Origin of the sequence: Duganella caerulea (assembly GCF_040362985.1) — a bacterium.
GTDB lineage: Bacteria > Pseudomonadota > Gammaproteobacteria > Burkholderiales > Burkholderiaceae_D > Rugamonas > Rugamonas vulcania.
Map to the genome: position 1 here is coordinate 1 of NZ_BPWJ01000015.1, position 92,990 is coordinate 92,990.

Annotated in this window: 83 protein-coding genes, 3 tRNA genes and 1 pseudogene; 43 read left to right on the forward strand and 44 right to left on the reverse strand. The window is 65.5% G+C overall.

The genetic code is table 11. The annotated features are described in order from the left end of the window. Together ACUJB0_RS29170 and ACUJB0_RS29175 are read right to left on the reverse strand one after the other, a co-directional pair. Positions 1 to 622: pseudogene (locus tag ACUJB0_RS29170) on the reverse strand (hypothetical protein); the annotation flags it as partial. A gap of 249 nt (positions 623 to 871) precedes the next feature. Then, on the reverse strand, positions 872 to 2,245 hold the full coding sequence (locus ACUJB0_RS29175; protein ID WP_444848313.1) for a sigma-54 dependent transcriptional regulator: 1,374 nt from the start codon (positions 2,243 to 2,245) through the stop codon (positions 872 to 874). Between the two features lie 171 nt (positions 2,246 to 2,416). Between ACUJB0_RS29175 and ACUJB0_RS29180 the strand changes: the two genes are divergently transcribed. Continuing rightward, positions 2,417 to 3,043 carry a 1-acyl-sn-glycerol-3-phosphate acyltransferase gene (locus ACUJB0_RS29180; RefSeq protein ID WP_117010097.1) on the forward strand — a complete coding sequence of 209 codons (627 nt, stop codon included), beginning with the start codon at positions 2,417 to 2,419 and terminating at the stop codon, positions 3,041 to 3,043. Here ACUJB0_RS29180 and ACUJB0_RS29185 read toward each other — a convergent pair. From ACUJB0_RS29185 to ACUJB0_RS29220, 8 genes are read right to left on the reverse strand one after another with little or no spacing between them, the layout of a single operon-like run. Continuing rightward, positions 3,040 to 3,597, reverse strand: a complete 558-nt coding sequence (locus ACUJB0_RS29185) for a HupE/UreJ family protein (protein ID WP_444848314.1) — start codon at positions 3,595 to 3,597, stop codon at positions 3,040 to 3,042. The genes ACUJB0_RS29180 and ACUJB0_RS29185 overlap by 4 nt on opposite strands. After that, entirely contained in the window at positions 3,594 to 4,232 is a 639-nt protein-coding gene (ureG, locus tag ACUJB0_RS29190) for an urease accessory protein UreG (protein ID WP_444848315.1), read from the reverse strand. The genes ACUJB0_RS29185 and ureG overlap by 4 nt, the downstream gene beginning before the upstream one ends. Positions 4,233 to 4,245: 13 nt before the next feature. After that, positions 4,246 to 4,926: an urease accessory protein UreF gene (locus ACUJB0_RS29195; protein ID WP_444848388.1), complete on the reverse strand. Its 681-nt coding sequence runs from the start codon at positions 4,924 to 4,926 to the stop codon at positions 4,246 to 4,248. Further along, positions 4,926 to 5,429, reverse strand: coding sequence for an urease accessory protein UreE (ureE, locus tag ACUJB0_RS29200; RefSeq protein ID WP_444848316.1), 504 nt, complete (start codon positions 5,427 to 5,429; stop codon positions 4,926 to 4,928). The genes ACUJB0_RS29195 and ureE overlap by 1 nt, the downstream gene beginning before the upstream one ends. Positions 5,430 to 5,443: 14 nt before the next feature. Continuing rightward, entirely contained in the window at positions 5,444 to 7,144 is a 1,701-nt protein-coding gene (gene ureC / locus ACUJB0_RS29205) for an urease subunit alpha (protein WP_444848317.1), read from the reverse strand. Between the two features lies 1 nt (position 7,145). Beyond that, positions 7,146 to 7,472 (reverse strand): urease subunit beta, encoded by a 327-nt coding sequence (locus ACUJB0_RS29210; protein WP_117010091.1) that lies wholly within the window; start codon positions 7,470 to 7,472, stop codon positions 7,146 to 7,148. An 11-nt stretch (positions 7,473 to 7,483) separates the two neighbouring features. Continuing rightward, complete coding sequence (locus ACUJB0_RS29215; protein WP_117010090.1) at positions 7,484 to 7,786, reverse strand: urease subunit gamma; 303 nt, start codon at positions 7,784 to 7,786, stop codon at positions 7,484 to 7,486. 21 nt (positions 7,787 to 7,807) lie between these two features. Next, the gene (locus tag ACUJB0_RS29220) at positions 7,808 to 8,665 is read right to left on the reverse strand and encodes an urease accessory protein UreD (protein ID WP_444848318.1); all 858 of its coding nucleotides are present in this window, start codon (positions 8,663 to 8,665) and stop codon (positions 7,808 to 7,810) included. A 183-nt stretch (positions 8,666 to 8,848) separates the two neighbouring features. Between ACUJB0_RS29220 and ACUJB0_RS29225 the strand changes: the two genes are divergently transcribed. From ACUJB0_RS29225 to ACUJB0_RS29235, 3 genes are all read left to right on the forward strand, one after another. Next, positions 8,849 to 9,538, forward strand: coding sequence for a PEP-CTERM sorting domain-containing protein (locus tag ACUJB0_RS29225; protein ID WP_444848319.1), 690 nt, complete (start codon positions 8,849 to 8,851; stop codon positions 9,536 to 9,538). A gap of 108 nt (positions 9,539 to 9,646) precedes the next feature. Further along, positions 9,647 to 10,531, forward strand: a complete 885-nt coding sequence (locus ACUJB0_RS29230) for an NAD-dependent epimerase/dehydratase family protein (protein WP_444848320.1) — start codon at positions 9,647 to 9,649, stop codon at positions 10,529 to 10,531. A gap of 210 nt (positions 10,532 to 10,741) precedes the next feature. Continuing rightward, entirely contained in the window at positions 10,742 to 12,088 is a 1,347-nt protein-coding gene (locus ACUJB0_RS29235) for a reverse transcriptase family protein (protein WP_444848321.1), read from the forward strand. A gap of 10 nt (positions 12,089 to 12,098) precedes the next feature. Here the strand turns inward: ACUJB0_RS29235 and ACUJB0_RS29240 are convergent, their stop codons facing one another. The 6 genes from ACUJB0_RS29240 to ACUJB0_RS29265 form a co-directional block, all read right to left on the reverse strand. Then, on the reverse strand, positions 12,099 to 13,439 hold the full coding sequence (locus ACUJB0_RS29240) for a DUF945 family protein (RefSeq protein ID WP_444848322.1): 1,341 nt from the start codon (positions 13,437 to 13,439) through the stop codon (positions 12,099 to 12,101). Positions 13,440 to 13,543: 104 nt separating this feature from the next. Further along, positions 13,544 to 15,319 carry a DUF885 domain-containing protein gene (locus tag ACUJB0_RS29245; RefSeq protein ID WP_444848323.1) on the reverse strand — a complete coding sequence of 592 codons (1,776 nt, stop codon included), beginning with the start codon at positions 15,317 to 15,319 and terminating at the stop codon, positions 13,544 to 13,546. A 23-nt stretch (positions 15,320 to 15,342) separates the two neighbouring features. Next, the gene (locus ACUJB0_RS29250; protein ID WP_444848324.1) at positions 15,343 to 17,547 is read right to left on the reverse strand and encodes a two-component system response regulator; all 2,205 of its coding nucleotides are present in this window, start codon (positions 17,545 to 17,547) and stop codon (positions 15,343 to 15,345) included. A 43-nt stretch (positions 17,548 to 17,590) separates the two neighbouring features. Then, on the reverse strand, positions 17,591 to 20,164 hold the full coding sequence (locus ACUJB0_RS29255; RefSeq protein ID WP_444848325.1) for an ATP-binding protein: 2,574 nt from the start codon (positions 20,162 to 20,164) through the stop codon (positions 17,591 to 17,593). A 128-nt stretch (positions 20,165 to 20,292) separates the two neighbouring features. Continuing rightward, entirely contained in the window at positions 20,293 to 21,939 is a 1,647-nt protein-coding gene (locus ACUJB0_RS29260; RefSeq protein WP_444848326.1) for a SulP family inorganic anion transporter, read from the reverse strand. A gap of 116 nt (positions 21,940 to 22,055) precedes the next feature. Further along, positions 22,056 to 22,625 carry a TetR/AcrR family transcriptional regulator gene (locus ACUJB0_RS29265; RefSeq protein WP_444848327.1) on the reverse strand — a complete coding sequence of 190 codons (570 nt, stop codon included), beginning with the start codon at positions 22,623 to 22,625 and terminating at the stop codon, positions 22,056 to 22,058. Between the two features lie 87 nt (positions 22,626 to 22,712). Here ACUJB0_RS29265 and ACUJB0_RS29270 point away from each other — a divergent pair, with 87 nt between their 5' ends. Further along, positions 22,713 to 23,861: a thiolase family protein gene (locus tag ACUJB0_RS29270; RefSeq protein ID WP_444848328.1), complete on the forward strand. Its 1,149-nt coding sequence runs from the start codon at positions 22,713 to 22,715 to the stop codon at positions 23,859 to 23,861. Between the two features lie 199 nt (positions 23,862 to 24,060). Next, the gene (locus ACUJB0_RS29275) at positions 24,061 to 25,542 is read left to right on the forward strand and encodes an FAD-dependent monooxygenase (protein ID WP_444848329.1); all 1,482 of its coding nucleotides are present in this window, start codon (positions 24,061 to 24,063) and stop codon (positions 25,540 to 25,542) included. 69 nt (positions 25,543 to 25,611) lie between these two features. Here ACUJB0_RS29275 and ACUJB0_RS29280 read toward each other — a convergent pair whose 3' ends face one another. Next, entirely contained in the window at positions 25,612 to 26,976 is a 1,365-nt protein-coding gene (locus ACUJB0_RS29280; RefSeq protein ID WP_444848330.1) for a diguanylate cyclase, read from the reverse strand. 312 nt (positions 26,977 to 27,288) lie between these two features. Between ACUJB0_RS29280 and ACUJB0_RS29285 the strand changes: the two genes are divergently transcribed. Next, positions 27,289 to 28,296, forward strand: coding sequence for an SDR family oxidoreductase (locus ACUJB0_RS29285; protein WP_444848331.1), 1,008 nt, complete (start codon positions 27,289 to 27,291; stop codon positions 28,294 to 28,296). A gap of 3 nt (positions 28,297 to 28,299) precedes the next feature. Then, entirely contained in the window at positions 28,300 to 29,136 is an 837-nt protein-coding gene (gene ku / locus ACUJB0_RS29290) for a non-homologous end joining protein Ku (RefSeq protein ID WP_444848332.1), read from the forward strand. On the opposite strand, the gene ACUJB0_RS29295 is transcribed toward ku, so the two are convergent. The 7 genes from ACUJB0_RS29295 to ACUJB0_RS29325 form a co-directional block, all read right to left on the reverse strand. Then, positions 29,133 to 29,825, reverse strand: a complete 693-nt coding sequence (locus ACUJB0_RS29295) for a PEP-CTERM sorting domain-containing protein (protein ID WP_444848333.1) — start codon at positions 29,823 to 29,825, stop codon at positions 29,133 to 29,135. The genes ku and ACUJB0_RS29295 overlap by 4 nt on opposite strands. 96 nt (positions 29,826 to 29,921) lie before the next feature. Further along, positions 29,922 to 32,435, reverse strand: coding sequence for a DNA ligase D (gene ligD / locus ACUJB0_RS29300; RefSeq protein ID WP_444848334.1), 2,514 nt, complete (start codon positions 32,433 to 32,435; stop codon positions 29,922 to 29,924). A 71-nt stretch (positions 32,436 to 32,506) separates the two neighbouring features. Next, positions 32,507 to 32,767, reverse strand: coding sequence for a PAAR domain-containing protein (locus tag ACUJB0_RS29305; RefSeq protein ID WP_444848335.1), 261 nt, complete (start codon positions 32,765 to 32,767; stop codon positions 32,507 to 32,509). A 43-nt stretch (positions 32,768 to 32,810) separates the two neighbouring features. After that, positions 32,811 to 33,824 (reverse strand): T6SS immunity protein Tli4 family protein, encoded by a 1,014-nt coding sequence (locus ACUJB0_RS29310; protein WP_444848336.1) that lies wholly within the window; start codon positions 33,822 to 33,824, stop codon positions 32,811 to 32,813. 77 nt (positions 33,825 to 33,901) lie between these two features. After that, the gene (locus ACUJB0_RS29315) at positions 33,902 to 35,260 is read right to left on the reverse strand and encodes a T6SS immunity protein Tli4 family protein (protein ID WP_444848337.1); all 1,359 of its coding nucleotides are present in this window, start codon (positions 35,258 to 35,260) and stop codon (positions 33,902 to 33,904) included. After that, entirely contained in the window at positions 35,194 to 37,038 is a 1,845-nt protein-coding gene (locus ACUJB0_RS29320) for an esterase/lipase family protein (protein WP_444848338.1), read from the reverse strand. The genes ACUJB0_RS29315 and ACUJB0_RS29320 overlap by 67 nt, the downstream gene beginning before the upstream one ends. Before the next feature lie 18 nt (positions 37,039 to 37,056). Then, entirely contained in the window at positions 37,057 to 39,816 is a 2,760-nt protein-coding gene (locus ACUJB0_RS29325; RefSeq protein WP_444848339.1) for a type VI secretion system Vgr family protein, read from the reverse strand. A 284-nt stretch (positions 39,817 to 40,100) separates the two neighbouring features. Here ACUJB0_RS29325 and ACUJB0_RS29330 point away from each other — a divergent pair, with 284 nt between their 5' ends. Beyond that, the gene (locus tag ACUJB0_RS29330) at positions 40,101 to 40,460 is read left to right on the forward strand and encodes a hypothetical protein (protein WP_161092048.1); all 360 of its coding nucleotides are present in this window, start codon (positions 40,101 to 40,103) and stop codon (positions 40,458 to 40,460) included. 103 nt (positions 40,461 to 40,563) lie between these two features. On the opposite strand, the gene ACUJB0_RS29335 is transcribed toward ACUJB0_RS29330, so the two are convergent. The 5 genes from ACUJB0_RS29335 to ACUJB0_RS29355 form a co-directional block, all read right to left on the reverse strand. Then, positions 40,564 to 42,057: an efflux transporter outer membrane subunit gene (locus tag ACUJB0_RS29335; RefSeq protein WP_444848340.1), complete on the reverse strand. Its 1,494-nt coding sequence runs from the start codon at positions 42,055 to 42,057 to the stop codon at positions 40,564 to 40,566. Between the two features lies 1 nt (position 42,058). After that, positions 42,059 to 45,247 (reverse strand): efflux RND transporter permease subunit, encoded by a 3,189-nt coding sequence (locus ACUJB0_RS29340; RefSeq protein ID WP_444848341.1) that lies wholly within the window; start codon positions 45,245 to 45,247, stop codon positions 42,059 to 42,061. 5 nt (positions 45,248 to 45,252) lie between these two features. Continuing rightward, complete coding sequence (locus tag ACUJB0_RS29345) at positions 45,253 to 46,497, reverse strand: efflux RND transporter periplasmic adaptor subunit (protein ID WP_444848342.1); 1,245 nt, start codon at positions 46,495 to 46,497, stop codon at positions 45,253 to 45,255. Positions 46,498 to 46,641: 144 nt separating this feature from the next. Further along, positions 46,642 to 47,508: an alpha/beta hydrolase gene (locus ACUJB0_RS29350; RefSeq protein WP_444848343.1), complete on the reverse strand. Its 867-nt coding sequence runs from the start codon at positions 47,506 to 47,508 to the stop codon at positions 46,642 to 46,644. Then, entirely contained in the window at positions 47,505 to 47,717 is a 213-nt protein-coding gene (locus ACUJB0_RS29355) for a hypothetical protein (RefSeq protein ID WP_161092052.1), read from the reverse strand. Before ACUJB0_RS29355 ends, ACUJB0_RS29350 begins: the two co-directional genes overlap by 4 nt. Positions 47,718 to 47,842: 125 nt before the next feature. Between ACUJB0_RS29355 and ACUJB0_RS29360 the strand changes: the two genes are divergently transcribed. The 3 genes from ACUJB0_RS29360 to ACUJB0_RS29370 are packed head-to-tail and all read left to right on the forward strand — an operon-like array spanning position 47,843 to position 50,175. Continuing rightward, positions 47,843 to 48,799: a LysR family transcriptional regulator gene (locus ACUJB0_RS29360; protein ID WP_444848344.1), complete on the forward strand. Its 957-nt coding sequence runs from the start codon at positions 47,843 to 47,845 to the stop codon at positions 48,797 to 48,799. After that, positions 48,796 to 49,767, forward strand: coding sequence for a D-2-hydroxyacid dehydrogenase (locus ACUJB0_RS29365; protein ID WP_444848345.1), 972 nt, complete (start codon positions 48,796 to 48,798; stop codon positions 49,765 to 49,767). The genes ACUJB0_RS29360 and ACUJB0_RS29365 overlap by 4 nt, the downstream gene beginning before the upstream one ends. Before the next feature lie 30 nt (positions 49,768 to 49,797). Beyond that, positions 49,798 to 50,175: a DUF3592 domain-containing protein gene (locus ACUJB0_RS29370; protein ID WP_444848346.1), complete on the forward strand. Its 378-nt coding sequence runs from the start codon at positions 49,798 to 49,800 to the stop codon at positions 50,173 to 50,175. Positions 50,176 to 50,206: 31 nt separating this feature from the next. Here ACUJB0_RS29370 and ACUJB0_RS29375 read toward each other — a convergent pair whose 3' ends face one another. Next, complete coding sequence (locus ACUJB0_RS29375; protein WP_444848347.1) at positions 50,207 to 51,085, reverse strand: class I SAM-dependent methyltransferase; 879 nt, start codon at positions 51,083 to 51,085, stop codon at positions 50,207 to 50,209. Next, a complete protein-coding gene (locus tag ACUJB0_RS29380; RefSeq protein WP_444848348.1) occupies positions 51,082 to 52,230 on the reverse strand; it encodes an alpha-hydroxy acid oxidase in 1,149 nt (382 codons plus the stop codon). Before ACUJB0_RS29380 ends, ACUJB0_RS29375 begins: the two co-directional genes overlap by 4 nt. 83 nt (positions 52,231 to 52,313) lie before the next feature. Here ACUJB0_RS29380 and trbK point away from each other — a divergent pair, with 83 nt between their 5' ends. Further along, a complete protein-coding gene (trbK, locus tag ACUJB0_RS29385) occupies positions 52,314 to 52,514 on the forward strand; it encodes an entry exclusion lipoprotein TrbK (RefSeq protein WP_444848349.1) in 201 nt (66 codons plus the stop codon). Positions 52,515 to 52,563: 49 nt separating this feature from the next. On the opposite strand, the gene ACUJB0_RS29390 is transcribed toward trbK, so the two are convergent. The 4 genes from ACUJB0_RS29390 to ACUJB0_RS29405 form a co-directional block, all read right to left on the reverse strand. Beyond that, positions 52,564 to 52,640, reverse strand: a tRNA-Arg gene (locus ACUJB0_RS29390). 124 nt (positions 52,641 to 52,764) lie between these two features. Further along, a tRNA-Arg gene (locus ACUJB0_RS29395) sits at positions 52,765 to 52,841 on the reverse strand. A 137-nt stretch (positions 52,842 to 52,978) separates the two neighbouring features. Further along, positions 52,979 to 53,055 (reverse strand) — tRNA-Arg (locus ACUJB0_RS29400). A 190-nt stretch (positions 53,056 to 53,245) separates the two neighbouring features. After that, entirely contained in the window at positions 53,246 to 53,446 is a 201-nt protein-coding gene (locus tag ACUJB0_RS29405; RefSeq protein WP_444848350.1) for a hypothetical protein, read from the reverse strand. Between the two features lie 344 nt (positions 53,447 to 53,790). On the opposite strand from ACUJB0_RS29405, the gene ACUJB0_RS29410 reads away from it, so the two are divergent. The 3 genes from ACUJB0_RS29410 (at position 53,791) to ACUJB0_RS29420 (ending at position 58,196) form a co-directional block, all read left to right on the forward strand. Then, the gene (locus tag ACUJB0_RS29410; RefSeq protein WP_444848351.1) at positions 53,791 to 54,618 is read left to right on the forward strand and encodes a response regulator; all 828 of its coding nucleotides are present in this window, start codon (positions 53,791 to 53,793) and stop codon (positions 54,616 to 54,618) included. Between the two features lie 136 nt (positions 54,619 to 54,754). Further along, on the forward strand, positions 54,755 to 56,956 hold the full coding sequence (locus tag ACUJB0_RS29415; RefSeq protein ID WP_444848352.1) for a hybrid sensor histidine kinase/response regulator: 2,202 nt from the start codon (positions 54,755 to 54,757) through the stop codon (positions 56,954 to 56,956). Between the two features lie 262 nt (positions 56,957 to 57,218). Continuing rightward, positions 57,219 to 58,196: a GGDEF domain-containing response regulator gene (locus ACUJB0_RS29420; protein WP_444848353.1), complete on the forward strand. Its 978-nt coding sequence runs from the start codon at positions 57,219 to 57,221 to the stop codon at positions 58,194 to 58,196. A 28-nt stretch (positions 58,197 to 58,224) separates the two neighbouring features. Here ACUJB0_RS29420 and ACUJB0_RS29425 read toward each other — a convergent pair whose 3' ends face one another. Further along, positions 58,225 to 58,623: a hypothetical protein gene (locus ACUJB0_RS29425; protein ID WP_444848354.1), complete on the reverse strand. Its 399-nt coding sequence runs from the start codon at positions 58,621 to 58,623 to the stop codon at positions 58,225 to 58,227. Positions 58,624 to 58,857: 234 nt separating this feature from the next. Here ACUJB0_RS29425 and ACUJB0_RS29430 point away from each other — a divergent pair, with 234 nt between their 5' ends. Continuing rightward, positions 58,858 to 60,489: a response regulator gene (locus ACUJB0_RS29430; protein WP_444848355.1), complete on the forward strand. Its 1,632-nt coding sequence runs from the start codon at positions 58,858 to 58,860 to the stop codon at positions 60,487 to 60,489. Between the two features lie 75 nt (positions 60,490 to 60,564). Further along, a complete protein-coding gene (locus ACUJB0_RS29435) occupies positions 60,565 to 61,275 on the forward strand; it encodes a sensor histidine kinase (RefSeq protein ID WP_444848356.1) in 711 nt (236 codons plus the stop codon). 12 nt (positions 61,276 to 61,287) lie between these two features. On the opposite strand, the gene ACUJB0_RS29440 is transcribed toward ACUJB0_RS29435, so the two are convergent. The 3 genes from ACUJB0_RS29440 to ACUJB0_RS29450 all read right to left on the reverse strand — a co-directional run bounded on the left by ACUJB0_RS29440 (position 61,288) and on the right by ACUJB0_RS29450 (position 63,967). Next, a complete protein-coding gene (locus tag ACUJB0_RS29440; protein ID WP_444848357.1) occupies positions 61,288 to 62,601 on the reverse strand; it encodes an NAD(P)/FAD-dependent oxidoreductase in 1,314 nt (437 codons plus the stop codon). A gap of 36 nt (positions 62,602 to 62,637) precedes the next feature. Next, a complete protein-coding gene (locus tag ACUJB0_RS29445; protein WP_444848358.1) occupies positions 62,638 to 63,099 on the reverse strand; it encodes a hypothetical protein in 462 nt (153 codons plus the stop codon). A gap of 112 nt (positions 63,100 to 63,211) precedes the next feature. After that, positions 63,212 to 63,967 (reverse strand): transporter, encoded by a 756-nt coding sequence (locus tag ACUJB0_RS29450; protein ID WP_444848359.1) that lies wholly within the window; start codon positions 63,965 to 63,967, stop codon positions 63,212 to 63,214. A gap of 108 nt (positions 63,968 to 64,075) precedes the next feature. Here ACUJB0_RS29450 and ACUJB0_RS29455 point away from each other — a divergent pair, with 108 nt between their 5' ends. The 4 genes from ACUJB0_RS29455 to ACUJB0_RS29470 are packed head-to-tail and all read left to right on the forward strand — an operon-like array spanning position 64,076 to position 68,755. After that, positions 64,076 to 64,510, forward strand: a complete 435-nt coding sequence (locus ACUJB0_RS29455) for a MarR family winged helix-turn-helix transcriptional regulator (RefSeq protein WP_444848360.1) — start codon at positions 64,076 to 64,078, stop codon at positions 64,508 to 64,510. Next, positions 64,507 to 66,030: an MDR family MFS transporter gene (locus ACUJB0_RS29460; RefSeq protein WP_444848361.1), complete on the forward strand. Its 1,524-nt coding sequence runs from the start codon at positions 64,507 to 64,509 to the stop codon at positions 66,028 to 66,030. The genes ACUJB0_RS29455 and ACUJB0_RS29460 overlap by 4 nt, the downstream gene beginning before the upstream one ends. Before the next feature lie 2 nt (positions 66,031 to 66,032). Further along, positions 66,033 to 67,592, forward strand: a complete 1,560-nt coding sequence (locus ACUJB0_RS29465) for a TolC family protein (protein WP_444848362.1) — start codon at positions 66,033 to 66,035, stop codon at positions 67,590 to 67,592. Between the two features lie 14 nt (positions 67,593 to 67,606). Next, positions 67,607 to 68,755, forward strand: coding sequence for an HlyD family secretion protein (locus ACUJB0_RS29470; protein ID WP_444848363.1), 1,149 nt, complete (start codon positions 67,607 to 67,609; stop codon positions 68,753 to 68,755). A gap of 54 nt (positions 68,756 to 68,809) precedes the next feature. On the opposite strand, the gene ACUJB0_RS29475 is transcribed toward ACUJB0_RS29470, so the two are convergent. From ACUJB0_RS29475 to ACUJB0_RS29485, 3 genes are all read right to left on the reverse strand, one after another. After that, positions 68,810 to 70,369, reverse strand: a complete 1,560-nt coding sequence (locus ACUJB0_RS29475) for a hypothetical protein (RefSeq protein ID WP_444848364.1) — start codon at positions 70,367 to 70,369, stop codon at positions 68,810 to 68,812. Between the two features lie 78 nt (positions 70,370 to 70,447). Beyond that, entirely contained in the window at positions 70,448 to 70,882 is a 435-nt protein-coding gene (locus ACUJB0_RS29480) for a CCDC90 family protein (RefSeq protein ID WP_444848365.1), read from the reverse strand. A 48-nt stretch (positions 70,883 to 70,930) separates the two neighbouring features. Then, complete coding sequence (locus ACUJB0_RS29485; protein WP_117010045.1) at positions 70,931 to 71,428, reverse strand: Lrp/AsnC ligand binding domain-containing protein; 498 nt, start codon at positions 71,426 to 71,428, stop codon at positions 70,931 to 70,933. Positions 71,429 to 71,528: 100 nt separating this feature from the next. On the opposite strand from ACUJB0_RS29485, the gene ACUJB0_RS29490 reads away from it, so the two are divergent. Together ACUJB0_RS29490 and ACUJB0_RS29495 are read left to right on the forward strand one after the other, a co-directional pair. After that, positions 71,529 to 72,812, forward strand: a complete 1,284-nt coding sequence (locus ACUJB0_RS29490) for a D-amino acid dehydrogenase (RefSeq protein WP_444848366.1) — start codon at positions 71,529 to 71,531, stop codon at positions 72,810 to 72,812. Between the two features lie 126 nt (positions 72,813 to 72,938). Continuing rightward, positions 72,939 to 73,778: an HDOD domain-containing protein gene (locus ACUJB0_RS29495; RefSeq protein WP_444848367.1), complete on the forward strand. Its 840-nt coding sequence runs from the start codon at positions 72,939 to 72,941 to the stop codon at positions 73,776 to 73,778. Between the two features lie 2 nt (positions 73,779 to 73,780). Here ACUJB0_RS29495 and ACUJB0_RS29500 read toward each other — a convergent pair whose 3' ends face one another. Beyond that, positions 73,781 to 74,353 (reverse strand): cysteine dioxygenase family protein, encoded by a 573-nt coding sequence (locus tag ACUJB0_RS29500; protein ID WP_444848368.1) that lies wholly within the window; start codon positions 74,351 to 74,353, stop codon positions 73,781 to 73,783. An 81-nt stretch (positions 74,354 to 74,434) separates the two neighbouring features. Between ACUJB0_RS29500 and ACUJB0_RS29505 the strand changes: the two genes are divergently transcribed. From ACUJB0_RS29505 to ACUJB0_RS29520, 4 genes are all read left to right on the forward strand, one after another. Next, complete coding sequence (locus ACUJB0_RS29505) at positions 74,435 to 75,460, forward strand: transporter (RefSeq protein WP_444848369.1); 1,026 nt, start codon at positions 74,435 to 74,437, stop codon at positions 75,458 to 75,460. Positions 75,461 to 75,469: 9 nt separating this feature from the next. After that, on the forward strand, positions 75,470 to 75,718 hold the full coding sequence (locus ACUJB0_RS29510; protein WP_444848370.1) for a hypothetical protein: 249 nt from the start codon (positions 75,470 to 75,472) through the stop codon (positions 75,716 to 75,718). 32 nt (positions 75,719 to 75,750) lie between these two features. Continuing rightward, positions 75,751 to 76,269, forward strand: a complete 519-nt coding sequence (locus ACUJB0_RS29515; RefSeq protein ID WP_444848371.1) for a GNAT family N-acetyltransferase — start codon at positions 75,751 to 75,753, stop codon at positions 76,267 to 76,269. A 157-nt stretch (positions 76,270 to 76,426) separates the two neighbouring features. Next, complete coding sequence (locus ACUJB0_RS29520; RefSeq protein WP_444848372.1) at positions 76,427 to 77,626, forward strand: alpha/beta hydrolase-fold protein; 1,200 nt, start codon at positions 76,427 to 76,429, stop codon at positions 77,624 to 77,626. Positions 77,627 to 77,632: 6 nt separating this feature from the next. On the opposite strand, the gene ACUJB0_RS29525 is transcribed toward ACUJB0_RS29520, so the two are convergent. Further along, the gene (locus ACUJB0_RS29525; RefSeq protein ID WP_444848373.1) at positions 77,633 to 78,154 is read right to left on the reverse strand and encodes a hypothetical protein; all 522 of its coding nucleotides are present in this window, start codon (positions 78,152 to 78,154) and stop codon (positions 77,633 to 77,635) included. An 81-nt stretch (positions 78,155 to 78,235) separates the two neighbouring features. Here ACUJB0_RS29525 and ACUJB0_RS29530 point away from each other — a divergent pair, with 81 nt between their 5' ends. The 15 genes from ACUJB0_RS29530 to ACUJB0_RS29600 form a co-directional block, all read left to right on the forward strand. Next, positions 78,236 to 78,454 (forward strand): DUF6500 family protein, encoded by a 219-nt coding sequence (locus ACUJB0_RS29530; RefSeq protein ID WP_161086697.1) that lies wholly within the window; start codon positions 78,236 to 78,238, stop codon positions 78,452 to 78,454. Positions 78,455 to 78,459: 5 nt separating this feature from the next. Continuing rightward, entirely contained in the window at positions 78,460 to 79,113 is a 654-nt protein-coding gene (locus ACUJB0_RS29535; protein ID WP_444848374.1) for a VOC family protein, read from the forward strand. Between the two features lie 76 nt (positions 79,114 to 79,189). Next, a complete protein-coding gene (locus ACUJB0_RS29540) occupies positions 79,190 to 80,410 on the forward strand; it encodes an MFS transporter (RefSeq protein WP_444848375.1) in 1,221 nt (406 codons plus the stop codon). Continuing rightward, positions 80,407 to 81,030: a helix-turn-helix transcriptional regulator gene (locus ACUJB0_RS29545; RefSeq protein WP_444848376.1), complete on the forward strand. Its 624-nt coding sequence runs from the start codon at positions 80,407 to 80,409 to the stop codon at positions 81,028 to 81,030. Before ACUJB0_RS29540 ends, ACUJB0_RS29545 begins: the two co-directional genes overlap by 4 nt. A gap of 177 nt (positions 81,031 to 81,207) precedes the next feature. Continuing rightward, positions 81,208 to 83,190 carry a polysaccharide biosynthesis protein gene (locus ACUJB0_RS29550; protein ID WP_444848377.1) on the forward strand — a complete coding sequence of 661 codons (1,983 nt, stop codon included), beginning with the start codon at positions 81,208 to 81,210 and terminating at the stop codon, positions 83,188 to 83,190. Positions 83,191 to 83,212: 22 nt separating this feature from the next. Further along, positions 83,213 to 84,274: a Gfo/Idh/MocA family protein gene (locus ACUJB0_RS29555; RefSeq protein ID WP_444848378.1), complete on the forward strand. Its 1,062-nt coding sequence runs from the start codon at positions 83,213 to 83,215 to the stop codon at positions 84,272 to 84,274. Positions 84,275 to 84,291: 17 nt separating this feature from the next. After that, complete coding sequence (locus tag ACUJB0_RS29560) at positions 84,292 to 84,897, forward strand: acyltransferase (RefSeq protein WP_444848379.1); 606 nt, start codon at positions 84,292 to 84,294, stop codon at positions 84,895 to 84,897. Continuing rightward, on the forward strand, positions 84,888 to 85,976 hold the full coding sequence (locus ACUJB0_RS29565) for a DegT/DnrJ/EryC1/StrS family aminotransferase (RefSeq protein WP_444848380.1): 1,089 nt from the start codon (positions 84,888 to 84,890) through the stop codon (positions 85,974 to 85,976). The genes ACUJB0_RS29560 and ACUJB0_RS29565 overlap by 10 nt, the downstream gene beginning before the upstream one ends. A 13-nt stretch (positions 85,977 to 85,989) precedes the next feature. After that, a complete protein-coding gene (locus ACUJB0_RS29570; protein ID WP_444848381.1) occupies positions 85,990 to 87,300 on the forward strand; it encodes an oligosaccharide flippase family protein in 1,311 nt (436 codons plus the stop codon). Further along, on the forward strand, positions 87,287 to 88,543 hold the full coding sequence (locus tag ACUJB0_RS29575; RefSeq protein WP_444848382.1) for a hypothetical protein: 1,257 nt from the start codon (positions 87,287 to 87,289) through the stop codon (positions 88,541 to 88,543). Before ACUJB0_RS29570 ends, ACUJB0_RS29575 begins: the two co-directional genes overlap by 14 nt. Further along, positions 88,536 to 89,633: a glycosyltransferase gene (locus ACUJB0_RS29580; RefSeq protein ID WP_444848383.1), complete on the forward strand. Its 1,098-nt coding sequence runs from the start codon at positions 88,536 to 88,538 to the stop codon at positions 89,631 to 89,633. Before ACUJB0_RS29575 ends, ACUJB0_RS29580 begins: the two co-directional genes overlap by 8 nt. Then, complete coding sequence (locus ACUJB0_RS29585; protein ID WP_444848384.1) at positions 89,620 to 90,330, forward strand: hypothetical protein; 711 nt, start codon at positions 89,620 to 89,622, stop codon at positions 90,328 to 90,330. Before ACUJB0_RS29580 ends, ACUJB0_RS29585 begins: the two co-directional genes overlap by 14 nt. 13 nt (positions 90,331 to 90,343) lie before the next feature. Then, positions 90,344 to 91,051: a hypothetical protein gene (locus ACUJB0_RS29590; protein WP_444848385.1), complete on the forward strand. Its 708-nt coding sequence runs from the start codon at positions 90,344 to 90,346 to the stop codon at positions 91,049 to 91,051. Further along, on the forward strand, positions 91,048 to 91,824 hold the full coding sequence (locus ACUJB0_RS29595; RefSeq protein ID WP_444848386.1) for a polysaccharide deacetylase family protein: 777 nt from the start codon (positions 91,048 to 91,050) through the stop codon (positions 91,822 to 91,824). The genes ACUJB0_RS29590 and ACUJB0_RS29595 overlap by 4 nt, the downstream gene beginning before the upstream one ends. A gap of 15 nt (positions 91,825 to 91,839) precedes the next feature. Next, a partial coding sequence (locus ACUJB0_RS29600; RefSeq protein WP_444848387.1) for a glycosyltransferase family 4 protein occupies positions 91,840 to 92,990 on the forward strand: 1,151 nt, incomplete at its 3' end.

Consider the following 92,990-nt stretch of genomic DNA (forward strand, 5'->3'; position numbering starts at 1 on the left):
CACCGGCACCGCCCGCGCCGCCCGCGCCCCCGGCACCGCCGGCGCCACTGGCCGCGCCCGACGCATAGCCGCCGCCACCGCCAGCGCCACCGGTGCTGCCGCCCACCGCCGGCGAGCCGTTGCGGGCGCTGCCATTGGTGGCGCTGCCGCCCATGCCGCCTGCCGCGCCGATGCCGCCGTAGCTGTCGCCGCCGTTGCCGCCGAGGCCGAGCGACGAGCCGCCGTTGGCCGCGCCGCCCACACCGCCGGAGCCCGCGCCGCCCATGCTGCCGGCGCTGTTGCTGGCGCGGTTGCCGATGTCATGCACGGTGTTGCCGCTGACGGTGCCGGTCAGCGTGCTGATGGCGTTGGCCGACGAGGTGTTGTACGCGTTGCTGAGCGACGAGGTGGCCGTGCCGCCGTTGTTGGCCGCGGCGGCGCCGATCTGGCTGGCCGCGCTGCCGCCGGTGCTGTTGTTATTGTTGTTCCTGTTGCTGCTGTCCTGGACCGCCGTGGCGGTGTCGCTTGCGTGCGCGCCGGCGCCGGACTGCGTGGTGGCCGTCGGCGGCGTGGTGGTTTGCGCATAAGCCGCGCTTGCGCCAAACGCCAGCGCGATCGCCGCGCTGATCAGAGTTTTCTTCATAGCTGCTCCCTACCTAACAAGGTGTACGGTTAATCGAATGGTGCCAGGGGACCGATCTCCCAGCCCTCCCCTCTTTCGCAAACTTGATGCCACCACCCGCGCCGCGCACGCAAACTGTTGAAAACACTGGACTATTCTCCAGTGCCGCCACACAGCTTGCGGGCGCTGCGGCGCATCGCCGGTCGCTACCCGTCACACCGGTGTGACAGCAGAGCCGCGCCGGCGCGCCTTCCGCACCGGCGCCAGCCCCTATTTCGATGCCGGCGAGGTGGTGTAACAGCTACGCGACGGCGCCCGGATGCCATGCTTGGCCAGCAGGCGATACAGCGTCATGCGCGATACACCGAGGTCGCGCGCGGCCAGCGTGATGTTGCGGCCGGCGCGCAGCAGGCTGGCGTCGATGGCGTCGCGCTCGGCGCGGATGCGGGCGTCGTCCAGCGGCGCTGTTTCGGCCGGCGCGCGGCCGGGGCTCAGGCCCAGGTCATGCGGCAGGATCAGCCTTCCCTCGGCCATCACCATCGCGCGCCGCACGCGGTTGAGCAGCTCGCGCACGTTGCCGGGCCAGTCGTAGTCGCGCATCGCCTGCGCCGCACGGCCGCTGAAGCCCTTGACGTGCGGCGCCCGTTCACTGGCATATGTATTGAAGAAGTGTTCGGCCAGCGGGAGCAAATCCTCGCGGCGTTCGCGCAGCGGCGGCACGTCCAGCGCCAGCACGTTGAGCCGGTAATACAGGTCCTCGCGGAAGGCGCCGCGCTCCACCGCCTGCGCCAGGTTGACGTGCGAGGCCGCGATCACCCGCACGTCGACCGCGATGCTGCGCGTGGAACCCAGGCGGTAGATAGTTTTCTCCTGCAGGAAGCGCAGCAGGTTGGCCTGCAGTTCCATCGGCAGGTCGCCGATTTCGTCGAGGAAGATGGAGCCACCCTGCGCCGTTTCGATCAGGCCGCGCTTCTCGCGCGCCGCGCCGGTAAAGGCGCCGCGCTCGTAGCCGAACAATTCGGACTGGATCAGCGAGGCCGGGATGGCGCCGCAATTAATCGGCACGAACGGGCCGTCGCGGCGCGGCGAGTGCGCGTGCACAGCCTGCGCCGCCAGCTCCTTGCCGCTGCCGCTTTCGCCCCAGATCAGCACCGGGGCGCTGGCGCCGGCCACCTTGCCGATCTGCCGCCGCAGCCTGGCGATGACGGCCGACTGCCCCGTCAGCGCCGCTTCCTGCTTGCTGTGGCGCGGGGCCGGCGGCGCGCGGCACAGCGTGGCGAGGCCGTATGCATGGCCCAGCGTCTGACGCAGGCGCGGGATATCCAGCGGCCAGGTGTGATAGTCGCCGCAATGGTCGTGCACCAGCTGCCGCCACGCGGGCGACTCCAGCGCCGGCGCGTGCAGCGCCGCCACCCAGTGCATATGCCAGTGCTCTTGCAGGAAGTCGTCCAGCGCGGCGCGCAGCGATTCGTCGTGCGCCTCCACCAGCAGCACGCCCAGCACCAGCGGGCGCGCCTTCAGGTGGCGGCGCGCCTCGGCCAGCGTGACCGCTACATATACCTCCCATTCCTCCACTGCGGCGTTGATAGTCTCAGGTACGGCGGTGCTGCCGACCGCCAGGCAAAGTAGGTTTTTTTTCGTCATCCGGATTGGACGAGGAAAGATGAGATAAGTTCAAGCTTGCCGTTTAAGCCAACACAAGAAGCTTGCCGCGCCATCGGCATCAATATAGAATGCCTGCGCAGTTTTTTTGACGAGGGATATGCCAGCCTGTCAATAGTGAAAATAAGTTAAAAACAAAGACAGGAGCATCACATGAGCGATTTTCAACTGAAGCCGGCGGACTTGCCGAGCTGGAGCCAGCGCACCGCCTTGCGCGTCCTGGGCCTGTTCGGCTGGCGCATGCTGTATCGCCCGCTGCCCGGCCCGCGCGGCATCGCCGTGATTTATCCGCACACGTCCAACTGGGATTTCATGGTCGGCCTGTTCGGCAAATGGGCGCTGAACCTGCCGTTCCGCTGGCTGGCCAAAGATTCGCTGTTCAAGTTGCCGGTGCTGGGCAAATGGTTCCGCGCGCTGGGCGGCGAACCGGTCGAACGCGGCACGCCGAGCGGCACCATCAAGCTGCAGGCGCAGCGCATGAACGCGGCCGACTGGTACTGGGTCGGCATCACGCCGGAAGCCACGCGCGGCTATCGCCCGAACTGGAAGAGCGGCTTTTACCATCTGGCGCTGGAGGCCAAGGTGCCGCTGGTGCTGGTGTATATCGATTACCCGAACAAGACGCTGGGCCTGGTCGATCACGTGTTCCTGACCGGCGACCAGGAGGCCGACATGGCCGCCATCCGCGCCGGCTTCGAAGGCCACCAGGGCCTGTATCCGAAGAACGCGGCGCCCATCGTGCTGCAGGAGCGCCGCGCCGATCCGCGCGACCAGGCTTAAGCCACAGCCACCAGCATCACACCGGTGGCGGCGATCGCCGCGCCGGAAATCTTCAACGCCAGCGCAGGGCTGACGCGGCCCAGTATCCTGCCGCCGTAGACCAGCAGCGCGCTGGCGGCCAGCAGGCCCATGGCGCTTGCCGCCTCGGGCAGTTCGTGGCCGTGCGCGTTGCCGTGCAATAGCGCGAACACACCAACCATCAACGCGCCCAGTGCCGCCGGCAGGCGCGCCGCCACCGCGATCAACACGCCCATCAACGCCACAGTCAGCGCAATGCCTGTCTCCAGACCGGGAATCGCCAGCCCCGCAACGCCGGTCAGCACGCCCACCAGCACCATGCCGAGGAAGGTGGCCGGCAGCCAGCGTGCGTTGGACTGGCGCGCGCTCCACATGCCCACCGCCAGCATCGCCAGCAAGTGATCGAGGCCGGTGAACGGATGGACGAAACCGTCGAAGAAGCCGTGCGTGTGCGCGCCGCCTCCCTGCGGATGGGCCGATGCGACGGCGCTGACCAGTATCAGTGCGGCGGCCGCCGCGATGCGTTTGTTTTTCATTGGATCTCCTGAGGGGTTTGGCCGAGCAGTCCTTGCTCGCGAATGAAATCGATGACGGCCGCCACGCCGTCGCCGCTGCGCAGATTGGTGAACACGAATGGCCGCGCGCCGCGCTGCTGCTTGGCGTCGCGCGCCATCACATCAAGGTCGGCGCCCACGTGCGGCGCCAGGTCGGTCTTGTTGATGATCAGCAGATCGGAACGGGTGATGCCGGGACCGCCCTTGCGCGGGATCTTCTCGCCGCCGGCCACGTCGATCACGTAGATCGTCAGGTCCGACAGCTCGGGGCTGAAAGTGGCGGCCAGGTTGTCGCCGCCCGATTCAACCAGTATCAGGTCAAGATTGGGGAAGTCGGCCTGCATGCGGGCGATGGCTTCCAGGTTGATCGACGCGTCTTCGCGGATCGCCGTGTGCGGACAGCCGCCGGTCTCCACGCCCATCAGGCGCTCGGCCGGCAACGCGTCGGCGCGCAGCAGGATCTCCATGTCTTCCTTGGTGTAGATGTCGTTGGTGATGACGGCCATGTCGAAATGATCGCGCATGCCTTTGCACAGCATCTCGCACAGGGCGGTCTTGCCGGAGCCGACCGGGCCGCCGATGCCGACGCGCAGGGGATTGGAAGTTGTTGATGTCATATTGGTTCTCTTTTCAGGATCTGTATAAACGGCTGTACTGCACTTCATGCTGCATCGACAGCAGCGACAGGCCGGGCGCCCAGTTGCACATATCGTCGTCGGCGACGGTCTGCGCGTGACGAGCGGCCGCTTCGATGTCGGCCCGCAGCGACAGCAAAATGCGCTGGCCCGCCACCTGCCCGAGCGGCACGGATTTGACGCACACCAGCACCTGGTTCTCGGCCCAGGCGAACAGCATCGCCAGCAAGGCCGCATCGTGCGGGATGTCCAGCGCGGCGACGGCGCAGGCGAAGGCGGTCGGCAACGCGACTTCCGCTTCGCCCTGCAACCGCGCCAGCATCTCGGCGTCGACAAAGCCCAGTTCCGCCACCAGCTTGGTCAGCGAGTAGCCCATCTGGATGGTCTCGGCGCGGAACTCGGCGCTGTCGCGCGAGGCGATGAAGCGTTCGCTCCATTCCGCCGCTGCGCGCCAGTCGCGCCGCGAGTATGCCTGCATCAGGCGCCAGCAAACCGGCGCCTCCCACTGCGCGACCACCTCGTGCAGATGCCGCACTATCCATGCGCGCGCGGTGGCGGCGTCGTGGACGATGCCGGTTTCCAGCGCCGCCTCCAGCCCCTGCGAATAGCTGTACGCGCCGATCGGCAAAGCCGGGCTGGCGAATTGCAGGAGGTTGAGCAGCGCGGAAGCCTGCATCATTTCGGATCGCCGGGCCGGTGGATTTTCTGCCGCAGCGGAATCGGCGCCAGCGGATTGCCGTCGTGATGGTGCGAGTGTCCGCCGCCGTACGCGCCGGACTCCGGTTCAAAGGCAGCCTTCTCCTCCACCACCGTCGCGCCCAAGCCGGCCAGCATCTCCTTCAGCACCGCGTCCGCGCGGATGCGCAGGAAGCCGTCGCCGACCTGCGCCTGCGTGTGGCGGTTCCCGAGATGGAAGGCGCAGCGCAGCAAGGTGTGCGCATCGGCGCAGGTGATCTTGTAGGTCGGCTCCGGCGCGGCCACTACCTTGATGACGCGCTTGTCCTCGCCGGTCAGCAGGTCGCCGTCGCGCAGCACGGTGCCGCGCACGGTGAACACGGCGACGTCCTCGCCGGTATCGAGCGTGGCGCGCAGCCGGCACTTCTCGCGCAGTTCATAAGGCAGCACCAGCCGCGCGGCGATGGCGTCGGCGTGGGGGATTTTTGTGTGCAGTGTCAGCATGATTAGAACAGGAATCAGAACAGGAAATAGCGCTGCGCCATCGGCAGCACGGCCGCGGCTTCACAGACCAGCAGCTCGCCGTCGGCGCGCACTTCATAGGTTTCGGGATCGACAGTCATCTTCGGCGTGGCGTCGTTGTGGATCATGTCGGACTTGCGCAGCGAGCGCATATTCTTGGCGACGATCAGCGTCTTGTTCAACTTGAGCTGGTCGCCGATGCCGGCATCAAACGCCGCCTGCGAGACAAAGGTGAACGACTTCTTCAAGCCGCCGCCGAAGGCGCCGAACATCATCCGGTAGTGCACCGGCTGCGGCGTCGGGATCGAGGCGTTCGGATCGCCCATCTGCGCGGCGGCGATCATGCCGCCCTTTAGAATCGTCGACGGCTTGACGCCGAAGAAGGCCGGCTTCCACAACACCAGGTCGGCGATCTTGCCCACTTCCAGCGAGCCCACCGCATGCGAAATTCCGTGCGTGATGGCCGGGTTGATCGTGTACTTGGCGATGTAGCGCTTGACGCGGAAGTTGTCGTTGCGCGACGAGTCCGGCGCCAGCGGCCCGCGCTGCACCTTCATCTTGTGCGCGGTCTGCCAGGTGCGCATCACCACTTCGCCGACCCGGCCCATGGCCTGCGAATCGGACGACATCATCGAAATCGCGCCGATGTCGTGCAGGATGTCCTCCGCCGCGATGGTCTCGCGCCGGATGCGCGATTCGGCGAAGGCCACATCCTCGGCGATGGCCGCGTCAAGATGGTGGCACACCATCAGCATGTCCAGGTGCTCGTCCAGCGTGTTAACCGTGAACGGGCGGGTTGGGTTGGTGGACGACGGCAGCACGTTCGATTCGCCCACCGCCGCGATGATGTCCGGCGCATGGCCGCCGCCCGCGCCTTCGGTGTGGAAGGTGTGGATGGTGCGGTCCTTGAACGCGGCCAGCGTGTCGGCCAGGTAGCCGCCTTCGTTGAGCGTGTCGCTGTGGATGGCGACCTGCACGTCCATGCGATCGGCCACGGACAGGCAGTTGTCGATGGCGGCCGGCGTGCTGCCCCAATCCTCGTGCAGCTTCAGGCCGATGGCTCCGGCGCGCACCTGCTCCTCCAGCGGCTCCGGCAGCGACACATTGCCCTTGCCGAGGAAGCCCAGGTTCATCGGGAAGGCGTCGGCCGCACCCAGCATCGCATGCAGGTGCCACGGCCCCGGCGTGCAGGTGGTGGCCGAGGTGCCGGCGGACGGCCCGGTGCCGCCGCCTATCATCGTGGTCACGCCGCTCATCAGCGCTTCCTCGATCTGCTGCGGGCAGATGAAGTGGATGTGCGTGTCCACGCCGCCGGCGGTGACGATCATGCCTTCGCCGGCGATGATCTCGGTGGCGCCGCCGATGGCCATCGTCACATCCGGCTGGATGTCCGGGTTGCCGGCCTTGCCGATGGCGGCGATCATGCCGCTTTTCAGGCCGATGTCGGCCTTGACGATGCCCCAGTGGTCAACGATCACCGCGTTGGTGATCACCGTGTCCATCACGTCGGCGGCCACGCGCTGCGACTGGCCCATGCCGTCGCGGATCACTTTGCCGCCGCCGAATTTGACTTCCTCGCCATAGGTGGCGTAATCGTGTTCGATTTCGATAAACAGTTCGGTATCGGCCAGGCGGATGCGGTCCCCTTTGGTGGGGCCGAACATTTCCGAGTAGGCGCGGCGCGAGATTGTAACCATGTCAGCCTTTAGGTGGATTGGGGTCCAGCTTGCCCATTACTTTGCCATTGAAGCCGAACACCTTCTGGTCGCCGCCCAGCTTCACCAGTTCCACCGTGCGCTGCTGGCCCGGTTCGAAACGGACGGCGGTGCCGGCGGCGATATTCAGCCGCATGCCGTAGGCCTTCCAGCGCTCGAACTTGAGCTCCGTGTTGACTTCAAAAAAATGAAAATGCGATCCGACCTGCACCGGCCGGTCGCCCTGGTTGGTCACCACGACGGTCGCGGTGGCGCGGCCTTCATTGAGGCCGATCTCGCCCTCTTCGAGCATGTATTCACCTGGGATCATGGCGATCTCCTTCACGGGATGGGGTTGTGGACGGTCACCAGCTTGCTCCCGTCGGGGAACGTCGCTTCGACCTGGATGTCGGGGATCATTTCGGGGATGCCTTCCATGACGTCGGCACGCGTAAGGATGCGGGTGCCGTCGGACATCAGCTGCGCGACGGTTTTGCCGTCGCGCGCACCTTCCATGATGGCGCAGGTGATCAGCGCCACCGCTTCCGGGTAGTTCAACTTCAGGCCGCGCGCGAGGCGGCGTTCCGCCACGATGCCGGCGGTGAAAATCAGCAGTTTGTCTTTTTCTCTTGGTGTCAGGTCCATGGCGTTTCTCGGGTTTGTCTCTCAGGTTTGCCAGATGCGCGGCGTGACGGCCGCGCGACCCAGCAGGTGCGAGCGCACGCGGCGCCAGACGGTGAGCATCAGGCGGCGTGCGGTCTCGCTGTCGTCGCCCAAGTGGCGCGCCACCAGCACGCCCTTGGTTTGCGTGACGCCGAAAACGTGGTCGCCGTCGGCCTGGATGTCGGTGCGGATCTCGGACAGCACGGCGGCGGGCAGCGGCTTGCCGGCGGCGATCAGCGTGGCGCAGACGGTCCTGCCGTTGAGCGCCAGCGGGCTGTCGAGGCGACCTCCCAGCATCGCGCCCTGCTCCCACCAGATCAATTTGCCGTCGCGGCGGATGCTGCTGCGCTGGGCCACGGTGCCGGTGTTGAAGCTTTCGCCGGAGCCGCGCCGGCCCATGCAAAGGATCTCGCAGCCGATGTAGGTCGCGCCTTCGGCCAGCTCGATGTGCTGGTCCAGCGCCACGTTAGCGGTATCAAAAAAGATGGTCTCTTGCGGCAGCCATTCCAGTGCGGCGCCCGCGCCCACAGTCAGGCGCACATGCTGGCGCGAGACCTTGCCGTTGGCCTTGTACCACTTGGCGGCGCCCGGCGTGGTGATGAAGGCATGCGCCTGCGCGCCCACGCCGACATCGATCGCCAGCTGGTCGCCGCCCACCACACCGCCCGGCGGATGCACGACGATGGCGTGGCACACCTTGGCGTCCTCCGGGTACAGCGCCTTCTGCACGCGCAGCGGGCCATAGTGCTGGTTGTCGAACAGGCGCGTGGTGCCGCCGTCGTCGGCAAAACCGAGCGTGAGGCTGGCCTGCCATGCGCTATGGCCGGCGGCGTGTTCTCTGGATGCGGTGGTATCGGGCATGGCTAACGTAATGCAATCGTCATGCCAGCCGAATCGCGCGCCACAGACGACGTAAAGACTTATTTCGCACCAAAGGGAATCTCGCGCACCAAATCAGTGCACTCATGACACGCGCCGAGTTTTACTTTTGTCTTTTTTGCTTGTAAAATAAACACCATTTTGATTTTCGACCAAGGACAAGCAATGCGCTTCTCGACTTTTGCAGCCGCTGCGGCGGTTACCCTGGCACTGGCTCCGGCCGCACACGCCACCGGCTTCGGCGCCAACCTGATCACCAACGGTAACGCCGAAACCGGCAACACCGCAGGCTGGAACACCACCTCCGCATTCACCGTGGTGCAGTACGGCGCCAGCGGCGGCTTCCCCTTCCCGGCCGATCCGGGTCCGTCCGACCGCGGCACCTACTTTTTCGCCGGCGGCGAGAGCAACGCCAAGTCCACCGCCAGCCAGGTCATCGACCTGTCGGCGCTGAGCACCGCGATCAACACCGGCGCCTCGCGCTACGACCTGTCGGCCTGGCTGGGCGGCTATGCATCGCAGAACGACAACGCCACGCTGACCGCCACCTTCTTCGGCAGCGGCGGCGCCGTGCTGTCCAGCGCCAGCCTGGGTCCCGTCTCCAACTCGGAACGCGGCAGCCAGACCGGCCTGCTGCTGCGCGACACACAAGGCTACATTCCGGTCGGCGCACTCAATGTCGGCATCACGCTGACCATGACCCGCGACGCCGGCTCGTACAACGACGGCTATGCGGACAACCTGTCCTTCGCGGTGGCCACCGCGCCGGTGCCGGAAGCCGATACCTACGCCATGCTGCTGGGCGGCCTGGCCTTGCTGGGCGTGGTCGCCAAGCGCAAACAGCGCAAGGTTTAAGCCTGATCGTTGCGCCGTAATCAAGGGAGCTTTGCGCCGCGCGGCCTGTTTGCGCGCGGTGCCCGTCCCCATACTGTTTGCTCCCCTAATTGATTAAGTGAGCACAGCATGAAAATATTCGTCACCGGCGCGGCAGGCTTTATCGGCGGTTCCATCGCAGCGGGCCTGGTACGCGCAGGCCATCAGGTGGTCGGCCTGGTACGCAATCCCGAACAACTGCAGGAAGTCGCCTCGATCGGCGTGACCGGCGTGGTCGGCACCCTCGACGACCGCGATCTGCTGATCGCCCAGGCCAAGGCGGCGGATGCCGTCATCAACGCCGCCAGCAGCGACAACCGCGCCGCCGTCGAAGCCTTCATCGACGCACTGGCCGGCAGCGGCAAGGTATTCCTGCACACCAGCGGTTCCAGCATCGTCAGCGACGCCTCCGGCGGCGAAGCCACGGACCGCATCTACTTCGAAGACCAACTCCCCGCCCCCACCGCCGACAAGGCCGCGCGCGTCGCCATCGACGACCTGGTGCTGGCGGCCGCCGGCAAAGGCGTGCGCTCGGCGGTGCTGTGCAATACGCTGATCTACGGCGACGGCGCGCTGCCGCGCGACAGCGTGCAGCTGCCACGCCTGATCAAGCAGGCCCGCAAGAGCGGCATCGTGCGCCACGTGGGGCGCGGCTTGAACATCTGGTCCAATGTCCACATCGACGACGTGGTCGAGCTGTATCTGCTGGCGTTGGAAAAGACCGAGGCTGGCGCGTTCTACTTCGTCGAAAGCGGCGAGGCCTCGTTCCGCGACATGAGCGCGGCCATCGCCCGCGCGCTGGGACTGGGCGAGCCGCAGGACTGGCCGCTGGATCAGGCCAAGGAGGAATGGGGCTACGAGATGGCTTCCTACGCGCTGGGCTCCAACAGCCGCGTGCGGGGACAACGGGCGCGCACGCAGCTGGGCTGGAAGCCGCATGGCCCGTCGGTGTTCGAATGGATCGCCAAGCAGTGATTGCTTTTTAAATAAAATTCCGCTACCGTGTGGGCGGGGCGGATCCTTCAAGCCGGCCTGTCTTTGCTTCGGCAGGGACAGCCTCTACGGGGCTACCCCGTGGGATTTTTAATGTTCAGCATTTCGCCGCATGAGCGCCGTTGCGCTACCGCGCAAGATAGCTCACGCATCACGAGACTCGTTGAAGGCTCTCCGCTCCTTTCACTACGCATGACGATTGCAAAACTTACCGCGTTGGCGCTGGCCGATACGATGCTGGCTTCGGACGGCAGCGTGGACAAGCTGATTGCGGCATGCAGCCGCGTTTTCGGCGCGCAGCAGCCGTGGGCGCCGAAGATATGCGCGGCGCTCAGCGAACGGACTGGCCGGAACTTCCACTGCTTCAGCCGGCGCGAGATCGCCGACATCCTGCTCCATCTTCTCGGCCACGGCCACGACCACGACGACGAAGAAGAGCGGCCCTTCATCGAGCTGCCGGCGGTGCGGCGCTATTGCATCGACCCGCCGATACGCCCGCCGCGGGACGAGTGGTCCGCCGCGCTGGCGCTGCCGGAACTGCCCACGGTGGGCGCGCTGGCCGCGTGGCTGGACGAACCGGTGGATGCGCTGAACTGGTTCGCCGACCAATGGCGCGTTGAGAGCGGCCAGCAATCGCGCCTGCAGCATTACCACTATCGCTGGGTGCCGAAGCGCAGCGGCGGCCTGCGCCTGATCGAGATCCCCAAGGCGCGGCTGCGGCGCATCCAGCAGAAAATCCTCCGTCAGCTGCTGGACCGCTTGCCGCCGCATCCGGCCGCGCATGGCTTCCTGCGCGGACGCTCCTGCGTCACGCACGCCGCGCTGCACGCGGGCCGGCGCATCGTCATCCGCATGGACCTGAAGGATTTTTTCCCGAGCATTCAGTACTCGCGCATCCACGCGCTGTTTGAAAAGCTGGGCTACCCGCCGGCCGTCGCCGGAACGCTGGCGCGGATCTGCGTCAACCGCGCGCCGCGCGGCGTGTTCCGCGAACCGATGGAAGGCGGCTCGCTGCCGTGGGCCGAGCGCCAGGCCCTGAAGTCGCACCATTTGCCGCAAGGCTCCCCTTGCTCGCCGGCGCTGGCCAACCTGTGCGCCTACCGCCTCGACATGCGCCTGCAAGCGCTGGCACAGTCGCTGGGCGCGTCGTACAGCCGCTATGCCGACGACCTGGCGTTTTCGGGAGAACAGGATTTTGCGCGCACCGCGGAGCGGTTCCATATCCAGGTCGCCGCGATCGCGCTCGAAGAAGGCTTCCGCATTCATCCCCGCAAAACGCGGCTGATGCGCGAAGGGACGCGCCAGCAGGTGACGGGCGTGGTCGTCAACGCGCATCCCAACATCGCGCGCGACGAATACGACAGGCTCAAAGCCACGCTGACCAACTGCGCGCGGCATGGGCAGGCCAGCCAGAACCGCGACCGCCATCCCAACTTGCGCGCCTACCTGGCCGGCAGGATTTCCTACGTCGCGATGGTCAACTCGAACCGGGCGCTTAAATTGAAGCGCCTGTTCGACGCCATCGCGTGGCCTGCCTGAGCGAGTCCGCTCACTTTTTCTGCTTGGCGTCGAAGGCTTTTATCAGGTCGCCATCGGGCACGCCCGGCAGCGGAACAGCCTTGCCGTTGAAGGTCAGCTTGCCCTGACGGATTTCGATGGCCGAGCGCAGTTCGCCCTTGTCCATCACCGCGAAGCCTTCGTTCACCAATTTTCCGATCACCACGGCGGCGATGTTCTTGCCAGCCGTCTCGATCTGTTCGGCGGCATTGGGCGCCGACGCATCCACCTGCTTGGCGCCCATCAGGTGCGCCACGTCGTTGACCATGGAAACCGGCAGGCGCACGTCAAGGCGCGCGATAATCTTCTTGGCAAATGCCATCGGCGAGCTGAAATCGGCGTCCACTACCTTGTCGAAATCGATGCGGCCCTTGATCGACGCGGTATTGCCGCGATAGCTGGCGCTGATGTCGTCGATTACCAGGCTGGCGCCGCTCGTCACCATGTTCTTGCCGAAGGCTTTCATGGTCCTCAGCGTCAGCTCTGTCTGGGCATCTTCCGGCAGGCCGCTGCCCTGCACCTTTTTCAATTCGCGATCGGCGTCCGCCAGCGCCTGCGCCGGCATATTCACTACACGCAGGCCGATATTGGCGTGCTCGATGGACGCGCCACCAAACAGGATCGACTTGATCGAGAAACCGTAGTTCAGGTCGGCCTTCTTGCCGTGGAGCGCGATGCCGAAGGCCGCAGACATATCTTCCAGCCGCCAGGTCTCCTTGAAGTCGGAGCTACCCGGCGTCGTTCCGCGCACCACCACCGAACCCACTTTTATCACGCCGTTGCCGTACCAAAGGCCGTCCTTCACGCGCGACTGCTTGAAGTCCATCGACATCTTTTCAAGTGTGCCGCTGCCCGAAGTGCCGAGGATGGACAACGAGGGCCACGTCGCGATGGTATCCATCGTGGTGCCGGCTTTGTTGACGACGGTCCTGGCATTGAGTTCGGCCCACGAAAACGCCACCGCATTTTCGTCCAGATACGTGTGCGGCGCCAGCTTCGCTACGTAAACGGCCTGTCCTTTCGGGCCGGCGGTGCGCTGCATCGCGAATATATGCTCGTTGCCGAACACCTCTTTCAGCTTGGGGCGCAGCGCCGGCGAAAATTCGAGTTTCGAAAAAATCTCCAGCCGCTTCACGGTGTCCGTCTGCGCGCCCACGGCCGCGCTGATTTCCTTGCCGGCGGCGGCTACGGTCTCGATGAAGGAGGACTTCACCCGGGCAGCCGGTGCGACCGGCGCCGGTATGACGGCCGGCGGCATCTGCTCGACGGCCTGGATGGAGGTATGCGCCAGCAAGGCGCCGGCGATGGCTACTGCGAGTATCGATTTTTTCAACGTGCGGTCCGAAGAAAGTGGTTATGGTAGGGCCGCGATTCTACCCAACCACCTTGGTTCGGAAATACACACTTTGTCACGGTCCCCATTACATCTGGGAGAGCTTAATCCAGGTCGGGATAAGGGCTCTTGCCGCCTTCGGCGATGAAGGTGTCGATGCGCGCCTCCAGCACCGGCAGCGGCACGGAGCCCAGTTGCAGCACCGTGTCGTGGAAGGCGCGGATGTCGAACTTCGATCCCAGCGCCGCCTCGGCCTTCTTGCGCGCGTTGATGATGCTCATCTCGCCCAGGTAGTAGGACAGCGCCTGGCCCGGCCACGAAATGTAGCGGTCCACCTCCGTCTCGATCTCGTGGTCCGACAGCGCGGTATTGTCATGCAGGTAGTCCTGCGCCTGTTTGCGGGTCCAGCCCTTGCTGTGGATGCCGGTATCGACCACCAGCCGCGCCGCGCGCCAGGCCTGGTAGCTCAACATGCCGAACACCTCGTACGGCGTTTCGTACATGCCCATCTCCACGCCCAGCCGCTCCGAGTACAGCGCCCAGCCCTCGCCATAGGCCGAGATGTAGGCGTTGCGGAACGGCGGACGGCCCTTCTGCTCCATCGCCACCGGCATCTGGAAGGCGTGGCCCGGCGCCGATTCGTGCAGCGTCAGCGCCGGCATCGAGTACAGCGCGCGCGCCGGCAGGTTGTAGGTGTTGACCAGGTAGACGCCGGGACCGCCGCGGCCCGAGGTGTAGAACGGCGCCTGGTCGTCCGGCACCGGGATCACGGCGAAGCGGCGGCGCGGCAGGTAGCCGAAGTACTGGCCGACCTTGCCGTCGAATTTCTTGGCCACCCAGGCGGAACGCATCAGCAGCTCTTCCGGCGTCTTGGCGTAGAAGCGCGGATCGGTGCGCAGGAACTGCAGGAAGGCCGGCAGGTCGCCTTCGAAGCCGGTCTGCTTGATCACGTCCTGCATCTCGCCGCGGATCTTGGCCATTTCGCTCAGGCCGATCTTGTGGATCTGGTCCGCGCTCATCGAGGTGGTGGTGAATTCGACGATCTTCGACTGGTAGTAGGCTTTACCGTCCGGCAGACTCTCGGCCGCCAGCTCGGTGCGCGCCTTCGGCACGTATTCCTCGCGCATGAACTTGAGCAGCTTGGCGTACGACGGCAGCACGTAAGCCTGGATCGCCTTCACGCCCTCGGCGCGCAGCGCCTCCTGCTGCGCCGCCGGCATGGTGGCCGGCATGGTCTTGAACGGCAGGTAGAACACCGTGTCCTGCGGGGTCTTGGCGTCGGTGACGGAGGTGATCGACGAATCGCGGCCGATCAGCGTGACCTTGGGCGGCGTGAAGCCGCGCGCCAGGCCGGCGCGCATATTGTCCATCTCCTCGTCGAAGTAGCGCGGCGTCTCGGCCAGCTGCTTGAGGTAGTCGCGGTACTGCTTTTCATTGGCCAGCGGCTTGCGCGCGCCGGACGCCATGTTGGACCAGAAGGCCGAATCGGCGTTGAGCGGCTTCTCGTATTCGCGGAACACCTGGCCGGCGATCAGCGCGGCGATCTGCGCCTTGTAGACCTGGTAGTTGATGCGCTCCGGCGCCGACAGCTTGTCCTGCGAAATGCCGTCGAGCTTTTTCATCACGCCCTGCCAGTAGGCCAGCCGCTGCTTCTGGGTGGCGGCGTCGATGCGCGGCAGCGATGCCGAGACGCCGTTGTCGTCGTCCTCGTCCTCTTCCTGTTTCTGGCTGATGCGCCACTTCCACTCCTGGGTGTAGATGGCTTTGAACTGCGCGTCGGCGGGGCCGGGCTTGACGGCCGGCGCCGGAGCGGCTTGCGTGACGGAGACGGCTAACAGCATGCATGCGCCGGCGATGGCGGCGCTGAACTTCTTTTCCATAACACTCCAATGGGAAGGGTTGATTACATGTCCAGCAGATTACGGTGTTCGCGCAGCAGCGCGGTGAAGGCCTCGCCGTTGAGGGGGCGGCTGAAGAAGTAGCCCTGCATCTCGTCGCAACCGCGCTCGGTAAGGAAGCGCACCTGCTCGCGGGTTTCGACACCCTCCGCGATCACGCGCATATTCAGGTTGTGCGCCAGCGAGATCACCGACAGCGCGATGGCCGCGTCGTTGGCGTTGGTGGTCACGTCGTCGACAAAGGATTTGTCGATCTTCAGCACGTCGATCGGGAAGCGCTTCAGGTAGCTCAGGCTCGAATAGCCGGTGCCGAAATCGTCCAGCGAGATGCTGACGCCGATGTCCTTCAGGCGGCGCAGCGCGGCCACCGCCTTGTCCGGATCGCCCATCACCGTGCCTTCGGTGATCTCCAGGCCCAGGTGGCCGGGCGCGATGCCGAACTTGCGCAGCGTGCTTTCCACATACGGCACGGTGGCGTCGTTGGCGAACTGGCCGGCCGCCAGGTTGACCGACACCTTGATGTCGCCCAGTCCCTGGTCGTGCCACACCTTGATCTGCGCGCACACGCTCTCCAGCACCCACTCGCCGATCGAATTCACCAGGCCATATTCCTCGGCCAACGGAATGAAGCGGTTCGGCGGCACCTTGCCCAGCACGACGTTATCCCAGCGCAGCAGCGCTTCCGCGCCCAGCATGGCGCCGGTCTTCAGGCACATTTGCGGCTGGTAGTGCACCTCGAATTCGTCGCGCGCGATGGCGCCGCGCAGCTGTCCCTGGATCGCCAGCTTGTCGCGGATTTCCGCGTCCATGCGCTCTGTGAAGAAGGCGTAGTTGTCGCGGCCTATCTCCTTGGCGCGGAACAGCGCCGTGTCGCCGTTGCGCACCAGCTCATCGAAGCTGTCGCCGTCGGTCAGGCTGACGGCGATGCCGATGCTGGACGTGACCATGATCTGCTGGCCGTCGATCACCAGCTCGCGGCGCAGGCCGGCCAGGATCTTCTGCGCCAGTGCCATCGTCGCGCCCAACTGGACATCGTCCGGCACGATGATCTGGAATTCGTCGCCGCCCTGGCGGGTCACGATGTCGCCCTCGCGCACGGTCTCGTTGAGGAACTTCGACACCACCTGCAGCGCCTTGTCGCCGACGTCGTGGCCGTAGGAGTCGTTGATGCTCTTGAAGCGGTCCAGGTCCAGGCACATGACGGCCACGCAGCGGTGCTCGCGCTTGGCCGTGGCCAGCGTCTGCTCGAACCGCTGGCGCGCCAGCAGGCGGTTCGGCAGGCCGGTCAGCGCGTCGTGGTTGGACAGGAAATCGATCAGGTGCTGCTCGGCCTTGCGTTCGGTCAGGTCCATGAACACCGCCACGTGGTTGATCACCTGGCCCTGTTCGTCCCTTACCACCGAGGCGCTCAGCAGGCCCGGATAGGTGTCGCCGCTCTTGCGGCGCGCCAGCACCTCGCCCGACCAGTGGCCGGTCTTGACGATGGACTGCGCCATCAGCTCGAAGGACTTGGCGTCCGGATCGCCGGCGTGCAGCAGGGCCACGCTCTGGCCCACCACCTCGTCCGCGCTGTAGCCGGAGATCTGCGTGAAGGCGGGATTGGTGGCGACGATGCGCCCATCGCGGTCGGTGACGACGATGGCGTCCTGCGTGGCCTCGAACACCTGGCTGGAGAGCCGCATGAATTCCTCGTTGGCGCGGCGCTGCTCGACTTCCCTCTCCAGCGACGCGGCCAGCGCTGCCAGCTCGGTGGTGCGCTCGGCCACGCGTTCCTCCAGCAGCGCGCGTTCGGCCGCCAGCGCCTGCTGGGCGCGGCCCAGCCGCACATGGGCGTCGGTGCGGGCCAGGATTTCCTCGGCCTGGAAAGGCTTGGCGATGAAGTCCACCGCGCCCAACGCGAAGCCGCGCACCTTGTCGTCGGTGTCATGCTGGGCCGAGAGGAAGATCACCGGCACCTGGCTCAGCTCCGGCGACGCCTTCAGGCGCCGGCACACTTCGAAACCGTCGATGCCGGGCATGCGCACGTCCAGCAGGATCAGCTCCGGCGGGCGTGACTGCGCGGTCCACAGGGCCAGCTCGCCGTTGGGGGCCTGGCGCACGTAGTAGCCCGCTTCCGTCAGCAGGTCGCTCAGCAGTTTGAGCGAGGCCGGCGTGTCTTCCACGATCAGCACTTCGCCTTTGGTGTGTTGTTCCGACAAATCCCGATGCATGTAAAACTCTCTCGCCTGGTTTGCTGCCGCTATCATATACCCGTCAGGCTTGCGCCTCCAGTTCGTTGTCCGCCTCGTCCAGCAAACCGCACAGCTGCGGATACTGGTGCAACCGTATCATGTGCTCGATGCGCTCGACCACCTCCGCCAGCTCCAGCGGCAGGGGCGCCAGCAACAGCGCTACGCGCGGCAGGTTCAGTTCCTGCAGCGCGGTCTTGAGCTGCTGGCGCAGCGCCCGGTCCAGCAATCCCAGGTCGCCGCGCGACAGCGGCGGCAACATGGGCTGGCGCGCGCCGTGATGGCGGCGCATGAACTGCAGGCCCAGTTGCTGTTCCAGCACCGCGTACAGCTGCTCCTGTTCGACCGGCTTGCGCATGAATTCATCGGCGCCGGCGGCCAGCGCCTCCTCGCGTTCCTCGGCGTAGGCGGATGCGGTCAGCATCACCACCCGTGGCTGCGGGCCGGCGGCGTTGGCGCGGATCTGGCGCGTCGCGCTCAAGCCGTCCAGCGCCGGCATGCGCCAGTCCATGAACACCAGGTCCGGCCGCCAGACATCGACCATCGCCAGCGCCTGGGCGCCGTCGCCCACCACCGCCACCTCGAAGCCCAGCGGCTGCAGCAGGTTTTGCAGCAGCGCGCAGCCGTCGGCGTTGTCGTCGGCCACCAGGATGCGGCGGCCGCGCTGCGGCGGCGCCAACGCGGCCACCTCGTCGTCCTCGCCGATGACGGGCGCGCTGTCGGCCACCTGCACCGTGATCGCGAAACGGAAGGTGGCGCCGGCGCCGGGCGCGGACTGCACCGTCAGGTCGCCGCCCATCAGCTGGACGAATTCGCGCGAGATGGTCAGGCCCAGGCCCGTGCCTTCATGCGCGCCGGGGCCGTCGGCCTGGATGAACGGTTCGAAAATGCGCGCCTGGTCGGCCTGCGAGATGCCCGGGCCGGTGTCGATCACGGCGAATTCCAGCTCGCAGCCGTGCGAGGCGTTGCGCATCGCGCCGCGCACCCGCAGCGTGACCTTGCCCTGCCCCGTGAACTTGACCGCGTTCGACATCAGGTTGAGCAGCACCTGCCGCAGCTTGGTGCCGTCCACGCGGGCGCCGGCGGGCAGGCCGGCGGCGTCCAGTTCCAGCTCCACGCCGGTCTGGCCGGCGCGCATGCTGACCATGTCCATCACTTCCTGCAGCATGTCGTGCAGGCCGACCACCTCGGTCTGCAGGCTGGCGCGGCCCGCCTCGATCTTGGACAGTTCGAGGATGTCGTTGATCAGCGTGAGCAGGTGCTGGCCGGAGCGGTGGATGATGGCCAGGTTGCGCTTCTCCTCCGGCAGCATGTTCTTGGAGTCGGCCATCAGGCGCGAGAAGCCGATCACGGAATTGAGCGGCGTGCGCAGCTCGTGGCTCATATTGGCCAGGAAGGTGCTCTTGGCCTGGTTGGCCGCCTGCGCCTGCAGCACCGCGACCGACAGCGCGTTGGTGCGTTCGGCCACCAGGTCCTCCAGGTGGATGCGGTGGCGGCGCAGCTCCTGCTCGGCCACGCGGCTGGCGGTGACGTCGTAGTTCACGCCGACCATGCGTGCCGGATGGCCCTCGGCGTCGCGGAAGATCATGGCGTCGCCCTTGATGTAATGGACCGAGCCATCGGCCCAGACCACGCGGAACTCCACGTCGAATTCCGCCGTGCCCTCGAGCGCCTGCTGCAGCAGCGCTTCGGTAGGGATGGCGTCGTCGGGATGCATCATGCTGCGCCATAGCTCGAACGGGCGCTCGACCTTGCGGCCCTCGATGCCGTGCAGGCGGTACATCTGCTCGTCCCACACCACTTCGTCGCTGATGATGTTCCAGTCCCAGATACCGATCGCCGCCGCGCTGCTGGCGATCTGCAAGCGTTCCTCGCTGGCGTGCATGGCCACGAAGCGGCTGTCCATCAGGCGCACCATCTCGCGGATCGAGCCGTTCAGGGTTTTCAGCTCGCCGAAGAACCAGTCGGTGGGCGGCAAGGCGCCCGGATTCTGGCCGGCCTTGACGTTGGCGGCGTAGCGTTCGATGGTGGTCAGCGGCTTGAGGATCAGCTGCCATAGCAGCAGGTAAAGGCTCAGCACCAGCGTCACGTCCAGCACGAAGATCATGCCGGCGATGGTGTAGAGGCGCTGGCGCAGCTGCTCGATCAGGCCGGCCGGCGAGGCGAACACGGTGATCGTGCCGATGTTCTGGCCGCCGGCGACGATGGGCCGCTCTTCAAACAGCAGCTCGGGATTGTCCGGCATGCGGGTGGCGGCCACCAGCTGCGCCTGGTCGTTGCGGGTGATGATGAAGGGATGGTTGCTGGCCACCGGCGCCACCGCGCTGGCGTACAGGTCGCGGTTGCTCAAGCCGCTCTTCATGATGGTGACGATCTGGGTCTCGTCGAAGTTCCACGCCGGCAGCGCCACGGCGGCGGACAGCTCGTCGGCGCTGTTGGCCAGTGTCTTGTGCAGCTGCTCCCAGCGTTGGGCGCGCTCGACCTGGTAGAAGTACAGCGCGAAGGTCGTCAGCACCAGCGTCACCACGGCGGTCAGCGTGACGCTGACGAATACGGCGATCGATACTTTTCCTGCGCGGCGGGCAAGTCGGTCCAACATCGGAAAACCATTCTTTTGGGGTTAGTCTGCGGAGCTTCGACTTAAATCATAGGTTCAATCCGACCTGAAGTCCATGCATTTTATTGCCCAAAAGGATTAAATTACAGAAACAGCAAGTTTTTACACAATCATGCAACATCCTTGACGGTTTGCAAATGGTCGCAGGCGATGGCCGTGCTCAGGAACAGCTGCCCGTTCAGCTCGCGCAGCAGCGCCGTGCCGCGCAGCCGGTCCAGCACCGGCCCCTTCACTTCGGCCAGATGCAGGCCGATGCCGCGCCGCTTCAGGCGCTGGTTCAGCTCGGCCAGTTCGTACAGCGCCGTGGTGTCGATCGAGCTCACCGGCGACATCACCAGCACCAGGTGGCGCGCGCTGGCGTGGGTGGCCAGCTCGCATTCGATGCGCCCGGCCACCGCCTCCATATTGCCGAAGAATAGATTGGCGTCGATGCGCAGCACCAGCGTTTCCGGCCGGGTTTCGACCGGATAGCGCTCGACGTTGCGGAAATGCTCGGTGCCGGCGATGCGGCCCAGCACCGCGATGTGCGGCCGGCTGGCGCGCCAGATCAGGGTGCCCATCGACAGTGCCACGCCGACCACCACGCCCGCCTCCACGCCCAGTACCAGCACGCCCAGGCAGGTGGCGGCCCACGCCAGCACGTCGCTGCGGTCGTACTGCCAGGCGGTGCGCACGATGTCCAACTCCAGCATGCCGAGCACGGCGACGATGATGGTCGCGGCCAGCACCGGCAGCGGCAGCAGCGCCAGCCAGCCGGTGGGCGCGACCAGCGCGGCGGCCAGCAGCGCGGCGGTGACGATGCTCGACAGCGGCGTGTGCGCGCCGGCCGCGTAGTTGACGGCGGAGCGCGACAGGCCGCCGGTGACGGGGAAGCCGCCGCTCAAGGCGCTGGCCACGTTGGCCGCGCCGAGGCCGATCAGCTCATGGTTGCTGACCAGCTTCTCGTTGCGCTTGAGCGCCAGCGACTGCGCCGACGACATCGACGTCAGGAAAATGATAAAGCCGATCAGCAGTCCCGGTTGCAGCAGCGGCTTCCAATGCGGGGCCGAGGTGGCCAGGTTCAGATGCGGCAGGCCGCCGGGGATGGCGCCGGCGGTGCGCACGCCCTGCTCGCCCAGGCTGGTGGTGGCCATCAGCGCGATGCCAGCCACCACCACCATCATCGGCATCAGCTTGGCGGCGACTTCGGCGCCGGCCGGCTTCAGGCCGCAGCGCTTGAGCAGGCCGGCCAGGTAAAGCCGGGACAGCACCAGCAAAATTAAAGCGCCGACACCCAGCGCGGCGCTGGGCATGTGCAGGTGCGGTGGCTCGGCGCCAAGCAGGGTATGCAGCTGGTTGAACGCGATGACCAGCGCCGAGCCGACCGTAAAGCCGCTCATCACCGGACGGGAAAAGAAGTTGGCCAGGAAGCCCATGCGCAGCAGGCCGCACAGCAGCAGGGCCGCGCCGGAGATCAGCGCCAACTGCGCGGCCAGCACGCCGGACAACGCGGAGCCGGCCGGGGCCAGGGGTGCGATCGCGGTGGACGTCATCAGCGCGATGATGGCCATCGGCCCCACCGACTGCGTCATGCTGCTGCCGAACAGCGCGTAGGCGATGGGCGGCAGGATGCTGGCATACAGCCCCGCCACCGGCGGCAGGCCGGCCACCAGCGCGTAGGCGGTGGCTTGGGGGATCATCATCATCGCCACCACCAGGCCGGCGGAGAGATCGCCGACCAGCAGCGGGCGCCGGTAGTGCTTCAGCCAATGCAGCATGGTCGGTCCGTGGAGCTGGAAAATATCGCCAGTCTACGCGATCAGCTCCCTGCGGCCCAGACGCTCATGCGTTTTTTTTATAAGCTAATCTGAAAAACGCATAAGAGGACCCGCCGTCAACGTGGCGGCAGCGACGTTTGCACCGCTTGGAGGATCTCAAGCGACAGGGCCTCGTCGTCCACGGCACGCGACAGCACGATCGCCCCGACCATCGCGGCGTAGGTCGCCAGGGCTTGGCGGCGCTTGTCGGCATCGTCGGCGCCCGGCATCAGTTGTTCGAGAACGGCCATCTGCGCGCTGGCACCCTCGGTCAGCGCGTGGCGCGCCTTGGGGCCGAGGCGCCCGATGTCGGCGCCCAGCGAGGTCACGGAACAGCCGTTGGCGGGACCGTCGCGATGCTTGGTCGACAGGTAGCCGGCGCCGATCTTGTCCAGGGCGGTGTCCGCGTCCTGCTCCACATAGCCGCGCCAGCGCTCGACGGAACGCTTGAGCGCATGCGCGGTGGCCTCGGCCAGCAAGTCTTCCTTGGAGGCGAAATGGCCATAGAAGCCGCCGTGCGTCAGCCCGGCGTTCTTCATCAGGTCGGCCACGCCGATGCCGTCATACCCTTTTTCGCGGAACAGGCGCGCGGCCGTTTCCACGATGCGCTCGCGGTTGAGCGCAACTTGTTCCCTGCTGACTTTCATATGCACCTCCCTCTTACGTCCATTGACATCATACATGATGAGCGTAATATATCAATCATTACGACCATCATTTAAAGGAGTGCCGCCATGAAAGCTGTCATCAGTGCCTATGCCCGTTCGCCCTTCCACTTCGCCCGCAAGGGCAAGCTGGCCGAAGTCCGTCCCGACGATCTGGGCGCCCAGGTGGTGCAGGGCCTGATGCGGCGCACCGGGCTGGATCCGAAGCTGCTGGACGATGTGATCCTCGGCTGCGCCTACCCGGAATCCGCGCAGGGCAACAACCTGGCGCGCATCGTCTCGCTGCTGGCCGGCTTTCCGCATGAGGTGCCGGGCATGACCATCAACCGCTTCTGCGGCTCGTCGATGTCGGCCATCCACATCGCCGCCGCGCAGATCGAGGCGGGACTGGGCGAGGCTTATCTGTGCGTCGGCGTCGAATCGATGACGATGGTGCCGCAGGGCGGCTACAACTTCTCGCCCAACCCGCGACTGCTGGCGCAGACGGATGCCTACATCAGCATGGGCGACACCGCCGAAAACGTCGCCCGCAAATACGAGGTGTCGCGCGCCGACCAGGAACTGCTGGCGTTCCAGTCGCATCAAAAGGCGGCCAGTGCCCGCGCCGCCGGCTTGTTGACCGATGAAATCGTCCCCATCGCAACCGCCACCGGCGAAGTGGTCGCCGAAGATGGCTGCATCCGCCCCGGCACCACTGTCGAAGCGCTCGCCGGCCTGAAGCCGGTGTTCGATCCGGAGCACGGCGTGGTCACAGCCGGCACCTCGTCGCCGCTGACCGACGGCGCCTCGGCGGTGCTGGTCACCAGCGAGGCCTTCGCCCTCAAGCACGGCCTGCAACCCAGCGCGCGCATCGTCGCGATGGCGACGGTGGGCTGCGATCCGGCGCTGATGGGCATCGGCCCGATTCCGGCTACGCAGAAGGCGCTGAAGCTGGCCGGCCTGCAGGCGAGCGACATCGATGTGGCGGAGATCAACGAGGCCTTCGCCTCGCAGGCGCTGGCCTGCGTGCGCGAGCTGGGGATCCGGCCAGAGGTGCTGAACATCGACGGCGGCGGCATGGCCATCGGCCATCCACTGGGCGCCACCGGCGCGCGCATCACCGGCAAGGCGGCGGCGCTGCTGGCGCGCACCGGCGGCCGTTACGCGCTGGCCGCACAGTGCATCGGCGGCGGCCAGGGCGTGGCGACGGTCTTGGAGAAGTTCACGCCGACGGCTTGACACCGCGCGTTTTTTTATCCACCATCACGGAGGTGCAATAAGCACAGTTACCAATTGAGGTTGCCCTCCCCCCATCGCTCGCTTCCCTGAGCCTACCCGCTGGACACAATGCCGCCGCAAGGGCGGCATGCTGCTTTGTGTCTGCGTATTCCATTTTTTTGCTGTACATTTTCGGCGCGCGTGCGCTGAAGGAGTTCCCATGATTTATGACGTCGTCATTGCCGGCGCCGGGCCGGTCGGTCTGTTTCTGGCTTGCGAGTTGCGCCTCGCCGGCATCCAGGTGCTGGTGCTGGAGCGGGCCGAAGACCCGCACTCTCCCCTCAAGCGGCTGCCATTCGGCATGCGCGGTTTGTCCGTGCCGTCGGTCGAAGCGTTTTACCGGCGTGGCCTGCTGAACGACATCGCGCCGCCCGCTTCGCCGCAGCTGCGCCACCAGCCCGGCCACTTCGCCGGCATCCCGCTCGACCATGCCAACATCGACACGTCGCAATGGCCGTACCGCCTGCCCAATCCCGCCGACGCCAACGCGGCGGCCGACATGGAGCACATCGAAACCACGCTGGCCGCGCGCGCAGCCATGATGGGCGCGGAGATCCGGCGCGGAGTCGAAGTCGAAGGCTTCAAGCAGTCCGGCGACGAAGTGTCGATACGGGCCGGCGGCCAAACGATCCGCGCGCGCTGGCTCGTCGCCTGCGACGGAGGCCGCAGCACGGTGCGCAAAGCCGGCCGCTTCACGTTCACCGGCACCGAACCGGAGTTCACCGGCTATTCGGTCCAGGTGGAACTGGCCGATCCTGAAAAGCTGCGCATTGGCCGCCACTACACGCCGACCGGCATGTATTTCCAGTCCCGGCCCGGCACGATAGCGATGGTCGAATTCGACGGCGGCGCGTTGCATCGCACGCAGCCGCTCACGCTGGAGCTGGTGCAGGCGGTGCTGCGCCGCGTGTCCTGCACCGACGTCACGCTGACGTCTCTCAACCTGGCGACCACCTGGACCGACCGCGCCTTCCAGGCGGCCAACTACCGCGACGGACGGGTGCTGCTGGCCGGCGATGCCGCGCATATCCACTCGCCGCTGGGCGGACAGGGACTCAACCTCGGACTGGGCGACGCGATGAACCTGGGATGGAAGCTGGCCGCCACCATGCGCGGCACCGCGCCGGCCGGTCTGCTGGACAGCTATTCCAGCGAACGGCATCCGGTCGGCGCACAGGTGCTCGATTGGTCGCGCGCCCAGGTCGCGCTGATGCGACCCAGCCCGCAGACGCGCGCGCTCGAAGCCATCGTCCGGGACCTGATCGGCACACGCGACGGCGCGACCTATTTCGCCGGCAGGGTTTGGGGTGTCGCGCTTCGTTACGATGTGGGCGGCGGCCATCCGCTGGCAGGCCGCAGCGCTCCCGATTTCGAGCTGGCCGATGGGTCGACGCTAGGCGAGCGGCTACGCTCGGGACGCGGCCTGCTGCTGGACTTCGATGCGCGCAAGCCATGGCAGGCTTGGGCCGGCCGCTGGGTCGATCGTATCGAGTATGTCGCCAGCGATGCCAAGGATACGCTGGGCTTGGGCGCGGTGCTGGTGCGCCCGGACGGATGCGTGGCGTGGGCGGGCGAGAGCAATCCCGACGAGGTGGAACTGGCGGCTGCCGCGGCGCGCTGGTTCGGCGAGCCGCAGCGGTAACGCCAAGCCAAAAGCCAAGCCGGGCTCCCGGCCGGGCGCCTGGCCAGGAACCGGGCCGGGAATCAGGTCCTACGCGGCCAGCTCGATGCAGTTGCGGCCCACGCGCTTGGCGCGGTGCAGCGTGGCGTCGAGCCGGTCGAGGACCGTGGCGCTGCCCTCGTCCGCGCCCACCTGGGCCACGGCCAGGCTCACCACCACCTCGGTGGTGCGCGGCAGGTCCGCCTCGGCGATCGCCGCGCGCAGCTTTTCCGCCAGGCGCACGGCGTCGGCCGCCGTGGTGTGGGTGGCGATCACCAGGAACTCGTCGCCGCGCATGCGGGCCAGCAGGTCCGAGGTGCGCAGCCGGCCCTTGACGATATCGGCCACCGCACGCAGCGTCGGGTCGCCGACCGGGGAACCGTATAAATCGTTTTCGGACTGGAAGCTGGCGACGTCGAACGACAGCGCCGCCAGCGGCAGCCCGTAACGGCGGGCGCGGCGGATCTCGTTGTCCAGCATGTCCTCGCCGGCACGGCGGTTGGCGGCGCCGGTGACGCTGTCGGTGGTGCTGATCAGCGAAATCTGGCCGGTCAGCTCTTCGTTCCGGTGCTTCAACTCGCTCATGCCCAGGCCGAAGCTGACGAACTGCGCCAGGCTGGCGAAGCACGCGAACTGCTCGCGCGAGAAGGTGATGTGGCGGTCGAACATCAGGCAGATGGCGCCCAGCTCAGGGCTGCCCGGCTCGGTGCGCAGCGGCAGCGCCAGCACCATGCGCACGCTGCGGTCGTGCAGCAGCATCGCCAGTTCGGGGTCGCCGGCTTTTTCCGGCGCGTCCAACAGCACCATCTCGCCGCGCGCCACCGCCAGCAGCGGCGGGAACACTTCACGAAGCGGCGATTGCAGCAGGCGGTCGCGCCGTTGCAGCAGGCGCGCCAGGTCCAGGTGGTTGCGCGATTCCTGCGCCACCAGTTGCAGGTCGCCCCGCTCCTTCATGTGCAGCACGGCGGTATGGCGCACGCCAGGGAAATTGCACAGCGCCAGGCAAATCTGCGCCGACATCGATTCGACGGTGTCGATGCCGCTCAGCGCGCGCTGCAGGCTGCGCTGCACGCCCAACAGGTCGCGCAGCTCCTTTTCCTTGTCCAGCAGGGCTTGCTGCAGGGCGGCGGCGGCATCGGCCGGCACCGCCAGCGCCTGTTGCACGGCCTGTTGCAACTCGTCGCTCAGGACCGGGCAGATGCGGTAGTCGAACTGGCCGTAGGTCATCAGCTCCGGCAGCCAGGCGCTGTGCTCGTACGAACACAGCACCAGCACCGGCGCGCCCGCGCGGCCCCGTATCAGGGTACCGATGCCCGCCAGCTCGCTCAGTTGCTCATAGCCGTTCAAGTCCAGCACCAGCAAATCCACGTGGCGCTTGCCCAGCGCCGCGGCGGCGGCTTCGACATGCTCCGTCATGGTCAGCTGGGCGAACAGCTCTCCGCAGCAGGCCTGAAATTCCGAGCGTCGCTCGCCGGTGGGGTTAAAGAATACGCCTACGCTATTGGTCCGGTCCGACATTGTGTTACTCCCAGGCACTCTTTTAATGTTAAAAATATATCTCCGGCATTAGTGTGCCATAAAGTTCATAAAAAGCAATATTTTTTGCAATACGGACCAGATAATTTCCTTAAGAAACTTCTTTTGCGTGGCCGATATGCCGCATGTGTGAACGAGCGCACCGTCCCGGCGCGCGACGGCGTAAATACTGTCCGTTCGGAGGAAAATACCATGGCAAACATGAAAAACCAACCGGATTCCGGCGCCGGCAGCATGCAGCGCGACATCCAGCAGCGCCAGGACCAATCCGACGCACGCAGCAAGCAGGAGCCGCGCTCCAGCCAGCTCGGCGAGCGCCAGGGCCCGGTGCAGACCACGCAGCACGACTACCCCGGCACGCCGCTGCCGGCCCAGCACCTGGAAAAGCCGGGACTGGAGGCGGACATGCAGCTGAAGCCGGAGTTCCTGGCGCCGGCCTACTGCGGCAGCGGCAAGCTCGATGGCATGGTGGCCATCGTCACCGGTGGCGATTCCGGCATCGGCCGCGCGGTGGCCGTGCTGTACGCGCGCGAGGGCGCGGACGTGGCCATCGTCTACCTCAACGAGGAGAACGAGGACGCCAACGACACCAAGCGCTACGTCGAAGCCGAAGGCCAGAGCTGCCTGCTGCTGCCCGGCGATGTGCGCGACCCGGCGTTCTGCCGCGACGCCGCCGAGCAGGTGCACGAGCGCTTCGGCCGGCTGGACATCCTGGTCAACAACGCCGCCTTCCAGGAGCACGCGCAATCGCTCACCGACCTGACCGAGGAACGCTTCGACCTGACCATGAAGACCAACGTCTATGGCTACTTCCACATGGCCAAGGCCGTGCTGCCCTACCTGAAGCGCGGCGCGGCCATCATCAATACCGGCTCGGTCACCGGCTTGAAGGGCTCCAAGCACCTGCTGGATTATTCGACCACCAAGGGCGCGATCCATGCGTTCACGATGTCGCTGGCGTCCAACCTGCTGGAGCATGGCATACGGGTCAACGCCATCGCGCCAGGCCCGGTGTGGACGCCGCTCAATCCGGCCGACGCGCCGCCCGACAAGGTGGCGCAGTTCGGCGCCAGCACCGACATGCAGCGGCCCGCGCAACCGCAGGAGCTGTCGCCGGCCTATGTGTTCCTGGCGGCGCCCTGCTGCTCCAGCTACATCACCGGGATTGTGCTGCCCGTCACCGGCAGCGTCGGGGAGTAAGCCATGGCCGCGCGGGCGTTGTGGAAAGGCGCGATCAGCTTCGGCCTGGTGCACATTCCGGTCGAGATGTATTCGGCCGTGCAGGAGCACGAGCTGGATCTGACGATGCTCGACCGGCGCGACTTTTCGCCGGTCGGCTACAAGCGCTATAACAAGAACACCGGCAAGGACGTGACCTGGGACGATATCGTCAAGGGTTACGAGTACCAGGACAACGAGTACGTGGTGCTGTCCGACGAAGACCTGAAGCGCGCCAACGTCGAGGCCACGCAGACCATCGACATCCTGGCCTTCGTCGATGCGGCCGACGTGCCGCTGACCTACTTCGAACAGCCCTACTACCTTGCGCCATCGCGCGGCGGCGCCAAGGTGTACGCGCTGCTGCGCGAGACGCTGCGCAAAGCCGGCAAGATCGGCATCGCCACGGTGGTGATCCGCACCAAGCAGCACCTGTGCGCGCTGGTCTGCGATGAAGACAAGATCGTGCTGAACACGCTGCGCTATGCGAACGAGATCCGCAGCGCGGAGGAATTGAAGCTGCCGCCCGCGACGCTGAAGGCGGCCGGCATCAGCGACAAGGAGCTGCAAATGGCGCTGTCGCTGGTGGAAGGCATGAGCGAGCCGTGGAAGCCGGAGCAGTACCACGACACCTACAAGGATGACGTGCTGGCGCTGGTGAAGAAGAAGGTGAAGGCCGGCCAGACCAAGACCATCACCGCCGCCGAGCCGGAAAGCAAGGCGGCCAAATCGTCGAACGTGGTGGACCTGGTGGCGCTGCTGCAGGACAGCCTGGGCAAGCGGCCGGCCCCGAAGCGCCGGCGCACTAAGGCGGCCGCTTAGCGGCGGCGGCGCCCTTTCCAGCCGATTGCAGCCAGGCCGGCCAGCAGCATGGCGTAGGTTTCCGGCTCGGGAACCGGCGCCGGCACCTCCGTGAACGTCACCGACGTCAGCGCGCCGTTCGCGCCCATCATCGCGTGGGTCGCATTGGAGGAATACGTGTAGTAGAAAGTCGACCGGCTAAAACTGGCGAAGTCCAATTGTCCCGGCATGGTCGTGGCGTTCAGGGCCTGGCCGGACTTATCGAAAAAGCTCAACGCCATCATCTCCGACGCGTAGGCATTGGCCGAAACGTTGGCGATGCCGAAGCTGTCCGCTCCGCCCAGCGCGGCGGCGTTATTGGCGACTTGCACATTGGTGCTGCTGTAGTTGGTGTCGCTCAAGGCGATGTTGCTGCCGCCGATGTTGGCGCCCAGCGAGTTCATGGCCGCAGGCGCCGAATACATGACGCTGACGCCCTTATTGCTGAACAAGGCGGTCTCGGTGTCATAGCTGAAGTGGCCGCTGATGATATCCCCGACCGAAACCTTGCTGCCCGACAGACTGCTGGAAGTGACTGGGCCGCCGTCGAACGTCATTGGCGAAAACTCGACCATCTCCTGGATCTTTGCAGTGAAATCAAATTGGTAGACGCTCGCTTGGGCCGAACTGAACAGGCTCAAACCGGCTAACAACATTGGCAGTTTTTTCATCTGGAAGATCCCGAAATATATGTCGATTCGTCATTAAAACATCAACAACAACTGTTGTCAATATTAAACAATAATTTAATTAAAGTCATGACAGAATCAGGCCTTGCCAGGCTTGAACCCCATGGCGCGCATCGCAGCCGCCAGCCCCTTGGCGGACTTCGCGTAATCGTCCCAGGGCGTGTTGCCCACATCGAGCCGCGTGTGCACGTTGGCGACCGTCCATTGGTCGGCGCCGTGCAGCCCGTCCAGCTCATCCCACGCCAGCGGCACCGAAATGCCCAGGCCCGGACGGCTGCGCGCCGACCATGCGGCGACCGTGGTGGCGCCCCGCCCGTTGCGCAGATAGTCGATGAAGATCTTGCCAACCCGGTTGCGCGGCCCGCTCTTCAATACGAAGCGCTCGGGCAGATGCTCCGCCATGTGGGCGACGATGGCTTGCGAGAAGTCCTTGACGTCGTCCCAACCGTAGCCCGGCTTGACCGGCACCACCACATGCAAGCCCTTGCCGCCGCTGGTTTTCAGGAAGGACGGCAGGCCAAGTTGATCGAGGAAGGCGTGCATCAACTGGGCCGCCTCCTGAATCTGCGTCCAGCTGACGCCTTTGCCGGGATCGAGGTCGAACACTATGCGGTTGGGCTTTTCGTAGCTGGAGGCGTTGGCGTTTTGCGTGTGCAGCTCCACAACGTTCCACTGCGCCGCCGACAGCAGGCCTTGTTCGCTCGAGACTTCCAGCATTGGCGGGTGATCCGGATCCAGCGCGGGGTCGAGCTGTTTAACGCCGGGCAGCTTGTTGGTCTCGGAATGCTTCTGGAAAAACAGTTCGCCGCCGACGCCGGCCGGCGCGCGCACCAGCGAAACGGGACGCCCCTTCAGATGCGGCAGTATCAATGCGCCCACCAGCGCGTAGTAGCGCACCAGCGTGATCTTGGTGGCGCCGCTTTCCTTATCGATCACGCGATCGGGATTGGTGACCTTGAGTGAGGCGGGCAGCTTGCCCTGCACTGTGCTTGCTGGCTGCATGTCTGTTTCCTCCTTCAGGTGGGCCGGCACTTCGCGCACGATGGCGTCGGCTTTTTTGTCCTTGCGCAGGCCTTTGAAGACGGCGTGGCGGATGGAGCCCGAATGCGTCCACTCGCCGAAGCTGACCTCCGCCACCAACGTGGGCTTGAGCCAGTGGGCCTTCTTCTCGATCTCGCGGCTGGGGGCGAACGGACTTTTATCGGTCGCCAGCTTGTCCATTTTAGCTCTGATGTCCTGCAGCGTACCGGCGTTGAAGCCGCTGCCGACGTTGCCGGCGTAGTGCAGCTTGCCGTCCTTGTCGTAAGTCCCCAGCAGCAGCGAGCCGAAACCGCTGCGCGAGCCTTGCGGATCGGTGTAGCCGCCGATGACGAATTCCTGGCGCTGGCCGCATTTGAGCTTGATCCAGCTGCCGCTGCGGCGCGCCGTGTAGATGCTGTCGCGCCGCTTGCCGATGATGCCTTCGAGGCCCATGCTGCAAGCGGCGGCGATCATCTCCTGCGGTCCTGCGCCCAGCGCGGCGCTGAGGCGGACGGTGTCCGACGGCTTTTTGTCGAGCAGCGCTTGCAGGATCGCGCGGCGCTGCTCCAGCGGCGTGTGGCGCAGGTCGCGACCATCGTGGAATGGGATGTCGAACACGAAGTAGACGATATCGGCCGGGTTGTTTTCATCGAAGGCGTTTTGCAGCAGGCCGAAGTCCGGACGGCCGTTTTCATCGTGGACGACGATCTCGCCGTCGTACCAGCCGTTGGGCAGCTTCATTTTGGCGATGGCCGCGTGCAGCGCTTGCAAGCGGTGCGTCCAGTCGTTGCCGTTGCGCGTGATCAGGCGTATGTCCTTGCCGTCGACGCGCGTGAGCAGGCGATAGCCGTCGAATTTGATTTCAAACATCCAGTCATCGGGCGACGATGGCGGGCCATCGACCAGCGTCGCCAGTTGCGGCGACAGCGTCTCCGGCAGGCCGGCGGCGGGCGCCTCCGACAACGCGGCTTTCGGCGCGGGGACTGCATGCGCCGCGCCGTGCCCGGGCTGGCTTTTACCGGCCGCCGGCAGCGCTTTGACGGAATCCGGCATTTCATCCACCACGCTAAACTCGGCCGCGGGCCGCGCGTAGTCGTCCTTCTCCTTGATCAGCAGCCAGGGCTCCTGCTTCTCGCCCTTGCCTTTCATGCGCACCAAGGCCCAACGGCCGTGCATCTTGTGGCCCGACAGCTCGAACTTCAGGTTCCCCTCCGCCAGCGCCTTGCGCGGATCACTCAAGGGCGTCCACACGCCGCGATCCCAGATAATCACCTTGCCCGCGCCGTACTGCTTAGGCGGTATGGTGCCTTCGAAATCGTTGTACGAAATCGGATGATCCTCGACATGCACGGCCATGCGCTTGTCGTGCGTATCGTAGCTGGGGCCTTTAGGTACGGCCCAACTGACCATCACGCCATCGAGCTCCAGCCGGAAATCGTAGTGCAGCCGGCTGGCCCAGTGTTTTTGAATGACGAAGGCGCGCGCCTCCCCCCCCTCCTCGCCTCCTTCGGCCGGTTCGGGCGTGATCGCGAAATTGCGCTTGGACTTGTAGAGATTGAGCTGATTTCCCATACCGCCAGCCTACCCCCGCACCGCAGCCGATTCCGTGCGGTGGCGTACCTCAATTCAACGTCAACGCGCTATCACCCACTGGAGAAATTGCCGACTGTCGATTGCAGCTGAGCGCCGCAACTGGTCAGGTGACCGGCGTATGCGACAGCGATGCCGTCGACGGTATGGTGCGGATCGCCTTCTACGATCGCGCCGACGCCATGAACAGGACAGCTGCATTGATCGCCAACACGGGCCACCGCGGTACCCTCAACGGTGAACCACGTAGCCGTCACGTTGACGACAGTTCCCCCATGGGACGTGGGATCGCCTAAGCGTATGACATTGGGCATAAATATGCTCCTCGGAAGAGTCGCCACGCAGCGCGTCGTTCGTTCATTTGGGCATTGTGGGGCGAAGACGGATGGAATTGACGATGGAGTCGTACAGCTTCATGGCCTGTTCGTCAGTCAAACTCGAACGGCGCGGCTTTCCGTCTAAAGGCCTGGCGGTTTCAAAATCAACACGGAGGCGTGGCGTGAATATACTTTTTATCGCACCAACGGCCTCCCACGTAAAGGACTGCTGCTTGATACCGTCCTCAGTTGGGATCACCTCAAGAATTTCCTCGCCCTTGAATCCGCGAACCTCATGTTTGCCGCGGCGCAGTGTCTTTACCATGGCCTTCTCCAACGGAGAATCTGGATGTTTGTCCAACCGTTGCAACAGAGAGTTGTCGCCAGCCTGGGGTACCGTCTGACTAAAAACGGAAACCCATACGTCGGGCCACTCCTTCAAGTTGAACTTTATTCTGGCCTCTTCAAAATGTTCTTCGACGCCATCGTTAGCAACAAAGCCGTCCTTGAAGCAAAAACCTGGCTCCGTTGGGACTTCGTCCTGCGCACGCGGCCGAAGATGCGCAATAAGGTCCGTTTCCAGTCCTTGAACCATTTCATTAATCGTCCGGTCGTTATAGGGGCCCTGTGCAAACGAAAACAAAATTCCATCGTCCCAGTGATACATCTCTACACGGAAGAGTTTTCTGCCAAATACGTTATCGCTGGAAATAAAGATTCTCGTGTTTAGGACAGCGGTGTTCTTCACGTCAAAAAATTGATAATTGTTTGGATTCTTTCCCTTTCGCGCATCCAGTTCGCGCGCTGCCATCTTCTTAGTGAATGCTTCAACTCCACCACTAAGCGACTCCGAACGAATTTCGCCATACATGATGGTAGCTTGTTGGCCTAGTTCCTTAATATGCACGCCTTCGGGCAAATCGATCAGGAAACGACCGAAACATAACGTCTTCGATTTACTCATCACAGATTCTTCGGCTTGGGCCGTGATCGTGCCAACGCTGGTGATGGCAGCGATACAGCAACTGACGAATCGCTGATCGAGTCTTATCATTCCGGTTTCTTTCCTTGTTTTCTGCTGTAAATCCTTGGCTGGAATTACCGTGCGAGCATCGGTCGCGGTGCATGAAATTAACTGCCGACTGACGGCTTGCCATCGTTGACAACATCGACGTCCGTATTGGGCAACGCCGCTACTGTTGGATCATTCGGCTCTCCTTGATCGTATCCTGTCAATTGCCATACCGTCGCCATGCTGTACGTCGGTCGTTCACCTTTAAATTTCTGCCACACGGTCGGCTCCCCTCTTATGATGGCACTGGGTAACTGCTCACCAGCCTTGAAATGCTGACGCCGCCCTCCAACTATGTTGCCGGGTTCGCTGCATTGCCACCAACCAGTTTCAGGACAAACATGACCCGTGGCGGCGAGTTCTCCCAACGGCGTTTTGGGCGGTTCAACCGCGCTAGTCCTAGGAACTGCCTTCGTCGGGCGAAGACGAATGGAATTAACGATGGTATCGTACAGCTTAATCGCTTGATCATCGGTCAGCGAAGGACGAGGACGAGGTCCATTTGGCGGCAACGTGGCAGTTTCGAATTCAACCGAAAGTAAAGGTGCAAAAATATTTTTTACCGCCCCAACTGCTTCCCACGTAAACAAATGCTGCTTAATTCCTTCTTCTGTCGGAAGCAAATCGAGCACTTCCTCGCCTTTAAACCCATTAACCTCGCGCTTCCTCTGACGAAAGGTCTTAATATTCGCCTTTTCCAGTGACGAATCGGGGTGTTGAGCAAGTCGCTGCAACAACGATAAATCCCCCGCCTTTGGCACCGTCTGGCTATAAACAGAAACCCATACGTCAGGCCATTCCTTGAAATTAATCTGCATTCTAGCCTCTTCAAAGTGCTCTTCGACGCCATCGTTAGCAACAAAGCCATCCTTGAAGCAAAAGCCTGGCTCCGACGGGATTTCGCCTTGCGCACGCGGTCGAAGATGTGCAATAAGGCTCGTCTCCAGTCCCTGAACTATTCTCCCAATTTTTTCCTCTTCATAAGGTCCTTGCGCCAAGGAATATAGAATCCCGCTATCCCAATGATACATTTCAAGTCGGAATAGCTTTTCCCCAAATACATCATCGCTAGAAATGAAGATTCTCGTATTGGGGACAGCTGTCTTTTTCACCTCTACAAATTGGTAATCTTTGGGATTTTTTCCCTTTCGCGCATCCAGTTCGCGCGCCGCCATCTTTTTAGTGAAGGCTTCAACTCCGCCACTTAGTGACTCTGAACGGATCTCACCATACATAATGGTGGCTTGTTGGCCTAGCTCCCTGATATGCGCACCTGCTGGCACATCGATCAGGAAACGACCGAAACACAATGTCGTCACGCTATTCATTGCAGGCTCCATGGCTTGGGCAGTTATTGTGCAACCGCCGGCGACGACGGCAAAGACGATGTTGAGGAATCGCTGGTTGAGTCGGAACATTCTGAATTTTCTCCTTCTTTTTTCTGCGGCAAATCCTTGGCAGGGGTTGCCATCTGAATTATTTTGCTAAGACAGAAAAGGACATTGTCCAGAACGTCGCGATTGCTGTAGCTGCCTTGATGATCGAAGCCCTTCATGCGAAAAACATGCGTGGCGCCATCCGCCTTTGCGATGACCGCTCCGGACGGATTAGGAACGGTGCCGTCGCCCGCATCGGCATTCTCGTCGCTCTTAGGGCGCGGTTTATTGACCAGTTCAAGTCGAATACTCTTGTCACCTGCGGCAAGTTCTGTCCGGCCTCCCAAGCTCCATGATTTGGCCGAAAGAGTCATCAGCGACGCGCGCATTTCGTCTGATAAACGATCACTGGTATTCCAATGCACACGACCAAACGCCACCTCTTTATGGTCGGAACCATAATGAGCGTAGGTATTGGAATGACAATACAACGCAAGCGTATCGTGAAATTTCATAGAACGTTTAAGATTTTCCTTATACACTTTAAATGGCGTCATTTCGCTCCCACTAGCTTTCACCAGTTCTGCCGGATCAATTAGCGTTTCATCGATCATTCCCCACCATACATCTTGAACTTTCTTGGAATAGATTTCGTCGTAAGGGTCGGCCAGTGGCAACGCAGGAGTGAGTTCGACTTGCTGGCCATTGGACTCTTGGGATACCGTGAGCCAACCAGGCGGATATTGCTTGGTTGGTAGTAGTTCCAACGCACCACAAGAATTGGCCATCACACAAGTAATGTCGGCGGCATCCCAACCTACAATTGTGGCGACGGCCGCGCCTGTGAAATTGAAGAAGCCCCCCACTTCCGTCCCGGCCCGAAAACGCCGATAGACCACCGGTGCACCACCAACCGGCTGCACCCCATGGACTACGCCAAGTATTTTGCTTGCGTCCTTCTGCGAGGCCCGCCTCGCGACAATGCCGCCCATCGAATGCGTAACGATGATGACTTTGTCTTGAGGAATGAAATAGCTAGTCTGTTTGTACCAAGCAAGCACTTCATCGATTTTCTTGAGAAGACGGTCGGCGGCCTGCTCGTTACTATCGAGCCAATTGTAGCCGCATGCCCATACCGGATAGTAGAAATCATCCAGTCTGGCGAACTCATCGTCGGTCAGAGCCTCGATACTTCCTTTGACCGCGTTCCAGACTTTGCGCACGTCAATCGGTTCGTTAGGCGGACATGGCGAGCCGTCCCCCTCGCACCGGACAAATGGAGCGTCCTTCTTCAGCGTTTGCGCGACCGTCCATACCGCCATCTTCTTGCTGCCCTCTTTACCGGGCTGCTCATACTGATCGTTGAGCGAGCGTTCCAGTTCGGCCAATACGCCACCGTAGCTTTCGAAATGTAGTTCCCCCCAGCCCCGGCGTTTAGCTTCCTTGTCGGTCAGATTAAAATTATTATTGGGCACCTGAACCTTTCCACCGGGATCAACTTCAGTTCGTGAAGCCGTCATCTGTAACTGCCTTTGCTTCGGCGTTTGATGACGTCTGCGCCTCACCTCACCTAGTCCCGCAGCGAGGCCATTCGGCGGCCCCCATGCGGATGGCTGCTTGGGATCAGCCTCCTTCGTCATGCGCAGGTTGGTCCCCATAATCCCCGGAACGAAAATTATCGGTATCACGTGCCGGGGCGGTATGACACCGTGCGCGCGCACGGCGAATCTCGTCGGGCTGCACACCGTGTCAAAAACCGGGTCGCCTTTATCGGTGAAGCCGAGCGGCACGCGCCGCGTGGCTTGCTTATGAAGGGCCATGTATCAGTTATCCTCGCATCAGGTTTTGATATGCACGCGCAGCGCCTTGATCACGTTGTCGGTCACGACCGCTTTGGTCGCGCCATCGGCGCCGGAATCTCCCGCATCGAGAACAGCACCTCCGGCGTCCCGCGCCTCGTACGGAATCTTCTCGCGCGCCTGCCCGCCGCGCCCGGAGAACGCCATGCGTTCGTCGGTCTGCAATGTGGAGTGCGGCATATCCGGCAGCACCGGATTGCCACCACCGCCAGCGACAAATTTAAAATCGGATGCCTCGACCTTCAATGCCCCGCTCGATGACGCCACGACCTGGCCTTTGCCGAAGACCCATTGCACCCCTTCGGACCGTATCACCACTTCCGGCGCTTCGATGAGAATCGACTTGAGCGAATAGACATGCAATTCCTTGGCCGCGCCAAGCGCGATGTCGCCGTCGTGTGCCTGCACGTCCACCTTGCCGCTGGCGGCGGTTATCTGCATGCCGTTTTTATGAGCGAACAGGCCGATTTCATCTTCCGATCGCACCAATATTTTGCCGCCCGCCGTCAATTGCGTATTGCCCGCGCTGAGAACATCGATATTGGTTTGCGCACAAAGCGCCACGTTGTCCTGGCTCGAAAGCGCAAGACCGGCCGGCGCGCTGACGGCGACGATGGGTTTGCGGCCAGCAGGGTCGGGCTTGCTACCTTCCGTATTGCTGCCCTTTTCCCACTGCCGGATATGCTCGATCAGCTGAGCCAGCGGGGCGCCATCGGCATTCCCGGCGAAATGCGTTCCGGCCAGCTCGGAAAGCGTTTTATGTATGCTTTGCAGCACATCATTCAGACCGATCATCTCGTCACGGTCCAACTGATTGTCCTTTGCACCCTGACGCGCGTCGGCCGAAATCAACACGCCTTGGGCCCCGCGCACCGACACCGCATTGTCAGTGCGCAGATCGGCACCCTCGCCTCGCGCACTGGCCCGGCCGTCGTTCCTCGGGTGGGTCAGATAGCCCAGATTGAGCTCGCTATGCCCGTGCTCGCTCGCCAGTTGCGCGCTGATCTGGCCGGGGCTGTCATCCAGCCGCAGCTGGTTATAGCGCAAGCCGGTTATTTCCTTGCTCTTGATGCCTGTGACGTAGAGATTGCCAGGTAAGGTTCCGGTATGGCTGAATGACGTCGGCGGCGTTTCAGCCCCATGGACCGCTCCGGTAACGACCGGCCGGTCTGGATCGCCGCCCAGGAACTGGACCACGACCTCGTCACCTGCCCGGTGCGAGACGCTCATCCCATAGTTGACGCTGGCCCAGGGCGTGGCCACGCGTACCCAGGCGGAATCGCGGTCGCTGCCCGAGGCACCCGCGCCATCCGCATGCGTATGGTCATCGACCCGGCAGCCGGGGAATCGAATTTTGACGCAACCGAGGTTGTTGGTTTGGGTTTCCAGTCCGGGCCCGCACACCACAATGGCGGTCATCGGGTGCATGGGCGGCAGATCGACGCGCGGGTCAAACGCAGGCACTATCGGCGTGCCGCGCCGCACGCAGGTGAAACGATTGGTATAGCGCGTGCCAGTTTCGGACGCGGGCCGTGCTAGCCGTGCGCCGATGCCGATGGCATCGTCCCAGCGGCTCGCCGCAAACAGGCGCCGGACCTTTTCGTCAAGATCCGCAGGCAGATTATTTTCCGCATCAACGTGCAACTCGGTGATAACAAAGTCGTGCTCCGACGCGGGAAGCTTATCGATGTCAGGATGGCCGGTCACGCTATTCCATTGGCCCACGCACAGGTCGCGGACATCGCCCTCGCCGTAAAAGCACTGGGCCTGATACTCATGGCGCTGCATGCGCAGCTTGCCCAGTGCGTAGTAGTCGTCATCGTCGTCGCCGGCATGCGGCGCATCGACCATGTAATCGTCCAGGCTGGCGGCGAACTGCTGGCCCGAGCTCCCCTGGTCAATGGCGCTGGCGATATCCGAATTCATCATGCGGGCCTGCTTATAGTCCCAGCTCTGCCGCGTTACAACGCCCGGCTTGAGCGTCTGTACGGCGCTCCATCCGGTGATGCAATCGCGCGCTTCGGTGCCACCGGAGCGATGATAGCGCACGCTTCCGGCCGCATTTTCGGCCAGGGTACTGGCGTCATCGAAGAGCACCAAAGTATGCTGCGGCGTGTCGCTATCCGTACCCTCATCCCCCGGTGGCTGGCCTGGCCGCACAAACCACGCAATGCCACGCCGCTTCCACAAGCGCCGCAGGAACGCGGCGTCCGATTCATTGGACTGCATGGTGAATTTGCGCGCCGGATAGCTGCCGCTCAGCGAAAACGATTCAACGTTGAAGGCACTCGCCAGCACCGCATTACTCTGGCGCCACTCACTAATCATGATGTTGGTTATTTCGACTTCGTTCAGGCCCAGGAAAACGCGCGTGCTGGTGCGCTTCTCCATGATGGTCAGCGCGTCGCGCACAACCAGCTGGTAAGTCGAGAATCCGCCATCGCAGGGGCCAGCGGCGGCGCTGTCGACGAAGCCGCAGACTGCGCGCAGCGCCCCTTGATCGGTAACGAATTGCACTTCGATAGGCAGGGCGATGAATTCCTCGATGGGTAAGCCGGCCCGCGTCGACACGCAAAAAAGGCGGTATTCCAGCCCACCGCACAAAGTTTCCGTACCGGTTACGCGCATGACGAGCAAGGCCTCGCCTAGCTCTGCTTGCTTGGACGGCAAGCGCAAGCGAATCGGGCGGAAGGCGTCCGACAGACTGCCGACGACACCCAGCAATTCATGGAGATTCATGATTTCTCACGAGAGGAAATTTGGTTTCGAGAACCTGGCATAGGTGCCGGACAGGGTTTCCGCACGACAAAGTTCAAAAGCTGGAGAAATTATACAGATAAATAGCAAAAAAATAATATTCCGCTTTTAATCGAACGGGGTGTCGGCGTGGTTGAGATGTAAGTAATCCGGAGGGCTTGTAAGCGAATGTAAAGCCCGTCAACGATGGCGCTCCGGGCGGCGTTTTTCGCTCAGTGACACGGGAATTGTCCCGGCTCTACATCAACCTGAATGAGGATTTCATCATGAACAAACTTATCGCTACCCTGATCGCCGGCCTGTTCGCTACCGCAGCTTTTGCACAGACCCCAGCAACCACGCCAACCGCTCCTGCAGCTCCCGCCGCCGTGAAAGCGGAAGCCAAGGAAGCCAAGACCGATGCCAAAGCCACCGCCAAGGAAACCAAGACCGCCGTGAAAGCCGAAGCGAAAACCGCCAAGGTCGAAGCCGATGCCAAGAAAGACGTAGCCGTCGCCAAGGCCGATGAGAAAGCCGAAAAGGCCGACGCTCACGCCAAGGCTCACAAGACCAAAGCCAAGGCTCACGCCAAGGCCGAGAAAGCCGAAGCAGCAGCCGCCGCACCGGCACCGGTCGTAACGAAGTAATCATGTCATTCGCGGTGGCCCCCAGCCCACCGCGGACATAAAAAAAAACCCCGCCAGCCTGAACGCGTTCAGTGCTGGCGGGGTTTTTCGTTGGCTGCTCAGCTTATCGCTGTGCGACTTTCTCCGGCGCGTTGGCGCCATCCCAGCCGCCGCCCAGCGCACGAATCAGCGCCACGGTGGTCACCGCGCGATTGCCGCGCAACTGCACCGCGCTGCGCTCCACCGATGCCAGGTTGCGCTGCGCGTCCAGCAGATCGAGGTAGCTCGAACGGCCAGCCGTGTACAGCTTCTGCGCCAGGTCGGCCGAACGGCGCGCCGACACCACCGCGTCTTCGATCTGCGCGGTCTGGCCAGCCAGGATGCGCAGGCCGGCCAGGTTGTCTTCCACTTCCGCGAAAGCCACCAGCACGCTCTGGCGATACGTTCCAACCGATTCCTCAAGCGCGGCTTGGCTGCGCGTGATATTGGCCTTGTTGCGGCCACCGTCGATCAACGGCATCGACATCAGCGCGCCCAGCACCCACGAACGGCTGCTCCACTTGAACACCTCGGCCACGGTGTTGCCCGAGGCGCCACCGGCGTTGGCGTTCAATACCAGCGCCGGGAACATCGCCGACTTGGCGACGCCGATGCGGGCGTTGGATGCTTCCATCGCGCGCTGTGCGGAAGCGATGTCGGGACGGCGCTCCAGCAGCGACGACGGCAGGCCCGCCGGTATCACCGGCAGCAGCGAGGTGTCGAGCAGCGGGCTGGCGCCGGCCGTGTAGCTGGCCGCCGGTTTGCCCAGCAGGACAGCCAGCGCATGCTCGGTCGTTACGCGCTGGCGTTGCAGGCCGATGGCCTCGGCACGCGACGTCGCCAGTTCGGTCTTGGCACGCGAGAGGTCGAACTCGCCGATGTCACCCAGGTCGAAGCGACGCTGGTTAACCTTGACGTTTTCCTCGCGGGTCTGCACCGTGCGGTTCAGCGTTTCCAGCTCGGCGTCGGTGGCGCGCAGACGGAAGTAAGTCTGCGCCACATCGGCCTGCACCGACAGCAGCACCGAACGATAGGTCGCTTCCACGGAAGCGGCGTCGTTGCGGGCGGCGCTGACGTTCGACGATACGCGGCCGAACAGATCGACCTCGTAGCTGGCCGTCAGGTTGGCGGTGAACGCGTTGCCCGGAGCGACCGGCGTACCGGCCGGCAGGCCAAGCGCCAAGTCGGACTGCCGCTGACGCTGCGCGCCGACGTTGACGCCGACCTGCGGAATGCGGTCCGCTTCGGCGATGCCGGCGATGGCGCGGGCCTGCTTGACGCGGGCCGCTGCCACTGCCAGGTTGGCGTTGGCGCGGGTGGCTTCCGCGATCAGCTCATTGAGGGCTGGATCGTTGAAGGCCAGCCACCACTCGCCGCGCGGCTGCGCTTCGGCGGCTTGCGCCTGTTTCCAGGTGCTGCCGTCGGCGGCGACCTTGACGGCCGCCGGAACCTGCGATTCCTTGAACGCGACCGGCACGTCCATCGCGGGCTGCTTGAATTCCGGCGCGGCGCATGCGGTCATCAGCAAGGCTGCCAATACAGGCGCCACACCTTTAGCGATCATATGCAGCTTGTTCATATTAATGGGTCCCTTCCAGTTTTACCGCAGCGACGTCGCCGGCCACGGCAGGTTTTTTCTTCTCCAGGCGTACCGCCAGCTTGCGCAGCAGGACGTAGAACACCGGCGTCAGGAACAGGCCGAAGAAGGTCACGCCCAGCATGCCGGCAAACACCGCCACACCCATCGCATGACGCATTTCCGAACCCGCACCGTGCGAGAACACCAGCGGCAGCACGCCCATGATGAATGCGATCGACGTCATCAGAATCGGACGCAGACGCAGACGGCAAGCTTCCAGCGCGGCTTCGACGATGGTACGGCCGTGGTGTTCCAATTCGCGTGCAAACTCCACGATCAGAATCGCGTTCTTCGAGGCCAATCCGACCAGCACGAACAAGGCAATCTGCGTAAAGACGTTGTTATCTCCGTGGGTCAGCTTCACACCAACCAGCGCGCAGAAGATCGACATCGGCACGATCAGGATCACCGCCAGCGGCAGGGTCCAGCTCTCGTATTGAGCGGCCAGCACCAGGAACACCAGCAGCACGCACAGCGGGAACACATACATCATCGTGTTACCGGACAGGATGTCCTGGTACACCAGTTCCGTCCATTCGTAGCCGATACCTTTCGGCAGAACCTCGTTGAGGATCTTGGTCATCTCGGCCTGCGCTTCGCCCGACGAGATGCCAGGAGCGGCGCCGCCATTGATCTCGGCAGCGACGTAGGCGTTGTAGCGCTGTACGCGGTCCGGGCCATAGCTGTCCTTCACACGCATCAGCGACGACAACGGAATCATCTCGCCCTTGTCGTTGCGGACCTTGAGCTGGGCGATGTCTTCAGCGTGCGAACGGAACTGCTGGTCAGCCTGGACGCGCACCTGGTAGGTACGGCCGAACTGATTGAAGTCGTTCACATACAGCGAACCCAGATTGATCTGCAAGGTCTGGTAGATCGTCTGCAGCGGCACGCCCAGTTGCTTGGCCTTGGAGCGGTCGATGTCGGCGAACAGCTGCGGCACGTTGATCTGGTAGCTCGAGAAGACGCCGGCCAGTTTCGGGTTCTGCCATGCCTTCATCTGCACCGCCTGGATCGCCTTGTACAGCGCGTCGTAACCCAGGTTGTCGCGGTCTTCGATCATCACCTTGAAACCACCGGTGGTACCGAGGCCATTGACTGGCGGCGGTGGCAGCACCATCACGAACGCACCTTCGATGGCGCCCATGCGCTTGTTGATTTCAGCGGCGATGGCTTCAGCCGATTCGCTCTTCTTGGTGCGCTCTTCGAACGGTTTCAGTGGGGTGAACACGATACCGGCGTTGGGCGCGTTGGTGAAGCCGTTGATCGACAGGCCAGGGAAAGCCACCGAATCAGCCACGCCAGGGATATCCTTGGCGATGTCCGACATCTTGCGGATCACGGCGTCGGTACGGTCCAGCGAGGCGGCGTCCGGCAGTTGGGCGAAGCCGATCAGGTACTGCTTGTCCTGTGCTGGAACGAAGCCCGGCGGCACGATCTTGAACATGAAGCCCGCTGCGACAGCCAGCACGGCGTACACCACCAGCGAACCGCCTTTGCGTTTCAGGACACCGGTCACGCCGGTTTCATAGTTGTGCGATGCGCGGCCGAAGACGCGGTTGAACCAGCCGAAGAAGCGGCCGAAGATCTTGTCCATCACGCGGGTCAGCGCATCTTTCGGTGCGTCGTGTGGACGCAGGAGCACGGCCGACAATGCAGGAGCCAGCGTCAGCGAGCTGAATGCAGAGATCACGGTCGAGATGGCGATGGTCAGCGCGAACTGCTTGTAGAACTGGCCGGACAGGCCCGATACGAAAGCGATCGGCACGAACACGGCACACAGCACCAGGGCGATAGCGATAATCGGACCACTCACCTCTTTCATCGCCTGGATGGTCGCGTCATGCGGCGACAGTCCGTTCTGGATGTTACGCTCGACGTTCTCCACCACCACGATCGCATCATCGACCACGATACCGATGGCCAGCACAAGGCCGAACAGCGACAAGGTGTTGATCGAGAAGCCAAAGCCCAGCATGACGGCGAAGGTACCCACCACCGACACGGGAACGGCCAGCAGCGGGATCACCGATGCGCGCCAGGTTTGCAGGAACACGATCACCACCAGTGCCACCAGAATGATCGCTTCGACCAGGGTGTGGATCACGGCGCGGATCGATTCGCGCACGAATTGGGTCGGGTCATATACAACGCTGTAAGTGACGCCTTCCGGGAAATCTTTCGACAGGCGGGCCATCGTCGCACGCACGTCGGCCGACAGCTGCAGCGCGTTGGCGTTCGGTGCTTCGAAAATAGGGATCGCCACAGCCGAATTGTTGTTCAGCAGCGAGCGCAGTGCGTAGGAGTTCGAACCCATCTCCATGCGGGCCACGTCCTTGAGCAGCGTTACCGCGCCGTCGCCGTTGGTCTTCAGGATGATGTTGCCGAATTCTTCTTCGCTTTGCAGGCGGCCTTGCGTGTTCACGGTCAGCTGGAAGTCAGCACCCTTGGTCGGGCCCTGGCCGATCACACCTGCGGCCACTTGCACGTTCTGCTCGCGGATCGCGGCGACGACGTCGCTGGCGGTCAGGCCACGCTGCGCCACCTTCTGCGGGTCCAGCCAGATACGCATCGCGTAATCGCCGGAACCGAACAGCTGCACCTCGCCCATGCCGGGCAGGCGGGCCAGTTGGTCCTTGATGTTCAGCACCGCATAGTTACGCAGATACAGGTCGTTGTAACGGCCGTTCGGCGATTGCAGGTGGACCACCATGGTCAGGTTGGGCGACGACTTCACGGTGGTCACACCGATCTGGCGCACCTCTTCCGGCAGGCGCGGAAGCGCACGCTGGACGCGGTTCTGCACCTGCGTTTCGGCCTGCTCGACGTTGGTGCCGATCTTGAAGGTGACGGTCAGCGCCAGCGCGCCGTCCGAGGTGTTTTGCGAGGACATGTACAGCATGTTCTCGACGCCGTTGATCTGTTCCTCAAGCGGCGCGGCCACGGTTTCGGCGATGATCTTCGGATTCGCACCCGGATACTGCGCACGCACCACCACCGATGGCGGCACCACGTCCGGATACTCCGAGATCGGCAGCTTGAAGATCGATATCAAGCCGGCGACGAAGATGATGATCGACAGTACAGCCGCAAAAATCGGCTTGTCGACGAAAAATCGAGAGATGTTCATATTTATTATTCCTTGGAAGTGGCGGTCTTCGCTTCGACAGCCGCTACTTTTTCATCTTTTTTAACTTCGGTTTTCGGCACGTTGGCGGCCAGCGGATCGACATCCATGGCGACCACGGTCGGCGTGATCGGCGCGCCGGGACGTACCCGCTGCAGGCCGTTGACGACGATCTTCTCGCCTGGTTTCAAGCCCTCGCGCACCACGCGCAGGCCGTCGATCGCAGGCCCGAGGACCACAGGGCGGTACTCGGCCTTGTTGTCCTTGTCGACCACGAACACGTACTTGCGGTTCTGGTCCGTGCTGATGGCGCGGTCGTTGATCATCAATGCCGTCTTGGCGCCGGTGGAGCCGGTCAGCTGCACGCGGGCGAACAGGCCGGGAACCAGCGCGCCGTCGGCGTTGCTGAAGGTGGCGCGCATGCGCACCGAACCGCTGCGTGGATCGAGCTGGTTGTCGACGAATTCCAGCTTGCCCTCGTGCGGGAAGCCGGTTTCGTTGGCCAGGCCGATCTTGACGGTGGCCGGCTTGCCCTGGTGGGCGGCGGCGCCAACGCGCAGATAGGTGTCTTCGTCGCCGTCGAAGGAAGCGTAGATGTGCTCCAGCGAGACCACCGAAGTCAGGATCGCCGAGGCGTCGACCAGGTTACCCAGCGTGATTTCAGCCTTCGACACGCGGCCGTTGATCGGCGACGTCACCTGGGTGTAGCTCAGGTTCAGCTTGGCCGCTTCGTACAGCGCTTGCGCGGCGCGGGCGTCGGCGTCCAGCTGTTTCAGGTTCGATGCCGTGGCGTCGTATTCGCGTTGGGCGATGGCTTTGTCGGCCAGCAGCTTCTCGGCGCGGACCAGTTCCACCTTGGCCAGTTCGGCCTTGGCGCGGGCCGAGCCGGCCGCGGCTTCGGCGCGGTTGGCTTCAGCCTGGAACGGACGTGGGTCGATGACGAACAGGACTTCGCCCTTCTTCACCTCGCTGCCCGGCTTGAAGTTGATGGCGGTGATGAAGCCACCCACGCGCGGACGGATCTGCACTTGCTCGATCGCTTCCAGGCGGCCCGAGAACTCCTGGGTCTCGGTGATGGTTTTCTCGACGACCACCGCGGCCGAAATCGGAGGACCGCCGGCTGCCGCCGGTGCTTCAGCTGTCTTGCCGGTTGCGTCATCGCAACCGGAGAGGCCGAAAGCGGCCAGTCCCGCCAGCGCCATAGCGGCGGCCAGCGGCCGGGCTACGACGGTGAGTTGTTTAATGGTTTTCATGTTCATTCCTTTTTGTATGAAAATTATTAATAGAAACGGCGGCACCGGTTGCCCTCAACGAATTGCGAGAAAACACGGCACTAGCGCCCCGCCGGCAAGCCAGTGGGGACGTGATTGCAGATACTGCTTAAAGGTTGGGGAACCCTATGAGGCTGGCGGCGTCTCGGACCGTTCCAGGCCGGCGATGAAACCGGCGATTTCTCCCAGCGCGTAACACTTGCACGCGCATTCGTTGCGCGCCCCTGCTTCATTCAGGGCCGCTGCTGGCATTCGGTTGACGGTGGTCTTGACTCCACAGGCGATCAACTTGGCGCCATATTGTTCCGCTTCGTCGCGCAGCGGGTCGTCTTCGGCCGACAGGATCAGTGCCGGCGGCAGGTTCTTCAAACGGCTCGACTGCAACGGCGAGGCGTACGGGTGGGTACGGTCGGCGGCGTTCGGCAGGTAACCGCGGTAGGCCGCCGCGCAGGCGTCGGCCACGTCCAGCAGTTCCGGCGCGTTCTGCATCTCGCGCATCGACCAGGTGCTCAGGCCCGGATCGAGCATCGGCATCACCAGGATCTGGCCGGCCAGCGCCGGGCCGCCACGGTCGCGCGACATCAGCGCGCACACCGCCGCCAGATTGGCGCCCGCCTCGATGCCGGCCACCACCAGGCGCTTGCCGGTCCAGCCCAGCTTGGCCTTGTGTTTCTTGGCCCAGTTCAGAACCGCGTGGGCATCCTCGACGGCGGCCGGGAACGGGTGCACCGTCGCCAGCGTGTACGCGGTGGCCAGCACCGTGCTCTCCTGGTTGTCGTCGGCCATGTGGCGCAGGAAGATGTCGGCATCGTCCAGGTCGCCGCTGTTGAAGCCGCCGGCGTGGAAGAACACGATCAGCGTGTCGCGCTTGGCGCCGGCCTCGCCGCTGGTGTACTGGCGGGCGGCCAACGGGCCTTCCGCGCCGCGCACTTCCAGGTTGCGGACTTTGATCAGGTCCGACAGCTGCGGCAATGGCTCGACGTTGGCGCTCATCGCTGCACCGTATCCGAGGCGCTGGACAACATGGCGGTGTCGGCGCAGGCGATGGCGGTGTCGCCGGCAGCGGCCTGGGTCAGGGCACGAACGCCGGTCGCCTCGGCCTTGGCCGCTTGCGAGTAGGCATCGGTATAGACCACGCTTGCCAGGGCGACCGAAGTCAGCGCCAGGGCGATCGTCGTAACAATTCCATTCCGATATTTCATGTTGAACCCCTTTCCTTCCGTGTACTTTCTTGGTGCAGTACAGCAATCTTAAACTTGATCTACAATCTGATAAATACTGCAATGTCGAATTGATTGTTCAGGATTCCGAACAATGGGATAGTAAGATGAATAAACTACAAGCAATGGAAGTGTTTGTGCAGGTGGTCGATGCCGGCGGCTTCACGCGCGCGGCCGACAATATGCAGCTGCCCAAGGCCACCGTCTCGACGCTGATCCAGGCGCTGGAGGCGACGCTGTCGGTCAAGCTGCTGCACCGGACCACGCGCCAGGTCAGCGTGACGGCCGACGGCGCCGCCTATTATGAGCGCTGCCTGCGCATCCTGTCCGACGTGCGCGAGGCCGAGGAATCGCTGTCGCGCACCCGGCTCAGCCCCAGCGGGCGGCTGCGGGTGGACGCGCCCACCGGCCTGGCCAGCGACGTGCTGATCCCCGCCCTGCCCGACTTCTTCACGCGCTACCCGGACATCCAGCTGGAACTGGGCTGCAGCGACCGCACCATCGACCTGATCGAGGAAGGCGTCGACTGCGCGGTGCGCGGCGGCGTGCTGGGCGATTCCAACCTGATCGCGCGGCGCGTGGGCATCCTGCAGTTCGTCACCTGTGCCACGCCGGATTATCTGAACCGCTACGGGCGGCCCGCGCATCCCGATGAGCTGATGCGCCACCGCTGCGTGAACTATTTTTCCTCGCGCACGGGCAAGCTGTTCGACTGGGACTTTTCGCGCGACGGCCACCGCATCCAGGTCGCGCTGCCCGGCCACATCGCCGTCAACGACACCAACGCCTACACGGCGGCCGGCCTGGCGGGACTGGGCATCGTGCAGATGCCGAACTTTATGATGGAGCCCATGCTCAAGGACGGCCGCTTCGAACAACTGCTGACCGACTGGAGCAGCGATCCGCTGCCGGTGCATGTGGTCTATCCACAGAACCGCCACCTGTCGGCCAAGGTGCGGGTGTTTGTCGAATGGGTCGCCGAACTGTTTTCCAACCATCCGGGCATGCGCCTGCCGAAGGCCCCGCCGCCGGCGCGCCCGGTTCCATTTGAGGTTGCACTATGACTGAAGCCCACCGCATCGTTTTCCTCGACCGCGACAGCGTGATCGCCACCATCCGCAAGCCTGCCTTCGCGCACGAGTGGAGCGAGTATCCGGCCACCAAGGCGGCCGACGCCGTCCAGCGTTTGCGCGGCGCGCGCGCCAGCATCGCCATCACCAACAAGGTGCCGTTGCGCGCGGCCGACCTGGAACAACTGCCGGAACTGAAGATGATCGCCGTGGCGGCCACCGGCACCGACATCATCGACCTGGCAGCGTGCCGCGAGCGCGGCATCGTCGTCTCCAACATCCGCAACTACGCGGTGCACACGCTGCCCGAACACACCTTCGCGCTGATGCTGGCGCTGCGCCGGCAACTGGTGGCCTACCGCGCCGACATCGAGGCTGGCCTGTGGCAGAAGTCGGAGCGATTCTGCCTGTTCGGCCATCCGATTTCGGACCTGGCGGGCAGCCGTCTTGGCCTGCTGGGATATGGGGCGCTGGGCAAATCGGTGGCGCGGATCGCGAAGGCGTTCGGCATGGAGGTGATCGTGCATACGCGCTCGCCGCTGCCCGACGCCGCCGGCGACGGCGTGCGCGAAGTGGGCTTCGACGAGCTGCTCGAGACTTCGGACATCCTCAGCCTGCACCTGCCGCTGAACGACAAGACGCGCAACATGATCAGCGCGAAGGAGCTGATACGCATGAAGCGCAGCGCGCTGCTGATCAACACCGCGCGCGGCGGCCTGGTGGACGAGACGGCGCTGGCCGACGCGCTGCGCAGCGGCGTGATCGCCGGCGCCGGCTTCGACGTGCTGGTGCAGGAACCGCCGCCGGCCGACAACGTGCTGCTCAACCTGCGGCTGCCGAACTTCATCCTGACGCCGCATTCAGCCTGGGCCAGCTCGCAGGCGATGCAGGTGTTGGCGGATCAGCTGATCGACAATATCGAGGCGTGGGCCGCGGGCACGCCAAAAAATGTGCTTGGCTAAGCGCGCGCAGCACGCCGCCGGATAGCTGACATGAAGCTGTTGGTCAGTCTTTTTCTGGTGCCGTTTGCGGGCCTGCTTGTATTTGCGCTGGCCCGCAAACTGGCCTTCCTGTGCGCGAGCCGGCGCGGCACCGCCGTCGTCACCGCCAGTATCTTGCACGAGACCGAGGATACCAACGGCGATGTGACCCGTTATTATCTGCTCGCGATCCGCTTCGAAGCGAATGGCCGCGGCTACGAGGCCGATGGGTTCCATGAAGGATTCGATCACCCGGTGGGTAGCGTGGTATCGATCCGCTACCGCAGGCGGGATCCGCAGGACGTGCACCTTGCCTACTGGAGCAGCTTGTGGGCGCTGGCAATCGCGACATCCATCGCGGTCTCGTTCGCGTGGTTCGCCGTGAGCTAGCGCGTGTCGATCAGGATTTCACTTCTTTGATTCATTTGACTTGAGCGCTCATCAGGCGGGTGCCGCCGCCGAGCCGCATGCCGTCGTTGCGGCTCGCCAGATAGCGCTCGCGCAGCTGGTCGGCGCCTTGGTCGGACACCGCGCCGTAGCCCATGGCGCGCAGCTCGCAGGCCAGCACCTCGGGGGCGAAGTAGGAAATCCACGGTTCGCCCTCGGCCTCGTACTTCTGCGCGAAGTAGGCCATGCCCATGCGCTCCATCGGGTTGAGCAGCTCGGGCACCACGCCGTAGTCGAACACGATGCCGCTGCCCGATGGCAGGCCGGCGACGAAGGCCAGCGTGTCGAAGACGGCGTCGGTGGTCAGGTACAGGGTCACGCCCAGCCAGGAGAAGAACACCGGCTGGTCCAGGCGGCAGCCGGCCGCCGTCAGGGCATCGGCCAGGTCGTCGCGTTCGAAATCGACCGGCACGTAGGTCAGCGACGGCGGCGCCGCGATGCCTGACTGCTCCAGCAGGCCGCGTTTCCAGCGCTGGGTGGCGGGATGATCGACCTCGAATACGCGCAAGTCGGGTACCGGATTGCGGTAGGCGTAGGTGTCGAGGCCCGCGCCCAACAGCACGAACTGGCGCACGCCGTCTTTCAACGCACGCGCCAGTTCATCCTCGGCGAAGCGGCTGCGTACGGCCATCGCGGCGCGCAGCACGCGCACCACGCCGCTGTCGAATTTCTGCGGCGCGGCGCGCACCACGGCCTCGTTCTCGGGACCGAGGATGGACAAGGTCAGCGGATCGTCGAACACCAGCGGCTTGTCGATCAGCTGGTGTGCGGCGCGCAGCATGGCCACCGCCAAGGCGCTGCGGCTGGCCACGCCCTGCTGCAACAAACCCTTGCCGGTGCTGGGCTGCTTCATGGGTAGCTGCCTGGCAGGAGGATGTTTTTATCGACCTTGGTGACGTCGCGCAGGCCGCAGAAGGCCATCGTCAGATCCAGCTCGTTGCGGATGATGTCCAGGCATTTGCTGACGCCCTGCTCACCCATCGCGCCCAGGCCATACAGGAATGGGCGGCCGATGTAGACGCCCTTGGCGCCCAGCGCCAGTGCCTTGATCACGTCCTGGCCGGAGCGCACGCCGCCGTCCATGTGCACTTCGATCCGCGAGCCGACCGCGTCGACGATGGCCGGCAGCGCGCCGATCGACGACTGCGCGCCGTCCAGCTGGCGGCCGCCGTGGTTGGAGACGATCAGCGCATCGGCGCCGCTCTCCACCGCCAGCCGCGCGTCCTCCGCGTCCATGATGCCCTTGATGATCAACTTGCCGCCCCAGCGCTGCTTGATCCACTCGACGTCCTTCCACGACAGGCTCAAGTCGAACTGCTGGCTGGTCCACGCCGACAGCGACGACATATCCGACACCGACGACGCGTGGCCGACGATGTTGCCGAAGCTGCGGCGCGGCGTACCGAGCATGCCGAGCACCCAGCGCGGCTTGGTGGCCATGTCGATGATGTTGGCGATGGTGAGCTTGGGCGGCGCCGACAGGCCGTTGCGCAAGTCCTTGTGGCGCTGGCCCAGCACCTGCAGGTCCAGCGTGAGCACCAGCGCCGAGCAGCGCGCGGCCTTGGCGCGGTCGATCAGGCGGTTGATGAATTCGCGGTCCTTCATCACGTACAGCTGGAACCAGAAAGGCTTGCTGGTGTTGGCGGCGATGTCTTCGATCGAGCAGATGCTCATGGTCGACAGCGTGAACGGCACGCCGAATTTTTCCGCGGCCTTGGCGGCGAGGATCTCGCCGTCGGCGTGCTGCATGCCGGTCAGGCCGGTCGGCGCCAACGCCACGGGCATCGCCACGTCCTGGCCGACCATGGTGCTCTTGAGCGTGCGGTTCTCCAGGTTGACAGCCACGCGCTGGCGGAATTTGATGCGCTGGAAATCCTCGACGTTGGCGCGGTAGGTCGATTCGGTCCACGAGCCGGCATCAGCATAATCGTAGAACATGCGCGGCACGCGCTTCTGGGCCAAGACACGCAGGTCTTCAACAGTGGTGATGATGGTCATGCACGCTCCTCCTGGATGATGATCGGACAATCATCGCACGAGGCCCGTGTATCATGGAAGCACTATCAAAAAGGGAACGATCTTTGAAATCCAAAACCAACGTCGCCATCACGCTGGCCGCCGCGGCGCTGCTGGGCATCTTCGGCTATCGCAGCCTGACGCGGCAGGTGCAGCCGGTCGCGGTCAACGCCGGGAACTGCACGCCGGAGCACATCCGCAGCGTCACCGACGCGATGGAGCGCTCCATCCTGTCGGCGCAATGCGCCAAGGCCGGCAAGCCATAAAGAAAAAGGGCCTGAAGATTACTCTTCAGGCCCTTCGTCTTACGAATTTTGGTGCGGCTGGCAGGAATCGAACCCACGACCCCTTGGTTCGTAGCCAAGTACTCTATCCAGCTGAGCTACAGCCGCGAAAGACAACATTATAGCAGGGGAAACTCAAATCAAGAAGCGCTGTATAGGATTTTTTTATACATGGCGGCACAAAGAAAAAAGGCCTGAAGATCACTCTTCAGGCCTTTCGTCTTACGAATTTTGGTGCGGCTGGCAGGAATCGAACCCACGACCCCTTGGTTCGTAGCCAAGTACTCTATCCAGCTGAGCTACAGCCGCGAAAAACAAGATTATAACAGCGTTTTCTTGTTTGGCGAAGCATTCCTTGAAGAAATTTTGCAATCTGTTTCAAGGGCTTACACTTATAGCAAAAGGGCCCGAAGATTGCTCTTCAGGCCCTTTCACTTACGAATTTTTGGTGCGGCTGGCAGGAATCGAACCCACGACCCCTTGGTTCGTAGCCAAGTACTCTATCCAGCTGAGCTACAGCCGCTTAAGCAACATTATAAAGCATTAATTTCGTTTTGCAAAGTTCGATTTTTTCTACCGTTTAGTTGGTCAGGCGTACGAAACACCGAATCAACTACTTTGCAAAATGCTTTGCTGCATCTCCTTCAACCGGCATGCCGTTCGAAAGAAGCAGCATTATAGGGACACTCCCCCGGCTTGTCCAGCACTCTCTGTCAGGTGCCGAATTCGGCCGCCGCCTTGGCCGACCACAGCGCCTCGTTGTACGACGCGTACGGTACGCCGTAGCAGTCGATCTCGCCGTTCTCGCCGACGAACTTGATCCACCAGCCGGCGGCGTCGGAGAGGATGGCGATGTCGCCGGGCCGGCAGTTGTCCGCGATCTGCTCGCTTTGTTCGAGCACAACAATATTCACTTTCCTGTGTTTCAACACCGTCGCCATCGCGCCCCCTGTTTGCGGCACTGCGCCGCGCAGGCCGCCAGTGTACAGGCAGCCCGCCCGGATGCGGAAAAAAACATGGCCATTTCACTCACAAAACCAGCATTTTCAAGGCTTGCAAGTGGCTTCATTCATGCCAGTGATCACGCTCATCATCAGAAAAAATTTGCATTCATTTGCGCAATGCAGCATCATTCACCTGTCTCCTCTATTCTCCTCCAAGGAAATAGATTTAGCCCGCTCCTGTAGCGGGCTTTTTTTTTAGTGTACGATGCGGTCAGCTTTGCCTTCCAAGACAAATTCAAACAGGTTGCCCCAGCATGACACCATCCTCCGCCGTCGCGCCGCCCTCCCCTGACTGGTCGCGCACCGCCCTCGGCGAACCGGCCGGCTGGCCGCTGCCGCTGCGCCTGACCGTGGACATCCTGCTCAACTCCCCCACCGCCATGCTGCTGATGTGGGGTCCCGAACAAATCATGGTCTACAACGACGCCTACGCCGCGCTGACCGGCCTGTCGAGCCTGCGCGCGCCGGGCGGCGGCGTGCCGTCCATCCAGCCGGCCGCGTGGAGCTGGAACGGCGCGGCGATCCGCCAGGCCTGGTCCGGCGACAGCACCAGCTACCGTGGCGTCAGCCTGCCGGTGTGGCGCAATAACGGCGTCGCCCAGCTGCCGTTGGATTTGTACTACACCCCGGTGCGCAACGAGACGGGCGGCGTGGCCGGCGTGCTGTGCACGCTGGCGCCGGCCCAGGCCGCGCCACCGGCCGAGACCGCCCGTCCGCTGCGCCTGCTGGTGGTCGAGGACAACGCCGACGCCCGCTACCTGGTCTGCGAAACCCTGCGCGCGCTGGGCCACGAGGTGCAGGCCGCCGCCACCGGCGAGGACGCCCTGCCCGAGCTGGCGCGCCAGCCCTTCGACGTGCTGTTCACCGACGTCAGCCTGCCCGGCATGTCCGGCGTCGAGCTGGCCCGCCTGGCGCGCAAGCAGACGCCGGCGCTGCAGCTGCTGTTCGCCTCCGGCTACGGCGACGCCCTGACCCGCCACCTGGAGTTCCCCGCCCAGTCGCTGCAAAAACCCTACGACATCGAGCAGCTGCAAGCCGCGCTGGACCAGATCGCCCAACGGCTGGCGGCCCGCCCGGCCTGAGCCGCCGCCAACCGTGCGTAGCCACGGCGGGAGATGGGCATACAATAAAGACACCGTAAAACGTCAAGCGCAAGTCTGACGAGCCTGACGGCCGCCGTCCGGCGGCCACAGGTTTCGCGGCAGCCCGAAGCCTTACATGATTCTTCCAAACGAGCCCAACGACGCCGTAACGCCCCAGCCCCCGCCGGACGACGCCGCGCTCCCCACCTCATCGGCAGCCCAGCATGATTTGCTGAGCGCGCGGGAGGCATTGCGGCAGAGCCAGCTGGAATTGCGTGCGCTGGCCAATTCGATGCCGCAACTTGCCTGGATCGCCGAGCAGGACGGCAGCAAGGTCTGGTACAACCAGCCCTGGTACGCCTACACCGGCACCACACCCGAGCAGATGGGCGGCGACGGCTGGCGCCAGGTCTACGCGCCCGACTGCATCGCCCCCATGCTGGAGCGCTGGGAACACTCGCGCGCCACCGGCGCCCCCTTCGAGCTGGAGGTGCCGATCCGCGGCGCCAGCGGCGAATTCCGCTGGTTCCTCACGCGCGCCAACCCGGTGCACGACGCCGCCGGCCGCGTGCTGCGCTGGTTCGGCACCAGCACCGACGTCGACCAGGTCAAGCGCGTGCAGGAGGCGCTGCGCGACCAGACTGCCGTGCTGGAGCTGGTCAACCGCACCGGCAACGCGCTGGCCTCGACCCGCGACCTGCATCCGCTGCTGCAGGAGGTGACCGACGCCGCCACCCGCATCAGCGGCGCCCGCGTCGGCGCCTTCTGCTACCACGGCGCCGACGGCCACGGCAAGGCGCGCATGCTGCACATGCTGTCGAGCGACGCCCCGTCCAGCTGCGCCGGCTTCGGCCGCCCGCGCGACGGCGCGCCGCCGGGCGCCCCGCTGTACGCCAACGGCACCGTGCGCAGCGACGACTGGCCGGCCGACGCCCGCAACGACGGCGGCGCGGACGGCCCGCCGCTGCGCAGCTACCTGGCGGTGCCGGTGGCGCTGCGCTCGGGCGTGGTGATCGGCTGCCTGCACTTCGGCCATCCCGAGCCGGCCATGTTCAGCGAGCGTACCGAGCGCATCATCGGCGGCATCGCCGCCCAGGCCGCCATCGCCATCGACAACGCGCGCCTGTACGAGGCCTCGCAGCAGGCCGCCGAGGAACGCAAGATCCTGCTCGACAGCGAACGCCACGCGCGCGCCGAGGCCGAGCGCAACAGCCAGATGAAGGATGAATTCCTGGCCACGCTGTCGCACGAGCTGCGCACGCCGCTGACGGCCATCCTCGGCTGGGCCCAGGTGCTGCGGCGCGGCAGCCGCGACCAGGCCGACCTGCACCGCGGCCTGCAGACCATCGAACGCAACGCCCGCGCCCAGGCCCAGCTGATCGAGGACCTGCTCGACATGAGCAGCATCGCCTCCGGCAAGGTGCGGCTGGAAATGCTGGCGCTGTCGCCGTCGGCCATCGTGGCGGCCGCCATCGACACCGTGCGTCCTGCCGCCGAGGCCAAGCAGATCCACATCTCGCAGGACTTCGAGCCGGCGCCCGGCATGGTGGCGGGCGACGCCAACCGCCTGCAGCAGATCATCTGGAACCTGCTGAGCAACGCCCTCAAGTTCACGCCGGCCGGCGGCCGCATCGGCGTGCGCATCCGGCGCGAAGGCGACCAGATCGCCATCATCGTGCACGACAGCGGCATCGGCATCGCGCCCGACTTTTTGGCCCACGTGTTCGAGCGCTTCCGCCAGGCCGACGCCACCACCACCCGCCAGCACGGCGGCCTGGGCCTGGGGCTGGCGATCGTCAAGCACCTGGTCGAGCAGCACGGCGGCACCGTGGCGGCCGCCAGCGAGGGCGTCGGCCATGGCGCCTGCTTCACCGTGCGCCTGCCGCGCCGGCGCGGCGCCAACGAGCCGCTGGGCACGGCCATCGGCGGCCGCCGCGCCGCCGCCCACGACCTGACCGGCCTGCAGGTGCTGGTGGTGGACGACGAGGACGACGCCCGCGAGCTGATCAAGCGCATCCTGGCCGACTGCAACGCCGACGTGCTGACCGCCGCCACCGCCACCGAGGCGCTGTCGCTGCTGCAACACGCGCGTCCGGACCTGATGGTCAGCGACCTCGGCATGCCGGAGGTGGACGGCTACGGCCTGCTGGACCGCATCCGCGCGCTGGGCCCGTCGCGCGGCGGCGACCTGCCAGCCATCGCGCTGACCGCGTTTGCCCGCTCGGAGGACCGCATCAAGGCGCTGTCGAGCGGCTTCCTGGCGCACATCGCCAAACCGGTCGAGCCGAACGAGCTGATCGCGAAAGTGGCCATGGGGGCGCACCATCGCCACGTCTGAGCCGGGTTGACAGACGCTTAACAGGCGTGGCGACTATTTCTATTGCGGAATAAAACATTTCCTACCCGCAGACGCGGCAATGTCCTACAAGCAATCCGAAATTCGGTTGGTAAACTACAAAATCACGAAAAAACAGGTACAATTAGTTTCCATGTGGAAATATCATGCGCAGGTGTGCGCCGCAGCACAACTGCTTACGCTATGATCGCAGGGCGATAACTTTCCGGCCAGAATGGCCGTTTTGAGACAGACAGAGACCAATATGCCGAGCCGAGACGAAATCCTGCACGCCAAGATCCTGGTGGTGGATGACAGCGCCGACAACGTCGAACTGATGTTGGAGATCCTGCGCGAAGCCGGCTATACCAATGTCGCCTCCACCATGCTGCCCGAGCAGGTGTGCCCGCTGCACCGCCAGCACTGCTACGACCTGATCCTGCTGGACCTGCAGATGCCGGGCCTGAACGGCTTCCAGGTCATGAAGGGCCTGAAGGAAATCGAACAGGGCGGCTACCTGCCGGTGCTGGCGCTGACCGCCCAGCCCAGCTTCAAGATCGCCGCGCTGGAAGCGGGCGCGCGCGACTTCATCAGCAAACCGTTCGACCTGCTGGAGGTGCACAAGCGCATCCACAACATGCTCGAGGTGCGGCTGCTGTACAAGGAGCTGGCGCAATACAGCCGCCAGCAGCAGGAACTGGCGCTGCACGATCCGCTCACCGGCCTGCCCAACCGCCGCCTGCTGGAGGACCGCATCGCCACCGTGCTGCAGCACGCCACGCGCCAGCAGAACAAGGCCGCGGTCATGTACCTGGACCTGGACGGCTTCAAGGCCATCAACGACACCCACGGCCACGCGGCCGGCGACGAGATCCTCAAGATGGTGGCGCAGCGCCTGGTCGGCTGCGCCCGCAAGGAAGACACGGTGGCCCGCGTCGGCGGCGACGAGTTCGTCATCGTCATGGGCAATATCAGCCAGCCGGGCGACACCCACGAGCCGGCCGCCAAGCTGATCGAGGCGGTCTCCGAACCCTATGTCATCAACGGCCTGACCCTGCGACTGTCGACCAGCATCGGCATCGGCATCTATCCCGACGACGCCGACCAGGTGGCGTCGGTGATCGCCGTGGCGGACGCCGCGCTGTACGAAGCCAAGCGCTCCGGCAAGAACCGCTGCTGCACGGCGCAGATGATGGCCATGCCGCCGCAGCAGCACCACGCGATGTCGCCGGCACCGGCCTGAACGGCGGGCCGGCCAGGTTCGCGCCGGGTTACGCCGAGTGCGCGGCGTCGTGCTCCATCTTCCCCGCGTGCTGGTGGTCGTCGTGCGCGTCGACCTTTTCCGGCGCCACTTCGATGCGGGTGACACCGGCGTCGACCGACACCGGATCGCTGGCCGGGAACGTCATCTCCAGGCCGTCGTCCAGCAGGGTCTCCTTGGCCTGCTCGGCCGGCGTGGCCTGCTCCAGGTCGGCCAGGGTGGTGATGGCCGCGGCCCATTTGACGAAGTCCAGCGCGGCCAGTTCGCGCACCGTGTGCACATTGAACGCCTGCGCCAGCGCCTTGGCATCCTTGGCGCTCAGGCCGCGCAGCGCGCTGACGGGCGCGTCGGCCAGCGCGCGGAAACTCAGGCCCAGGTATTCCTTATCCACCACAGTATCGATATTCATGATGTGTCCTTTCAATGAGGCTAGGCAGTCACTATCGCAGCACGCGCCGGCGCGGTCTGTACGGCGCCGAACACTGGCGCCCCGCCGCCGCGCGGCTGCTGCCGTGTTCGATTGAGGGGCCGTTTTTGACATTCATATATGCAATTGATATGATGGTTTGGCGACAATTTCTTGCTTCTCTGGCAGCTACAAGGCCGCGAAGATTTCGCCGTGTCAGCAGGATGCAGAGACCCCGTGCCTAAAACTGAAAAACCCAAAATCCTGGTGGTCAACGACGATGCCAACAGCCTGTTCGCATTGACCAGCCTGCTCACCCAATGGGCGGAGCAGGAAGCCTATGAGGTGCTGGCGGCCCGTTCGGGCCAGGAGGCCCTGCGCCAGGTGCTGATGCACGACTTCGCGGTGATCCTGCTGGACGTGAACATGCCCGGCATGGACGGCTTCGAGACCGCCGAGGCGATCCACCAGCGCGCGCGCTCGGCCAACATTCCGATCATTTTCATCACCGCCTTCCTCGCGGACGAGCTCGACCGCCTGAAGGCCTACCAGCGCGGCGCGGTGGACTTCCTGTTCACGCCGGTGATTCCGCAGGTGCTGCACGCCAAGGTCGCGGTGTTTGTCGCGCTGGCCACCAAGAACGAGGAGCTCAAGCGCCAGGCGCGCCAGCTGAGCCTGCGCACCACCGAGCTGACCGCCACCAACGAGCGCCTCACACGCGAGATCGAGGAGCGCCAGTCGGCCGAGCGGCAGAACCACGCCAAGGACGAGTTCCTCGCCATGCTGGGGCACGAGCTGCGCAATCCGCTGTCGGCCATCAGCAGCGCGGCCTCGCTGATCGGGCTGCCGGGCGTGTCGGCCGACGGCGTCAGCCGCGCGCGCAAGATCATCCAGCGCCAGAGCCAGCACCTGGGCAGCATCGTCGACGACCTGCTGGACCTGTCGCGCGCGATGTCGGGCAAGATCCTGCTCAACCGCGCGCCGCTGGACCTGGCCGCGCTGGTGGCGCAGACGCTGGAAACCTACCGCGCCACCGGCCGCAGCGCCGACTACGAGCTGGTCAACGACCTCGACCCCGGCTGGGTCGAGGGCGACGCCACGCGGCTGGAGCAGATCGCCAGCAACCTGATCGACAACGCCCTCAAGTACACGCCGGCCGGCGGCCGCATCGAGGTGCGCACGTGGACCGAGAACGACGATGTCGTGCTCAGCGTGCGCGACACCGGCGTCGGCATCGCGGCCGACCTGCTGCCGCATGTGTTCGACGTGTTTGTGCAGGGCTCGAGCACGCTGGACCGCTCGCAGGGCGGCCTGGGCATCGGCCTGTCGCTGGTGCGCCGGCTGGCCGAGCTGCACGGCGGCGACATCGCCGCCGAAAGCAAGGGCCCGGGCGGCGGCAGCACTTTCACGCTGCGCCTGCCGCGCATCGAGCACCAGGCGGCGCCGGCGGTCCCTCCGGCCGAGTCCGGCGGCGCGCATGGCGGCGCCGGCCGCCCCACCATCCTGCTGATCGAGGACAACGACGACGGCCGCGAGATGATGACCATGATGCTCAGCTGTTACGGCTACGAGGTGCACTCGGCGGCCGACGGCCACGAGGGCGTGGCGGCCGCCGCGCGCCTGCAGCCGGACGTGGCGCTGGTCGACATCGGCCTGCCCGGCATCGACGGCTACGAGGTGGCGCGCCGCCTGCGGGCCGATCCGGCCACCAGCGGCATCCGCCTGATCGCCCTGACCGGCTACGGCCTGGCCGAGGACCTGCGGCGCGTGATGGACGCCGGCTTCGACCGCCACCTGGTCAAGCCGGTCGACATCGACCAGCTGGCCGAGGCGATCGGCGGCTGCGTGCGGGTGCCGGTCCGGCAGTGAGCGTGCCAGAGTGCGCCACGACTTGCAAAGCTCGGGTATCATCGAGAGACACAGTCCGTCCTAACAGAGAGAACCATGTCCGTCCCGGCACCACTAGAACAAGACGCCCTGCGTAGCGCCGACCTGAGCGACCTGCTCGGCCACGTCCACACCTGCTGGGACAACGAGCGCCGCTCGCTGTCGCGCCAGCTGCACGACAGCCTGGGCTCGTCGCTGACCGCGCTGACCATGCACCTGGGTTTGCTGATGCAGAAAATGCCGCAGGACGCCGCGCTGCAGGACCGCGCCGTCCACATGAAGCAGCTGCTGATGCAGATCGTCGAGACCAACCGCCAGATGCAGATCAAGCTGTGGAACGACAAGCTCGAATTCCTCGGCGTGCGCGTGGCGCTGGGCGAGGCGGTCGAGCAGTTCGGCCAGCAGCACCAGATGACCGCGCGCTGCAGCCTGCCGGAGGACGAGCTCAACTGTCCCCGCAGCCATGGCATCGTGCTCCTGCACACGCTGGAGGAAGCGTTGCGCAACATCGCCATGCACGCGCGCGCGACCGAGGTGGATGTCATCGTTGACGATAACGAGGACGAGGTGATGTTGACGGTCAAGGACAACGGCATCGGCCTGAACGCGCCGTTGGCGGGCGTGCTGGGCCAGCTCAGCGGCAAGTTCGGCCTGCGCACCGCGCGCGAACGGGCGGCCTACCTGGGCGGCACGCTGACCCTGGCGCCCGGCGCCGAGCGCGGCGTCACGCTGACGATCATCCTGCCCAAGCAGCAGGCCGCCGCCTGACGGCTTAACGCGTTAGTGCAGCTTGACCAGCGGCGTGCTGCGCTTGATCAGGAAGCGCGCCAGCGCCAGCACGGCGGTGCGCACAGTGCCGAGCACGGCGCGGTGGTGCATCAGGTGCAGGCTCACGTACATCAGCCGCGCCACCAGGCCGTCGACAAACCAGCTCAATCCCTTCAGCGATCCCATCAGGCTGCCCACCGTGGTGGTCTGGCCAAACGACACCAGCGAACCGTAGTCGCGGTAGACGTACGGATGCGCCTGCGGCGCCCTGCCCTGGTGCTGGCGCATAAACGTCTGGAACAGGTAATCGGCCTGCTGGTGCGCGGCCTGCGCGCGCGGCGGCACCGGCTTGCCGTCCGGCCCGGCGCAGGAGGCGCAATCGCCCAGCGCGTAGATGCCCGCATGGCCGGGCACAGCCAGATTGCCGTCGACTTCGATCTGGCCCGACTTCGTGGCCGGCAGGCCCAGCTGCGCCAGCCATGCCGGCGCCTTGATGCCGGCCGCCCACACCACCAGTTGCGCCGGATAGACGGTCTCGCCGGCCGTCACCGCATCGGCGGCGATGGCGGTGACGCGGGTGTCGGTCACGACGGTGACGGCGCGTTCGCCCAACAGCCGCAGCGCGGCCGAGGCCACCTGCTCCGGCAGCGGCGCCAGGATGCGCGGCGCGCCCTCCAGCAAGGTGATGCGGACGTCACGCTCGGCGTTCAGGTGATGGAAGTCGTAGGCGGCATACACGCCGCTGGCCTCGCGCAACTCGGCCGCCAGCTCGACGCCGGTGGCGCCGCCGCCGATGATGACGATGTCCACGCCAGCCTCGGGCCGCGTGCTTTTCTGCAGCTCGGCTTGCGTGAGCAACTTCAGCAGCGTGAGGCGGAAGCGCTCGGCGTCCTCGGTGGCGTTCAGGGAAATGGTGTGTTCGGCCGCGCCGGGCACGCCGAAATAATTGGAGACGCTGCCGACCGCTAGCACCAGCGCGTCGTAGCCGATGCGGCGCTCGGGCAGCACCTGCTCGCGCTGGCCGTTGTTTCCGGCGTCGCCGCTGTAGATGGGGCCGACCGTCAGCTGGCGCTCGGCCTCGGCCAGCGCCAGCATCGGTCCGTAGACAAAGGTGAAGCCGTTGTCGTGGGCCAGCATCGGATAGGACAGGCCCTCCTGATGCACGTCCAGCGTGCCGGCCGCCACCTCGTGCAGCGATGGTTTCCAGATATGGAACTGGCGGCTGTCGACCAGCGTCACCGCCTGCGGTCCCAACTTGCGGCCAAGCTTGCAAGCGAGCTCCAGCCCGCCTGCCCCGCCGCCTACAATCACGATTTTGCTGTGCAAACCTGACTCCTGTGGGCGGCGACCTGCGCCGCGTGGTTAGTCTTTGCCGTGGCCGTTTCCGTGGCCATTGCCGTTGCCATGCCCCCGGCCGTTGCCGTTGCCGTTGCCGCGGTCGTCGTCGCGGCGGTCGTCACGCCGGTCGTCGCGGCGGCCTTCGCCATGACGCTCGCGATAGCGCGGCACGTACTGATTCTGGTACCAGCCATCATCGACGAAGTACACGCGCTGGCCGCAGGCGCGGTATTCGGCGCAATGCTTGTCCCAGTGCTTGGCGTGGCCCGGCGGCACGTGCAGGTAGACCGGCGCGGTCTCCACATAGCGCACCGGGCGCTGCACGATCACCGGCTCGCGGTAGATGACCTGCGGCTGCGGGTAGTCGCCGATATCCAGGCGTCCGTAAAAGCCGGGCTGGCCGATGCTGATGGAGACGCCGACGTCGCTGGCGTAGGCTGCGGAGGACAACGCCAGCAAGCTGGCGGCAAGGATCTTGGCTTTCATGATGGCCTTCTTTTCTTGTAATAGTAGGGCTGAGCGAACTTGCTCAATTCTCATCTTAGCAAACCGTAGAGTAACTTTCCGTACGCTAGCGTACATAAATCGCCGCAATCGCTCACCACAGTTGCGCCAGCGGCAACACTACGCCGCTGAAGAAGGCCCAGTCCGGCGACGCGCGGTTCATGCCGTGGGCCGCGCCGAAGTCCACCGTCAGCCGCTTGCTGGGACTATAGCTCATCGCCACCAATACCTGCGCCGTGCTGGCCGCGCCGCTGCGGCGGGTGCCGGACCACTCGCCGGTCACGCCCCAGCGCTCGTTCACCGGCGTGGAGAACGAGGCCGATAGCCCGGTCTGCACCCGGCCCGTGCCGGCGTCGTAGGCGCCCAGGCGAGTGGCGTTGAGGTTGGCGTCCATGTGCACGTTGCCCATGTCCTGGCTGTAGATGCCGTTGAGGCTGTAATCGGCGCGGCCGCTGCCGATGCTGTCCTTGGCGGTGGGCGCCTTGGCGCCCAGCTCCAGCCCCAGCGCGCTGGCCTCGTTGAGGATGAAAGCGCGCTTGAGCACGAACTGCGTGTCGCCGATGCCGCGTGCGCGGCCGCCGTTGCCGTCCGGCGCCGACACAAAGCCCTCGCCCACCAGCACCACGCCCCATTGCTCGTTGAAGCCCAGCTTGAGCGCGTACGGCAGGCTGTTGCGCCGGCCGTCGTCGGACTTGCTGCTCAGGCCGCCCAGTTCAAGTTCCAGCTGGCCGGCGGCCGGCAATTGCGCCGGACTGGACACGGATGGCCGGTAAGGCGTGATCGGCGGCCCGTCTTCGGCCTGGCAAACCAAGGGCAGCAGGCACAGCGCGGCGGCGAGATAAGTTTTCATGATGGTTCCTGATTGGGCAATGGCGCCAGCGTAGCACGCCACTTGTTGAACGGAAAACTCCCGTGCTAAAATAATCGTTCGATATCTAACCATTAGCTGCAAAATCATATGCCATCTATTGAAGAACGCTTCTCCGCCGCGATGCACGGCACCGCCCGCGCCTGGCGCCTGGCGGTCGACCGACGGCTCAAGCACCTGGGCCTGAGCCAGGCCAGCTGGATGGCGATCGCCTTCATCGCCAAGGAAAGCGAGGCGATGTCGCAAACGCGGCTGGCCGCCCGCGTCGGCGTCGAAGACCCGACCATGGTCGCCACCATCGATCGGCTGGTCAAAGCCGGCTACGTGGTGCGCACACCGTCCGAAACCGACCGCCGCGTCAAGCTGGTCAGCCTGACCGAGCAAGGGCAGCAGATCTACCAGAGCGTCTGGCAGGAAGCCTCGGCCTTCCGCCTGGAGCTGCTGGGCGGCGCCGATCCGGCGGTGCTGCGCGTCGTCACCGAATTCCTGGAGACCCTGCTCACCGAGATCGAGTCGCGCCCATGAGCACCGCCGCGCCAGCGGGCGACATCAACCGCCCCATGATCACGCTGTCGATCATGCTGGCGACCGTCATCCAGGCGCTGGACGGCACCATCGCCAACGTCGCGCTGCCGCACATGCAGGGCAGCCTGTCGGCCTCGCAGGACCAGATCACCTGGGTGCTGACCTCCTTCATCGTGGCCGCCGCCATCGCCACGCCGCTGACCGGCTGGCTGTGCGACCGCTACGGCCAGAAGAACATCTTCCTGACGGCGGTGGCCGGCTTCACGCTGGCCTCGGTGCTGTGCGGGCTTTCGGGTTCGCTGGCGGAGATCGTCGCCGCGCGCCTGCTGCAGGGCGTGTTCGGCGCTGCGCTGGTGCCGCTGTCGCAGGCCACGCTGCTCGACATCAATCCGCGCGAGAAGCACGGCTCGGCCATGGCGGTGTGGGGCATGGGCGTGATGATCGGCCCCATCCTCGGCCCGACGCTGGGCGGCTGGCTGACCGACAGCTACAACTGGCGCTGGGTGTTCTTCATCAACGTGCCGGTGGGCGCGCTGGCGTTCTACGGCATCTGGCGCTACATCCGCCCGGTGCCGGGCGCGCGCAAGATGAGCTTTGACGCCTTCGGCTTCGCCACCCTCAGCCTGTCGATCGGCGCGCTGCAGATGCTGCTCGACCGCGGCGAGCAAAACGACTGGTTCGCCGCCAGGGAGACCTGGGTGGAAGCCATCGTGCTGGCCTTGAGCTTCGCTTATTTTGTGGCGCACACCGCGCTGCGGCCGGCCGGCAAATCGTTCTTCGACTACCGCCTGCTGAAGAACGCGAACTACGTCAGCGGCCTGCTGTTCATCTTCATCGTCGGCCTGGTGCTGTTCGCCACGCGCGCGCTGACGCCGTCGATGCTGCAAAGCCTGATGGGCTACCCTGCCGCCGTCGCCGGCCTGGTGACCGCGCCGAGCGGCATCGGCACCATGATCGCGATGATGGTGGTGGGCCGGCTGGTCGGCAAGTTCGACCTGCGCCTGCTGCTGGGCATAGGCTTCGCCATCACCGCCTTCTCGCTGTGGCAGATGACGCGCTACACGCTGGTGCTGTCGCGCAGCGACATCGTCTGGCCGGGCGTGATCCAGGGCCTGGGACTGGGGCTGGTGTTCGTGCCGCTCAGCGCCGCGACCTTCGCCACGCTGTCGCCGGAGATGCGGGCCGAGGGTACGGCCATCTACAGCCTGATACGCAATATCGGCAGCTCGATCGGCATCGCGATGGTGCAGACGCTGTTGGTGCGGAATACGCAGGCCATGCACGCCACGCTGGCCGAGAAAATCACCACCGTCAATCCGGCGCTGCTGGACAACGTCGCCACACCTGAAGCGGCGGCCGCGCTGAACGGCGAGATCACCCGCCAGGCCTCGATGATCGCCTACGTCGACGACTTCTGGCTGATGATGATCTTGACGCTGTGCGTGATACCGCTGCTGCTGTTGGTGCGTCCGCCCGCGAAACAGGCCGCGCCGGCGGTCGACCACGCCGCCATGGAATGAACATGAAACGAATGGAACCTCAAGTGAACAAGACCACACTGCTGTTTGCCGCGGCCCTCGGCCTGGCCTTGGCCGGCTGCGCCCACATCACGCCGGAGCAGCATGCGCCGGTGAGGCGCGACATCGCCAACGCCGAGCTACCCGCCGACATCAAGCTGGCGCGCGAAGGCTGGCCCGATGCGCAATGGTGGACCGCCTACCACGATCCACAACTGGACGCGCTGATCAAGCAGGCGCTGGCCTCCGCGCCGACGCTGGACGTGGCGGCGGCGCACATCGGCAGCGCGCGTTCGGCGTTGTCGCGCAGCGCGGCCGACCTGGGACTCGATGTCAGCGGCTACGCGGGCGCCAACCGCCAGCGCTATTCCGGCACCGGCCTGTTCCCCGCGCCTATCGGCGGCGCGTGGTTCACCGCCGAGACCTTGCGCCTGGAGGCCCGCTACAACTTCGACTGGTGGGGCAAGAACCGCGCGCAGGTGGCCGCCGCCGTCGGCGAGTTGAACGCCGGCCGCGCCGAATACGCCGAAGCGGAGCGCACGCTGGCAGCCGCCATCGCCCAAAGCTACTTCCGGCTGCAAGGCGCGTGGGCGCGCCTGGCAAACAACGAACAGCTGGCGGCCACGCAGACGGCGCTGGTGCAGGACAAGGCCAAGCGCATCGCCGGCGGCCTGGCCAACAGCGACGAGCAACGCGCCGCCGAAGCGGAACTGAGCCAGATCCGCAAGCAGCACGCCCAACTCACCGCCGACATCGGCCGCGAACGCGAAGCCTTGCGTGCCTTGATCGGTGCCGACAGCGGCGCGCTGGCGGACCTCAAACCGCAGCCGCAGGGCAGCGCGGCATACACACTGGCAGGTGCCGACAGCGGCGCGCCGGTCGGCGCAAAACCGCAGCCGTCTGGCAGCGCTCTGGCCGGCCTCACAGCGCGGCCGATGGGTAGCCCGGCACACGCCCTGCCCGCCCGCCTTGGCATGGAACTGCTGGCGCGGCGTCCGGATCTGCAGGCGGCGCGCTGGAAGCTGGAAGCCTCGCTGAGCAGGATCGACGCGGCCAAGGCGGCGTTCTATCCCGACGTGAACCTGACCGGCTCCATCGGCCTGGACACCATCAAGCTGGAGGACCTGCTGCAATCGGCCAGCCGCACGTTCTACCTCGGCCCGACGCTGACGCTGCCACTGTTCGACAGCCGCCGCCTCGACGCGCAGCTCGATGGCGCCCGCACCGGCCGCAACGAACGCATCGCCGAATACAACCAGGCGGTGGTGGACGCTGTGCGCGAGGTCGCGCAGGACGGCGTCCAGCTGCAAGGCATCGAGCGTCAGATCAGCGAGCAGGCGGCGTCCACCAACACGGCGCGCGCGCAACTGGCGTCGGCGCAGGCACGCCTGACGCATGGCCTGGCCGACCGCGCCGCCGCGCTGAACGCACAACTGGCGCTGCTCAAGCAGCAGGACGCCGATCTCTATCTGCAGCAGGTGCAGCTGCTGGCCGAAGTGGCCCTGACCAACGCGCTGGGCGGCGGCTATCGCGAAGAAGCGCCGACCGCCACCGCCTCCAAATAAACCGGGAACCGAACATGAGCACTGACACCACCAAAACCAACGACAGCAAACGCAAGACCGTCCTCGCCGCCATCACGCTGCTGTTCCTCGCGGCCGGCGCGGCCTACGCGGTCTACTACAAGGCCGTGCTGTCGAAGGAGCAGGAAACCGACAACGCCTACGTGGGCGGCAACCTGGTCAACCTGTCCTCGCAAGTGGCGGGCAACGTCACCGAAATCCGCGCCGACGAGACGCAGATGGTGCGCGCCGGCGCCACGCTGATCAAGCTCGATTCGGCCGACGCCGATGTTGCCTTGAGCCAGGCCGAGGCCCGCCTCGGCGCGGCAGTGCGCCAGCAACGCCAGCGTTACGCGGACGTCGCGCAGTACGAGGCCACCGTCGCGCTGCGCAAGCTGCAATTGAAAACCGCCGAGGACGACCTGGCGCGCCGCAAGCCGCTGGCGGCGGACCACACGGTATCGGGCGAGGAAGTGGACCATGCGCGCCAGGCCGTGGACAACGCGCGCGCCGCGATCGCGGTGGCGCTCCGGCAGGCCGAAGCCGCGCAGGCCGGCGTGGCGGGCGTGCCGCTGGCGCAGCATCCGCTGGTGCAGGCGGCCAAGGCGGACTACGTGCAGGCCTGGCTGGCGGCGCGCCGCAACACCATCGTCGCGCCGGTGTCGGGTTACGTGGCCAAGCGCAGCGTGCAGATCGGCGCGCGCGCCACACCGGGTACCTCGCTGCTGTCCATCGTGCCGCTGGACCAGTTGTGGGTGGATGCGAACTTCAAGGAATCAGAGCTGCGCAATATCCGCGTCGGCCAGGATGCGAAGATCGAAGCCGATATGTATGGCGGCAAGGTGGTCTTCCACGGCAAAGTGGTCGGACTGTCTGCCGGCACGGGCAGCGCGTTCTCGCTGCTGCCGGCGCAGAATGCCAGCGGCAACTGGATCAAGGTGGTGCAGCGGCTGCCGGTGCGCATCGCGCTCGATGCGAAGGAATTGGCCGAGCATCCGCTGCGCATTGGCTTGTCGACCACGGTGACGGTCGATGTCAGCAAGACCGACGGGCCGGTGCTGGGCGCGGCCATGCCGCAGGCGCCGGTCTACAGCACGCAGGCTTTGACGCAGCCGCTGCAGCAGGCCGCCACCGCCGCCGACGCCATCGTCGCCCGCAACCTCTGACGCTATCGCTGTCGTTCGCGCGAAAGCGGCGGTCCGCCGCGCGCGGGGATGACGTTACTTGCGCAGCTCCGCGTCGAGCTGGCGGATCGCCGCCTGGGCGTGGGTGATCACGCGGTCGGCGATACGCTGACGCATGCCGGGCACGCGGCCGGCCGCTTCAGCCTCCAGCAGCAGTGGAGTGAGCAGCTGCAGCGCCGACTCGTGGAAGCCTTGCGCCACAAGGTCCAGCTGCGTGTTGAAGCTTTGCTCGGCGGCCTGCAGCTGCTTGCGCAGTTCGGCCTCGAAGGCGGCGCGCTTGTCGCGGATCTCGGTGCGTTTGCGCTTGCCACCGTCGGTGAACCACTTGAACGCGCCGGCCAGCAGCACCGCGCCGCCGACAAACGGCGCCACCGGCGCCACCACCGGCAGCACCACCGCCGCGCCGATCAGATAGGCCGCCGTGCCGGTGCCGGCAGCCACCACAGCCCCGCTCATCAAGGTGACATTGGCCGCCGTGTCCACACTGTTGACGATGCGCGTGCCGATCCGCAGGCGCGGCATCAGCTTGGCCAGCGTCGAGTGGTGCTGACGCTGGAACACCGACGATTGATTCAGGCGCATCGCCTGCTGGAACAGCCGCAAGTCCTCCTGCAGCAGGTGCAGCGATTGCTCCTTGCGGCGCACGATGCGGTCCAGCCGCCGTTCCATCTCCTGGCCGAACTGCTGACGGCCCATGCTGGCCCACACGTCTTCATCCTTCCACTGATCGGTGTTAAGCCGGTCGGTGATCGCCAGTTCGATGGCGTTGCCGGCATCGTGCACGGCGTCGTCGATCTCCTCGAGCATCAGGCGGCGTTCGTAGGCGATGCGCTGGTCCACCAGGGTCAGACGTTGCAGCACCTGGTCTTTCAGGTCGTTGGCGGCGCTGATCAGCGTGGCGGCCATGGCCTCGCCCACCGACAGCATGCGCGCCTGCTCCAGATAGGCGCTGATGTCCTGCGCGATGGCGGTGGTGGTGGCGCCCACCAGTTCGCGCAGCTGGCTGTGGTCGATGTCGCCGGACTGGAAATTGCGCGCGTGTTCGACCAGCACCGGCTGGCCCGCCTGGCGGCCGAAATCGGCCACGGTGTCGGCCAGCGAGCGGCCGCGCACCAGCCGGCGCGCCTGTTCGCCGAGGTTGGCGAGGATGCCGCGCTCCTCGGCCTGCGGCAGGTGGTTGAGGTCTTCGGGCGAGAGCCGGGCCGACAAGGCCTTGGCCAGGCGCTGCGCCAACGGGCGGGCGTCGGCGCCGTGCAGCGCCAGCAGCGGGATGGTCATGGCCAGGGCGTTTTCGCGCGCGGCCTGGTCGATGCCGGCGCTGCTGCGGCTCAGGGCGTTGAAGGCCCAGTCGACGTCCACGCCCGATTCGATGGCGTTCAACACCAGCGCGGTGAAGACGGCGGAGGATTTGCCGTCGCCGGCGATGTCGGTGACGGCGGCGAATTGGGCCAGCGTCAGGCTGCCCTCGTTGCCGGCGATGGCGCCGACCGCGCGCGCGTAGGCCGAGCTGAAGCTCTGATCGGATGACATGTGCTCGTCGAGCGAGCGCACGTTGATGACATGGGTATCGCCTGGAGTACCGTGCTGATTGTTCACACTTGCTCCACTTCGTAAATAATGCTGTTATTGCATTTTAACTGAAGCGGCGCGATCGCTGCGTTAGCTGGCGAACAGCTAGGAGCGGAAGTAGGTCAACGCGGCGAACAGGACGGCGCTCTGTGCGATCCCAAATCCGATCACCCAACGCATCATCTCCGTGCGCAGGTGACTAATCTCGTCGCGGATCAGCGCACGCAGCTCGGCGAACTCGGCAGTGTGTTTAGCTTCCATCCTGTCCATTCCGCCATCGAGCGCCAAGCGCACAAACTCGATCTTGTCGTTGAGCTCCAGGCGCACAAGCTCGATTCTGTCGATGAGCTCCGTCCGCGCAAGCTCGATCTTATCGTTGAGCTCCGTCTTGGCCAACTGCACATCCGCCTTGGTGGCCAGCTGCGTCCGCAGCGCCTCGCTGAGCGCGAGTGCGTGGGCGTCGGCTTGCTCCGCCGGCACGCCGGCCGCTTCCAGGCGCCGGGTATAGCTCAGGGTGTCGAATGTGGTATTCATCCGCATATTGTGCGCCTCTCGCCGCGCAGCGCAAGCGCCGCACTTTGAGGCGGCTCAAGCCTGCGCCACCTCGGTGGAAAGGATCAAGGTTTCCTTGATCTCCTCCATCACGACATAACTTTTCGACTGCGCCGCCCCAGGCAAACTGAGCAGCATGTCGCCCAGCAGCTTGCGGTATTCGGCCATTTCGTGAATGCGCGCCTTGATCAGGTAATCGAAATCGCCCGACACCAGATGACACTCCTGCACCTCCGGGATGCGCAGCACCTCGCGCCGGAACTGCTCGAACACCGGCCCCGACTTCTGGTTCAGCGTGATCTCCACGAACACCAGCAACTTGGCCCCCAGTGCCGGCGGATCGATGCGCGCGTGGTAGCCGGTGATCACCCCGTCCCGCTCCATGCGCTTGACCCGCTCGATGGCCGGCGTGATCGACAGCCCCACCTGCTCGCTCAAATCCTTCATCGAGATCCGCCCATCCTCCTGCAGGATGCGCAATATCTTTCTGTCCAGTTTGTCCAGGGTGCGGACCGATTCCTTTTGAATTCGCATGAAAATCCACTAAATTTATCAAGTTATACAGTAACAAATACTGGTGATACAAGCATACCATAGCGGAATATCTGGTAGTGCTAAATAATCGGGAGACTGTATGCGCGTTGTGATCTTGGGTAGCGGTGTTATCGGCGTCACCAGCGCCTACTATCTGGCCCAGGCCGGCCACGACGTGACCGTGCTCGACCGCCAGCCCGGCCCCGCGCTGGAAACCAGCTTCGCCAACGCCGGCCAGATCTCCCCCGGTTACGCCTCCCCCTGGGCCGCGCCCGGCATCCCGCTCAAGGCGATGAAATGGATGCTGCAACGCCATGCCCCGCTGTCGATCACGCCGGACGGCACGCTGTTCCAGCTGCAATGGATGTGGCAGATGCTGCAGAACTGCAATGCCGAGCGCTACGCCGTCAACAAGGAGCGCATGGTGCGCCTGGCCGAGTACAGCCGCGACTGTTTCAAGGCGCTGCGCGCCGCCACCGGCATCGAATACGAAGGCCGCCAGCAAGGCACCACCCAGCTGTTCCGCACCCAGAAGCAGCTGGACGACGCCGCCAAGGACATCCAGGTGCTGCAGGAAACCGGCGTGCCGTATGAACTGCTGAGCCGCGAACAGCTGGTCGCCGCCGAGCCCGGCCTGGACCAGAACAAGCTGGTCGGCGGCCTGCGCCTGCCCAACGATGAGACCGGCGACTGCCAGCTGTTCACCACCCGCCTGACCGCGATGGCCGAGCAGCTGGGCGTGAAGTTCCGCTACGGCGTCGACATCACCGGCCTGGTCACGGCCGGCGAAGAGATCAAAGGCGTGCAGCTCGCAGGCGAACTGGTGACGGCCGACTCCTACGTGGTCGCGCTGGGCGCCTACTCGACCACGCTGCTGAAGGACCTGGTCAAGATCCCGGTCTACCCGCTGAAGGGCTACTCGATCACCGTGCCGATCGTCAACGCCTCGGCAGCGCCGGTCTCGACCATTCTGGACGAGACCTACAAGATCGCCGTCACCCGCTTCGACGACCGCATCCGCGTGGGCGGCATGGCCGAGATCGCCGGCTTCAACCTGAACCTGAACCCGCGCCGCCGCGAGACGCTGGAGATGGTGGTCAACGACCTGTTCCCCGGCGCCGGCGACACCGCGTCCGCCACCTTCTGGACCGGCCTGCGTCCGATGACGCCGGACGGCACCCCGGTGGTCGGCCGCACCGGCCTGCGCAACCTGTTCATCAACACCGGCCACGGCACGCTCGGCTGGACCATGTCGTGCGGCTCGGCCCAGCTGCTGGCGGACCTGATCTCGGCGCGCCGCCCGGCGATCCTGTCCGACGACCTGTCGGTCAGCCGCTACCAGCGCGACAGCGCCACGCGCCGGCCGCAGTTCGCCAACGCGTAAAGCTGAGCTTTTCCCGTGCGCGGCGCCCCGGAAGGCGCCGCGCACTGTCGCATTGCCGCCTCCCAGAAACCACATCCCGCCATGATGGCGTTGAGATTGGGGCCGCGCATGCGTATAATTTTGATCATGAATAAACTTGAAGCATTCGGCCATATCGCGGCGCTGGCCATCCGTGGTGAACTGGTTTTCCCGACCAGTGTCAATGCGGCACTCCGCGTTCAACTCGCGCTGGACGACCCGGAGTGCCCGGTCGACAAGGCGATCAGCCTGGTGCTGGCGGAGCCCATCCTGGCCGCGCGCACGGTCGCCATCGCCAATTCGGCGATGTTCAACCGCTCCGGCGCGCCGATGATCACCAACGTGCGCGGCGCCATCATGCGCATCGGCTACCAGAACCTGTTCGCGCTGGCCGCCGCCATGGTGGTGCGCCAGTTCGGCGCCAAGATCGCCGATCCCGACCTGCGCTACAAGGCCGAGAAGCTGTGGGACCACACCATCGCCGTGGCGGCGCTGTCGCGCATCATCGCGCGCCAGGTCACCGGCGTGAATCCGGACACCGCGCTGTTCGCCGCCATCGTGCACGAGGTGGGCGGCTTCTACCTGCTCTCGCGCGCCGACGAATTCCCCGGCCTGCTGGAAGAGGATCCCGAGAACTGGCACTCGGCCAGCGAGGAGATCATCACGCGCGAAGTGATGCGCAAGCTGTGCATCCCCGAGCCGGTGGCCGAAGCCATCGAAGGCCTGCGCGACAGCTTCATGTCGATCCCGCCGGACACGCTGCTTGACACGCTGCTGCTGGCCAATCACCTGTCGCCGGTGAAGTCGCCGCTGCAGGAGCCGCAGCGCGACCTGCCGCCGCACTCCGATTCGGCCATCGATTTGTTCATCGACGAAGAGAAGCTCGAATCCATGCTGGCCGAGGCCAGGATCGACGCCATCGAGATGAACGCCGCGCTGCTGGTCTGAGTTCAGCGGTTGGCATAGCCGGAGCGGAACGACTTGCGGCTGCCGTCAGACTCGTACACGTGGCGCTCGACGGCGCCGATGTCCGCGCCATAGACATGCACGCCGACCGACACCCGGTCGTCAAAGGCATTGCGCACTTCGTGAATGTCGCCCAGCGCGGGCGACACCGCGCTCACCTCTACCGCCTTCAGCAACAAGGGCGCGCCGTCGGCCGCGAAGGTGCCGCCGTGCGCGCGCCATGCCTGCGCCACCTCCGCGCCGCGCAGGATGCCGACCAGGCCCCAGACCGTGTGGTCATGCACCGGCGTGCGCTGGCCCGGTCCCCACACGAAGCTGGCAACCGAGTAGCGTTGCGCGGGATCGAGATACAGCAGGTACTGCCGGTAGAACTGGGGATGGGGCTGCGCCATCGCGTCGGGCAGCCAGTCGTCGTGCGCCAGCAAGGCGCGCAGCAGCGCCCCGCCCCGCGCCACGATTTCGGATTCAGATGGGCCGCGCGCCAGCAGCGCGTCCATGGCGTCGACAAAGCGCCGCAGCCGTGGCGGCAGTTCCGGTTGCTGTGGCGCGTGCTCCATGCGGCCTCCCGTCGAGGATTTATCACCCCATCTTAGCGTATTTTGCTATCCTCACGTCCGTGATCGTCACGGAGGAATCGAATGCAGAATGCGCCATTGTCCTACGGCTCCGACCCATCGGGTCTGGTTTGCGGCTACCTGTTCGGCCGCGCGCCGGATGGCAAGGGCCTGCCGCTGGACGCCGACGCGGCCCGCACCTGGCTGGCCGCGCGCGAGGAGCATCCGCAGGAATTCATCTGGCTGCACTACAACCTGGCCAACACCGCCAGCGAGAAATGGCTGCACGAGCACACCGCGCTGCCGGAGGAATTCTACGAAAGCCTGCACGAAGGCCCGCGTTCGACCCGCATCGAGATGGCCGACAACACGCTGATCGCCGTGGTCAACGACGTGCTGCACGATTTTTCGTTCGAGCCGTCCGACATCTCCACGCTGTGGCTGAGCGTCGACCGGCAGATCGTCATCAGCGCGCGGCGCAAGCCGTTGAAGGCGGTCGACGGCTTGCGCAACGCGGTGCGCAATGGCGAGCCGATACGCTCCTCGGTCGAGCTGCTGATCCACCTGCTGCGCGACCAGGCCGACGCGCTGATCAAGATCGTCCGCAACGCCATCAGCACCGTCGACGAGATCGAGGACAATCTGCTGGCCGGCAAACTGAAAACCAAGCGCGCCAGCCTGGGTGCGCTGCGGCGCGTGCTGGTGCGCTTGCAGCGTCTGCTGGCGCCGGAACCGGCGGCGCTGTTCCGATTGCTGCAACGGCCGCCGGCCTGGGTGGCCGACATCGACGCGCAGGAACTGCGGCAATCAACCGAGGAATTCTCGATGGTGCTGGCCGACATGGCCTCGCTGCAGGAGCGCATCAAGCTGATACAGGAGGAGATCGCGGCGCTGGTCAACGAGGGCAATAACCACAGCCTGTTCGTGCTGACCATCGTCACCGTGCTGGCCCTGCCGATCAACATCATCGCCGGTTTGCTGGGCATGAACGTCGGCGGCATTCCGCTGGCGCAGGATCCGGAAGGCTTCTGGCTGGTGGTGGCGATCGTCGCCAGCTTCACCGTGATCGCAGGCTGGCTGGCCTTCCGCCGCCAGCGCGATGTGTCCTAGGAGATCATCATGGCAAAGGTTTGTGACGATTGCGGAACAACTGAGGGCAGTTTGCACGAGGCCTTTTGTACGCGAGAGCGCTGCCCGTTTTGTGGAAGCCAGCTCATTACCTGTGGGTGCATATCGAAGGTGCTGGAACTGGATGCCGAAGAACAGAAAGCGCTTGACGAATATGAGGACGATTCCGTGGAACCTCTCGCCGGGGTAATCTATCGCTGGATGAAGGCGCTCGATCGAAAAGGCCGCATTCCGTTCTAAATGTCGAATTATTAAATTCAACGAAACCTCTTATGAATCCAACATTCACCATCTCCGTACCGCGCCTTCACACAGAACGACTTACGCTTCGCGAATATCGGCTCGACGACTTCGACTTATTTGCGGACCATTTAGCGAATTCCGAAAGCTCAGCTCACTTGGGCTCGGCTGACCGCCAAACGGCGTGGCGAATCTTCAGCTCCCATGCTGGACTATGGCTCCTGCAAGGGGCCGGTTGGTGGGCCCTGGAGGATAAGCAGACTGGTCAACTCGTCGGTAATATCGGAGCCTTCTTTCGTGAGCAATCAACGGTGATGGAGCTGGGATGGAATACTTATCGGGCCTTCTGGGGGAAAGGAATCGCAAGCGAAGCGGCGGCGGCAGTCCTGAATTATGCGTTCGAGGTGCGGCGCGAGCCGAAGGTTCGGGCGCTGATCACCTCCGCAAATGAATCATCGCGTCGCGTCGCCGAGCGCCTTGGCATGACCTTCGAAATGGAGACGGACATCCACGGCAAGGCAGTCAATAGTTACATGCTGGAGCGTGGTTGAATCCCCTGCCAGCTGGTGAATTGAATCGGGAGTTCACGCGTAAGTACTACGCCAACGAGATCAGCCAGCCTCCGTGACCGGCTGGTTTCGGCTGCGGGAACTTAAGTGTATAGTGTGGGAATTATCAAATTCTCAACTCCATTCAAAACGGAACCTAATGAAGAAAATACTACTCTCCATTGCACTGCTACTCTTTTCCTGCACCGGCAAGGCACAAGAACCGCATCCTTTGACGATTGGTTTTGCCGAAACAGTTCCGTCTGCAATCTTGAAGGCCGAGCGTACGATATGGGTGCATCTACCCGAAGGTTATAAGGCCGATGGCGCCAAACGCTATCCGGTGATTTATGTGTTGGACGGGAAGGATCAATTTCAAGCGCTCGTTGCGGTGATCGAGCACCTGAGCGGTGAAAAACTGGCTCCCCAAATGATTGTCGTTGGCATTCTGCAGGACGATAGGCTTGCGGAGCTTACGTTCGGCAAGGATATGGAATTCCCGAATTCGCAAGGCAAAGGGGAGCAATTTCTCGACTATATAGAAAAAGAGCTGATCCCCTTTGTCGATGCCAAATACCGTAGCACATCGTATCGCACATTTGTCGGCCACTCGGTGGGCGGTTTGTCCGTGGTGCATACCCTGGTACATCGTCCGCAGCTGTTTAACAGCTATATTTCACTGGAAGGCGCGCTCTGGTGGGACAAGCGTCGTGTCGTGAAAGACGCGCAAATCGTGTTGGACCAGCCGTCCTATGAAGGCAAGACCCTGTTCCTCGCCATGGCCAATCACCTGGAAACCAAGCCTACTCTCGCTCAAATGCGCAAGGATAGGACTCGCCAAAGCGAACTGATTCGCTCCAATCTCGAACTGATCGATGATTTGGCCAAACACAAGCACAAGGCGTTGCGTCTGGGTCAGCAGTATTATCCGAACGATACACACAGTTCTCTGACGCTGCAGGCAGAATATGATGCCTTGCGATTCATCTTCGATGGCTACAGCTTGAAATTCCGCAAAAGCCAGTTGGACGATCCCACCTTTGATGTGGTCCAACGCTACACCGAGCATTATCAGGCGCTGTCGAAAAAAATGGGCTATCGCGTCCAACCAGAAAGTGCGGAACTGGTCGGCCATGGATATAATTTTTTGAATCACAAACAATATGAGCGCGCCACGTTTTTCTTCCAGCAGCTGCAGCAGTATTATCCAAATGATCCGAATACCTACGACTGCCTGGGCGATCTATATACAGCCGAGGGCGATAAGCCAAAGGCCATTGAAAGCTTCAGGAAAGGGCTGAGTCTCGGTGAAATGAAGGAATCGCGGGACAAGCTCGACGCGCTGCTGAGCGGTAAGTAATTGCCTTCATCGTGGCCGGCGGCGTGGAGCTGCCGGCGCGTCTGCGGCCGCAGACCTGAAGTTCCAGACGCGGCGCCCGCCGTAGGCTGCGAACAGCACTCCCATCGCCAGCGCGATCAGATTGTCGCGGCGGTAGCTGCCCCGCACCGTGGACAGCGAAGAGACTTCCTTGCCGCCGACCGTCACGCCGTAGACCGCGTAATAGCGGCCCGGCAGAAAACTCGGGCTGCTCACTTGTCCCGGGTGGTAGCTCACCTTGACCGGATAGGCTTGCGCATCGACGATCGCGGCACGCAGACGCTGGTCAGAGTCGCCTTTAGCGAACAGCACGAAGCGGCGCTCGTCGCCGTCCAGCGTAAAATACAGGCCGCCCTGCGCCGGCTGCGACCACGTCACGCGGCCACTCGCGGTGTCCAGTTGGCCGGCATCCGGGAAGTTGCGCTCCAGCGCGACGAACAGCAGCATCAGGCCTATGCCCAGCAGCAGAAAGAAGTACGCGCCGCGCTCGCTGGCAAACCAATTCTTCATCGTGTTTCAGTGTTTGAGTGATGCCGCATCATAGCGCAACAATGTATAGTGATGGTCCAATCCACGGCCTGAATCGACAACGTGCGCAATCAACTGAGAGAAAAAATCATCCGCGTCTGTAACGACAAGATCGCGCAAAAGGGCGAGACGGTCGGCCTGTCCTTCTACGCTTTTTTCGCCAACAAGAACGACGATCCGGAGCTGCTGATGGAGGCGGCCGAATGGTGGATACGCAAGCACCAGCTGGATCACTTCGTGAAGGCCGTCAAGATCCGCAGCATGGTCGAGCAGGGACAATAAGCGTCATGCGCATCGATCACCTGTTCATCCGCGCCCGCGCCGGCGCGCCGGAGGCCGAGCTGCTGCGCTCCTTCGGCCTGAGCGAGGGATCGGGCAACCGCCATCCGGGCCAGGGCACCGAGAACCGCCGCTTCTTCTTTCACAACGCCTTCCTCGAACTGCTGTGGATCGCCGACGATGACGAGGTGCGCAACGCGCAGACCAGCCCCACCCTGCTGGCCGAACGCCTGGCCGATGGCGGCCCGGCCTGTCCGTTCGGCGTTTGCTTCCGGCCGTCCGGCGACGATGCCGCCGCGCCTTTCCCGTGCTGGGATTACGCTCCGTCCTATCTGCCGCCCGGCATGCGCATCGGTATCGGCGCGGATGTGCCGGCGTCGGAGCCGATGTGGTTCTTCCTGCCGCAAGGCGTGGCGCCGTCTGCCTATCCCGAGGCGCGCCGCCAGCCGCTGGACCATTCCGCCGGAGTGAAGACCATCACCTCGGTCACGCTGACATTGCCTTCGTCGGCACGGTCGGCGTGCGCGCAAGCGGCCGGCGCTGGCCCTCAACTCACGCTGCTCGAAGGCGACGCTTACCTGATGGAGATCCACTTCGACCACAGCGCGCAAGGCCAGACCAGCGATTGCCGCCCCACCCTGCCGTTGATCCTGCACTATTGAGTTAATAAACATTTTCGTTTACTTATTAGCAGAGTCCGCTTACAGTGTCGGTACTCGCCACTTTTGACCGCCGACGATGAAAACACCTCTGCTGATAGGCGCCGCCTGCCTGCTTGCCCTGCTCTCGACGATAGGCGCCTCGCTGCCCTACCCCATTCTGCCGCCGCTGTTCGCGGCCGGCGTCAGCAATGGCCTGAACCAGTTCCTCGGCCTGCCGCCCAAGCTGCTGTTCGGCCTCGCGCTGACCATCAACCCGCTCGGCCTGCTGATCGGCTCCGCGCTGCTCGGCCCGATGTCCGACCGCTACGGCCGCCGCCCGGTGCTGCTGATCACGGCGGTCGGCGCGGCCATCGGCCATGCGGCCACCGCCTGCGCGCTGCTGCTCGAATCCTACCCGCTGTTCATCGTGGCCCGCTTCGTCACCGGCCTGCTGGAAGGGAACGGCTCGGTGGCGCGCGCCATGCTGGCCGACCGCCTGAGCGGAGACCTGCGCCGCAAGGCCCTGTCCTGGTTGAACGGCGCGTTCTACATGGGCTGGCTGGCCGGACCGCTGGTGGCCGGCGTCACGCTGGCGTGGGGCCTGACGGTGCCGTTCTGGATCGCGATGGCGGCGCTGCTGCTGGTGGCGCTGGTGGTGGCCGTGGTACTGCCGAACGAGGCGCCGTCGCTGGCGACCACCTCGTGGTGGCAGGTGGCGCGCGACCGCCACTCGCTCAACCTGCTGCGCGAGCCGGACCTGCGCAACCTGTTCATCGTCACGCTGGCCTACACCTGCGGCGTGACCGCGTTCTACGAGTTCTATCCATTGTGGCTGGTCGAGGTGCCCGGCTTCGGCGCGCGCGGCATCGCCTGGACCACCGCCGCCATGTGCGCGGTGATGACCACCACCACCATGTTCGCCGGCCGTCCGTTCGAAGGCGAGCCGCTGCTGCGGGCGCGCCGCTTCGCGCTGGTGACGGCGTCGCTGATCGCGCTGCTCGCGGCCAGCAACGCGTGGTTCGGCATCGCCGCCATCGTCTTGTACGGCATTCCGCATTCGATCTACAACGCGATTGTCCCCAACTGGTGCGCCGAGCGCTTCGGCGCGCACGGACAAGGCGCGGTCATGGGCCTGATCTCCACCACGTTCTGCCTGGCCAACATCATCATGGCGCTGGTCGGCGCGGTGCTGACGCTGATCGACACGCGTCTGATCCTGGTGCTGGGCGCCGCGCTGACCGCGTGGTCGGCCTGGCGCATGCAGACCTGGCACGCGGCCATGGCCAGCAAGGACAAGCTGGAAGGAGCGCTGCCATGAACACCGCCGAGCACACCCTGTTCCTGCTGAAGACGCGCGGCCCGCACACCGCGCAGCAACTGGCCGGCCTGCTCAACCTGACCTCGATGGGCGCGCGCAAGCAGCTTGAGGCGTGGCAGGAAAAAGGCATGGTGACGTACGAGGACCTGGCCGACAAACCGGGCCGGCCGTCGCGCCGCTGGTTGCTGACCGACGCCGGCCACGCGCGCTTCCCGGACCGCCACGCCGATCTGACGCTGCAGCTGATCGACCAGGTGCGCGGCCTGTTCGGCGACGCCGGCCTCGACAAGCTGATCACCGCGCGCGAGGCGGCCAGCGAGCAGCAATACCGCCAGCATCTGCAGGCGTCCGACACGCTGCCGCAACGGGTCGCCGCGCTGGTGCAGGCGCGCACCAGCGAGGGCTATATGGCCGAAGTCGAAACCGGCGACGACGGCAGCCTGCTGCTGATCGAGAACCACTGCCCGATCTGCGCCGCAGCCCGCCAGTGCCAGAAGTTCTGCCGCTCGGAGCTGGAGGTGTTCCAGCGCGTGCTCGGACCTGAATGCTCGGTGGGCCGGGTCGAGCATCTGCTCGACGGCGCGCGCCGCTGCGTCTATGTGATCAAACCGCTGCGCTGAATTTCCGCGCAAAATTAATTACGAATGGAAATCTGAAAGTCAAGGGGTTCGGCTAAGCTCCGCCGTGCCGTTTGATCGCTGTCAAACCACCATGTGCTGGTCAGAAGACAATCAACGCATGCCCGACGCCCTGAGCGTCCGGCCCATGCCACGCTTGCTTCACAAAGGTCCCGCACCATGCTTGCCTGCACGCCCCGCTATCTTGCCGCCGCCCGCCTGCTCAGCGGGAAGCTGATCGCCCTCAAGCGCGGCGGCAAGCGCGCGCTGATGTTCGGCGCGGACAGCCTGGCCTTGCCGCTGTGTTTCCAGCTTGCCTTGCTGATGCGCGGCGGCGCCAGGCCGGCGCCTGCGCTGCCGCTCGCGCTGCTGCTGGCGGCCACGTCGCTGTCCGCCTTGGCGATGAGCGACCTGTACAGCGCGGCGGTGCGCTACCTGGACCAGCGCCGCCTCGCGCTCGGCGGCCTCGGCCTGGCCGGCGCCGCGCTGTGCATCCATCTGCTCAAGCTGGACCGCGGCGACGCCTGCCCGCCCGGCGCGCTGCTGAGCTACTGGTTCGTCGCGCTGTCCTACCTGGTGGCGTCGCGGCTGGCGGCGCGCAGCTTCCTGCAGTGCCACACGCGGCCGCCACAGGCGCGCGAGGCGGTCGCCATCTACGGCGCCGGCGACACCGGCGCCCGGCTGGCGCAGGCGATGCAGGGCGACGGCCAATATTGCCCGGTCTGCTTCTTCGACGAGAAGGCGCGCCGCGAACAACGCACCATCGCCGGCCTGCGGGTGTTTCCGCCGGAGCAGCTGGTCGAGCTGGCCGCCACGTGGTCGATCCGGCTCATCGTTGTCGCGTTGCCGGCCGCGTCGGGCGAACGGATGGGCGCGGTGTTACGCATGCTGGGCGGCGCCGGGGTCGGCATCAAGTTCCTGCGCGGCCTGCCCGACCTGGCCGACCACGCGCCGCGGCGGCGGCCCCAGTCTGCGTCGCGCCCGGCCGCGATGGATTTCCCGCTGGAGCAGCTGCTGGGCCGGCCGCCGGTGCAGCCCGACCCGACCTTGTTCTCCCGCTGCGTGCGCGACAAGGGCGTGCTGGTGACAGGCGCGGGCGGCTCCATCGGCAGCGAGCTGTGCCGCCAGATCGCCGGCCTGGGGCCGCGTTGCCTGCACCTGCTCGACCACAGCGAGTTCGCGCTCTACACCATCACCCAGGAACTGCAGGCGCGCTGGCCCGGGCTGGCGCTGCGGCCGCACTTGGGCTCGGCCTGCAACGCGCGCCTGCTCGAGCGCGTGATGCGGAGCGACCGCATCGACACCATCTACCACGCGGCCGCCTACAAGCATGTGCCGCTGGTCGAGACCAATATGGTCGAGGGCCTGCGCAACAACGTGCTGGGCGCGCAGGCGGTGGCGCGCGCGGCCGCCCGCCACGGTGTCGACACCTGCGTGCTGGTCTCCAGCGACAAGGCGGTGCGGCCCAGCACCATCATGGGCGCCAGCAAGCGCCTGTCGGAGCTGGTGTTCCAGGCCGCGCAGGCCGGCGGCGCGGCGCGCACCGTGTTCAGCATGGTCCGCTTCGGCAACGTGCTGGGCTCGTCCGGCTCGGTGGTGCCGCTGTTCCGCCGCCAGCTGCAGCAGGGCGGGCCGCTGACCGTCACCGACCCCGCCATGGAGCGCTACTTCATGCTGATTCCGGAGGCGGCGCAGCTGGTGATCCAGGCCGGTGCCATGGCCGAGGGCGGCGACCTGTTCGTGCTTGACATGGGCCAGCCGGTGCGCATCGTCGACCTGGCGCGGCGCATGATCGCGCTGGCCGGGCTGACCGAGAAAACCGCCGCCTGTCCGCAGGGCGACATCGAGATCCGCTACGTCGGCCTGTACCCCGGCGAAAAGCTGCGCGAGGAATTGCTGACCGCCGACGACGCCGTGCCCAGCCGCCATCCGCGCATCCTGCGCCTGAAGGAGCAGGCGCTGGCGCCGGCGCTGCTGGACCAGTCCATCGAGCTGCTGCTGCTGGCCTGCGCCACCAACGACCGCTGGCTGATCGAAGCCATGCTGCAGACCATCATCGGCGACTTCGCGCCGCACGGCGGCGCCCCGGCCGCCGACGGCGAACGGGCGCGCCGCGCCATCGCCCGGCTGGCCATGGCGCCGCAGCCGGCCCACGCCTCGTAAGCGCCATTTCAAGGAGACCGCCATGCGCCAGTTCGTTCCCGCCGTTGTCGACCGCAAGCTGCGCTTCGCGCTGGTAGGCTGCGGCCGCATCGCGCACAACCATTTCGCCGCGCTGCGCCAGCACGCCACGCGCTGCGAGCTGGTCGGCGTGTGCGACATCGACCCGGCCGCGCTGGCGCGCGCCGCCGAGCACACCGGCGCCCCCGCCTACGCCAGCCTGGAGCAGATGCTGGCGCACAGCGAGGCCGACGCCTGCATCATCACCACGCCGTCCGGCCTGCATCCGGAGCAGGCGGTGCGGATCGCCCGCGCCGGCCTGCACGTGATCACCGAGAAGCCGATGGCCACCCGCTGGGAGGACGCCAAGCGCATGGTGGCGGCCTGCGACGCGGCCGGGGTGCGCATGTTCGTGGTCAAGCAGAACCGCCGCAACCCGACGCTGCAGCGGCTCAAGCGCGCGGTGGACGGCAAGCGCTTCGGCCGTATTTATATGGTCACGCTCAATGTGTTCTGGACCCGGCCGCAGGCCTACTACAACAGCGCCGCCTGGCGCGGCACCTGGGAGTTCGACGGCGGCGCGTTCATGAACCAGGCCAGCCACTACGTCGACCTGATCGACTGGATCGTCGGCCCGGTCGAGAGCCTGCAGGCCTACACCGCCACCTTGGCGCGCGACATCGAGGTCGAGGACACCGGCGTGATCAGCCTGCGCTGGCGCAACGGCGCGCTGGGCTCGATGAACGTCACCATGCTGGCCTATCCGCACAACCTGGAGGGCAGCATCACCATCCTCGGCGAGAAGGGCACGGCGCGCATCGGCGGCGTGGCCGTCAACGAGGTGCAGCAGTGGGATTTCGCCGAGCCCGAGCCGGAGGACGCCGGCGTACGCGAGGCCAGCTACGCCACCACCTCGGTCTACGGCCACGGCCATCCGCTGTACTACGACAACGTGCTGCAGGTGCTGCGCGGCGAGGCCGAGGCCGAGACCGACGGCCGCGAGGGCCTGAAGTCGCTCGAACTGCTGATCGCCGCCTACCGCTCGGCGCGCGACGGCCGCCGCGTCGCCCTGCCGCTCGATTACTGACCACCACGGAGCCCGCCATGGAATACATCGTCCACCCCAGCGCCATCGTCGACGCCGGCGCCGCCATCGGCGCCGGCACGCGGATCTGGCATTTCAGCCACGTGTGCGGCGGCGCCCGCATCGGCGCCGGCTGCTCGCTCGGACAGAACGTCTACGTCGGCGGCGACGCCGCCATCGGCGACCGCGTCAAGCTGCAAAACAATGTGTCGGTGTACGACGCCGTCACCATCGAGGACGACGTGTTCTGCGGCCCCAGCATGGTGTTCACCAACGTCCACAACCCGCGCGCGGCGGTGGAGCGCAAGCACGAGTACCGGCCCACGCTGGTGCGGCGCGGCGCCACCATCGGCGCCAACGCCACCATCGTCTGCGGCGTGACGATCGGCCGCTACGCCTTCATCGGCGCCGGCGCGGTGGTCACGCGCGACGTGCCGGACTTCGCGCTGATGGCCGGCGTGCCGGCGCGCCAGCTGGGCTGGATCAGCCGCCACGGCGAACGGCTGGCCTTTCCGCGCGGCGGCCCCGGCCGCGCGCGCTGCCCGCACAGCGGCGAGCACTACGCGCTGGAGGACGGACGCTGCACGCTGATGGCGGAAGACGGCAGGAGCGCATCATGGAAATGACCGACCTCAAGGCGCAGTACCGGCTGCTGCGCGCGCCAATCGACGCGGCCGTGCGCCGCGTGCTGGAACACGGCCAGTACATCATGGGGCCCGAGGTGGCCGAGCTGGAGCGGCGCCTGGCCGGCTACACCGGCGCCCGCCACTGCGTGACCGCCGCCTCCGGCACCGAGGCGCTGCTGATCGCGCTGATGGCGCTGGACGTGCGGCCCGGCGACGAGGTCATCACCACGCCGTTCTCCTTCATCGCCACCGCCGAGGCCATCGTGCTGGCCGGCGCGCGGCCGGTGTTCGTCGACGTCGAGCCTGGCAGCGCCAACCTCGACCCGGCCCGCGTCGCCGCGCGCGTCGGCCCGCGCACGCGCGCGATCATGCCGGTGTCGCTGTACGGCCAGCCGGCCGACATGGACGCCATCAACGCCATCGCGCTGGCACACGGGCTGGCGGTGATCGAGGACGCGGCGCAAAGCTTCGGCGCGGCCTACCGGGGCCGGCGCAGCTGCAACCTGTCGACCATCGGCTGCACCAGCTTCTTCCCCAGCAAGCCGCTGGGCTGCTACGGCGACGGCGGCGCCGCCTTCACCAGCGACGACGCGCTGGCGCAGGCCATGCGCGAGATCCGCGTGCACGGCCAGGCGCAGCGCTACCACCACACCCGGATCGGCGTCGGCGGCCGCATGGACACGCTGCAATGCGCCATCGTGCTGGCCAAGCTGGACCTGTTCGCGCAGGAGCTGGCCGCGCGCCAGCGCGTGGCCAATTGCTACGATCGGCTGTTCGCCGGCCGCGTCGCCACCTTCGCGCCACGGCCCGACCGCACCAGCGTCTACGCGCAATACACGATCGCGCCGCGCAACCGCGCGGCGGTGCAGGCGGCGCTGCAGCTGGCCGGCATCCCCAGCGCGGTGCACTACCCGGTGCCGATCCACCGGCAGCCGGCCTACGCCGGCATGGACCAGGCCGACTGTCCGCGGGCCGACCAGCTGGCGCAGCAGGTGCTGAGCCTGCCGATGGGGCCGTACCTGGCCGAGGCCGCCGCCGAGCGCATCGCCGGCATCGTGCTGGCCGCCGACGGCCGCTGACCGGAGCTTGGCCATGCGCGCGCTGCCGCCCTTCTGGAAGCATCTGCTGACCGTGCTGAGCGGTTCGGTGGCGGCGCAGGCGCTGCCCATCCTGGCCGCGCCGCTGATCACCCGCCTGTGCCGGCCGGCCGACCTGGGCCAGTTCGGCGTGTGGTACGGCGTGGTCGCCATCGCGGCGGTCGCGGCCACGCTGCGCATGGAGAACGCCATGATCATCGACCACGCGCCGGCGCGCCAGCGGCTGTGCTTTGGCGTGGTCGCGTGGTCGGCCGGCTGGCTGGCCGCGCTGCTGACCCTGGCCGCGACGGCCGCGCGCGCGGCGGGCTGGACCACGCTGCCGTGGAGCGGCGTGCTGACCCTGGGCGCGGCCGCCTGGCTGACCGCCGGCATGCAGACCACGCTGGCCTATGCCACGTCGCACAACGCCTTCGCGCCGGCCGCCAAGGCCAAGATCTGGGCGGCCGGCGGCGTCGCGCTGTCGCAGCTGGCGCTGCTGGCGGCCGGCGCGGGCGCGGTGGCGCTGCCGGCCGGACAGCTGCTGGGCCTGGCCACCGGCCTGGCCGCCGCCCGTCTGCTGCTGCGGCCGCCATCATCGCGAGCGCAGGCGCGCCGGCCGCTGGCGCGCCTGCGCCTGCTGGCGCGGCGGCTGCGGCGCGGCGCGATGCCGACGCCGGTCCAGCGGCGCTATCTGCACGCCCATCGCGCGTTCTGGCGCTACGCGCTGCCGTCCAACGTGCTCAACGCCGCGATCGGCCCGCTGCCGCTGCTGCTGATCGGCGCCCGCCATGGCGTGCTGGCCGCCGGCCTGTTCGCGCTCACCCAACGCGTGCTGGCGGCGCCGGTCTCGCTGCTGGCGGCCTCGGTGCAGGAAGTGTTCAAGCGCGAATCGGTGCGCCAGTACCAGAACAGCGGCAACTGCCGTCCTGCCTGGCGCCACGCGGCGCGCGTGCTGCTGTTGCTGGGGTTCCTGCCGTCGCTGCTGTTGCTGCTGGCCGCGCCGCCGCTGTTCGCCTTCGCCTTCGGCGCGCCGTGGCGCGCGGCCGGCGAGCTGGCGCAAATTCTGGCGCCGCTGTATTTCCTCAACTTTATCGCCAGTCCGCTCAGCTACGTGTTCTTCGTGGCAGGCCGCCAGAAGATCGAACTGGCCTGGCAACTGGCGCTGTTCGCGATGACGCTGGCCGTGTTCGCCGCGCCGCTCACGCTGCACCAGAGCGTGGCCGCCTACGCGACCGGCTACTCGCTGCTGTACCTGGTGTACCTGCACATGTCCTACCGCTACGCGCTGGACCGCGATCCCGCCGGGAGGCTGCATGCAGCCCGCTGACGCCGCCGCCGGCGCCGCGCACGCGGCGCAAACCGCACCGGCCGCCGCCGCACATCGCGCGCCGGCCGCGCGCGCTGCCGCCCGGCCGGACACCGCATGGGCCGAGCTCGGTTTCTTCCTGCTGTTCCCCGGCTTCTTCGCCTACCAGACGCTGCTGGGCCTGGGCCTGATCCGCGCCTACCTGGGCGGCTATTTCGCCGCCGTCTCGCTGCTGCTGCTGCCGGCCATGCTGCTGACCTACTGGCGCCGGCTGCACCGCGCCCGCTACCAGCTGCCACGGGTGGACGCCGCGCTGCTGGCCTTCCTGGCCTACTTCGGCGCCATGGTGGCGTGCCACGCGCCCAGCGCCAACCCGGCCATCACCGCGCACCACGCGCTGGCCCTGCTCTACCTGTTCAACCTGTTCGTCATCTTCAGCACGCTCGACTGCACCAGCCGCCGCTTCCGCCTGACCCAGTACGCCAGCCTGGCCGCCATGTCCTGCGTGGTGTTCGCGTACGCGGTGGACGGCGCCTTCTACCTGGCCGCGCTGGGCGAAGCGCGCGATCCCGACAGCGTCGCCACCTACCAGGGATTTTCGCGCTCCTACCTGCTGCCGCTGGCGGCCGTGCTGGCCACCACGCGCCAGGCGCTGCTGCGCTGGGCCTGGTACGCGCTGGGCGCGGCCACGCTGTACGTCAACACCGCGCGCAGCGAGTTCGGCGCGCTGCTGTTCCTGGTGCCGCTGATCGAACTGCACGCGGCGCGCCACCGCGCCGCCACCGCCGCCGCCTTCGCCGCGCTGGGACTGCTGATGCCGCGCCTGCTGGCGCCGCTGCTGGCGGCCGTGCCCAGCAACCGCACGCTGGAACTGCTGGACCTGTCGCACTCGAGCTCGGCCAACATGCGCCACCAGCTGACCCTGAACGCGCTACGCACCATCGCCGAGCATCCCATCCTCGGCGACTACGGCAGCTATCCGGTCGGCCTGTACAGCCACAACATCCTGTCGGCCTGGGTCGACCTCGGCCTGTTCGGCTTTGCCGCGCTGCTGGCACTGCTGCTGTACCCGCTGTTGCAGATGGGCCTGCACACCTGGGCGATCGGCGGGCGCGACGGCCGCGGCCCGGCCTTCCTGCTGGCCTGGAGCCTGCTCGGCATGACGGTGCTGCTGCTGTGCCTGTCCCACTTCTTCAGCGACATGCTGATCGGCGCCGCGCTGGGCGCCTACGCGCGCTACCGCGCGGGAGCGGACCATGCTTAAGATCGTCCACCTGAGCTCGGCGCACCCGCGCGACGACAGCCGCATCTTCGGCAAGCAGTGCCGCACCCTGGCCGCGCACGGCCACCAGGTCACGCTGGTGGTGGCCGACGGCCTGGGCGATGCCAGGCGCGACGGCGTGACCATCGTCGACGCCGGCGCCGCGCGCGGCCGCCTCGACCGCATGCTACACGCCACCTGCCGCGTGTACCGGCGCGCGCTGACGCTGGATGCCGACATCATCCAGCTGCACGATCCCGAGCTGCTGCCGGCCGGCCTGCTGCTGCGGCGGCGCGGCCGCAAGGTGGTGTTCGACGCCCACGAGGACGTGCCGCTGCAGCTGCTGGGCAAGCCCTACCTGACGCCGCCGTTGCGGCGCCTGTTGTCGGCCGCCTACACCCGCTTCGAGCGCCGCGCCTGCGCCCGGCTTGACGGCGTGATCGCCGCCACTCCCGCCATCCGCGACAAGTTCCTGCCCATCCAGCCCGGCGCGGTGGCCATCCGCAACTATCCGCGGCCGGAGGAATTCGGCGCCGCCGCCTGGGACGGCCAGCCGCTGCAGGTGTGCTATGTCGGTGGCCTGAGCGCGCTGCGCGGCATCGCCGAGCTGGTGCGCGCGTGCACGCTGCTGCGCACGCCGGTGCGCGTGGGCCTGGCCGGCCGCTTCAGCGAACCGGGGCTGGCCGCGCACATGCGGGCACAGCCCGGCTGGGAGCGGATCGATGCCCATGGCGTGCTCGGCCGCGGCGGCGTGGCCGCGCTGATGGCCGCCTCGCGCGCCGGCCTGGTCACGCTGCTGCCGGCCGCCAACCACCTGGACGCGCTGCCGGTCAAGCTGTTCGAATACATGGCGGCCGGCATCGCCGTGATCGCCTCGGACTTCCCGCTGTGGCGCCGCATCGTCGACGACGCCGGCTGCGGCCTGTGCGTCGATCCGCGCGACCCGGCCGCCATCGCCGCCGCCATCGACCACCTCGCCGCCGAGCCCGAACTGGCGCGCCGCATGGGCCAGAACGGCCGCGCCGCCGTGCTGGCGCGCTACCACTGGCGCGGCGAAGCCGAGCAACTACTGCGCTACTATGAAAACCTCTGACCGCCTCCATGCCCTGCCCGCCCAGCTGCGGCTGGTCGCCGACGTGCTGCGCCTGCCGCGCGCGCGGCTGCGCTTCGAGCGCGCCGTCAATCCCGAGCTGGTGGAGCGCACCCACGCGCTGTTCACCAGCCCGCATCCGCGCTGCCGGCTGGTGCGCTTCAAGTCGCTCGGCGTCGCCCTGCTCGACCTGCGCGCCTACCGCGACAGCGCCGCCTACCTGCAGGCGGTCGGCCGCAAGGACTACGCCGGCTACCAGAGCCGGCGCGCCCGCGCCCACGGCTACCGCGTGGCCGAGATCGACCGCAACCACTACGTCGACGACATCCACCGCATCAACACCTCGCTGGCGCAGCGCCAGGGCCGGCCGATGGACCCGGCCTACGCCGCCCGCGCCGAGCACTTCGTCGCGGTCGACGGCTTCCGCTACTACGGCGTGCTCGACAAGGACGGCCGGCTGGCCGCCTACTGCGACCTCGGCATCTACGGCGACTTCGCCGCCACCGACCACCTGCTGGGCTACAAGACCAGCGACGGCCTGATGTACCTGCTGCTGGCCGACATCGCCTGCCGCCTGATCGACGAGGGCCGGCTGAACTACCTGATGTACGACACCTACCTGGGGGCCCTGCCGGGCCTGCGGGAGTTCAAGAAAAAGCTGGGCTTCGCGCCCTACCGCGTCCGTTATTCCATTTGTTGAGGGAGATGCCGGCATGATCGCCACGCTTACCCGTCCGTTCCGCCTGTTGCTGGACGTCGCCCGCCTGCCTGTGGCGAGCCTGACCTTCGACTCCCGCCTGCATCCGGCCGACGTGCTCGACACGCACCGCCGCTTCACGCGGCCGCATCCGAAATACAAGCTGTTCGGCCACAAGCAGCTGGGCGTGGCGCTGATCGACCTGCGCCGCCACCCGACGCCGGCCGCCTACCTGGCCAGCATCACCGGGCGCTGCGGCGCCGCCAGCTACGCCGGCAAGGCCAGGCGGCGCGGCTACACGCTGGCGCGCATCGACCGCAACGAGCACATCGACGCCATCCACGCCATCAACACCAGCAGCGCCAGCCGCCAGGGCCGGCCGATGGACGCCATCTACCAGCACAAGCCGCCGCGCTACGAGGCGCTGAGCCATTTCCGCTACTACGGCGTGTTCAGCAAGGACGGCCGGCTGACCGCCTACTGCAACGTCGGCCACTACGGCAACTTCGCCGCCTTCTCGCAGCTGCTGGGCTACCGCAACAACGACGGCGCCATGCACCTGATGGTGACCGACATCGTCATCGAGCTGCTGCAGGACTTGCACGCCGGCCACGGCCCGCACTACCTGATGTACGACACCTTCTTCGGCGCCAAGCCCGGTCTGCGGCAGTTCAAGACCATGCTGGGCTTCTCCCCCTACCGCGCAAGGTACACGCTGCTATGAACACCATCCTGCGCCGCCTCTACAGCGACTACCTGATGCCGTCGCGGCTGCACCACTACGCCGCGCTGCTGCGGCAGGCCAGCCAGGCCGGCTACCGCCAGACCTCGGTGCGCGGCTGGCTGGCCGCGCTGCAATCGGGCGCGCCCGACAGCCAGGTGCTGGTGCACCGCCACGACATCGACACCGACCTGCGCACCGCGCGCGCGCTGTTCGCGCTGGAGCAGCAGCACGGCGTGCACGCCAGCTACTACTTCCGCCTGTCGACGCTGGACTTCGGCCTGATGCGCGACATCGAGCGCTACGGCAGCGAGGCCAGCTACCACTACGAGGAGGTGGCCACCTACGCCAAGCGCGCCCACCTCAAGCAGGCCGACGCCGTACGCGCCCGCCTGCCCGAGATCCGCGCCGAGTTCGAGCGCAACTTCCACCGCATCGAGGCCGGCCTGGGCGGCAAGATGCGCACCGTCGCCAGCCATGGCGACTTCGCCAACCGCCGGCTCGGCATGGTCAACTGCGAGCTGCTGGACGACCCCGCGCTGCGCGCCCGCTGCGGCATCGCCTGCGAATGCTACGACCCGGCGCTGCTGGCCAGCTTCGACCTGTACATCAGCGACCGCCCGGCGCCGCTGTACTTCCACCCGCAGCCGCCGCAGCAGGCGCTGGGCCGCCACCGCCGCATCTGCCTGCTGACCCACCCGGCCCAATGGCGCACCAACTGGGCCGCCAGCAGCCGCCACAACCTGCTGCGCCTGGTCGAGGCGTGGCGCTGGTAGCGCCAGGGAGCGACCATGAACATCCTGCTGATCAACCACTACGCCGGCTCGGTGCGCCACGGCATGGAATACCGGCCATATTTCCTGGCGCGCGAATGGGTGCGCGCCGGCCACCGCGTGCGCATCGTGGCGGCCGCCCACAGCCACCTGCGCAACCGCGCGCCGCAGCTGGGCGGGCGCGCCGTGCTGGATGAAACCATCGACGGCATCGCCTACCGCTGGCACGCGGCGCCGGCCTACCACGGCAACGGCCTGGGGCGCGCGGCCAACATGGCCGCCTTCGTCGCCGCGCTGTACCGCGGCGCCCGGCCGCTGGCGCGCGCCGACCGGCCCGACCTGGTGATCGCCTCCAGCACCTACCCTGCCGACATCTGGCCGGCGCGCCGCATCGCCCGCCTGGCCGGCGCCCGCCTGGCGTTCGAGGTGCACGACCTGTGGCCGCTGTCGCCGATGCTGCTGGGCGGCATGTCGCGCTGGCACCCCTTCATCCTGCTGATGCAGGCCGCCGAGGACTACGCCTACCGCCACGCCGACACCGTGATCTCGCTGCTGCCCAACGCGGCCGCGCACATGGCCGCGCGCGGCATGGCGCCGCACAAGCTGCACGTGGTGCCCAACGGCGTCGACCCGGACGAATGGCAGGGCCGGCTGGCGCCGCTGCCGGCACCGGCCGCCGCACTGTTCGAGCGCCTGCGCGGCCAGACGGTGGTCGGCTACGCCGGCAGCCACGGCGCCGCCAACGCGCTCGACAACCTGCTGGCGGCAGCCGTGCGGCTGCGCGGCCACCCGCTGGCCTTCGTGCTGGCCGGCGCCGGCCCGGCGCGCGAAGCGCTGCGCCGGCAGGCCGCCGAGGCCGGCCTGGACAACGTGCACTTCCTGCCGGCGCTGGAGCGGCGCTACATGCCGGCGCTGCTGGCGCGCTTCGACCTGGCCTACCTCGGCTGGCAGCGCCAGCCGCTGTACCGCTACGGCATCTCCCCCAACAAGCTGGGCGACTACATGATGGCCGCGCGGCCCATCGTCCACGCGGTCGACGCCGCCAACGATCCTGTGGCCGAGGCCGGCTGTGGCCTGAGCACGCCGCCGGACGACCCGGCCGCGCTGGCCGCCGCCATCGCCCGCCTGGCCGCGCTGCCGGCCGCCGAGCGCGCCGCGCTGGGCGCGCG

Bases quoted from the DNA above. Each gene is read 5' to 3' on its own strand.
- ACUJB0_RS29260 (WP_444848326.1), bottom strand. From the start codon at position 21,939: ATGCTGCATTGGCTGAAGCACTACCGGCGCCCGCTGCTGGTCGGCGAT.
- ACUJB0_RS29345 (WP_444848342.1), bottom strand. From the start codon at position 46,497: ATGAAAACCATTAAACAACTCACCGTCGTAGCCCGGCCGCTGGCCGCC.
- ACUJB0_RS29360 (WP_444848344.1), top strand. From the start codon at position 47,843: ATGAATAAACTACAAGCAATGGAAGTGTTTGTGCAGGTGGTCGATGCC.
- ureE (WP_444848316.1), bottom strand. From the start codon at position 5,429: ATGCTGACACTGCACACAAAAATCCCCCACGCCGACGCCATCGCCGCG.
- ACUJB0_RS29545 (WP_444848376.1), top strand. From the start codon at position 80,407: ATGAACACCGCCGAGCACACCCTGTTCCTGCTGAAGACGCGCGGCCCG.
- ACUJB0_RS29355 (WP_161092052.1), bottom strand. From the start codon at position 47,717: ATGAAATATCGGAATGGAATTGTTACGACGATCGCCCTGGCGCTGACT.
- ACUJB0_RS29465 (WP_444848362.1), top strand. From the start codon at position 66,033: ATGAAACGAATGGAACCTCAAGTGAACAAGACCACACTGCTGTTTGCC.
- ACUJB0_RS29565 (WP_444848380.1), top strand. From the start codon at position 84,888: ATGGAAATGACCGACCTCAAGGCGCAGTACCGGCTGCTGCGCGCGCCA.
- ACUJB0_RS29480 (WP_444848365.1), bottom strand. From the start codon at position 70,882: ATGCGGATGAATACCACATTCGACACCCTGAGCTATACCCGGCGCCTG.
- ACUJB0_RS29255 (WP_444848325.1), bottom strand. From the start codon at position 20,164: ATGTTGGACCGACTTGCCCGCCGCGCAGGAAAAGTATCGATCGCCGTA.
- ku (WP_444848332.1), top strand. From the start codon at position 28,300: ATGGCCGCGCGGGCGTTGTGGAAAGGCGCGATCAGCTTCGGCCTGGTG.
- ACUJB0_RS29180 (WP_117010097.1), top strand. From the start codon at position 2,417: ATGAGCGATTTTCAACTGAAGCCGGCGGACTTGCCGAGCTGGAGCCAG.
- ACUJB0_RS29375 (WP_444848347.1), bottom strand. From the start codon at position 51,085: ATGAAGCAGCCCAGCACCGGCAAGGGTTTGTTGCAGCAGGGCGTGGCC.
- ACUJB0_RS29505 (WP_444848369.1), top strand. From the start codon at position 74,435: ATGCAGAATGCGCCATTGTCCTACGGCTCCGACCCATCGGGTCTGGTT.
- ACUJB0_RS29225 (WP_444848319.1), top strand. From the start codon at position 8,849: ATGCGCTTCTCGACTTTTGCAGCCGCTGCGGCGGTTACCCTGGCACTG.
- ACUJB0_RS29370 (WP_444848346.1), top strand. From the start codon at position 49,798: ATGAAGCTGTTGGTCAGTCTTTTTCTGGTGCCGTTTGCGGGCCTGCTT.
- ACUJB0_RS29245 (WP_444848323.1), bottom strand. From the start codon at position 15,319: ATGGAAAAGAAGTTCAGCGCCGCCATCGCCGGCGCATGCATGCTGTTA.
- ACUJB0_RS29265 (WP_444848327.1), bottom strand. From the start codon at position 22,625: ATGAAAGTCAGCAGGGAACAAGTTGCGCTCAACCGCGAGCGCATCGTG.
- ACUJB0_RS29415 (WP_444848352.1), top strand. From the start codon at position 54,755: ATGATTCTTCCAAACGAGCCCAACGACGCCGTAACGCCCCAGCCCCCG.
- ACUJB0_RS29365 (WP_444848345.1), top strand. From the start codon at position 48,796: ATGACTGAAGCCCACCGCATCGTTTTCCTCGACCGCGACAGCGTGATC.
- ACUJB0_RS29320 (WP_444848338.1), bottom strand. From the start codon at position 37,038: ATGGCCCTTCATAAGCAAGCCACGCGGCGCGTGCCGCTCGGCTTCACC.
- ACUJB0_RS29325 (WP_444848339.1), bottom strand. From the start codon at position 39,816: ATGAATCTCCATGAATTGCTGGGTGTCGTCGGCAGTCTGTCGGACGCC.
- ACUJB0_RS29455 (WP_444848360.1), top strand. From the start codon at position 64,076: ATGCCATCTATTGAAGAACGCTTCTCCGCCGCGATGCACGGCACCGCC.
- ACUJB0_RS29235 (WP_444848321.1), top strand. From the start codon at position 10,742: ATGACGATTGCAAAACTTACCGCGTTGGCGCTGGCCGATACGATGCTG.
- ACUJB0_RS29420 (WP_444848353.1), top strand. From the start codon at position 57,219: ATGCCGAGCCGAGACGAAATCCTGCACGCCAAGATCCTGGTGGTGGAT.
- ACUJB0_RS29270 (WP_444848328.1), top strand. From the start codon at position 22,713: ATGAAAGCTGTCATCAGTGCCTATGCCCGTTCGCCCTTCCACTTCGCC.
- ACUJB0_RS29575 (WP_444848382.1), top strand. From the start codon at position 87,287: ATGCAGCCCGCTGACGCCGCCGCCGGCGCCGCGCACGCGGCGCAAACC.
- ACUJB0_RS29495 (WP_444848367.1), top strand. From the start codon at position 72,939: ATGAATAAACTTGAAGCATTCGGCCATATCGCGGCGCTGGCCATCCGT.
- ACUJB0_RS29230 (WP_444848320.1), top strand. From the start codon at position 9,647: ATGAAAATATTCGTCACCGGCGCGGCAGGCTTTATCGGCGGTTCCATC.
- ACUJB0_RS29315 (WP_444848337.1), bottom strand. From the start codon at position 35,260: ATGTTCCGACTCAACCAGCGATTCCTCAACATCGTCTTTGCCGTCGTC.
- ACUJB0_RS29285 (WP_444848331.1), top strand. From the start codon at position 27,289: ATGGCAAACATGAAAAACCAACCGGATTCCGGCGCCGGCAGCATGCAG.
- ACUJB0_RS29490 (WP_444848366.1), top strand. From the start codon at position 71,529: ATGCGCGTTGTGATCTTGGGTAGCGGTGTTATCGGCGTCACCAGCGCC.
- ACUJB0_RS29450 (WP_444848359.1), bottom strand. From the start codon at position 63,967: ATGAAAACTTATCTCGCCGCCGCGCTGTGCCTGCTGCCCTTGGTTTGC.
- ureC (WP_444848317.1), bottom strand. From the start codon at position 7,144: ATGGTTACAATCTCGCGCCGCGCCTACTCGGAAATGTTCGGCCCCACC.
- ACUJB0_RS29335 (WP_444848340.1), bottom strand. From the start codon at position 42,057: ATGAACAAGCTGCATATGATCGCTAAAGGTGTGGCGCCTGTATTGGCA.
- ACUJB0_RS29525 (WP_444848373.1), bottom strand. From the start codon at position 78,154: ATGAAGAATTGGTTTGCCAGCGAGCGCGGCGCGTACTTCTTTCTGCTG.
- ACUJB0_RS29350 (WP_444848343.1), bottom strand. From the start codon at position 47,508: ATGAGCGCCAACGTCGAGCCATTGCCGCAGCTGTCGGACCTGATCAAA.
- ACUJB0_RS29210 (WP_117010091.1), bottom strand. From the start codon at position 7,472: ATGATCCCAGGTGAATACATGCTCGAAGAGGGCGAGATCGGCCTCAAT.
- ACUJB0_RS29460 (WP_444848361.1), top strand. From the start codon at position 64,507: ATGAGCACCGCCGCGCCAGCGGGCGACATCAACCGCCCCATGATCACG.
- ACUJB0_RS29380 (WP_444848348.1), bottom strand. From the start codon at position 52,230: ATGACCATCATCACCACTGTTGAAGACCTGCGTGTCTTGGCCCAGAAG.
- ACUJB0_RS29445 (WP_444848358.1), bottom strand. From the start codon at position 63,099: ATGAAAGCCAAGATCCTTGCCGCCAGCTTGCTGGCGTTGTCCTCCGCA.
- ACUJB0_RS29425 (WP_444848354.1), bottom strand. From the start codon at position 58,623: ATGAATATCGATACTGTGGTGGATAAGGAATACCTGGGCCTGAGTTTC.
- ACUJB0_RS29435 (WP_444848356.1), top strand. From the start codon at position 60,565: ATGTCCGTCCCGGCACCACTAGAACAAGACGCCCTGCGTAGCGCCGAC.
- ACUJB0_RS29510 (WP_444848370.1), top strand. From the start codon at position 75,470: ATGGCAAAGGTTTGTGACGATTGCGGAACAACTGAGGGCAGTTTGCAC.
- ACUJB0_RS29310 (WP_444848336.1), bottom strand. From the start codon at position 33,824: ATGATAAGACTCGATCAGCGATTCGTCAGTTGCTGTATCGCTGCCATC.
- ACUJB0_RS29500 (WP_444848368.1), bottom strand. From the start codon at position 74,353: ATGGAGCACGCGCCACAGCAACCGGAACTGCCGCCACGGCTGCGGCGC.
- ACUJB0_RS29535 (WP_444848374.1), top strand. From the start codon at position 78,460: ATGCGCATCGATCACCTGTTCATCCGCGCCCGCGCCGGCGCGCCGGAG.
- ACUJB0_RS29595 (WP_444848386.1), top strand. From the start codon at position 91,048: ATGAACACCATCCTGCGCCGCCTCTACAGCGACTACCTGATGCCGTCG.
- ACUJB0_RS29250 (WP_444848324.1), bottom strand. From the start codon at position 17,547: ATGCATCGGGATTTGTCGGAACAACACACCAAAGGCGAAGTGCTGATC.
- ACUJB0_RS29195 (WP_444848388.1), bottom strand. From the start codon at position 4,926: ATGCAGGCTTCCGCGCTGCTCAACCTCCTGCAATTCGCCAGCCCGGCT.
- ACUJB0_RS29470 (WP_444848363.1), top strand. From the start codon at position 67,607: ATGAGCACTGACACCACCAAAACCAACGACAGCAAACGCAAGACCGTC.
- ACUJB0_RS29550 (WP_444848377.1), top strand. From the start codon at position 81,208: ATGCTTGCCTGCACGCCCCGCTATCTTGCCGCCGCCCGCCTGCTCAGC.
- ACUJB0_RS29555 (WP_444848378.1), top strand. From the start codon at position 83,213: ATGCGCCAGTTCGTTCCCGCCGTTGTCGACCGCAAGCTGCGCTTCGCG.
- ACUJB0_RS29280 (WP_444848330.1), bottom strand. From the start codon at position 26,976: ATGACGGAGCATGTCGAAGCCGCCGCCGCGGCGCTGGGCAAGCGCCAC.
- ACUJB0_RS29585 (WP_444848384.1), top strand. From the start codon at position 89,620: ATGAAAACCTCTGACCGCCTCCATGCCCTGCCCGCCCAGCTGCGGCTG.
- ACUJB0_RS29570 (WP_444848381.1), top strand. From the start codon at position 85,990: ATGCGCGCGCTGCCGCCCTTCTGGAAGCATCTGCTGACCGTGCTGAGC.
- ACUJB0_RS29590 (WP_444848385.1), top strand. From the start codon at position 90,344: ATGATCGCCACGCTTACCCGTCCGTTCCGCCTGTTGCTGGACGTCGCC.
- ACUJB0_RS29185 (WP_444848314.1), bottom strand. From the start codon at position 3,597: ATGAAAAACAAACGCATCGCGGCGGCCGCCGCACTGATACTGGTCAGC.
- ACUJB0_RS29410 (WP_444848351.1), top strand. From the start codon at position 53,791: ATGACACCATCCTCCGCCGTCGCGCCGCCCTCCCCTGACTGGTCGCGC.
- ACUJB0_RS29305 (WP_444848335.1), bottom strand. From the start codon at position 32,767: ATGCCCAATGTCATACGCTTAGGCGATCCCACGTCCCATGGGGGAACT.
- ACUJB0_RS29175 (WP_444848313.1), bottom strand. From the start codon at position 2,245: ATGACGAAAAAAAACCTACTTTGCCTGGCGGTCGGCAGCACCGCCGTA.
- ACUJB0_RS29220 (WP_444848318.1), bottom strand. From the start codon at position 8,665: ATGCCCGATACCACCGCATCCAGAGAACACGCCGCCGGCCATAGCGCA.
- ACUJB0_RS29340 (WP_444848341.1), bottom strand. From the start codon at position 45,247: ATGAACATCTCTCGATTTTTCGTCGACAAGCCGATTTTTGCGGCTGTA.
- ACUJB0_RS29275 (WP_444848329.1), top strand. From the start codon at position 24,061: ATGATTTATGACGTCGTCATTGCCGGCGCCGGGCCGGTCGGTCTGTTT.
- ureG (WP_444848315.1), bottom strand. From the start codon at position 4,232: ATGACATCAACAACTTCCAATCCCCTGCGCGTCGGCATCGGCGGCCCG.
- ACUJB0_RS29295 (WP_444848333.1), bottom strand. From the start codon at position 29,825: ATGAAAAAACTGCCAATGTTGTTAGCCGGTTTGAGCCTGTTCAGTTCG.
- ACUJB0_RS29330 (WP_161092048.1), top strand. From the start codon at position 40,101: ATGAACAAACTTATCGCTACCCTGATCGCCGGCCTGTTCGCTACCGCA.
- ACUJB0_RS29485 (WP_117010045.1), bottom strand. From the start codon at position 71,428: ATGCGAATTCAAAAGGAATCGGTCCGCACCCTGGACAAACTGGACAGA.
- ACUJB0_RS29560 (WP_444848379.1), top strand. From the start codon at position 84,292: ATGGAATACATCGTCCACCCCAGCGCCATCGTCGACGCCGGCGCCGCC.
- ligD (WP_444848334.1), bottom strand. From the start codon at position 32,435: ATGGGAAATCAGCTCAATCTCTACAAGTCCAAGCGCAATTTCGCGATC.
- ACUJB0_RS29520 (WP_444848372.1), top strand. From the start codon at position 76,427: ATGAAGAAAATACTACTCTCCATTGCACTGCTACTCTTTTCCTGCACC.
- ACUJB0_RS29540 (WP_444848375.1), top strand. From the start codon at position 79,190: ATGAAAACACCTCTGCTGATAGGCGCCGCCTGCCTGCTTGCCCTGCTC.
- ACUJB0_RS29515 (WP_444848371.1), top strand. From the start codon at position 75,751: ATGAATCCAACATTCACCATCTCCGTACCGCGCCTTCACACAGAACGA.
- ACUJB0_RS29580 (WP_444848383.1), top strand. From the start codon at position 88,536: ATGCTTAAGATCGTCCACCTGAGCTCGGCGCACCCGCGCGACGACAGC.
- ACUJB0_RS29215 (WP_117010090.1), bottom strand. From the start codon at position 7,786: ATGGACCTGACACCAAGAGAAAAAGACAAACTGCTGATTTTCACCGCC.